The following is a 115343-nucleotide window of genomic DNA, read 5'->3' as shown; positions in this document are numbered from 1 at the left end:
CATATAAAGAGTTGTTTTCACTATTTCCAAATAGACTATCGCCTAAATTAGTTCCTTTAACATTTTCAATGTCTTTTATTTCATGATCTTGTGTTCTAGTTCCTACTGTAACTCCTGTAGTAACACCACTTTCACCTAATATAATATCTACTTTTGAAGTTAATGAACTATAATCAAGAGTATCTCCACCATTATCTTCATTTGCTTCACCACCATCAATTACATCAAATCTTGATTCATCGGCAGCTGAACTAAATTTAAAGGTATCATCTCCTGCATTTCCATATAAAACATCTCCCTTACCGCCACCTTGAATAGTGTCATCTCCATCATTACCTACAATAGTATTTACTTTTTCATCACCTATTAAGTAATCATCATAATCTGTAGCATCAATATTTTCAATATTTAAAATAGAGTCATTTTCATCATCTATATCAAAGTCATTATCATTTTGTGTATCAACTGTTGCTTGTCCATTTTCTAAGTCAACTTTTACAGCATTTAATCTATCACTATAGTCAAGCTTATCAACTCCTTCTCCACCATCAAGTAAATCTTCTCCTAAACCACCTTTTAAGATGTCATTTCCATTACCTGCTTTTAGAGTATCATCTCCTGCATTTCCTGTTAATTCATCATTCCCATCACCTGCTATGAAAATATCTTTTTCATCTGTTCCTGTAAGCTCATCGTTAAAATTTGTAGCAATAACTGTATCTATGCCATCTAAAGTATCACTTCCACCTGCTACTTTATTTACTGTATAATCTGCACTACCCAAATCTTGTGTAAGAATAATTTTTTTAGATTGTGTTGAATAATCAACTATATCATTTAATGAATTATCTGATGTTTCATTTCCTCCATAAATATAGTCATCTCCTGCACTTGCATTTATAGAATCTGCTCCATCTAAACCTTTTATGATATTCTTTGAGCTATTTCCAGTAATAATATCATTACCATTACTTCCCTCTACGTTTTCAATGTTTTTGATAATTAAGTCAGCACCATTTATGCCATCAGTATCTTGCTGTGTTGTAATTGATAAATCTACATTAATTCCAGTTGAGCTATAAGAGAAGCTTACAAAGTCACCACCATTTGCAGTATTGTCACCACCATCTAAATAGTCAATTCCTGAACCTGTACTTACACCATTTCCTAGTAAAGTATCATTACCATCATTTCCTATAAGTGTATTTGCACCTGTATTTCCTGTAAGCTTATCATTTCCACTTCCACCAATAATTCCCTCAATATCTTTAAAAGTATCAGTTCCTTGTGAAGTTGAAATAAACTTAGTTCCATTTGTAATATTTACATCTAAATCTTCACTTGCATTCTTGTAATCTACAGTGTCATTTCCATCTCCTCCATCAAGAAGATCATTTCCTGCTCCACCTGATAAAACATCATTATTATTTCCACCATAAAGTTTATCATCTCCTGCATTACCAGTTAAAACATCATCTTCATCATTACCTTTTAGAGTATTATTTTCTGAGTTTCCTATGATAATATCTTTTTGATTTGTTCCATCTACGTTTTCTATATCTTTTATTTTATGATCATTTGCATTTGAAATAAATACATTAGTTTCAACTCCAGCTTCTCCTAATGTTACATTAACTCCATTAGTTACTAAACTATAATCAATTCTATCTCCAGCAACTTCACTACCTTCTCCACCATCAATAAAATCACCTGTAGTTTCATTAGAAGTTTTGAAAGTAAAAGTATCATCACCTGCATTTCCTGTAAGATAATCAGCACCCATTCCACCTTCAAGTAAGTCATTTCCTGCATTACCTATTAAAGTATTATTAGAGTTATTACCTATTAAAGTATCATTTCCAGCAGTAGCTTCTACATTTTCTATATTTAAAAGTGAATCTTGTTCATCTGTTGCATCAAATGAATCATCATTTGACGTATCAATAATTGCTTCACTATTTGTAAGGTCAACTTTAATCTCATCAGTTCTTAAACTATAATCAACTGTATCTCCAATAGAAGTATTATCTCCTCCATCTAAAATATCATTTCCAGTTCCACCAATAAGCTTATCATCACCGTCTTCACCATATAATGAGTCATCCCCTGCATTACCTATTAGTTCATCATTTCCAGAACCACTTTTAAATACATCTTTTTGATTATCTCCTGTCATAGTGTCATCATACGATGAACCTATAACTTCTTCTATATTTGTTAAAGAATCATTAGATGAGCTAGCTGTTTTATTTACTGTATAATTTGAAGTTCCTGCTTGTGTAGTTAATACTACTTTTTGAGTTTGATTTGAGTAATCAACTCTATCTGTATCATTAGATGTAACATCAACTCCACCATTGATATTATCACTTCCTGCACTACTTATAATAGCGTCACTTCCCTCATGACCATCTATGTCATTATTTTCATCATTTCCTGTGATAGTATCTTTTAATTGAGACCCTATAATATTTTCAATACCCTCAACAGTATCAAAATCTCCTGATACAATTTCTTGAGCGGCTGTAAGACTTAAATCGATTTCAATACCATTTGTAGTGTAGTTTGAGTAATCAATAGTATCAACACCATTTGCTCCACCCTTTATAACATTTGCTACATTTCCACTTTGCATGATAAAAGTATCATTGTTTTTTGTTCCTGTAACATTTTCTATGCTATTAAAAGTATCTGTATCAATTCCATTTGAAACAGTTGCAGTATTTGTAGTGAAATCAGCAATTACACTATTTGAACTTGTATCTAAATAAGAATAATCAGCTGTATCATTTCCATCTCCTCCTATTAAGCTATCATCTCCTTCATTACCTATTAAAGTATCATCTCCAGTTTGACCATAAAGTTTATCATTTCCAGTTCCACCTGATAATTCATCAGCACCATCAGTAAATGTTAAGTCATTAGTAGCAGATGCACCATAAATAGTATCATCTCCTGCTCCACCAGAGATAACATCAGCTCCACCCATACCTTCAAAAGTATTTACTACATTATCATCTGTATCACCTTTAATATTATCATTGTTTTTTGAGCCTCTAATATTTTCAATTCCAAAAAGTTTATCTACAAAACTCCCATTGTATTGAACTTCTCCTGCTTGACTTGATGTATCATCGCCATCATTCATATTGGCATTTATTCCAATACTATTTGTAATACCTGAGTAATCAACAGTATCTATACCTAAACCTGATAGGGCATCATTATTTGTTTCATCAATCTCTTTGCTATCTGATGTTTTAGACTCTCCACCTATTAAAGTATTGCTATTCGTACCTCCAATAAGCCAGTCATCACCAACTCCACCAATTAATTTATTTTCTTTCTGATTTCCTATTAGTGTATCATTTCCTGCTCCACCTTCAAGGTTCTCTACATTTTTAATAAATAAATTTCCTGCTGCCCCTGCATTTTGATAAGTATCTACATCTCCATCAGAGTCATTATAAGCATGCCCATCTCCGTCATACTCTAAACCAAGATTTATAGTAACATCTTGAGTTTCATCTTTGATATAACTATAGCTTACAAAATCTGTACCATTTCCACCATCTATATAGTCATAACCCGATGAAGCTCCACCACCAAGTAAAGTATCATCTCCATCATTACCTTTTAAAGTATTTGCACCCGATGTTCCTTTGATAGTATCCTTAAAATCCCCACCAATAGCACCTTCAATAGAAATAAATGTATCTTTTCCTAATCCTGCACCTATATCAACTTCACCAGAAGCATTTAAATCAATATTTAAATCTCCATTTGCATCAGAAAAATCAGCAGTATCAATATCATCACCAATACCACCATTTAAAATATCATCACCAGCTCCACCTTTTAAAGTATCTTCTCCTAGACCTCCATCAAGTGAATCATTTCCATCTTTTCCTTCTAGTGTATCATCCCCATCATTACCTTTTAAAGTATTTTCTAAGTTATTTCCAATAAGTGAGTCATCATTTTTTGAACCAGTTACATTTTCAAAGTTTTTTAAGATGTCAGTACCAACAGCATCACCTGCATTTAAATCTGTTGCTGTTTCATTTGATAAATCTACTTTTACACCACTTGTATATGCTGTAATATCGTCTAAGTAAGAGTAATCAACACTATCACCAACAGAAGTATTTGAACCTCCATCTAAATAGTCATTTCCTCTTCCACCTTGTACATTATCATCACCTGCATTTGTAATAATAGTATTATTTAAATCATCACCTGTAATAGTATCATCACCATCACCTGTTGTGATATTTTCTATATTTTTGATGCTATCATTATCAACACCATCAATTTTTAAAGTAGCTTCTGTTGAGCCATTTAAAGTTACTTCTATATCACCTGAAATATCTTTATAATCTAGTGTATCTAAATCTTCTCCACCATCTATAAAGTCAATTCCATCATTATTACTACCAATGAAAGTATCATTTCCGGCATTTCCTTCAAGAACATCATTTCCTCCTTGACCATCTATAACATCATTTCCTTCATTTGCTATAAATGTATCTGAGTTATCACTTCCTGTTAAATCATCATTGCCTTTTGAAGCTTTAATAATTTCTATATTTTCTAAAGTATCAAAAGAGCCTTGACCATCATTCGTTACTTGGTTTCCATTTGAATCTGGTGTTTTTAGATTGACTGTAATTGCACTTGTTTGATTTGAATAATCAGCTACATCTTCTAATCCTGCGCCACCATTTAAAGTATCATTTCCGGCATTTCCTACTAAAGTATCATTTCCACTAGAACCAAATAATGAGTTATCCTCTGCATTTCCTTTTATAATGTCATTGGCATTAGAGCCTGTAACATTTTCTATTGATAATAGTGTATCATTTGAAGTTCCATCAGAAAATACATTTTGTGAAGTTGTAATATTTAAATCTACATTTATAGCTTTACTTCCACTATAATCAGCTGTATCAACTCCTAAATTACCATTAAGTACATTATCTCCTGAACCACTACTTAAAGTATCATCACCTAATCCACCATCAAGTTCATCTGTTCCACTTCCTGCAACTAATGTATCATTTCCTGTATCACCAAATAGCTTATCATCACCAGCTCCACCATCTAGTTTATCAAAACCTTCTCCACCATGAAGCTTATCATTTCCTGTTGCACCATTTAGTGAATCATCACCTTTTTTACCTTCAAAAGTATTGTTTTGTTCATCACCAACAATAACATCTTCTACAGTAGAATTATCTCCATCATTATAATCTGTACCTATGATATTCTCAACATTTCGTACGCTATCATAGTCACCACCTTCAACCTCAATTTTATTTTGAGATAAATTTGCATTTATTTTATGATTAGTAAAATCAGTTCCACTATAATCAATAGTATCAATACCCGAACCACCATCTACATCATCATTTTTATCATTTGTATCAAAACTAGAAGCTTGAAAATTTGCAATTATTTTATCATCATCTGCACCTGCATCAATAGTATCGTCATCTGCACCACCTTCTAAAACATCTTTTCCAGCTCCACCTTTTAAAATATCTTTTCCAGCTCCACCTAAAAGGAAATCGTCACCATCATTACCTTCTAAGATGTTATTTTTACTATCACCTACTATTCTATCATCTTGTTTTGTACCAACAATTCTTTCAATATCAATAATTCTATCACTTGAACCATCACTAACATCTACAGTTTCATTTTCCATATCTACATCAATAGAAGAACCTGAAAGTTCAGAGTAATCAGCAGTATCAATAAACTGTTTTTGTGTATTTGTAACATTTGTAAAAGAGTCTACATTTTGTGAACTCTGAAGTAAAAGTTCATTTCCATTTCGAACTAGATTACCTAAAGATAAATCTGTATTTTTAGAATTAAAATCATCTACTAAGGCATCTAGCATCATATCTTCATTTGCACTTGCACTTGTAGAAATCGTTAAAGCTCCAATTACAAAAGATACAGCTACTGATGGATTTGTGATTCTTAAAGTATAAGAGTCTTGGTTTTTACCTCCATCAAGTACATCATTTCCACCTCTACCTATTAAAGTGTCATTTCCATATCCACCTTCTAAAGTATTCTCATCACTATTACCTCTAAAAGTGTCATCACCAAAGCTTCCTTCAATATTTTCAACACCTGAAACGATAAGATTCCCTGCTCCTGTGTTTTCTTGCAATGTTGTATCAGATAAATCAAGTTTTACATCTTCATGAGTAAACCCAAAACTAACCCAGTCATTTCCAGCTCCACCTGATAAAGTATCATCTCCACCAAAACCAATTAAAGTGTCATTTCCACCATTACCAACTAAGTTATTTTCTGTGTTTGTACCTATTAAAGTATCATCATCTGTACCACCTAAAACACCCTCAATTGAATCAAATGAGTCTATTCCTAAACCAGTAGAAACCTCTCTTGGTGTTGTAGATTTTAAATCAATAAATAGTTTTTCATCTACATCTGAATAATCAGCTGTATCAAGTCCTTCTCCACCAATAAAACTATCATCACCAGCTCCACCTTTTAGTGTATCATCACCTTCTTTACCATCTAAGATATTATCTTGGCTATTTCCTGTAATAATATCATCATGTTTTGTACCAGTAACATTTTCAATATTTTCTAAAGTGTCAATGTTATTATTATTTAAATCAGTACCCCTGTTATTTGATAAATCAACATTAACACCTTTATTATCAGCTTTAATATTATCAATATAAGAGTAGTCAACTGTATCTACACCATCTCCACCATCAAGATAGTCATTACCTTTACCACCAGCTAGAGTATCATCTCCTTCTTTACCTTCTATGATGTTGTTTTTCTCATCACCTGTTATTTTATCATTTGCTTGTGAACCTATTACATTTTCAACTTGAAGAATAGTATCTTTATCAACTCCATTTTCTTTTAAGGTTGCAGGGTTGTTTGAATCTAAAGTAAGTTCAATACCTCCATTATTTCTAGCACTATAATCTATAGTATCATTATTTCCCTCATTACCATTAAGAATATCATTTCCATCACTTGCAAGTAAAATATCATCTCCACTGTTACCATCAAGTTCATTATTTTCACTATTTCCACCTAAAATATCTTTAAATTGTGAACCTTTAATATTTTCAACATTTTTAACAGTATCTTCTTCTAAACCAATAGTAGCTGTTGCTTCTTGATCAGCTTCTGCTAAAGTTAATTTAACAGCATTTGAAGCAGAATAATCAACTAAGTCAACCCCTGTTCCACCATCAATTAAGTCATCTCCTAAACCACCAATTAAAGTGTCATTATCTGCTCCACCATCAAGTTTATCAACACCTGCACCACCTTTTAGTGTATCATCTCCAGCTTCACCATAAAGCTCATCATTTCCACTATTTCCTAAAAGAGTATCTGAATCATTTCCACCATAAATAGTGTCATTTCCACCCTTTCCATCTATATAGTCAGCCCCATCTAAACCATATAAATCATTTGAAATATTTGAACCAATTATTGAATCGTTTTGAGAGCTACCTTCTACATTTTCAATATTTCTTACAATTATGTCTTGTGTACCAGTATTTTGTTTATCTGTTAAAGAAAGGTCAATAGAAATTGAACTATTTAAATTACTAAAACTTACAAGGTCATCATTTCCTGCTCCACCATCTAAGTAATCATACCCAGAAGCTGAACTTCCATTTGCATATAAAGTATCATTTCCTGCTCCACCTAAAAGAGTATTATCTTGGGCATTTCCACTTAATGTATCATCAGAACTTGTACCAGTTAAATTTTCAATATCTTTTAAAGTATCTGTTCCTGCATTTTTTGTATCTTGTTCAGTTGTAATCTCTAAAGATACATTAACTCCACCTGCTGTAATATCTGCATAGCTAGCTGTATCACTAGAACCATCTCCACCATCAAGAGTATCATCACCTAATCCACCTGTAAGTACATCATTTTGAGTTCCACCTTTTAAAGTATCATTTCCTATTCCACCATCAAGAATATCAGAACCTCTATCACCTTCTAAGATATTATCTTCATTATCACCTGTAATTTTATCATCAAATTTTGAACCAATAACATTTTCAATACCAAAAATATCATCAATTCCTTCTCCCCCAGAAGCTTGATTAGTTGATAAGTTTACTTCTTCAGAAGATGAAGCATTTGAAAAATCAACTGTATCATTTCCTTCTCCACCTTTTAAAGTATCATTACCAGTTCCACCAATTAAAGAATCATCTCCAGCTCCAGCTTCAAGAGTATCATCTCCTTCTCCACCATCTAATTTATCATTTCCAGAACCCGAAGTTAAAGTATCTTTCCCTTCTCCTCCAGCTAAATTATTATTACCTTCTCCACCATCAAGGATATCATTTCCTTCTAAACCCTTAAGTTCATCATTTCCTGCTTTTCCTGAAATGCTATTGTTTTCTGAATTTCCTTCAATAGTATCATCGAACATTGAACCAATAACATTTTCAAAATCTTCTAGGATATCTACACCCTCACCAGTTGCAGATCCTATTTGGTCATTTGTAGTTGATGTCTCTAAATCTACAATAACTTTTTGTGTACTATTTTCAAAAGATACGGTATCACTATTAGCTCCACCATTTAAATAATCATCTCCTTCCCCACCATCTATAGTGTCTTTACCTTCTCCACCTTCAATAAGATCATTTCCTGCATTACCAAAGATAGTATCATCACCTTTATTACCTTTTATAGTATTATCTACACTAGAACCAATTAGAATATCATTATCTTGCGTACCTAAAATATTTTCAACATTTCTTACAGTATCTAATCCATCACCTGTGATGATTCCAGTTTCTAAGTTAGCATTAATACCTATATTATTTTGATTATCAATGGCTGAAAAGTCAATAGTATCTATGCCTTCACCTGCGTCTAAAGAGTCATCTCCAAGGCCTAAAACAATAGTATCATTACCACTTCCTGAATCAATATCATCATTTCCACTTCCAGCATTTATAGTGTCATCATCTTCACCTGATTCAATAACATCATCATTTGCACCAGAATCAATAATATCCTTACCAGTATTACCATAAATACTATCTTTACCACTTCCAGTTATAACAGTATCATTTGCTATTCCACCATAGATTGTATTATCTAAAGTTACTGATCCTTTGATTAAATTGTCATTTATATTTGCAGTTACAACAAAACCTGTAGGAAGTTCATTTCCAGCACTATCAACAGCCCCTTCCTTATAGTAATAATCTGATTTAGTAGGATTTTCAAGAAGCTCTTTGATATTTAACCCATACTCATTTTGTGCAACAATTTCAGTTAAAACAGGTGTTTCTACATCTGCTTTTTTATCTTCTGATACATTGTTTATATCAAATTTTGAAGTAGCTTCTATTTTTAATGTAGCAGTTTCAAGATTATTTACAGTTACATTTGTAGTATCAATTGAAAAAGTAATTTGAGCATTTCCACTACCATCTACAGTGAAGCCTTCAGTCTCATCAGTATCAGGATTATCTTTTGTTAGAGTATAAGTATTCCCTGACTTTGTTGCATATTTAACATCAAAACCACTTGGCAGATCATCTCCACTAATTACAATTTTATCAAGAGCAAAACCAGTACCTTGATTTGGCTTGATTGTAATAGTTCTTGAAGTCTTATTTGTATCAAATAGTGAGCTATCATCAGCATGAATTACTACGTTACTATATTGACTTGCTTCAATAGCAGAATAATCTAAAGTCTCTTTTTGAGATTGATTTAAAACATCACTACTTATATTTGTATCACTTTCAGATGGATAGTAGTTTCCATAAGCAACACCCCCACCACCTTGAACAGTAAGTGTTGTACCATCAGATGAATCAATAGCATTTACGTGTTGAATATCTATATCAAACTCTAAAGTAGGAGTAACACCCTCTGTTTTAGATGTTTCAGAACTACTAGAAGTATCAGGTGCATCATCAGTAAAATCAACCTCAATAATTTCAGGTGCTGGCTCAGGTGGTAATTCAAACTCATTTTCATCAGTTTTTTCTTCAAGATCTTCTTCTGGGGCAACTTCTACTTCTTGAATTATAACTTGTGGAGTTGTTGGTGCATTTTGTTGTGTTTCATCACCTTCTTCATTCTCTTTTGCTGTATTATCAGGAATATTAACATCAATATTAGAAACTAAGGCATCAATTGGTAGAGAGTTTATTTCTTCTACCTCAGATAAAATATCACCTAAACTTAACTTTTTACCAGAATTACTAGCAAAGCTAGGTGGAGTGTCATTGTATCCCATTAAAGCCATAGATACAAAAGTGAAAGTTCCTTGATTTGGAATATCTATTACAATATCCCCACCAACTAATTCATACTCTAAATCTTCTAAATTAATTCCTGGTATTTTAAAATCTACTAAATCTCCAGGTCTTACATAAACTGAAACATTTTCACCAGACTTTGGTTTGTCAATGATTTTTACACTTTTATTTTGATACTTTACATATTTGTTATCTGTTGCCATAATTTATTCCTAATAATACATTATTAGTAAATTATATCTAAATTATTAACATTATATGTTATATTTATTGTATTTATTATGTTATATTACATATCTATATGTCATATCACTATTTTAAAGGATATATATAGAATAAATTTATTATGTTATACTACATATTAAATGATATTAAAAAAGGTTTCTTTAGTTATTATTAAAAAATTTTTTTCTAGTGATGAATTATATTTTTCAGAGCTGGCCTTTAATTTTCCATAAGATATCTTAGCCATATCTTTATCTTCCCATAGTATTTGTACATAAGTGATGTTTAAATTATCATAAGCAATTAAATCAATACTATTACTATTATCCCACCAAGAACCTATGGTTTGTGGTTTATATCCAAATGTACTATCTTTATTTTTAAGAATAAATTCTTTTATACATTTTTTATATGATTTAAAAACTATTTTACTAATAAATTCATCTTCAATAAGTTTAGTAACATCTTCAACATTTGAGGCTTTTAACTTAGCAAAATTTGGATAAATAAATGAAAACCAAAACTTTAAGGTATTATCTTCAATTTCGTATCTACCATATTTTGTTTTTCTAATATCTTCACCTAAAGGCACATTTTTACTTACAATCATCATATCAAGCAATTTTTGCATATATCTCGAAAGATAAGTAGATTTAACATCTAAGAATTGAGCAATATCTCCTATTTTAGTGTTTCCTAAAGATATTGCATGCAAAATAGAGGCATAAGCACCTATATCAGAAAGTTCATTTTTTAAAAGTCTAATACCATAGTCAAAAAGATAAGCATTTGAAGATAAAAATAAATTATAAATATTTTCACTAAAATTTTTTTTAGTATTATAATACTTTAGATTTGTAGTACTTGTTCCTAAAATAGAGTAAATATACAATAAATCTAGTTTATTTATTTCTGGAAAAAACTCTTTTAAAGCACTAAAATCTAAATATTTAAGTTTTATAATATTACTAACAAACTTATCAATATTTTTTTGTAGATTTTCATTAAAAAGTAAAGAAGAGGACACAATAAGTTGTATATTTCTATTTTTTAAATTTTTTTTCCAAAAGCTTAATAACTCAGACAATGCATTTTTATCAATTTTTTGTATATTTTGAAAATCATCAAAAATAATAACTAACTTTTTTTCAATTTCATGTTTTGATAAAAATTCCAAAACCTCTTTAAAGTTAGAAAAAGTAAACTTACAATCTTTTTGATCAAAATAGTTACTAATTATATTTGCTAAAGAAGTAAAAAAATGCGTATTTATCATTTCAAAATTAGATATAAAAAGTGTTTTTTTATCTTTTGTAAACTCATTTAAAAGTGCTGTTTTACCACTATTTTTTGCTCCATATATAAACTCAAAAGTTGCATAAGGTAGTTGATAATCATTGTTTAAAAGTCTTAATTCATCTTCTCTTTGTAGAAACATTTTTTTACTTTATTTTAAATTATCTTATTTTAACTTTTTTTATCTTACTTAACTTATAAATTGAAGAAGATATTTTTTCACTAAAACCATCTTTTTCATTTACTATAATATCACTATTTTCTAAAGCAAACTTTTCATCAAATTTATTTCCTGTAAGGTTTGCAGAAGTTGAATATAATATTTTAAACTTTGAAATAAAAGGATGAAATTTTGAATTTTTATCTATAAGTCTAAAAGATTTTTGATTTGGATAAATATATGTAGTTTTTGAAGCTCTTCTTACTTGTTTTCTAAAGTTTTTAGGCACTCTTGCATTTTGATTTAAAGTTTTAAAAGAATCGACCGTATTTAGTATTTTTTTACTTCTAGGTCTTTGTTTTACATCTGATAGTCTCTCATGTGAAGCACATGAGAAACCTACAGTTGTATCAGTTTGTACTAAATAAACTAATGATGAATTCATTAGTCCTCTAAAAATTCCTGAATAGATTGAACATTTACACCCTCAGTACTTTTCAGTGCTTTCATAGCCTCAATACAAGCTAATGCTGTTGCAGCAGTTGTACCATAAGGAACATTCTCTTTTAATACAGCTCTTCTAATATTTTTACCATCATCTTTTGATGATTCTTTTCCATCTGATGTATTAAATGCAAGTGCAATTTCACCATTTGTAATAGCATCAGTAATATTTGGTCTACCTTCACTAATTTTAAGAACTTTTTCACACTCAATACCAGCTTCTGTTATCACTTTATGAGTTCCACCAGTAGCAACTACAGAGAAACCTTCATCAACTAAACCTTTTGCAATTTCAGGAGCAAACTCTTTATCTAAATCACATAATGAAATAAATACTTTACCGCTTACAGGTAATCCATTTTTTGCAGCACTTTGTGCTTTAGCATAAGCTTCTCCAAAGTTATCTGAAATACCCATAACTTCACCTGTTGATTTCATCTCAGGAGTTAAAATTGGATCTGAACCTGATAATTTGTTAAATGGGAATACAGCTTCTTTAACAGCAATGTGACCTTTTAATTTAGGTTTTAATACACCATTATCTTCTTGTACAATATTTTTATCATATACTGCAAGTGCATCTCTTAAACTCTCACCCCACATAACTCTAGTAGCAATTTTAGCTAAAGGCATACCTGTTGCTTTTGATACAAAAGGTACAGTTCTTGAAGCTCTTGGATTAACTTCGATTAAGAAGATTTTACCTTTATGAATAGCATACTGAGTATTCATAAGACCAACAACACCAAGACCTAGTGCCATAGCTTTTGTTTTCTCTTCTAACTCTTTGATTAACTCTTCTGAAATTGATACAGGAGGTAAAGAACAAGCAGAATCACCTGAGTGAACACCAGCTTCCTCAATGTGTTGCATGATTCCACCAATATAAACTTCTTTTCCATCACAAATACAATCAACATCAAGTTCAATAGCTCTATCTAAGAATTTATCAATTAATACAGGTGCATCATTTGATACAGATACTGCTTCGTCCATATATTGCTTTAACTCATCAGTAGAATAAACGATTCTCATTCCTCTACCACCAAGTACGAATGAAGGTCTAACTAATACTGGATATCCAATTCTTTGGGCAATTTCAACTGCTTGTGTTACTTCAACAGCTGTTCCATTATCTGGTTGTAATAATCCTACTTTTTCAACAAAAGTTGAGAATTTTTCTCTATCTTCTGCTAAATCAATTACTTCTGCTGTAGTACCGATGATTTTACCACCAGCAGCATGAATAGCATTTGCTAATTTAAGAGGAGTTTGTCCACCAAAGTGTACGATAATTCCATCTGGTTGTTCTTGCTCAATTACAGATCTTACGTGTTCAAAATCAATTGGTTCAAAGTATAAAATATCAGAAGTATCATAGTCAGTTGATACAGTTTCTGGGTTACAATTGTACATAATTGTTTTAACACCCATTTCATTTAAAGCAAATGATGCGTGTACACAACAATAATCGAACTCAATACCTTGACCAATTCTGTTTGGTCCACCACCAATAATTAATACTTTTTTATCAGAAGACTTAGGTGCTTCACTTTTTGGTAATTTTGTAATATTTGTAGAAGAGTAAAGATATGGAGTTAAGGCTTTAAATTCAGCTGCACAAGTATCAACTTCGTTGTATTCAAAATCAATATTTAAAGCTTTTCTTGCACTATAAACTTCTTCTTCTGTTTTACCAATAAGTAGAGCTATCATAGCATCTGAGAAACCATTTGTTTTTGCTTCTCTCATAGCTTCTTCACTATTTAAAATAGTTTCACTAATTGATGTTTCAATGTTATAAATTTCTCTAAATTTAGATAAGAACCAAGGATCAATGTTACATAATTCAAATAGTTCTTCATTTGTAAGACCTTGTCTATATCCGTCCATTAGATATCTTAATCTATCAGCATTTGGTCTTCTAATTTCTGCTTTTATTTTTTCTAAATCATCACAAATAGGATCAAAGCCATGAATTCCTGTTTCCATAGAACATAAAGCTTTTTGAATTGATTCATTAAATGTTCTACCAATAGCCATAACTTCACCTACTGACTTCATACCAGTTGTAAGTGTAGAGTTTGCTTTAGGGAATTTTTCAAAAGTAAATCTTGGAATTTTTGTAACAACATAATCAATTACAGGTTCAAATGATGCAGTTGTACCAGTGATATCATTTTCAATTTCATCTAATGTAAATCCAACAGCTAATAAAGTTGCTACTTTGGCAATAGGATAACCTGTTGCTTTTGAAGCAAGAGCAGAAGATCTTGAAACTCTTGGATTCATTTCAATTACAATCATTCTTCCTGTTTTTGGACAAATTGAGAATTGTACGTTTGAACCACCTGTATCAACACCAATTTCTCTAAGAATAGCAAAAGAAGCATTTCTCATATCTTGATATTCTTTATCTGTAAGAGTTAAAGCAGGAGCAATTGTAGTAGAATCTCCTGTATGTACTCCCATAGGGTCTAAGTTTTCAATAGAACATACAATAATACAGTTATCTTTTCTATCTCTGATAACTTCCATCTCGTACTCTTTCCAACCAAGCATAGACTCCATAATCTCAATTTCGTTAATTGGAGATGCTTCAATACCCTCTTCTGCAAGTTTTTTGAACTCTTCCATATTATAAGCAACACCAGAACCACCACCAGCAAGGGTAAATGAAGCTCTTGAAATAACAGGGAAACCAATCTCTTTAGCTTTTGCTATTGCTTCTTCAACAGAATAAGCATTAGCACTTTTTGGTAAATCCATACCAATTTTAATCATCGCTTCATTGAAAAGATGTCTATCTTCACCTTTTTTAATTGCATCAGGATGTGCTCCAAGGAATTGTACTCCATCAAGCATACCTTTTTCATACATAGTAGTTGCTACATTTAATGCAGTTTGTCCACCCATAGTAGGTAAAATAGCATCAATATTTTCTTTTTCTATGATTTTAGCAACAACTTCTTCTGTAATAGGTTCAATATAAGTTTTGTCAGCAAATTCTGGATCAGTCATGATCGTAGCTGGATTTGAATTAATTAAAACAACTCTGTATCCTAGTTCTTTTAGCGTTTTAGTAGCTTGTGTACCTGAGTAGTCAAACTCACACGCTTGTCCAATTACGATTGGCCCAGAACCAATAAGTAAAATAGATTTTATATCTTCTCTTTTTGGCATAAAAAATTCCCCACATATTTTTTTATAAATTTGGGAAGTATAGCTAAAAAGGACTTAAACTAGGGTTACACGAAATGTATAAGAGAAATTTTCTTAAAAAAATAGCATTACTTTCTCATAATGCTATTTTTTTATAGTTTATGCTGTAGGTAAGTTAAATTTCTTTGTAGAAATAACACCCTCTTCATCAAATGAAAGGTAATATAAAACATCTTTTTTTACAGGAAGTCCTGCTAAATATCTAATAGCTAAATTTGCTTGAAGTGAACCAATATGCATTACAATAGGACAAGCAATACCATTTGGTTTTCTATCATTGATTTGGAAAACAGCTTCATAAGATGCTTTATCAAAGAAACATACCTGTCCATGAAATTCTTCAACACTACCATAAATCCAAGCTTGATTATTTTTCATGCAGTATTCATTTATAGCTGCTCTTGTTGGTAGATTGTCTGTTGCATCTATGATTAAATCAAACTCTAAACCTCTTGAAGCAAACTCTTCAAAGCTTTCATTGTAAGCTGTAACTTTTGTATAAGGACATCTATCCTCAACTAATTGCTTTAATACTTCACATTTAGCTTTTCCATCATCACCAACTTTAAAACCAATTTGTCTATGAATATTATGAACACCAACTTCATCAAAATCAACAAAAGCAAATTCTCCAATACCAGAAGCACCTAAAGCAATACCTAAAGTACAACCTAAACCTCCACTACCAATAATAGCTACTTTTTTGTCTTGTAAAGAGTCTTGTGTTTCTTCACCCCAAAGTTTTATCTGTCTGTTAAAAAATTCATGTATTTCACTCATGTTTAAATCCTTAGTAAATAAGTAAAGTTTATAAAAGTTATATTATCTTGTAATGATAACACATTTAGGTTAAATTTCTTTGACTTGTATCAAAATATAATCAAGTAAATAAGTTTAGATAATATTAAATTCTTGGTATTTGAAGGATAAACTGTGAACCTTTATACTTTTTTTGACTTATCTCATCGTAAAATTCTATATTTTTAGCTTCTATTTTGCCATTTAATTCTTGTGTTACTATTTTATATGTTAAATATAAACCTAAACCTACATTTTTAGATTTAAATTTTGTTGTTACGTATGGTTCAAAAATCCTATTTATAATTTCTTTTTTTATTCCACCTGCATTATCTTTTATTTGTATAATCAAAAAGTTTTTATTTTCAAAAAGTTCTATCAAAATCATCTTATTTTTTATATCTCTTTCTATAAACTTTTCTTTAGCATTTGTTAAAATATAATCTAAAATCTTTATAAATTCTTTTTTATATGTATATAAATATAAATTTTCTTTTAAATCAAAACTTATATTAATTCCTGAAAAATCATAAGTTAATAAAAAATCTTCTAATATTAAATCTATTTTTAACATTTCTTTTTTCTCATTAACTATATGTTTTTTAGAAAATTCTTCTATTATTTTTGATAAATATTGAGCATTATCATTTATGATTTGTCCATTTTTTATTATTTCACTTAATTCTATGTTTTCTTTTTTATACATTTGCATTGAAGTTGATAGTAAGGATATTATAGTTAGAGGTTGTCTCCAATGATGTGCTATATTTGACAGGAGTTCTTTTATAGATTTTTGCTTAGCTTGTTCTAAACCAAAATGAAGTTTTGATATCTTTTCTTCATAGTCATCTATTCTCTTAAGAAGTATTGTCTTTTTGTTTTTCATTTTAAAAAAAATAAAAGTTAAAAGTATAATATTAAAAAAAATCAACAAAATAAAAAATAATCTTAATTTATTTCCAATTATTCCAGCCACCTCATATTCATATATCTTTAAATAAAAAAAATAATTTAAACAACAAAATATTAAAAACACAATAAAATTCACTATTTTTTCTATCATACATAGACCTTTATAATCTTAGGAAAAGAAGCAATTTATATTAAAGTAAATTACTTTTATATTCTACAAATAAGAGAATTAAAGTTCTATTAATTAAATAATATTTTTAAATACAATTATGAAAAAAGGAACTAGATGAATATACACGAGAGAATAAATAGTTTAATACAAGAAAAGAATCTTACAAAAAGAGAATTTTCTAAGAGATTAAGAGATTTAGAACCTAAGCTAAATAGCACAGGAGAAACTCCTACAGAAAAAACTATTTATAAATATCTCGATGGAAGCAATGCAATTAAAATTGAACTTATTCCTTATATTGCGGAAGTTCTTCAAGTAACAGAGCAAGAGCTTTTTACAAACGATAAAAAAAGTAGAAAGAAATTTTTTCAAAATATTTTAAAATCTGCAACAAATGAAGAGTTACAGATGATAAAAAGTAAACTAGAAATAAAAGAGTATGAAAACTTTGTAGTAAATGAACCTAAAAGTGAATATAATAATTCAAAAAGTTTAGAAAATGAAGTTATTTCTCTTTTACCTTATGCTCCTAAACCACTACTTGAAAATTTAAAACTTAAATTAACTGAATTAAAAGAGTTTAATAACTCTATCTAAAATAATAAAATTTTACAAAATCCCCTCTTCTTGAAAACTATAAAAGCCCTCTTTTGTAAATATCAGATGATCAAGAAGTTCTATTCCTAGTATTTTTGCAGACTCTTTTAGTCTTTTTGTTACGTTTATATCTTCATTACTTGGTTTTAAAATACCACTTGGGTGGTTGTGAGCTACTATGATACTAGCACATCTTTTTTCTATGGCATAAGAAAAAACTTCCCTTGGATGTACCAAGCTTTGATTTAAAGTACCAATACTTATAACTTTTGTGTCTACTAGGTGATTTGCTCCATCAAGATAAAGAGCTAAGAAGTATTCTTGTTGTTTGTGATGATATTTTTTTAGTTCTTCATAGACTTGTTTAGAAGATGATATTTTTATCCTATTGTTTTTTATAAGATATCTTCTTGATAACTCTATAGCACTTACTATTTGACAAGCTTTTGCTTTTCCTAAACCATGTACTAAAAGAAGTTTTTGTAAATCTAAACTTTCAAAATCATTTTCAAATAGTTTAATTATCTCTTTTGAAAGTGTTATCACATCTTTATCTTTTACACCACTTCCAAGTAAAACTGCTAAAAGCTCATAATTTTTTAGATTAGCACTTCCTAGTTTTAGAAGTCTTTCCCTTGGTTTATCTATATTTTCTAATTTTTTTATACTACTCATGACTATACCTTATTTGACAAAAATATTTTACTATGTTATAATTTTTCATAATTCGCCTACGGGCACACCCGCTTTTTTAAGTGGGGCTAACTATTTTTTGACACTTCTCCACAATAAAATTGAAATCACTTTTATTTACAATTCCGACTTTATTCATAAGTCTTTTTATACTATACACTCTTAATTGTAATATCATCGCTGAATTATATACACATCCATTTTGTTTATTATCATATTTAAAAGAATGGAAATAGTCATTATTCTTTATAGTACTTGTCAATGGCACACCAATAAATAAATCACTTGTTAATCTTCTTATGATTATTACTGGTCTAGCGAAGTGTTTATCTTTCCCATACTTTTCACTTCCAATATTCAATCCAATCTTAGCCCAAAATATTTCTCTTAGTTTAATACCTAATTTTCTTTTATTTTTATTTGTAGTTTTCTTGATGCCATTCCAATCATCAAAGTCTTGTGTGAGTGTTTTCATAAACTTCTCCTATATAGAAGAAGTTTATCTAAGTTTACATAATAATATTATAAGTTATATATTAGTTTTTATTTTCAGTTGTAAAAATAAGTTTTGCTTCATCTAAAAGCTTTTGAGCTTCTTCTAACTCTTTCATTCCTGTTTTATATACTTCTAGTGAATCACTTAGTGTAATTTCTGGATTTGAAAGTTTATCTAAAAGATTTTTTGCTTTTATTATTTTATCTTCAAATACTAATTTTTCTTCTTTTATTTCTTCACTCATTTATTCTATTCCTTTTAAAATATCTCTTACATGGTCTTCAAACTTCTCAACCTCAACTAAAAATGAGTCATGTCCTGATTGGCTATCTACCATTTTATATGTTACTTGATTTTGCTTTCCAAGTTTTATCATAATATCTCTTATTTCTTCCATTTCTTCAGGGAAGAAAAGCATATCATCTCTAAAAGATATAAGGTGTAAATTACACTTAACTTTATCAAAAGAGTCTTCTAGTTTATCTTTATTTCTTGCTGCATCAAAGATATTCATTGTTTTACAAATATATAAATACGATAAAGGATCAAAAAACTTAGGAAAACTATATGAGTTATATTCTAAGTATCTTTCAACTTCAAATCTACCAAATAGTTCATATAAACCGTCTGTTCTTGAATACTCTCTTCCAAATTTATCATTGAATAATGTAGGACTTAAATATGCTATTAAGCCTGCCATTCTACCAATAGCAAGTCCTGGAAGTCCTTTGGCTTGTAAATCATCAGGTTCATAAAAACCATCTTTAAAAGCTGGGTCGTGTCTGATAGATTCTATTGCTATTTTATTTATAGCAATTGCCCATGGTCTTGTATATGCTGTTGTTGCCATAGCTATTACTGTATCGGAAAAATCAGGTTGTTCAATAGAATAACAAAGTGCTTGCATTCCACCCATAGAACCCCCAATAACAGCTTTTGCTTTTTTAATCCCTAATCTATCATAAAGCCTCATTTGAGCTTTTACAACATCTGAAATTGTAAGTATTGGAAATTTAAATCTATACTCTTTTCCAGTTGAGGGATCAATACTTAAAGGATTAGTTGACCCAAAGGTACTTCCTAAGTTATTAGAACAAATAACAAAATATTTAGTTGTATCTACTACTTTTCCATCACCTATAAACTTATCCCACCATCCAGGTTTTGCTTCGTTTGCATATCTTCCTGCTGCATGGTGTGAACCTGCTAGTGCATGACAGATTACAATTACATTTGATTTATCCTCATTTAGTTCTCCATAAGTTTCATATATCAACTCAAAAGACTCTAAAATCCTACCACTTTCTAAATGTAAAGGTTCTTCAAATTTTTCAGTTTTAGTCTCTATTCTCAAATTTTACCTATCTTCTTTAATATACTTAATATTTTTAATCCTATTTATATTAGCAAAATTTTTATAAGAATTTGGTTTAGTTATTATTTCTTAAAGAGCCTTTTTTAAGTCTTCTAGGCTGGTTTTCATCAAAGTCTGCCATGTTTTATTTGGACTCCATTGCTCAAATATAGATAAATCTATATTGTCAAAGGGAGTTTGAAGTATATACTTATGATATACATACATAAAAGCACTAACTCTATAGTTTTTAGCACAATGAACTAAAACTTTATTTGATCCTAAAGCTTGTAAAATATTAATAAAAAGCTTTAAATCACTTAATTTTGGTTCCTCAAAATCCACAGGTAAGTGAATATAACTCATTCCTAATTGACTTACTATTTTATCTTGATCTTCTATTGCATTTGAAGAGTTACATAAAGCTAAATTTATTACTACTTCAAACTCTTCTTCTTTTAATTTTTTAAACTGTTGTTTTGTTGGTTGTCCACTTGTATGTATTAGTTCATTTATCTTTATATAGTTTAAAAGTTCTTCCATTTTAAAACTCCTTTGCTACTTGCTCTACTTGTTTTAAATACTTTTGTTTTAATTCATCATTTATAAAAGCACTTTTAAAAGAGTTTTTTACAAGTGTTACAATATCTTCTTTATTTAAATCTATATTTTCATAAAGATTGAAAAAGTTTTGATTCATGTATCCTTTGAAGTAAGCTGGATCATCTGAATTTACTGTAACATTAAGCCCATAGTCTAAAAGCTCTTTTATATTATGTTCTTTATAGTTTTCAAATACTTTTAACTCTATATTTGAATTTGGACAAACCGTAAGAGGTATTTGCTCATCTTTTAGTCTTTTCATTAAAGTTTTGCTATTTATAGCTTGTACTCCATGGTCTATTCTTTGTATTTGAAGTAAATCAAGGGCATCTTCTATATAAGATACATCTCCTTCTTCTCCTGCGTGAGCAACTAGTTTAAAACCTTCTTCCTTTGCTTTTTTAAATACCTTTTCAAACTTCTTAGGAGGATTTCCAAGCTCTGATGAATCAAGTCCAATACCTATAATAATATCTTTATATGCTAAGGCTTCATTTAAAGTTTTAAAAGCTTCTTCTTGAGATAAATGTCTTAAAAAACACATGATTATTTCAGATGTAATTCCAAACTTTTCTTGTGCATCATCTAAGGCTTGTTTTATTCCACTTATTACTACATCAAAGCTTATATCTCTTTGGGTATGTGTTTGTGGATCAAAAAATATTTCTGTATGAACTACATTGTTTTCTTTACATTTTAAAATATATTCCCAAGTCATATCATAAAAATCTTGTTTTGTTATAAGTACATTTGCACCTGCATAATAAATATCTAAAAAACTTTGTAAATTTGTAAAGTTATAAGCAGTTTTTACTTCTTCTACACTTTTATATGGAATTTGTATTTTATTTCTTTTTGCTAGTTTAAACATAAGTTCAGGCTCTAAAGAACCCTCAATATGTAAATGTAGTTCTGCTTTTGGTAAAGCTTTAATTAATTCTTTCATATTTATTCCTACTTAATCTATTTATTTTCTTTCCAATCAAAATCCATTTGTTTTGCTGTTTTATACGCAAGCTTTTTATTTTTGATTTTACTTACTAGATACAAACTCATATCAATTCCAGCACTAATACCAGCTGAAGTAATTATATTTTTTTGTTCAACCCATCTTACATTTTCAATAACTTCAAGCTTTGGGAACTGTTTTCTTAAATCTTTTATATCTTCCCAATGAGTTGTAACTTTTTGTTTTTTAATAACCTTAGCTTTTGCTAATAAAAAAGCCCCTGTACAAACAGACGCTGTATATTGTGCATTTTCTGATTTGTGTTTTATCCAAGAGATTACATTTTGTTTTTTTAACTCTTTTTGATGAACTCCACCTACTACTATTAACACATCTAAAGTAGGACAGTCCGCAAAACTATACTTAGGATAAACGCTAAATCCACCCCTTGCTTGTATTGCTTTATTTTCTTCTGATACTAAAAAAACATTGAATTTATCTTTATTTTTTAAAAATCTTGATGCAGTTGAGAAAACCTCAAAAGGCCCACTAAAATCTAAAACTTCTGCATTTTCATAAATATATATTCCGATATTCAATAAATTTCCTTTTAAAAATTTTCGGAAGTATAACTAAACATATATAAACTTTCTTAATAGTTTTTTATACTGCTATGTTACAATTAGGAAAAAATTTGAAGGTTTTATTTTATGAAAATGATTATGGCAAGCTCACAAGAAGCTAAAAATGCTTATACACTTACAAGAGCTTTACAAAAAAGATTTGCACAAAAGCTAAATGAATTAAGTAAAAAATATGGACAAAACAAAGAGTTTGAAGAAGTTTTATGGTTAAGAGATGAAGGAACTCATGGAGGAGGAAGTAGATTTGAAGCTAGAGATGAGTCTTTATTTAATACTGCAAGTATAAATGTATCTCAAGTTCATTATGATGATATGAAAGAAAAAAAACTACAAAGTGCCACAGCTATTTCAACTATTATTCATCCAAATAATCCAAAACTTCCATCAATACATATACATATCTCACTTACTTGTTTAAGAGATTCTCATTCTTATTGGAGGGTTATGGCTGATTTAAATCCAAGTATAGAAAATGAAGATGACAAACAAAAGTTTGAAACAGCAATTAAAGAACTTTCAAAAGAAAAGTATGAAGAAGGTGTAAAACAAGGGGAAAAATACTTCTTTATTCCTACACTTAATAGGCACAGAGGAGTTAGTCACTTTTATTTAGAAAACTATAAAACTGATGATAAAAAAGCTGATTATGATTTTGCCATGAATTTTGGTGAGGGAATTATTGATACTTATGTTGAAATTTTAGAAAATGCTATACAACAAAGAGCTTTATTTAGTGTAGATGATATAAAACAACAATTAGATTATCATACTTTATACTTATTTCAAGTTCTAACACTTGATAGAGGAACAACCTCAGGACTTTTAGTACATAATCAAAATGATGCAGGTATTATGGGTTCTCTTCCTAAATATATAAATAAACAGTTATTAAATTCATGGATTACAAAAGTTCCAAATATTCAAAAATCTTTAGTTCAAGACTTAGTATCGTGCATAAGTGATAAAGGTTTAATTGATATTGATACTAAACTACGCTTAGCAAATAAAGTTAGAGAATTTTATAAGAATAATAAAGAAGCTTTAACACACCAAGCAAGTGGGAATACAATACCAAGTACTGTTCAAAATCATAAAAAATAATAATTTATTTTAGGTGCCTGTTATTTTTTTTAGATACCATGTTTAAAATAATAAATAAAGGAGTCAATATGGCTATACAAGAAAATCAAGTAGTAACAATGAATTACGAATTAAAAGTAAATGGAGAGGTAGTTGATAGCAATATTGGTAAAGATCCTTTAGAATTCACTTTTGGAATTGGGCAGTTAATTCCTGGTTTAGAATCAAGAATTAATGAAATGAATGAAGGTGATACAAAAGAAGTTACTGTACCAGCAGCAGAAGCTTATGGAGAATATAACCCTGAAGCAAAACAAGCTTTACCTAAAGAACAATTTGGAGATATGGAACTAGAAGTTGGTATGTCACTACAAGGTCAAGGTGAAAATGGTCAACCAATTCAAGTTGTTGTTGATGAGATTAGAGACAATGAAATTGTAGTTGATTTTAACCATCCTTTAGCAGGACAAGAATTAAACTTCTCTATTACTATTAATACAATTATCTAAATTATAAAACCCCAAGACTACTTGGGGTTTACTCTCTTAAATACTTTATAAAATAACTAACTAAATTTATTTCTTTTATGATTTTTATTACAGCAACTTATTTATAAACATTTGGTTATAATTTCAAAAAAAGGAGAGGTATGAGTAATATTAAAAAATTAGAAGAACTATTAAAAACAGATGTACTTGTAGAAGTAAATGAAACTATTAATGAACTTGAAATAAATATAAAATCTGCCAGTAAAAAAGATGCTAAAGACTTAAAAGCTGAATTAGAATATATAAAGCAAGTAAAACAATACTTTGATGAGGTTATTTTAGATATACAAAATGATAAATTAACAGAAGAACAAGCACTTGATATTTTGGAAGGTCTTGAAGATATGAGAACAGAAAACCAAGAGGTTTAAAATGGATTTAGAAGTATTTGAAATAATAAACATACTAGGTCTTATAATAGGTCTTGCTTTTGGAGCAATAGCTCAAAAAAAACAGTTTTGTTTTAGTGGCTCAATCAAAGACTATATGTTAACAAAATCTACTAAAAGAGGTTCTTCTGTACTTATGGCTATGATTATAGCTATTATATCTACTACAATAGTTGCACACTACTTTGAGATAGATTTAACTGAGTCAAACTATTATAGAGAAAATATAAATTATTTTTCTATTATTATTGGTGGAGCTTTATTTGGTGCAGGAATGATGATAGCTGATGGTTGTGGAAATAGACAACTTGTAAAGTTTGCACAAGGTGATCCAAATGCACTAATAGCTTTAGTATTTATAGGTATTTTTGCCTTTGCTACTGCAAATGGACTTTTAAATGGTTTCTTTTCACCCATTACTAAAAATGAAACTTTACTTAGCTGGTCTGCAATACTTGGAAATGTAACTATGAATGTTTATTTTGTAGTTGGTATTTTAGTTTTAATTCTTGCATTTGTTATTAAAAGAACAAAAAGATTAATTAGCTTAATTGATGGCTTTTTAATTGGTCTTTTAATTGCAGCTTCATGGTATGTAACAGGAGTTATGGGTGAAGAGAGTATTGAAAGAATGATTGAATTAAATGGTATTACTTTTATATATCCTACTGCCAAAACTTTTGAGTTATTTAGTTTCTATCAAGTAAATGTTCTAACATTTAATATTGCTGTTGTAATTGGTGTTGTTTTAGGAGCTTTTGCTATGTCTAAAATAAATAGACAATATAGCTTTGGATGTACAGCAAACCAAAATATAAATAGATCAAAATACAATATGTTTGGTGGTGCACTTATGGGAACAGGTGGTGTTTTATCAATAGGATGTACAGTTGGTCAAGGGCTTACGGGTCTTTCTACTTTAGCTTTAGCTTCTGCTGTTGCGATTATTTCTATTTTTATAAGTGCAGTTATCACTGCTAAATACTTAAATAAAAGAGATAAACTACCTATGTGTTTTATCTTTGACTGGGATGATAATACACCTGATTATCAAATCTAAAACTTAATATTTGGGTTCTTCCCAAGTATTAATAAAATCACTTTTCTTATTTGCTTTATTATTGGATAAGCAATCTTTTTAAAAAGCCAAGTATCTACTAAAAACAATTTTTTTTCACTTAATTTGTCTAAAAATATAACTGCATCACTTCCTTGTAAAATCTTCTTTTCATCTATAAAGATTATAAAACCTTCATTTATATCAAAGCCTTTTTCTTTGAATAATAGAATATCTTTTTGATTTTCTCTTGCATTTAATATATTTACTTCATGATTTTGTTTTAACTTTAAAATCTGAGCATATTTTCTACAAAAAGGACACTCTTTATCATAATATAGTTTTATTTGCATTTTATGCCTTTTATTTATTATGTATTATATATCATAAATATTGTATACTTCATTTAATTTAAACAAAGGAAACTATTTGAATATAGATATGACTAAAGTAGCAAATGTAATTTTATATATGTTACATAAGCAAGTAAAACATCTAAATGACAAAAAACTATCAATAATGCTTTTTTTAATGGATTTTAACCATTCAAAACATTGTGGAAGTAAAATCTTTAATGAAGAGTACATAAAAGCAGCTAGAAATCCAGAACCTGCCGTTTTAAGTGAATTATTTGACATAATCGCAAATGAAGAAGACTTAGACGAAGAAGATCCAAGACTATTTTTAATTCAAGAATTATTAGACTACTTAGATATTGAAGTAAAAGCAAATGATAAATTTATTGAGTTAAAATTTATCAAAATGGAAGAAGAGTTTGATGAAGAATTGTTTGAAAAAGAAGAATTAACTACAATCCATAAAGTTGTAGAAAAATACCTAGAAACTTCTCCTAGAAATACAGCAAATGATTGTTTTAAAATTGAAGAAGTAAGAGCTACTCCAAAAGGAGAGATTATAATCTAATGAATATTAGAAGTGCTCTTTAAAGTTCAAAATATCATCATAAGTTAGATTTAAATTCTGCTTTTGGTTTTTTTGCAAGATAGGGTTCATTAAAGCGCCCTGCTCTTGTATATGAGGAATACCTACTAAATGAGCTATCTCATGGGCTAAAATTGCTTTTAGTTCTTTTAGATTATCAAAGCCATAAATTTCTATTTTATTCATACTATTTGTTACTGTTTTTTCTTTTATAGTAACTCCATCTTTTACATAGGTTTTTAAAACTATTTGTTTCTCACCTATTGCTTGACCTTTTACTTTTTTAAATCCTCTATTTAAAGACTCAATTTCATTAGCTAAATTATGATAATTTTGAATATGAGTATTATATAAATGAACTTTATTATTAAAACTATTTACTAGTCTTTTTAAAGCCCTTCTCTCTACTCTTAACTCTTTTAGTTTTTGATTTATAACTACTTTTTTAGCTTTTACATAAGTTTGTATTTTTTCATACTCTTCTTTTGATATATTTCTTCTTTGATTTACTTTATGAATATAGCTATTTAACTCTTCTGTTTTTTTATTTACTTCTTTTTCTAGGGATTTATAGTTTTTTGTTTGTCTATCTATTGTAAGTTTTTTAGAAGTGAACTCTTTTTGATAGGCATGTATTTTTTCTTTTTTTCTTTCAAATCTATTCATAGCTCTGTTTATTCTTCTTTCCATACTTGATGGTTTTACATAAAGAATATCTATAGGTTTTCCCATAGAAGAGTAATCAAACACATCGAAGCCAAGTTTTGACTCAAAATGCTCTTCTATTTCATCTAAAATAGTTTTTAATTGCCTTTCATTGATTTTATCTTTATAATAACTATCAATTTTTCCAATTCTTACTTCTTGAAAACCTGCATATAAAGATGATGCTATAAATAGTGTTGAAAATACTGTTTTTTTAATCATAAAGGCATTTTATTCAAAAAATATTTAGATACTATTTAGTAGTAATGCTAAAGCACTTAAAATTAATAGACTTCCCATAAATATATTGAAAACTTTTATTTTTAAAGGTGTATTAAAAAATATACTTGCCTTATGTCCTAAAATACCCCATAAACTTAAACATATATAACAAACAATAAAATACATAATAATAAAAATAACAAGTAAAGAAAATTTTTTTATTGTACAAAATTGAGTTGATACTCTTTTGGAGTTGTAGCTACAAAGTTTAAAAAGTTTCTATGTAAATGACTTTGATCATAAAAACCAGACTCTAAAGCAGTTTCAACTATACTCATCCCCTCTTTTAAACATACTCTTGCATGATTTACTCTTAAATTTAATAAGTATGAATGAGGTGTAATATTTAAATGCTTTTTGAAAAGTCTTATTATATAGTATTCATTTAAATCAAAACTATCTGATATATCCTTTAAAGTGATATTTTCTTTATAGTTCTTATCTATAAAAGCCTTAATCTCTTCAAACCTTTTATCTGTTTTAAATTCCCCATCTTTTTTTAGATATAAAGCAAAAAAGTCTAAGAAAAATTCTATGAGTTCATTTTCTTTATCCTCTATGCTATTATCTCCATAAATAAACTCACATAAATTTAGAAATCTATTATAAAACTCTTTTGATTCTAATATTTTTTTATCTACAGCTACAAATTTTGATATACGATTATTTATGATTTTTTGTATTTTTGAGCACCAAGAAGTATCTAAATACATCATATAATATTTATTCAAAGTACTTCCACAAGAATTACAAGAATGAAGCTCATAAGGATTCATGATACTTAGTCTATTTTTATCAAGAATAAACTTCTTATTTTGATTGGTATAAATACTTAAACCCTCTTTATTTATACCTAAAGAAAAAGAAGAATGAAAATGCTTTTTATAGTGCTTATTTGAATTTGAATATCTAAGTTGAAGAAAAGGAAGTTTCTTATTTGAGTATATTTTAGTAAATATCTTATTCATAAAACTGCCTTTTTATATAAGTATATCTCAATAGAATTTTTATCTCTTGTATAAAATTGACATAACTATTGATTTTTCATTTTTAAAAGACCCAATCCCATAAATATAAATAATCCACCTGTTATTTTATTTACAATATTTATTCTTCTTTGATTTTTGAAAAATGCTTTTGATTTTTTCGATATGTAAGAATAAGTACATAAAGAAGAAAATGAAATAAATAGAAAAATGCCTGTCATTATGAAAAACTGCGGAGCAATAGAACTATTTAAATCTAAAAACTGTGGAAAAATCGCTGTAAAAAATAGTATTGGCTTTGGATTTGTTACGGCAAGAATAAAAGATTCTAAGAAATATGACTTTTTACTTTTTACTATCTTTTCATCTTCTAAATCAGAGATATTAAAACCTCCTTTATTTCTTAAAAATTTATAACCTAAATATATTAAGTATAAAGCTCCAAGTATTTTCACAATCATAAATAGTGTTGATGATGTCTTTAAAATAACACCTAAACCTAAAATAGATGCCGTAGATAAGATAAATAACCCAATAATATTTGCAAGTGAACTTATCATAACTGTTTTCATATCAGCTCTTAGACCATTTACAATTGCTAAAATTATTGCAGGGCCTGGACTTGTAACATAAAAAAATGTTACAGTTGTATAAACTAATAATGTTTCAATATTCATATTTTTCCTTTATAATCTTTATTTTACCACTTTGGATTAAACCCTACTCTTTTACCATCATCTGTAGTATGTTCTTCAAGTGAGTTTTCTTTTGATTGTATTACCATATAGGTCATAATTTCATTAGAATCATTTCTAATACCTCTTTCACCTTTAGGAGCTACTCTTATAACTGAACCTTCTTTTATTTCAAAACAATCTTCATCAACTTGAAAATAGCCAAAGCCTTTTAAGATAATATATGTTTCTTCATTTTTTGTATGAATATGAAAGTATGGCTGTTCAGTATTAGGAGCTAAAGAATTAAATGATATTTCTGTACCAGTAGCTTTTGTAGCATCTTTTAAAAATACTTTTCCTTCAATTTTTTGCTTATTTACTTTATGAATCAATGAGTATTTCATTAAATTATCTAAATTTCCAAGATCTACTGCTGTATAGTTTTCTTTATCAGCTATATTTTCAATTGTTGTCATTTTTATCCTAAATATTTAATTGTATATTTTTACTTATAACTAAATTAGATTTATATTATGATAAAATTCAAAAAACAATATAAAATGGCAAATATGAATACAAATATACTTGATATAATAGATAAACAAATTATTGATTTAATAAATGATAAACAAACATATACCTTTGAACAATTAAAACAAAAAGTTGAAGAGATACTAAAAAATGTTGATATATTTTTGATTGAAGATGAGCTTAACACAAAAGCCGTAGATTTATACCTAAAAAACGTCATAACGAAAAGAAATAATATTCAAAAAGAAAATGAAAAATCAAAAATAAATAATTCAAAAGAGACTAAATATAAATTAATTGAAAATATTTGTAAAAATTATGAATTTTCAACGCAAGAAGAGCTTATAAAAAAAATAGAAGAGTTAGAAAAAAAATCAAACTTAGAACTAGACAAAATCAATAATAGTATTAAAACTAAGAGCTAAAGCAAAAGCTTTAACTCTTAAAACTTACTACTACTTTTCAATAGCAGCAAACATATCAGTAGTTACTTCTGATACGTCTTTTGTACCATCAAGTTCTACAATAACACCCATGTTAGTATAGAAATCAATTAATGGAGCAGTTTGCTCATGATAAGCTGCTAATCTTTTTGTTACAGTCTCTTCTGTATCATCAGCTCTTTGGATTAGATCTTCTTCTTTTTCATCTGTTGGTGGGTTAAATTTCATGTGGTAGATTTTACCAGTAACTTTAGAAGTTCTTCTTCCTGTAATTCTTTCTACGATTAATTCATCTGGAACATTTAAAGAAATAACCTTATCTAAAGAAATTCCCATATCGTTCATTAAAGCATTTAAAGCTTCTGCTTGTGGTAACGTTCTTGGGAAACCATCAAGGATAAAACCTTTTTTACAATCTTCTTGAGCCAATCTATCTTTAATAATACCAATAATAGTTGAATCAGGAACTAATTGCCCTTCATCCATAAATTTTTTAGCTTCCATACCCATTTCAGTTTTATCAGCTATAGCAGCTCTTAAGATATCACCTGTTGAAATTTGAGGGATATCATACTTTTCAATTAAAAATTTTGCTTGTGTACCTTTTCCTGCACCTGGTGCACCAAATAACATTAAATTCATATTAGATTTCCTTGATTTTCTTTTACGTGATTGTATAAAAAAAGTAGTTAATAACACCTAAGACAGATTAATTAGATATACAAATTAAATATCTATCTTATAAACTTTTTTAAATTTTCTAATTTTAGTTCTTACATTTTTCATAGGTGCTGATGTATTTAACTGTATCATTCTTCCTAAAGTATAGTTTTTATACCAGTTGCTTCCATATAATTCATCATTGTCTAAAGATGAAACTAATTTTAATATACTATTTATCGTATTTTCAAATTCTAATAGCAATTCTGAATATGAATATTGTTTATAACTCAAATAAAAATGTTGTGCCAAAGAGCCTAACTCATTCCATTTAAAACCACTTTCAGGAAAATCAACTTCCAAATTTTTTGATTTTTTATCATACCATTTAAGAACAAGCCTACCCCAACCTATTAAGTAAGATAAAGTATCAGATACATTTATTTTGGTATTTTTTAAATTACCCTCAATTTCATTTATTTGAATATAATCTAAAGATATTTTTTTATAATCAGAAATAAGTTTATGAAAAGCATCTTCAATTGATTTAGATAAATTATCTTTATTTGTTGAGATAGTAGATACTTTTTTCATATAATTTCTTTACTACTTTTTACTTTTCTTTTTAGAAGCTTTTGCAGCTTTTCTTTTTGCTTTTTTCTTAGCTAATTGACCATTAGTACTTTTTCTAGCATTTACTATTTGCTCTTTTTGATTTTTATCTTGTGAAAAAGCAACTCTTGTGGCATTTTTATTTTGATTTCCTTTAGCTGCTAATTTATCACCTTTTGTAGTTTTTACACTAGATATATTTAATTCTTTTCCAGACATTTTCAACCTTATTTTTAAAGTTTGGTATTGTAGTTAAATTTTCATAAAAAGTAGAAATATTAATCTTCTTTTTTAGGTGCTGGTAAAATATTATTAAAATCATAAGGTACAATATCATGTTCAATTTTTTCAGTGAAATCATATAGCTTTATACATATACCAAATAAAATAAGCCATACAAAAACTTGATTTATAATAGGAATTGAAAAAACAATACCAATAATAACACCTAAAATTCCAAGCTTAATTAAATAGCCATCAATATCTTTTTGCTTAGCTAATTTATAATATTTTTTTACCTTATCTAACATAATAGCTTCCTTTTTATAAATAATAGTACCATTTATAGATAAAAAAAGTGAAAAAATAGGATAAAAATATTGATAAATTTTCAAATATTCTAGAGAAAAGTTTAAAAAGTTTTATTCTATAATCATTTTTTAACTATAATCCAAATAAAAATAGGAATTTTAATGAGCGAGAAATCAAACGAATTTTTACAAAGAGCAGATGAACACATAGCAGTTGCTAATGAACAATTAGAAAGAGGATTAACTTTAGGAGAAGTAAGTGCTTCACTTATGTATGGTTCAGCTAGATTTACTACTTATATGACATGTACATCATTTGACAATGCAGAAGATATGTTAGCTGAAAAAGAAAAAATTATTGAGTATTTTACAAAAGAGTATAAATTAGCATTAGAAGAACATATAAATAATTTTGCTGTTACACATGACTTTTCACAAAACCCTTAATAAGTGATTTTCTAAGCTTAAAACTATAGTAAATCCTAAAGTTAAAAGATAAGCTTCATTTTTATCAGTTAAAGTCTCTTTTAAAACTTTAGAAGAGACTTCCAACTACCAGTATTATGTACATTTTCAAAGCCCTTTGTAATCAAAAGTCGTCTTGCTAAAGCACTTCTACTACCACTAGCACAACAAACAATTATAGGTTTACTATTGTCTAACTCATCTATTCTTGATTTTAAAGAACCTAAAGGAATATTGATACTTCCTTCTTTATTACCTTCTATAAACTCACCTTTGGTTCTAACATCAATAATCTGCCCACCCTCTTCTAAAAGTGATGGTACAAGTTTTAATACCTTATATTGAGTATATTTTTTATAAAATATGAAAGCTACTATTACAAGAATTGGATAGATTATCATTTCATTCATAAATTTTCCTAATTAATTTTTTGTGATGATGATTATATCTATTTTGGTTTAATTCTAACACTTTAAATTTATCTATTGACATTATCTAGCATAAAAGATATACTTAGGATATACATTAAGGAGTTAAAATGACTGCTAAAATTTCAAAATGGGGTAACTCTCAAGGACTTAGAGTACCAAAAGACATAATGGAAAGTTTACAACTTCATATTGGAGATAATGTAAATATTACAATAGTAGATGGTAAAGCAATTATTGAACCTATCAGACAAGATATTCCAGATTATGATTTAAATGAACTAATATCTAAAATACCACAAGACTATAAAGCAAATGAAGAGTTTGATACAACAATAGGAAAAGAGGAATGGTAAAAAACTATATTCCTAAAAAAGGAGATTTAGTAATACTTACGTTTGACCCACAAGCTGGACATGAACAAAAAGGTCGAAGACCAGCACTAATTATCAGTAATGAAGCCTTTAATAAAACTTTAGGATTAGCAATAGCTTGCCCTATCACAAATACAAATAGAGACTTCCCTTTTCATGTAAAACTTAAAAGTGAAAACCTAACAGGCTTTATAATGACTGAACAAATTAAATCTATTGATTATAATGCTAGAAAAGTGAAGTTTGTAGAGAAAATAAATGAAAATACTTTAAATCAAGTTCTTGGAATCACTAAGAGTGTGATTTTTTAAATTATACAAAAATTTCAATTTCTTACTCTTAGTGTAAATCCGACATACTTTATAGTCATTGATAGCTTTTCACAAAATCTTTAGAAAAACTCTTTTACTCCAAATTAAGAATTTAGGAATAAGTTAAATATTATATCCCAAGAATTTTTAAATTTTTTCATATTCGTCACAACGACCACTACTTCTAATCCCTAAATGTTTTAAATTTATCAAGTTATTAAATTTTAGTAATTCTTAAATTTGCATCTCGTGTAGTCTCTTCAAATGCAATATTTTGTATTTCAATCTTTTGTTCATCTGAGATACTAGAATTATTTAATGCTTCATGTAATCTTGACTTAGTAATTGTCAAGAAAGTTGTCTCTGGAACTTTTGTAAATAAGTATTCCTCACTTCTGAAACTTTCTAATCCATTATTAGTTAATGATGAATACATTTCTAATCGTTTTGATTCATATCTTTCACTTAATTCATTTAATTCATTTTTTATTTCAGTAATTTCTCTTGCAATACTTTCAATTGACATATTATCCCTTTTTTTATTTTTATATAATTAATAATTATATAATATTTTCTACTAGAAATAACTTTAAAAGTGATGTTAGAAGTATTAGATTTTAGATTTAGTCAAGGCGAAGAGTGATTTTTTCTCGGAGTGTACACAAAGTACATGAGAATAAAAAATCAATCTTCAACGCAGAATAAGTTTAAAAGATGATGTTTATAACATCACTTTTAAACATGGTAATTAGGAGCTTCGTTAGTAATAGTTACATCATGTACATGAGACTCTTTAAGTCCAGCAGATGTAATCTCTACAAATTCAGCTTTTTCTTGGAATGTTGGAATATCTTTAGAACCTAAGTAACCCATAGAAGCTCTAAGTCCACCTACCATTTGGTGAATGATATCTTTTACACTTCCTCTGTAAGCTACTCTACCTTCAATTCCTTCAGGTACTAACTTATCAGCTGCTGTTCCTTCTTGGAAATATCTATCATTACTTCCTTTTGTCATTGCACCGATAGAACCCATTCCTCTATAAGTTTTGAATTTTCTTCCTTGGAATAATACAACTTCACCTGGAGACTCATCAGTACCTGCTAAAGCAGAACCCATCATACAAGCAGATGCACCAACTGCTAAAGCTTTAGCAACATCACCAGAGTATTTGATACCACCATCAGCGATAACAGGAACACCTAATTTTTTACCAGCAGCTGCACACTCATCAATTGCAGAAATTTGAGGAACACCTACACCTGCAACAATTCTAGTTGTACAAATAGAACCAGGTCCAATACCAACCTTAACAGCGTCAGCACCAGCTGCAATTAAGTCTTCAGTTGCTTCAGCAGTAGCAACATTACCTGCAATAACATCAACATCAAATTCAGCTTTTATAGCCTTTACACTATCTAAAATACCTTTTGAATGTCCATGAGCAGAATCAAGAACTAATACATCTACACCTACATCAACAAGTGCTTTTACTCTGTCCATTTGTCCTACACCAATTGCAGCACCAACTCTTAGTCTTCCAAATTCATCTTTGTTTGCATTTGGATATTCTCTTTTTTTATTAATATCTTTAATTGTAATTAAACCAATTAATTTATTATTTTCACCAACAATTGGTAATTTCTCAATTTTATTTGCATGCATTACATCAGCAGCTTCATCTAAAGTTGTACCTTCTTTAGCAACAACAAGTGGCATAGCTGTCATTTTTTCTTTTGCTAATAAACTAAAATCTTTAGTAAATCTCATATCTCTATTTGTTAAGATACCTAATAAAGTATTATTTTCATCAACAACTGGAACACCTGATATTTTATAAGAAGCCATGATATCTTCTGCATCTTGTAAAGTTTGTTCAGGACCAATTGTAATAGGATCTATAATCATTCCTGATTCAGATTTTTTAACTTTCTTACATTGTAATGCTTGTGATTCAATATCCATATTTTTATGAATAATACCAATTCCTCCAAGTCTTGCCATAGCAATAGCAGCTTGGTATTCTGTTACTGTATCCATAGCAGCTGATACAAATGGAATATTTAATTCAATATTTTTTGTAAGCTTAGTTTTAATACAAACTTCTTTTGGTAATACTTCTGATTTTGCTGGTACTAATAAAACGTCTTCAAATGTTAATGCTCTTTTTCTAATTCTCATAATATATTATCCTAATCTTTTCTTTATTTATAATCTACGGCTTTTTCTAATGATAAAGCACCATCAAACACAGTTTGTTCATCATACGCTTTTCCAATTAACTGTAAACCTACAGGCATACCATCTTCATCTCTATTAATAGGTAATGAAATTGCAGGTAAACCAGCTAAATTAACTGAAATTGTATAAATATCACTTAAATACATCTCTAATGATGTTTTAAAACTTCCAAATTCAGGAGCTGTTGTAGGAGCAACAGGAGAAAGAATTAAATCAGCATCATTAAAAATAGCTTCATACTCATCTTTAATTAAATGTCTAATTTTTTGAGCTTTAATATAATAAGCATCATAATAACCAGAACTTAAAACAAAAGAACCTAACATAATTCTTTTTTGCACTTCTTCACCAAAACCTTGAGTTTTAGTTTGAGTATACATATCTTTTAAACCAGCTTCACCTTTTCTATTTCCATATCTAACCCCATCAAATCTTGATAGGTTAGCAGAAGCTTCAGCTGTAGCAACAATATAATAAGATGATAAAATTTTACTAGTATCTAACATATTTTTATGAACAATAGTATGACCAGCTTCTTCTAAAGCTTTAATAGCTTTTTCATATCCAGCTTTAATAGCAGGGCTAGCTTGCTCAACAAAACTATCAATCACTGCAATTGTTAATTTTCTATTAGAATCAAGTTTAGGTGCAACTGCCTCATATTCTACATTTGCAGATGTTGAATCCATTGGATCATTACCAGAAATAATATCATATAAAATAGCAGCATCTTCTACATTTTGAGTGATTGGTCCACACTGATCTAGTGAAGAAGAATAAGCAGTAATACCATATCTTGAAACTCTTCCATAAGTAGGTTTCATCCCAACAACACCACAATAAGCAGCTGGTTGTCTAATAGATCCACCTGTATCTGTTCCTAGTGCCGCAACAGCAATACCAGCAGCAACTGCAGCAGCTGAACCACCTGAACTTCCACCTGGAACTTTTGTATTATCTACAGGGTTAAGAGTTTTTCCATAGCAAGAAGATTCAGTTGAACTTCCCATAGCAAACTCATCCATGTTTGTTCTACCAAACGCACTTAAACCTGCTTCATTTAATTTATTAATTACAGTTGCATTATATGGTGAGTTATAACCTTTTAAAATATTACTAGAACAAGTAATTTCCCAATTTTTAACATTTATATTATCTTTAATAGCTATTGGAATACCAGAACCTGATTCAGAAATATTTTGTGAAGTTAATTGCTCAACATACGCGCCAGTTTTATCATCTTTAATTTTTTGTTTTAAATCATCTCTTAATTTTTTAATCTCATCATCACTTAAAGTAAGTGCTTCTTTTAGAGTTATCAAAAGGCTCTCCTGTGTTTTACAATTATAGTATACACCCGATTTTATCTAAAAAATGATTAAATTTTGGTAAATTAAAATTAAATGAAATTAAAAAGAAATTTTTAAGCTAAATAGTATTTGAAAGTATTATTTTTTTGTAAAAAAAAAGGTAGAAGTTAAAACTTCTACCTTTCTTATATTGTATAAATAAAAATTATACGAATGAAATGAATGCCATTTGAGTAGCATCACCTCTTCTAATTCTTGTTTTAACAATTGAAGTATATCCACCATTTCTTGTTTCGTACTTTGGTGCGATTTCATTGATAAGTTTTTTAGTAGCTTCTTTGTCTTGTAATGCTTTGAAAACAGCTCTGTGAGTGTTTAAATCTGCATTTCTAGCAGTAGTTACTAATCTTTCAATATATCTTCTTAATTCTTTTGCTTTTGGAACAGTTGTTTCAATTTTTTCTCTCTCGATTAAAGCGATTGCCATGTTTTTTAATAACGCTTTTCTATGAGAAGAAGTTCTGCTTAATCTTCTATATCCATGCTTATGTCTCATATTACTAACCCTTAATTATGCTTTTAGTTGCTCTAACTTTCTTCTTAATGCAGAAGCAACATTTTCTGGAAGTGTATCTTCAACTGGGAATCCTAAAGATTCTAATTTCTCAGCAATCTCATCGTAAGATTTTTTCCCTAAGTTTTTAATATTTTTTACTTCAACTTCACTCATAAGTACTAATTCACCTAAGAATTTTAATCCAGCTCTATCTAAAGAGTTGAATGATCTAGCACTTAAATTTAAATCATCAATTTTAATAATTAAATCTTTAAGTTCTACTGGCTCTTCACCTGCATCACTTACTGTTACTTCAGATAAATCAAATACTTTGTTAAATACTGACATTTGTGAATACATAACAGATACTGCTTCTTTAAAAGCAGTAATTGGAGAAATTTGTCCATTTGTTTGTACGTTAAATACAGCTTTTTCAAAGTTAGGATTATCTTCAACTAACATTTTTTCAATATCGTAAACTACCTTTTTTACTGGTGTAAAGAAAGCATCGATTGGAATGTAATCTGGTCCAACAATATCTCTAATATCTTCAGAAGGCATATATCCTATACCTTTTTGAATAATTACAGAGAATGTAAGATTACAATCTGAGTTAATAGTAGCTAGGTGTGCATCTGGAGAAACAACTTCTACATCAGCATTAATTAAATCTTCACCTTTAATCTCTTTTGGTCCGTTAAAAGAGTATTCAACTACTACTTGCTCTTCTTCGCTATTTATTTTAAACTTAATATTTTTAAGATTAATAACAAATATAGCTATATCTTCTAGCATCCCTCTTAATGAGTCAAACTCATGAGAAGCACCTTCAATTTTAACTGCAATTGGTGCGTAACCAACTGAAGAGCTTAATAAAAGTCTTCTTAAAGGGTGTGCCAAAGTAATTGCAAAACCACTCTCAAATGGATATGCAGAAATCTTAGCTTCGTTATCACTAATAGCTTCAATTTCAACTTCAGTTGGTAAAAACGGTGTATCTGCAAACTTCTTCATTGGCTACCTTTTTGCTCTCAATTATTTAGAATATAACTCTACGATTAATCTCTCTTCTACAGGAATAACAACTTCTTCTCTAGTTGGGATTCTTGTGAAAATTCCGAATACTTTATCTTTATCTACATCTACCCAGTCAACTAGTCCAGTTTGGTTAGTTAACTCTAAAGATCTAACGATTTGTGGGTTAGTTTTAGATTTTTCTCTGATTTCAATTTTTTGACCTGGTTTAACAACGTAAGAAGGAATATCAACTTTCTTACCATCAACTAAAATGTGTCCATGAGTTGTAAATTGTCTAGCATTTGCTCTAGTTGAAGCAAATCCCATTCTATATACAACATTGTCAAGTCTTTGCTCGATTAAAGTAATTAAGTTAGCACCTGTATTACCTTCTCTTCTTGCAGCTTCTTTAAAGTATTTTCTGAATTGTTTTTCAGAAACACCATACATGAATTTAGCTTTTTGCTTTTCTCTTAATTGTAAACCATATTCAGAAATTTTAGTTCTTCTTTGTCCGTGTTGTCCTGGAGCAAATGGTCTTTTTTCTAATGCAGATTTACCGTTAAGTCTTCTTTCACCTTTTAATCCAAGGTCTGCATCTAATCTTCTTTCGATTTTTTCTACTGGTCCTCTATATCTTGCCATAATTGCCCCTTACACTCTTCTTCTTTTAGGTGGTCTACAACCATTATGTGGTAATGGTGTAACATCTTTAAACCAAGTAACTCTGATACCTTCAATAGCACCTACAGATTTAACTGCAGTATCTCTACCAGATCCTGGTCCTTGAATTTTAATACCAACGTTTTTAATTCCATGTTCCATTGCTTTTTGCATTGCATCTTCAACAGCAGCTTGTGCAGCAAATGGAGTTGACTTCTTAGAACCTTTAAATCCTAAGCTTCCAGCACTTGACCATGCGATTGCATTACCTGCATTGTCAGATACAGTAACCATAGTATTGTTAAATGTTGCAGCAATATGTACAACACCGTCAGCAATATTTTTTCTTACAATTTTTTTTCTAGTAACTTTTCTTTTTGCCATCTACAATCCCTTATTTAGCTGCTGCACCAACAGTTTTCTTTTTACCTTTTCTTGTTCTAGCATTAGTCTTAGTCTTTTGCCCTCTACAAGGTAAACCTTTTCTGTGTCTTAAACCTCTGTATGAACCTAAGTCCATTAAAGCTTTAATATCCATAGCAACTTTTTTTCTTAAATCACCCTCAACTTGGTAGTTCTTTTGGATTTCAAGTCTAATTGCTGCTGCTTCATCTTCTGTTAATTCGTGTGCTCTTTTGTTTCTATCAATACCTACAGCATCTAAGATTAATCTAGAGTTATGTAAACCAATACCGTAAACGTAAGTTAACGCGTATTCCATTCTCTTTTTATTTGGTAAATCAACACCTGCGATTCTTGCCATGTCTTTTTATCCTTGTCTTTGTTTGTGTTTTTTGTTTTCGCAGATTACTCTTACGATACCATTTCTTTTGATAACTTTACATTTATCACACATTTTCTTTACTGAAGCTCTAACTTTCATCAGTCATTCCTCTTTTTGTGTTTATTACCACTTTTCAACAGGCAAGAGACGTAAACAAACGATATAATCTTTACCGTATCATTTGTCTTAACCTATATTTTCTCTAAATATTCAGGAGTAAAAATAGTAGGCTATAGTAAAGCGTTTGCTTTAACGCTACTCCTACCAACTCTTTATAAAACACAAATATTTTATAAAAACTTCCTTGATGGTTGAAAAAATGGATTCGGATTATAATTAATTTTTACTTAAATATAGTTTAAAGCTTAAACTTATTTCAGCTTTGTTGTTGTAAAATACGAATAACACTTATAAAAGGATTTAAATGTCTAAAATTTTTACAAATGAATTAATAAACATACAAATTGAACAAAGCGAAATTCCATGGCTTAAAATTTTCACAAATAAAAATTTAAAAGAATTATCTCATTGTGATACTGAAACTAAAATGGAAATATTTAGATGTTTAGATATTATTGAAAAAACAATGCTTGATTATTTTAATTGTGACAAAGTAAACATTGCTTCATTTGGAAATTATGTACCTCATGTACATTTTCATGTAATGGCAAGATTTAAAGAAGACTCATATTTCCCTGAACCAATGTGGGGGAAAAAACAAAGAGAATCTGATCTTAGACTACCTTCTTTTGAAGGGTTTTATGAATTAATAAAGAAAAGTTTATAAACTTTTCTTTATTTTATGGAGTTTATCCATCTGCATTGATTTGTGTAATTAATTCTTCTAAAACCTTTGGTGCATCCTCATGACTTGGTTGACATCCACCAGCTGCCTCATGTCCTCCTCCATCATATTTAAGCATTAACTCACCTACATTTGTTTTTGAAGTTTTATTTATAATAGATTTACCTGTACTATAAACTACATTTTGTTTATCTCTTCCCCAAACAACATGTATTGAAATATTTGTTTGAGGATACATAGCATAAACTAAAAATCTATTACCTGGATAAATTATTTCTTCATCTCTATAGTCTATAATTACTAAATTTTTATGAACTGTAGTACATCTTTCAAGTTGTTCTTTAAACTCTTTTTCATATTTAAAGTATAAATCAACTCTTTCTTTAACATCTCTCAAAGATAAAATATCTTCAATTGTATGATCTTTACAGTAATCAATTAAATCCATCATTAATTGATAATTTGACACTGTAAATTCTCTAAATCTTCCAAGTCCAGTTCTACTGTCCATTAAAAAACTTAATAACTCCCAACCTTTAGGATTTAATATATCTTCTTTCGTAAATGCTGCACTATCTGCTTTGTTAGCTGCAATCATCATATCATCAAAAGCTTCTGGAAATTTTTCTTTTCCTCCATAGTATTGATATACAACTTCTGCGGCACTTGGTGCTTTTGCATCAATAATATGATTATCTTTTTTTTCATTTCTTAATGTTTCACTAAAATGATGATCAAAAGCTAAATAAACACCATTAACGTAAGGTAAATTTGTAGTAATATCATTAGAAGTAATTTCTACTTTTCCATCTTGCATATCTTTTGGGTGTACAAATGTGATTTCATCTATTATTCCAAGATACTTCATAAGTGTTCCACACACTAAACCATCCATATCACTTCTAGTAACAAGTCTATATTTCTTATCCATAAGAACTTCCTAAATTAAAGTTTTGATTATTCTATCATAAATGATTATTAAATTCTATTAAATAATTATATTTAATTAAAAAGTATTAAAAGGTTTAGTAAAAAAAGGGGTTTCCCTTTTTTACTATTTAATGTAGTTAGCGATTATATCACCCATTTCTGCAGTTGTTACAACTTCTTTAGCATCATAAGCGGCTAAATCTTTTGTTCTGTATCCATCTTTTAGTACATTTCTAATAGCTGTTTCAATTTTATTTGCAGCTTCTTCTTCACCTAATGAATATCTTAACATCATTGCTGCACTTTCAATAGTAGCAATAGGATTAGCAATACCTTGTCCTGCAATATCAGGAGCTGAACCATGAATTGGCTCATAAATTGCTGTTTTATCACCAGTTGAAGCTGATGGCAATAATCCAATTGATCCAACAACCATTGAAGCTGTATCTGATAAGATATCTCCAAAAATATTTCCTGTTACAATTACATCAAATTGTTTTGGATTTCTTACAAGTTGCATAGCTGCATTATCAACATACATGTGTGTTAACTCAACTGATGGATACTCTTTTGCAATTTCCTCCATTGTATCTCTCCATAATTGAGATACTTCAAGTACATTCGCTTTATCTACAGAACAAACTCTTTTGTCTCTTTTCATAGCAAATTCGAAAGCTTGTCTACCAATTCTTTCAATTTCTGGTTTTGTATAAACCATAGTATTATAAGCTTTTTGTCCATCATTTGCTCTTGGTTGACCAAAGTAAATACCACCGATTAACTCTCTTACAACCATAATATCACAACCTTCAATAACTTCAGGTTTTAATGTAGATGCATTAACTAATTCGTCATATACAATTGCAGGTCTTAAGTTAGCATAAACACCCATTTCTTCTCTGAATTTTAAAAGTCCTGTTTCTGGTCTTAATTCTCTTGGTAAAGTATCCCATTTTTCACCTCCAATTGCTCCAAATAAACAAGCATCAGAATTTAAAACACCATCAATTGTTTCTTGAGGTAAAGGAACACCTGTTTCATCAATCGCAATTCCACCCATTAAGTATTCTTTATAATCAAGTGTAAAATTACAAGCCCCTGCAACTGTATCTAAAACCTTAATAGCTTCATCAACTATTTCAGGACCAATTCCATCACCTTTAATTAAAGAAATATTATATCTTTTCATTTAGTTATTTTCCTTTTCTTTTGCTGCTTCAATATTAGCAAAGTTAATTAATCCACCAGCTGCAATTAGCTCTTGCATAAAATCTGGAATAGGAATAAATTTATATGTTTTATTAGTTGTATTATTAGTAATTTCACCTGCATCTAAATTAATAGAAATTTCTTCACCTTCTTTAATTTCTAAAGACTCAGGTAATTCAAAAATAGGTAAACCCATATTAAATGCATTTCTATAAAAGATTCTCGCAAATGAAGGTGCAACTACTGCTGCAACACCTGCTGCTTTTAAAGCAATTGGTGCATGTTCTCTAGAGCTTCCACATCCAAAGTTTTCACCTGCAACGATAATATCACCTTTTTGTAACTTCTTTGGGAAGTCTGGATCTGCATCTTCCATTACATATTTTGCTAAATGTTCAGGGTCTGAACTATTTAAATATCTTGCTGCAATAATTACATCTGTATCAATATTTGCACCAAAATTCCATACTTTTCCAGTAATTTTATTCATATTTTGTATCCTTGTATTCAATAAATCTTTAATCTATTAAACATGATTATTTTCAGAAAACATACATTTTATCTAAAATTTTAGTAATATTTGATTAAATAACATTTTTTTAATAAGTTTCTTATGTAATTTCGGTATAATAAATGCCTATCTTAAGAAGGGGATTTTTCGTCAATGAGTGCCAAAGATTTAAATAAAGCTATAGAGCAAACTGTAAAAGAATACAAAGACTCTATTTTAACTTATGAAAAAATTATTAAAATCTTTCCTAAAGCTCCATCAGCAGCAAATGTAAAAAAACTTTTAGCTTTTATACAACTATACAACGTAACTGTTATTAGTTCTCAAGAACAAGCAAAAAGAATGAATGCTGAAGAAGCCAAAAAGAAAAGAGAACAAAGAGAAAAATTAATCGAAAATGAAGATGATGTTTTTGATTTATTAAAGAATAAAGAATTATTAGAGTGGTCTAGATCTGATTCTCCTGTAAGAATGTATTTAAGAGAAATGGGTCAAATTCCATTACTTACAAAAGAAGAAGAAATTGAAATTTCTAAAAAAATTGAAATGGGTGAGGATGTTATTCTTGATGCCATTTGTTATGTACCATACTTAATTGATTTTATTTTAGAGTACAAAGAACCTCTTGTAAATAGAGAGAGAAAAGTAAAAGAACTTTTCAGAAACTTTGATGATGAAGATTCTGATGATTCTGCTGATGATGTTGAAACAGAAGTAGATTCTGATGATTCTGATGATGAAGCTGGAAAGAAAAATAAAAAACTTGATAAAAGAGCTCAAACTATTATTGATTCTTTTAAAATTTTAGAAAAAGCTAAAAAAGATTGGCTTAAATTCTTAGCAAAAGAATCAGCAAAATCTGATGATGAAATTCATCAAATGCAATTTAATTTAGCAGTTGCTTATAAAAAAAGAGTTTTAAAAGAAGCTTTATTAGATTTAGGTCCAACATCTAAACTTATTACTGAAATTGTAAAAGCTATGGAAACTGCACTTAAATCTGATACTGGTTTTGATAGTGAACTTAAAAGATTAGAGTATAGATTACCTTTATTTAATGATACATTATTAGCTAATCACCAAAAGATTTTAGATAATATTGTTAATTTATCAAAAGTACAAATTACTTCTATGGTTCCAGAAGCAACAATGGTTTCTACTTATATGGAAATTAAAAAGTTATTTCAGACTAAAGAAGCCTCAAAAGGTGGATTTGATCTTGAACCAGAAGAGCTTAAAGATGTTTTAGAACAAATCAAAAGAGGTAAACAAATTACTGATAAGGCTAAGACTAGAATGGCTAAATCAAACCTTAGACTTGTTGTATCTATTGCAAAAAGATACACAAATAGAGGTTTACCATTCTTAGACTTAATTCAAGAAGGTAATATTGGTCTTATGAAAGCTGTTGATAAATTTGAGTATAAAAAAGGTTATAAATTCTCTACTTATGCGACATGGTGGATTAGACAAGCAATTTCAAGAGCAATTGCAGATCAAGCTAGAACTATTAGAATTCCAATTCACATGATTGAGACTATTAATAGAATTAATAAAATCATTAGAAAAGGTATCCAAGAAAATGGTAAAGAGCCAGATGTTGATGATATCGCAAAAGAAGTAGGACTTGCAGTTGACAAGGTAAAACAAGTAATTAAGATTACGAAAGAACCTGTATCACTTGAAGCACCTATTGGATCTGATGATGATGGTAAGTTTGGTGACTTTGTACCTGATGAAAAAGCCCCAACTCCAGTTGATAATATTATGAAAGAAGACTTACAAGGACAAATTGATCAAATTTTAGCACAGCTTAATGAAAGAGAGCAAGCAGTTGTTAGAATGAGATTTGGACTTATGGATGATGCTTCTGATAGAACACTTGAAGAAATTGGTAAAGAGTTATCAGTTACTAGAGAAAGAGTAAGACAAATTGAATCAAGTGCAATTAAGAAACTAAAACATCCTAAAGTAGGTAAAAATCTTAAAAATTACGTAGAGAGTTAAAATGAACTTCTTTGAAGACTGGGTTGATTTAGATTTAAACCCTATAATATCTTTTAATCAAAGTGGTAAAATTACTTACTCCAATAGTGAAGCTCAATTTTTGCTTAGTAGAATTAAGCAAAATGAGCTTTTTGAGTTAGCATTAAAATATGCTTCTCAATCTTTTGGAGTAAAAACTTCATACATTAATTTAACTATGAAAAGTTATACTTTTTATGCAATAACAGTTAAATATGAAGATGAAGACGAAATTCACATTAAACTTTATAAAAGTGCAATGGTAAAAAAAGAATCAAAACTAAATATTTCTAATGTTGATAATACAAATATTTTTACAATACTTGATTTGGCTATCTCAACACAAAAAATCAAAAATAATATTAACTATATAAAAAATTATGACCCTTCTATTCCTGATTTTAAAATAGAAGCAAGTTCTTTTATAAAAGTAGTAAATGAAATATTACAAACATTTAACAATGCAGAAACTATCAAATGTTCTGTAATGCTTAAAATTGGTGAATATATTAGAATTGATGGGAAAAAATACTCTTTAATAAGTGTAAAATTTCAAGCAGATAAAAAAGCAGATGTTACAACACTTAAAGCAAAAGATCATTCATCTTTTATTTTAAGCTGTGAAGAAGACAATATTATTATTGATCTACCTCTGATTATTTAAATTATTCTCTAAGTTCTAAACACAAACTTAGAGAATAAAACACCAATAGGAACTACACCTAGACCAATTAAAAAAGCAATAGGTAAAAATAAATTATTATTGTTTAATGCAAAAAATGAAAAAACTAACAAACCATATCCTAAAACTCTATAAATAGATAAAAAGCCACCTGCTGAAAATATTGTATTTTTTAAAGAATTTCTTTTTACTTTTGATTTCTCATCATTTATTATTTCTTTTATTTTTTCAGTAGTAAGTTCATCTTCTGGAATTTCCTCATTTTGACTATATAAATCATAAGGATCATCAATTTCATCTATCTTATCTCTTTGCTCACTTGAATAATCTTGCTTAGAATAATCAACAGTAGAAAGCCTATTTTGTATATTTCTTTTATAAGAGAAGAAAGATGTAATAGTAATAAATAAAGAAGCTATAAATGCAACTTGTGCATTTAATAGCCAATATTTATCATGAAAAAATAAAGAATATAAAATTAAACAAAAATCAATTACAATAAAAACCTTTGCAAAATCTAAAATAGTTTTATTAATCTTCATCATCGTCGTATGACTTGTCTCCATGTTTAGCTCTATGTGCATATCTAGGATCATTTTCTAATCCTTCAAACTCTTTTTGCGCTCTTTTATATGCTTTTACAATATTTAAAACAGCTGCTGCTAACCCCCAAAATACACCAAGCCATAAAGTCCATTCATAGCCTGTTAAACTTTTAAGTCCATAACCAATACCAAAGCCAATGGCAACAGCAGCGACCATTGAAATACCCAAAGATAAGTTATCTAATGCTCTTAGTTTTCCTTGATGTTTTGGTTCTTTAAATTCTTTATTTTCCATTTAAAGCCTTTATTTTATATATGAACAACAATAATCAGTAATTGTTTTTACTTTAATATCAAAGCTTGAATTTGCTGGTACATCAAACGAAGTGTTTGCTGTATATGTATTCCAAGTATCACTCCCTGCAAGTTTTACTTCAACTTCTCCATCAAGTATTTCCATTAACTCAGCAGCATTAGTCCCAAAATTATACGATCCTGGCATCATAATACCTAAAGATTTATCTTCTCCATTTGCATCAACAAAAGATCTACTTGTTACATTTCCATCAAAATATATATTTGCTTTTTTAACTAGGTCTACGCTTTTTAAAATTTCCATTTTATTCTCCTATAAATTTTTCATAACTTCATTAGCTGCTTCAATACAAGCTTCAATATCTTTATCTGAAATTGCCGTTGATATAAATCCTGCTTCATATTGAGAACAAGCGAAATAGAAACCTTTTTTTATCATTTCATGATGGAATTTAGCAAATCTATCAAAATCACATTTTCCTACTTCTTTAAAGTTTGTCGGAACTTCCTCACAAAAGAAGAAACCGAACATAGAACCTCTTGTGTCAACTTGTAATGCAATATTATTCTTAGTTGCTACTTCTTTTAATCCAGTTACTAATTTAACTGCTTTTGCATTTAACTGTTCATAAATTTCTGGATTTGATTTTAATTTTTTTAGATTCACTAATCCTGCACTCATAGCAACTGGATTTCCACTTAATGTTCCAGCTTGATATACAGCACCATCAGGAGATAAATGCCCCATAATTTCTTTTGAAGCTGCAAATGCACCTACTGGCATACCAGCACCAATTACTTTACCAAAAGTAATAATATCTGCTTGTTGTTCTAAAATTCCACTAGCACCTTTTAAAGAAGCTCTAAAGCCTGTCATAACTTCATCAAAAATAAGTAATGCACCATTTTCATCACATAATTCTCTACAAGCTTTAATAAACTCAGGACTTGCAGGAACTAATCCCATATTTCCTGCTATTGGTTCAATAATAATACAAGAAATATCAGAAGAATCTTCAAAACATTTTTTTAAGTTTTCAATATTGTTATATTCACAAAGAAGTGTATGTTTAGTTAAATCAGCTGGAACACCAGGACTACTAGGACTTCCAAAAGTAGCTAACCCTGAACCTGCTTGAACTAATAGTGAATCAGAATGACCATGATAACATCCTTCAAATTTAATAATATCATTTTTACCTGTTACACCTCTTGCTAATCTAATAGCTGACATTGTAGCCTCAGTTCCTGAACTTACAAATCTTACTTTATCAATATTATCAAACATTTCAACAATTTCTTGGGCTAATTCAGTTTCTAAAGTAGTTGGTGCACCAAAAGATAAACCTTTTTTAGCTGTTTCAATAACTGCTTTTTCTACATCTTTATCGGCATGACCAAAAATAAGTGGACCCCATGATTGTACAAAATCTACATATTTATTTCCATCTATATCAAAAAGATAAGCACCCTCACCTTTTTCAATAAAGGGTGGTGTTCCTCCTACACTTTTAAAAGCTCTTACAGGTGAATCTACACCACCTGGAATAACTTCTTTTGCTTCTTCGTATGCTTTTATTGAATTATCAAACATTTAATATCCTATTCAGTAGTAATTTTAGGCATAGGATACCTAAAAAACATTTATGTTATAGTAAATCTATATACTTGTGTTAATCTTGTATTAGTATTTTTTTTATATAATCTTTTTTATGAAAATAATACTTGTTGCTTTTTTACTATCAATTTCACTTCATTTCTTATTTCTTTTTTCCATAACTAAAAAAGAAGTCAAGAAGAAACCTTTACAAGAACAAACAAAACAAATAAATAAAACACAAGTAAAATATGTAAAACTAAAGAAAAAAGAAGTTGTTGAAAAAGAAAATATTATAAAAAAAATCGAAAAAAAAGATAACCCAAAAAAAATTATAAAAAAAACAACAAAAAAGAAACTAGTTAAAAAAAATAAAGTAAAGGCAAAAAATAAAACCACTAAAAAAGTTATAAAAAAACAAATAAAAAAGAGTAATGAATTACAAAATAAAATATTAAAGAATCAAATCGTAAAAAAAGAAAACTCTATTCAACATAAAACTCTTGAAGATTTTTTATCTCAAAAAAATCCAGAAGAAGAAAAAATGTTAAGTCAAGTTGAACGTCTTTATGGAAGAGAATTTGAAACTTTTACTAAGGTTCAAAAAGCATTTATAAAAAAGAATCTTAATAGATTTCAAGCTATTACTCAAAGAGTTTTAAATAGATTAGGATATCCTTATATTGCAAGAAAAATGAGATTATCAGGAAATAATCAAGTTTCATTTATTTTTCATCCAAATGGTGATATAACAAATTTAAAAATCACAAACTCATCAGGATATTCTATTTTTGATGAATATTCATTGGAATTAATTAGAATAGCATATAAAGACTATCCTAAACCTAAAACACCTACAAAACTTATTTTTAATGTACACTATAGACTTTATTAAAAGGAATACTTAAAATGACAAAAATAAAAGAATTAATAAAAAATTTACTTAAAGGAAAAATACCATTAAAAATTGTATTTTGGATATATTTTATTTTAGTAACATTTTTATTAAATATTTTTATTCAAATAGATTTAAATAATAGCTATTATGAATTAACATTTAATAAAACTCAAACATATATTAATTTAGCTTTATTTTTTTTATTATTTATTTATACTATATTTATTTTTATTGCTGTAATTAAAAGTGCAAACCAATATAAAGGCTCTAAATTTTTAGCTTTTTTAGCTAAACTTACTGTTACAATAAATTTAATTAGTACTCTATTTTCAACACTTGATATTTTAAAAGTTTACTATTTTGAAGATTATTTTATTGGTTCTCAAATAAAAGCCTATAAAGCACAACTTCCTATAAAAGTAAACTCATACACTAACTTGAAAAATATTGATAAAATTGAAAATAAAATATTATATACTTATCAAATTGTAAATAAAAAATTTTCTCATATTGCCAATTTAAATTTAAAGAGCTTCAAAAAAGATGTTCAAAATTCTTTATGTGAAGATGAAACAACACTTGACTTATTAAAAAAAGATTATGTTTTAAAATATAGCTATTTAGATGAAAAAGGCAACAAGCTTATCAATATAGACACTACAAAAAAAACTTGTGGCCCAAGTATTTATGATTTAGATATTTTAAAAGAAATACTAAGCAAACAAGGACAAATGTAATTTTTTAAATAATTTTAAACATAAGATAGTAAAATACGATAATTTTAATGATTTATATTAAGGTATTAGATGTTAACAGACAAAATAAGAAATAAAGAAGAAGGTATTATTTTATATGGTATTACGCCACCTAAAGTAAAACATACAGAAGAAGAAATACAACAAATAGCAAAAAAACATGTAGAAAGAATTTCAAAACTAAATGTTGATGGTTTAGTATTATATGATATTCAAGATGAATCAGATAGAACTGATGAAAAAAGACCTTTTCCATTTATCAAAACTATCAATCCTTGTGAGTATTCAAAAAACTACTTACAAGAATTAAAAACTCCAAGAATAGTATATAGAGCAGTAGGAAACTATAATGAAGAGAGGTTTTCTGCTTGGCTTGAAGAAACAAAACAAAGTCAAGTTCACTCAGTTTTTGTAGGAGCAGCTTCCCATGAGCAGCAAACAAATATTACATTGAAACAAGCTTATGAATTAAAAAGAAAAGTAAATGACAATCTTTGTTTAGGTGGAATAGCAATACCAGAACGTCACTCAAAAAAACATGATGAGCATTTAAGAGTTGCTTCAAAAATAAATAGTTCTTGTGAATTTTTTATCACTCAATGTGTTTATGATTTAGAAGCTTCTAAAATATTTTTAACTGATTATGCAAAATATGTAAAAGAAAATAACCTACAAATGGTTCCAATTATTTTTACATTGACACCTTGTGGTAGTGCAAAAACACTTGATTTTATGAAATGGTTGGGAATTAATATTCCAAACTATTTAGAAGAAGATTTAAAAGAATCTGGTAATATTTTAAAAGAATCAGTAAAACTATCAAGGGATATTTTTGAAGAACTTTATATTTTTGGTAAAAAAAGAGGTATTCCTGTAGGTTGTAATATAGAAAGTGTTGCTATTAGAAAAGAAGAGATTGAAGCTTCTGTTGAGCTTCTTGAAGAAGTAAAAAAAATAGTAAAAGAAAATTAAAGATTAAAAATAAAAGTATAATAAAAAAGGGCAACTACAAATGTAGTTGCCCTTTTTTTTAGTTTTCTAAATTTTGGGCTACAAATTCCCAGTTTACTAATTTCCAAAAGTTTTCTAAATATGTAGGTCTTGCATTTCTACAGTCAATGTAATATGCATGTTCCCATACGTCACATACTAAAAGAGGCTTTAAACCTTCTACTATTGGAGTGTTTGCATTTGATGTTGATATAATACTCAAATTATTGTCATCATCTTTTATCAACCATGCCCATCCTGAACCAAAATGAGTTGTAGCTTTATTAATAAATTCTTTTTTAAACTCTTCGATTGAACCAAAAGTTTCTACTAATTTATTTTCTAAATTTGTTGGTATTTGTTTTTCATTTGGACTTAAACTATTCCAGAAAAAATCATGATTGAAAACCTGTGCTGCATTATTAAAAACACCACCATCAGAAGTTTTAATAATTTCTTCTAGTGATAAATTTTCATATTTTGTATCTTTAATTAAATCATTTAATTTATTTACATAAGTTTGGTGATGTTTTCCGTAGTGGTACTCTAAAGTTTCCTTTGACATCAAAGGCTCTAGTGCATCCATTTCATAAGGTAGTTTCATTAATTCGTGTGTCATATTCTTATCCTTTCGCATAAATTTTTCTACACAAAATAATGATACTTTTTTAACCTTAAAAAGAAGTAAATCTGTTATTTAATAGTTGCTAATACTAATTCTCTTAATGTTTTACAGGCAACTGCCGTTGAAACGCCACTTGCATCATGTTTTGGACTTAACTCAACAACATCAAGACCTACAACATTTTCTAATTTTGATAAAATTCCTATAATTTCTAACATTTGATGAAAATTTATTCCACCTGGTTCAGGAGTTCCTGTTCCTGGGAAAACAGAGGGATCAAAAACATCTAAATCAATAGAAATATATACAGGTTTGTTTTTTAAAGCCTCTACTCTACTTTCAAGTGTGTTATAAGTAAATTTTTCTAAGTGCGCATGAGTTTTTGCCCACTCAAACTCTTCTTTTAATCCACTTCTAATACAAAATTGATTTAATCTTCCATCTCCCAATAAATCATAAACTCTTCTAAAAACTGTAGCATGAGAAAATTCTTCACCTAAATAATCTTTTCTTAAATCTGTATGAGCATCAAAATGAATAATATTTAAATCTTTGTATTTTTTGCTCAATGCTTTTATTGGGGCATAAGATACTAAATGTTCTCCACCTATCATAATAGGCTTTTTATCAGAAGCTACTATTTCATCTACTATTTCTTCAATCATTGCTAAAGCACTCATTTTGTCACCAAAAGGAAGCTCTAAATTACCATAATCAAACAACTTTAAATCTTCTAAATCTTTATCTAAATAAGGAGAATAACTCTCAATTGCCCAAGACTCTTCTCTCATTGCACTTGGTGCAAACCTAGCTCCAGGTTTAAAAGATGTTGTTCCATCAAATGGTACACCAAATAAAACTGCTTGTGAAGAACTAAAATCGTCTTCAAAACCTATAAAAGTATTACTTTGAGCTTTCATATTTATAATCTCCTCTCATAATTATACATATCCATGTATCTAAAAGCTAATAAATTTTCTAATATTGCGAATATTATCGCAAAATTAATAAAAGAACTTCCACCATAAGAAAATAGTGGTAAAGGAAGTCCAACTACTGGTGCAAAACCAATAACCATTAAAATATTCACACTCATATTAAAAAATATTAATAGTGCCAATCCAGAAGCAAAACACCGTATGACGTAATCATCTTTATAATAATAGTTCATACTAAGCAAATGCATTATTAGTAAAGCATAAATAAAGATTAAACCTAAAGAACCTAAAAAACCATATCTCTCAACAAAGTAAGCAAAAATAAAATCACTTGTAGCAATTGGTAAAAACTTCAATTGAGTTTGGGTTGCATCTTCACTTACTTTTCCTACAAGACCACCTGAACCAATAGCAATAATTGATTGTTGGACATGATAACTTGGTTTTTCAGAAATAAAATCTTTAATTCTTTTCTTTTGATAATCTTTAATTAAATATGTATAAATCAAAGGTGAAGCTAAACCTATACTTAAAATAATTGTTGCCCAAATTTTCCAGTTTACACCTATAATAAATAAAATACCATAACCTACTAAAAGCATTACAAGAGCTGTTCCAAGATCAGGTTCTTTGGCTATTAAAATAAACGGTAATAAAATATAAAATGAAAAATATAAAAAATCTTTCACTCCATAACCATATTTTGGTGGAGGTCTATTATGTATTAAATAACCTAACATCAGAATATAGATAGGTTTTATTAGTTCTGAGGGTTGCATTGTTGTATTTAAAATAGGTACGGGCAACCATCTTTTTGCACCAAGTTTTGTTACTCCCCAAAACTCTACAGCTAAAAGCAATGCTATTCCTACCCAATATAAAAATGGAATTAGTCTTAATTTTTTCCTAATTGGTAAAATAAACACAAATGCAAAAGCAAATAGTGAGATTGAAAAATAAATTAATTGTTTCTTTGCTAATATTTCATTTGTTTCACTTATAAGATGGTGCGATAAAAACACCAAAGGTAAAACAAATATCAGTAATAAATAATCAAAATGGGATATAATTCTCTTATCAAATAAACGCATAGTGAAAGAGTATCTAAATATGGATAAAATTTTTATTGTTCAAGAAGCAAATAGACTAGATAAATTTCTCGCATCACAAATTGATGCATCTAGAAACCAAATAGAACAACTTATAAAAAAACAGTTTGTTAAAGTAGATGGTAAGACCGTTAGTAAGACAGGTCTTAAGTTAAAAATAAATCAAGAAATTGAAGTTCATTTTCCACAAACAGAATTAAATCCTGTAAAAGATGAAACTTTTGTAAAAGAATCTCTTGAAGGAAAAGATGTAAAAGTTATTTATGAAGATGAACATATTTTAGTTATAAATAAACCTTATAATCTTACAGTTCATGATGCCCCAAGTGTAAAAGATGCGACTTTAGTAGACTGGTTAAAACTTAAAAATATATCTTTATCTACTATTTCAGGTGAAGAAAGACATGGAATAGTACATAGACTTGATAAGGGTACAAGTGGTGTTATGGTGGTTGCTAAAACAAATGAAGCTCATATTGGTTTATCAAAACAACTTGAAGATAAATCTATGGGAAGATACTATCTTGCAATCATTGATTTACCTTTAAAAGATAATATGATAATTGAAAAACCAATTGGAAGAAATCCAAATAATAGACTTAAAATGTCAATAGAAGTAAGTGGAAAAAATGCAAAGTCTGCTTTTTCAAAAATAATGCAAAGCAATAATGAAAAATATGAACTAATTGCAGCAAAACTATTTACAGGACGTACACATCAAATTAGAGTACACTTAGCTTCGATAAATAGGCATATACTTGGAGATAATTTATATGGTTTTAAGGGCGATTTAAATAAAATAAATAGATTTTATTTACACGCATATAATTTATATTTAACTCATCCTATAACAAAAAAACAGATGAGTTTTAAAGCAGAATTGCCAAATGATATGAATGACTTTTTAAATAACAACTTTCAAACGGAGATTTTAAATGACAACATTGGTGAAAACAACATCATTAACAGCTTTAGTTCTTTTACTTAGTGGTTGTAGTATAAACAACCTAAACACTCCTATTAAGCCTAAAATTGATGATACTCTTGAAGTAATTGATAATAACTCTATCAAAGCTATTTCAGATATTACATCTATTGCTTTTGAATGGAAAAAAGTAGAAGACCCAAGAGTAGTTGGATATAACTTCTATAGAGCTAATATGCATAAAGATGGAAGAAGATTAAAACTTATTGAAAGTTTAGACAACAGATATACAACTCACTTTGTGGACAAAAACCTAGAACCAAATACAAAATATGTATACCAAATCTCTTCAAAATCTAGGGATGGAATGGAATCAAAAACTACAAAAGCCTATGTTGCTTCTACAGCAGCTAGAGCTTTACCTGTAAGTTTTGTTCAAGGGATAAATGATCTTCCTAATAGAATTAAAATTGTATGGAGACCACATCCTGATTTAAGAATTGAATATTATAAGATTCAAAAACTTGATGTTAAAAATTCAAAATGGCTTACTTTAAAAACTATCAAAGGTAGACTTAACGCTGAATACATTGATACAAATCTTGGAAACAATGAGACTTTTAAATATAGAGTAATTGCTTATACTTTTGAGGATATTGCTACACAACCAAGTAAAGTTGTAACTGCAAAAACAAAACCTTTACCAATTGGTGTACAAAACCTTCAAGTATCTATAAATCAACCTAAAAAGATTGTAATAAAGTGGGATCCAAGTCCTACAGAAGATGTTTTAAAATATGTAATTTACAGAAGTCCTTTTCAAAGTATTGGATATACAAAACATAAAGAGTTTACAAAGAATACTTTAGACTATACTGATCACATTGATGAAGATGGGAAAAGTTATTACTACAAAGTTTATGCCATAGATAAAGACTTTTTAAGAAGCTCGGATAAAATAGATGGGAAAAAAGGTATGACTCTTAGTAAACCATCTAAGCCAGTGATGACATTAGCCCAAATTCAAGGTTCAAAAGCTATATTAAACTGGTCTGCCGGAGATAATAGAGCTGTTTCTTATAATGTTTACAAAACAACAAAAACAGGCTTTTGGGAAAGTAAAACTGAAAAGTTTACAGATATTAAAGGTCTAAGATTTGAAGACAATAATATCATCAATGGAGTACAATATAAATACTCTATTCAAGCAAATGACACTTATGGATTAATTTCAGATAAAACTGATGAAGCTGAATTAATCTTACCAAAAATTCAAAAATAGTAAAGAAGAAAATGCCGCATATCGTATACAAACAAACAGACCTAGTTAAAACACCATCATCTTGTGATGGTGTTGATTTTAAGTTTATTGCAAAATCATATAATTTTACACAGAAAAAAAGAAATACAGAGTATAAAATAGCTGTACAAAAAGATAATAGAGATTTTTTATTAACAATTAGACCCAAAGATGAAAATCAGATGGTTAAATTTGATAAAGTTACAAGGGTTTCTCCCGTTAGTGTAGTAAAAGATGCTATAAATAGTTATGCAAAAGCAATTGAGGCTGATATTGTTTTTTCAAATACTAACAATTTTTCAAATAAAATAGTTCCTCAAAATAAATATATAAAAGATATAAACTATTTTGTTGATGAGTTTGATACAGACAAAGAAATACAAATTGAAATTGGATTTGGAAGTGGTAGACATCTGATTTATCAAGCAAAAAACAATCCTAATGTACAGTTTATAGGTTTAGAAATTCATACACCATCAATTGAACAACTATCAAAACAACTTGAATTACAAGAAATTGAAAATGTTTTAATTGTAAATTATGATGCAAGACTATTTATGGAATTTATTAAATCAAATAAAGTTGGTAAAATCTTTGTTCACTTCCCAGTACCTTGGGATAAAAAACCCCATAGAAGAATCTACTCAAATGAGTTTATAAATGAAGCTTTAAGAGTTTTAAAAATTGGTGGAACACTAGAACTTAGAACTGATAGTAGAAAATACTTCGACTATTGTACTGAACTTCTTACAAATCTTCCTAAAGGAAGAATTACAATTGATATTAATAAAGATTTAGAAGTATCTAGTAAATATGAAGATAGATGGAAAAAAATGGGTAAAAATATCTATGATGTAGTTTTAGTATCTTCACAAGAAGATGAAGCTATTGATATAAAGCCAGATTTTGACTTTGATTTTGAAATTGAGGACTATTTACAACTTATAGAAAATATTCCTACAAAATCTATAGTTGAAAATGGTTATTTTGTTCATATTGAAGATATTTTTACTTTAGAGAATAAAGAGAATTCAGGAATGATACAACTTACAATGGGTAATTTTGATAGACCTGTAAGTAAATATATTTTAGTTGAGGAAGGAAAGGTTTCTTATTATCAAGGAAGTCCTATTCCTACAAGCTCTAACCTAAATGCACATAAAAAATTAAAAGAGATTTTAAGTAAATGATTGAAGCTAAAAATATATACTTATCTTATGATGATAATAAATATATTATAAAAAAAGGTAATTTTACTATTAAACAAAAAGAGTTCATCTTCATAGGTGGAAACTCAGGTAGTGGTAAATCTACTTTATTAAAATCATTTTATGGAGATATTCCCTTAAAACATGGTAGTTTAAAGATTGAAGGACAAGAAGTATTTGGTATTGGAGGTAAAAAGCTAAGGGTTTTAAGAAAAGATATTGGAATTATATTTCAAGACTACAAACTTATTAGTGAGTTTACTATTGAAGAAAATATAATGATTCCTCTTAAAATCAATGGTTACTCAAATGAAGTTTCAAGAGATCAAGCAAATAAGCTTCTAGCTCATGTAAGACTTTCTCATAGAGCTGGATATTATCCAAATGAAATAAGTGGAGGTGAGCAACAAAGAGTAGCAGTAGCACGTGCTTTAGCCCATAACCCTAAAATAATTATTGCAGATGAACCAACTGGAAATTTAGATGATTATTCTGCTGAAGTTGTTTGGAATTTACTTAAAGGTGCAAATGAACAACTTGGTATTACAATCGTAGTTGTAACACATAGAGTACCTAAGAATTTAGGAATAAAGTTTAGACAGTTATCTTTAGAGGACGGTATGATATATGAAGTTTCTTAAGAATATTTTCGCTTTTTTAATTCCTCTTACAGCAATGCTAATTACTTTTTCAATCTATTTATTAATAGATAATGTGGTAGTAAATTATAAACAAAGAATAGCAAATGATTATTCAATAGTAATAATTACGAATACACCACTTATTAAAGAAAATATAAATACGCTAGCAGGAATTGATGTAGAAAAAATTCAAACTCTAAAAAAGAACCGTATTATAAATAATATTAAGTCAAATTTATCTGATACTTCAATCAAATTATTGAAAAGAAAACTACCAAACTTTTATCAAATATTTTTAGAAGAGTTTCCTACAACAACCCAACTAGAAAAAATTAAAAATACTTTACTTCAAAATAAAAATATTAGGAAAGTAGAAGTATTTTCAAAAGACCATAATCAAACATACCTTTTACTAGTTTTATTAAATAGTATTACATTTATTTTATTTTTTATAATTACAATTTTTGCTATTATTATCATAGCAAAACAAGTAAAACTTTGGTTTCATGAACATAGTACAAAAATAGCAATTTTGAGACTTCATGGTGCTTCTATTTTATATAGTGCCTCAAGTGTGTTAAATTATGCTATTCTTAGTTCACTATTTTCGTTTATAATTGTTGGTGCATTTTTATATTATGTCTCTGGTAACATGATGGTTATTTTCCCTTATGAACTTATGGATATAATAGATGTTAAGATAGACTTTTACAATGAATTGTTTAAACTATTTATACTATCATTTGGTATATCTTTGTTTACAATAATTGGTGTTTTACTAAAGTATAAAATTAACAATGATTAAAATATTTATAACAGTAATTTTACTAAGTACTTTTTCATATACATCTACAAATTCTATAGATAAAAAGATTCAAAACAATAAAAAGATTTTGAATAATAATGTATCAAAAAAAAGAGCAACTACTCAAAAAATAAATGAATTATCAAAAAAGATAAATAAACAAAATGACAATATTTCAAATCTTGAAAAAGATATAAAAAGAATAAATGCTGATATAGAAAAGCATACAGAATTACTTGAAGAATCAAAGAAGAAAATCTCATTATTAAAAACAAAATCTTCTAAACTTATCAAAAAAAAGAAAACAAATGAAGAACAAATAGTAGATACTATTATTGAAGATTTTTCAACCTCAATTGCTTTAAAACTTGCTTCAAAAGATAGTTTAAAAGAACTAGTTGATAGTGAGATATATACTATACTTTCTGAAAATTCAAAAGATGAAATATTAAAACTTAATAATAACTATGAACTTCTTACAAGTAATACAAAAGAAAATCAAAAAAAAATCAAAAAAATTTCATCTTATATAAAAGAGAGACAAGAGACTAAAAGAACTCTAAATACTTTAAAATCTAAACACTCTAAATCTCTTACAAATCTAGAGAAACAACATCAAGAATATCAAGAACAATTAAAAGAAGTTGTAAGAAAACAAGAATCTTTAAAAAGTTTACTATCAAGACTTAATATTTTAAAAAAAGAAGAAATACAAAAAGAACGTGAAAGAAGAGAAAGAATAAGAAGATTATTAGCAGCTAAAAAGAAAAAAGAAAAAAAATCTAGCTCAACTAAAATAGAAACAGCTCAAGATAGAAACCAAAGGTACGCTCAAAAACTAAATCTTGATGTAAGAAAGATAGGTTCTTCAACCTCTGGTATTAAAATCACAAAATATAGGGGAAGTAAAACTATTGCACCTCTTAAATCTTTTAAAGTTGTTAAAAAATTTGGTACATATTATGATCCTGTATATAAAATCAAACTATTCAATGAATCTGTTGTTTTAAAAACAAAAAGACCAAAGGCAAAAGTAGTTTCAGTATTAAATGGAAAAGTAGTATATGCAAAAAAAAATGCAGGAATGCTTGAAAATGTTGTGATTGTACAACATCAAAATGGATTACATACAATCTATTCTCATTTAGATGAAATTGCTCCTACTTTAAAAGTTGGGAAATGGATAAAAAAAGGCTATGTGGTAGGAAGAGTTAATAATAACTTAACTTTTCAAGCTACTAAAAACTCTTATCATATAAATCCAAAAGATTTATTTAAAATATAAAAAAACAAAGGAATAACATTTTTTTAATCGACTTATCAACAAAAAAGCAGTTTGCGCTTTTTTGTAAAAAAAACAATCCAAAAGATATGCAAACAGCAATAAAGTACTTTAGTGTATTTGGTGGATATGACTTAAAGATTGATACTACTAAACCCCTAGAAGAATTAATAAAATCTCATATTCTAAATAACTATGAAGAATTAAAAAAAGAAATACACTTACTTACGGGTGGCTATCATATAGATCATGCTGTATTAACAGGTATTGCATTAAGTGATAGAAGAACTAATGCTTCTTTTAAAAGAGCTCATGTAAGTTTTGAAGAAGGAATGACTTGTGTTGATAACCTTTGTGACAAAGGTATTATAGAAATTGAATCATCATTTAACTTTTTAGCTAAAAAAGTAGATAATAGTACTATTGCTAAAAAACTTTTATTTACCACACCATTTTTAAGATTTTGGTTTGCTTTTATTTCTCCTATTTATAAAGGAATTAGAGATAGTAAATATACTGAATTTGATGAGAGATTTAAAAACAACTTTACACAATTTCAAGAGTTTATTTTTGAAGAATTATGTATGGAATACTCAAGAGATTTCTATGAAAAAGATGGAATAAAAGACTTAGGTAAATACTGGGATAAAACAAGACAAATAGATGTAATAGTTCAAACAAAAGACAATAAAATAATCGTAGGTGTATGTAAAAACACTACCTCAAAAATCAAAAAAGCAGTACTTACAAAACTAATGCAAGATTGTAAAGACGTAGGAATACAAGCTGATATATTTATGATATTTGCTAATAATGGTTTTACAAGTGAACTAAAAACTATGAAAAGTGAAACACTAAAACTTTTCAATGCAAAAAGTCTAAAATTACTTACTCAATAATGAAACTAGTAGATTTAGATTATGAAAACAAAAAAGATAAAGAGCTTACACAGCTTTTTATCAACTCAAAAGATACTAAAAAATATATTTTAGGTATAAATAAATTTGAAAAAGCAGTTATTAAACATATCCATGTTGATGGCATAATAGATGACTTTACAAGAGTTCAAAGTTCAAAAAAGAAAGATATTTTAAAAATAGAAGATATACCTAAAGAAAACTCTATAATATTAAGTGCTTCAACAGGAAGCCCTCTTGAAGTAAAAAATAAATTAGATGAACTAGGATATAAAAACTTTAACTATCTTAGCTTTTATTATTATAGTGGTTTTCAATTACCCTCTCCTATTTTTATGGGTGATTTTAAAGATGACTTTTCTAAAAACAAAGATAAATATAAAAAAACCTATGAGCTTTTAAAAGATGAAAAATCAAAAAGGATTTTTGAGAAAGTAATAAATTTCAAAATAAGCTATGATTTAGAGTTTATGAAAGGTTTTACAAATGACCATGAAAATCAATACTTTGACAAAGAAATAATACCTCATATAAAAAATATAAGTTTTTTAGATGGTGGTGCTTATGTTGGTGATACATTAGAATATATACTTAAAAACTATCCTGATTATAAAAAAATTTACTGTATTGAGCCAAGTTTACTTCATATAAACATAGCAAAAAGAGAAAATCCCAATTTAAAAAATGTAGAATTTATAAATTGTGGATTAGGAAATAAAACTCAACTTATAGAAGATAACTTACAAGAACCTCAAAATAACTGTAGGCACGACTATCAAACACAAAATATAAACACCGTAGATAAGCTTATAAAAGAAAAAATAGATTTTATTAAGCTTGATATTGAAGGGGATGAAATAAAAGCCCTAGAAGGTGCTAAAAACACCATAAAAGAATATCAACCTATTTTAGCTATATGTATTTATCATAAAGCAAGTGATTGGTATGAGGTTCCAAACTTAGTGTTAAGTATTAGAAATGACTATGATATATACCTTAGACACTATATGGAAGGTATATACGAAACTGTTATGTACTTTATTCCTAAAATATAATAACTTTAGATAATAAACAAAATCTCTTATAAAATTTAAGTTTATTATCTAAATATTTTTTTAAACTAGTTGCTTTTTAATAATTTATCATCTACACTTATTTTACCTGAACCAAAAGCAAATAATACTATAAGTATTGATATATAAGCTAAAGGAACTTCCACACCAAAATTTGATGCAGCAAAGCCATTATTTATATTTACTAAAAAAAATGCTACTACCATAGTGAAAATTAATGGTATACTTATAAATCTAGTTAAAACTCCTAAAATAAGTAAAATACCACCAATACCTTCAACAGCCATAACTAAATATAAATTTATCATTGGAAATGGTAAATCAAGTTTATCAGAAAATAGTACTACATAATTGTCAAAACCTTGTACTTTTTTAATAGCATATACTAAAAACGTCCCACCCATAAATAATCTTAATAATAATAAAGCCAAGTCCTCAAATACTCTTTTTTTGTTAAATAATAATTCAAACATAATCATCCTTTTTTTAATTGCAGACGAATAGTAATATTTTTTTGTAAAGAGTTTATTTACAAGTTATTTAGTAGAGTTTTTATATTATAATAAATTTAATTTTCTAAAAAAGGTTTAATAAATGAAACATCTGTTTTTAACTTCTTATTTTTCAAATACTACTAATCTATTTCTTGATTATATAAAAGATAATAACTTTAAAGTAAAAAAAGTAACTTTTATACCTACAGCAAGTAAATTTGAAGAAGTAGACTTTTTTATCAAAGAAGCAATAGATTTTTTTAAAAGTATTGATATTGAAATAGATATATTAGAATTATCTACTTCATCATTTGAAGATATTAAAAATAAACTTGAAAATAATGATTTCATTTATATAGGTGGAGGGAATACATTTTTTTTATTAAAAGAACTAAAAAGAACTGGAGCTGATAAAATTTTAATAGAACAAATAAATTCAGGTAAACTATATGTTGGAGAATCTGCAGGTAGTATAGTTTTATCTTCGAGTATAGATTATATTCATTATATGGATAGTAATGAAGAGGTAAAATTGAAGAATTTTGACTCTTTAAATATAGTAGATTTTTATCCTGTCCCTCATTATCAAAACTTTCCTTTTGAAGAATCTACAAAAATGATTATAGAGAAATATCACAAGTCTATAAATCTACTTCCTTTTAATAATAATGAAGTTATCATTGTAAATGATAGTAATTATAAGGTTATAAAAAAGACCTAGATTTCATCTAGTCTTTTTTGATACTAGTTATTAATCCCATATCTATTGAACTAATACATGCTCTTGACATTTTTTTATTTTTTATATATGATAACCAAATCTTAATAAAAAGGAATAATTATGAAAATTGTTATCTCAAAATTTCTTAAATCAATTATTATTCCTACGACCACCCTTACATTTTAATTAATCTCGTAAAAAATCAAACTGTTTAAAATATTTATCATTGTTATTTTAAAAACAATATGTTTTTTAAGTATTATAATAAAATATAATATTATTATAATACCCCTAAATACTCTTTAATTATATAAGCTAAATATATTTGTTCAATAACATATTAAATATTGAAATCACACTATAAAGTATTAAATTAAAAGGAAATTATAATGCAAAAAATGAATGATATGGATCATAGGATATTAGGAAAAAAATTAGAGTTGTTTATGTTTAGTGAATTAAGCCCTGGGATGGCTTTTTGGTTACCACAAGGGGCAAAATTAAAAAATAATCTTAAAAATATAATATATAAATCTCATATATTAAGAGAATATAAGTATGTAGAATCTCCAGCAATGATGGAAGATACTATGTGGAAAATATCTGGTCATTATGAAAACTATAAAGAGAATATGTTTCCATCAGCTGTAGAAAAAAGAGACTATCTACTAAAACCAATGAATTGCCCAATGCATATTTTAATGTATCAAAATAGTATAAAATCTTACAAAGAGTTACCCGTAAGATATTTTGAATTTGGTCAAGTTCATAGAAATGAACTAAGGGGAACTTTACATGGATTATTTAGAGTTAGAGAGTTTGTACAGGATGATTCTCATATTATATGTATGGCAAATCAAATAGAGAGTGAAATCTTATCTATACTAGAGTTTATAGAATCATTGATGAGTTTCTTTGGTTTTGAATATCGAATAGACTTTTCCTCAAGACCAAATAAATCAATAGGGAGTGATGAAAACTGGGAGAAAGCAGAAAACTCTATAATAAATGCTCTAGCAAAGTTTGGACAAGAGTATCAATTAAATGAAGGGGATGGAGCATTTTATGGACCAAAAATTGATATTAAAATAAATGATATACATAAAAGAGAATGGCAACTAGGAAGTATTCAAATAGATTTTAATTTGCCCCAAAGATTTGATATGAAATATATTGATAATGAGGGGAAAGAGAAACAACCTGTGATAATTCATAGAGCTATTTTAGGAAGTATTGAGCGGTTTATTGGAATTTTATTGGAGCATCATAAGGGTGTTTTACCTGTATGTATATCCCCAAATCAAGCAGCATTTATACCAATATCTTCAAATAGTCAATCTCAAATGCAATATATAGAAAAAATAAAAAAAGAGTTATTGTTAGATGGTATAAATATAAAAGTTTATAACTCTGATGATACTTTAAATAAAAGAATTAAAAGTGCTGAAAAAGATAAAAACCCTTTAATATGTATCATAGGAGATAAAGAGCTTGAGCAAAATAGCTTAAATATTAGAGATAAATTAAAAAAAGAGAGTTATCAATCCTCTTTAAATGATTTTATTGAGTATTTAAAATATGAGATGGATGTAGTGATATAAATAAAAAATCATATCAAATAATATGGAGGGAAAGGGTGGGAGAGAACAACTTATCCATTAATATATGGAAATACTAAATGAGGAGGTAGTATAATGATTATTGTTGTTTTTCGTTTTCACTTAATGCCAAATGCAGATTTAGAAAAGTTTGCAACTTTAAGTGAAAAGATGGGAAAAATTGTAAGTAAAATGCCTGGTTTTTTAGGTGTTAAGGATTTTTCGGCTCAAGATGGTGAGATTGTTGTAATCGCAGAATTTGACTCTCTTGAATCTGTAGATGAATGGAAATCGCATCCCCAACATCAAGCTGTACAAAAGCTAGGTAAAGAAAAATTCTTCGCAGATTATCAAATACAAGTGTGTGACTTAATTCGTAGTCAAGAATTTAAAGTCTAACAAAAAAGCTCTAACAGCCAAGAAACATTCTTGGTTGGCTGTTTATTAAAAAAGGAATCATAGATGAAAAAAGATATTAGAATTGCTTTTGTTGGTGATTCATTTGTAAATGGTACAGGGGACCCTGAATATTTAGGATGGACTCAAAGAGTTTGTCAATATATTCAAAAAAATAATCAAAATATTGAACTAACAGCGTATAATTTAGGTGTTAGGAGAGAAACCTCATCAGATATATTAAAACGATGGGAAGATGAAGTTCAAGCACGACTTATAGATGGTGATAAATTTATAGTAGTTTTTAGTTTTGGAGTGAACGATTGTGTGACGATTGATGGAAAACAAAGGGTAGATTTAGATATAAGTGTAAAAAATTTTCAAAATATTTTATCAAAAGCAAAATCAAAATATGATGAAGTATTATTTATAATGCCTCCTACTATTAATGATAATAAAGTAAATAATCATATTGAAGAACTTATTAAAGACTATACTAAAGTTTGTATTGATTTAGAAATTAATTACATTAATAAATTTAATGAACTAAAAAGAAACAATATATGGAAAAAAGAAACAAATCAAAATGATGGTGCTCATCCTAAAAGTAAAGGATATAGTATATTTGCTAATTTGATTTTAGAAGATGAAAAAATGATGATTCTAAAATAATTTTCTCACTAGTAAATAATAATATGAAAAAAAAGACCTAGATTTCATCTAGTCTTTTTTGATATTCTTCTTCAATCTCATCTAATTCATGTTGATTTATTTCAAGCTGTTCAAACTTATCCTCAACTAATTTTTCATTTTTTACTACTATTTGAGAAAGTTCGATAACTTTACTATTATCACCTTCATTTGAAGCTTTTATAAGCTCTTCTTGTTGAGTACTTACTTCATCTTCAAGTTCCATGATTTCATTTTCTAATTTTTCTAACTTTTTCTTAAGGGGTGATGTTTTTTTGCTTCTTTCTTGAATTATTTGTGCTCTTAATTTTTTATTCTCTTTTTTATTTACTTTTGGAGGTGTTTTCTCTTTTTTTTCTTCTTCCTCTTCTTCCCAACCGATTTTCTCTAAGAACTCATCATATCCTCTATCAAAATAAGAAGCTGTTCCTTTTGAAAAAATAATAAGACTATCACAAACTTCTCTTAAAAGCTCTTCTGAGTGAGTAACTATCAAACATGAACCCTTAAAGTTTTTTATAGCTTTTATTAAAGCATCAATTGACTGCATATCAAGGTGATTTGTAGGCTCATCTAAGAAAAGTAAATTTACATCGGTTGCAAGTATTTTACCAAGCATTACTCTACTTTTTTCTCCACCTGATAAAAGAGATATTTTTTTCTTGATATCATCACCACTAAACATCATAGACCCAGCAATACCCCTAACAGTTGATTCTGCTAGTTTTGCATTTCCTAAATATATTTCATCCATAACTGTATTTTCAGGATTTAAATGATCTATATTTGTTTGTCCAAAATGTCCAAGTGTAGTTGAAGTATGAAAATTAATTGTACCACTTAAATTTTTTAGTTCACCTGCAATGGTATTTAAAAGTGTAGATTTACCCTTACCATTTTTACCAATAATTCCAATAGTTTCACCTTTTTTAAGTGTAAAAGATATATCTTGAAATAATAAGTTAGTTTCATCATAACCAAATGAGATATCTTTTACATCTAGTAAAACTTTTGCTTGAGTATCTTTATAATTAAAATCAAAATCTAAAGTAGCTTCATTCTGTAAACTAGAAAAGTCTTCCATTTTATCAAGCTCTTTTTGTTTTGATTGAGCTTGTGCTGCTGTTGAAGCTCTTGCTTTGTTTTTTGCAATAAACTCTTCAAGCTCTTTTCTTTTTCTCTCATTACTAGCTTTTTGTTTTTCATAGTGTTCATCATTTGCTTCAAGCTGAGCATAAAACTTATGAGTACTTCCAGGAATTATCTCTAAGTTTTTTCGCACTAATCCCATAGTATGAGTAGTGACACTATCCATAAAGTCTCTATCATGTGTGATAATTATTACTTCCCCATCAAAAGATTTCAAAAAGCTTTTTAGCCATCTTAAAGATACAATATCTAAGTAGTTTGTAGGCTCATCAAGTAATAAAAGGTTTGGTTGTGTTACAAGAAGTTTTGCTAAATTTATTCTGATTTGATAACCACCTGAAAAACTTTGTGGTGATTTATCTAAATCCTCATCCGAAAACCCTAACCCAAAAAGAATTTTTTCAACTTTATAGACATTGTATTTATCTTCTTCATTTAAAGCTTTAGCACCCTCTTGCCTTACTGTCTTTTCAGTAAATACTAAATGCTGTTTTAAAGCTCCTATCTTATAATTTTTAGGTATGTTTATTTCACCATCATCAGGATGTTCTTCTCCTAAAATGATTTTAAATAAAGTAGATTTTCCACTACCATTTCTTCCTACTAAACCTACTTTATTACCTTTATTTAGTCTAAAGTTTAAATTTGTAAATAACTCTTTATTTGCAAAGCTTTTTGAAATATTTGAAAGTTCTATCATAACCAGTCTTTTTGTTAGTTTTAAATTAAAGTGAGATTATACGTAAATAGTATTTACAAAGTGGTTATATATTACTTAATTAATTTAATATAATCTTCTTTAGTATCAATATCTATAGCTAATGAATCCTCAAGCTCTATACTTATGTAATTTTCTTCTTTTATTAGTTTTTTTGCCCCTTCATGACCTTTAAGATTTTTCAATGTATGAATATACTCTTTAGGAAAAACACAAGGAACTCCAATACTTTTATTATATTTTGAGCAAATAATCATATCTTTTACTTCATTTGATTTTTTAATGAGATTTTTTAAATGAGATATTGGAAGAAGTGGCATATCACATAACATAACTAAAACTTTTTGAGTTTTGCTAATTTGAGAAATGCCAAAACTCAAAGAAGATCCCATTCCCTCTTCATAATTATTATTTATTTTATACTCAACATTTAAACCCTTTATTTCATTTATACATTTATCTGCATTATGACCTAAAACCACTAATATATTTGAAGTTAAAATCATTGCTTTTTTAGTAGCTATTTTTAAAAGAGATTCATTCTTAAAAGTTAATAATTGCTTTGATTCTTTCAATCTAGTAGATTGTCCCGCAGCTAAAATTAATACGGTAAGATTATTAAATTTTTCCATTTTTTCTCGCTTCTATTTGTGAACATATAGAAAGTGCTATAGATTGATGAGTGGTTCCTCCAATATCTAAACCAACAGGTGCATAAAATCTCTTATCATTTTCTAAGTTAAATTTATTTTTTTTCTTTTGCATATTTTTTTTATTACCTAAAACACCTATATATTCAACCTTTGATTTAAGTAAAGCTTCTAAATAAATATCATCTTTTATAGGGGAATGACTTAAAATAACAGAAGAGTTATAAGTAGTTAAATCCATGTTATTTATATCTTCTATTTTATCTAATTGTATTAAATAATCTGCATTTAAAACTGTTTGCTTTTTTATATTTGTATCTATAACTGTTGTTCGCCAACCCATTAAATTTGCCATTTCAATCAAAGAAGTAACATGATCTCCTGAACCAAATATCAATAAGGAATATGGAAATTCTATACTTTGATAGAACAAATTATTTTCAAACTTTATTTCACTTTTTTTATCTAAAAAACTATACTCACTTGTATATATATTTCTAACTAAAGTTTTTCCAATATTTACTAATGCCTCACCTAAAGCTGAATAATCATCTTCATAAAAAAATGCTTCTACTAAATAATTACTTATTCCATGTCCTGACGATTTTGATTTAGGTTCATTTTTAAAAAATATTATTTCTTTACTATTTAAAGTTTGTTTAGATAAATCTAGTATTTTCTTATGTAATGCCGGACTTCCTAAAACACCAACAGATTCAAAGTTTGAATTTATTAACATCATATTTCCAGACTTGGCATAAGTAGAGCCAAGTGTATTAACTACGCTTGCCACTACAATATCAAGTTTATCTTTTTTGCTCTTTTCTATAAAACTTAGATACTCTTTATTATTAAACATAACTTATCCTATTTTAATAGGCATTGATGTATAAAGTTTTTTTGTTGCATCAAATATTGCATTTGGTACAGCAGCTAAAATAGGAGGAGTACCTGGCTCACCTATACCTCCAATTTTTTCTCCTGAATTTATTATACTAACTTCAATATCAGGAGCATCAGAAATTCTTGTTACCTTATAATCATAAAAATTACTTTGTACAGTTGCTCCTTTTTTAATAGTAATTTCACTATTTAATAAAGTTGCTAAACCATAATTTATTCCACTTATCATTTGATTTTCCACATTTTGGGGATTAAATGCAAAACCACAATCAATAGAACACCAAACTTTTTCAACTTTAAAGCTATTCTTTGTAACCCTAACTTTAGCAACCTGAGCACAAATTGAACCAAAAGATTCAACTATTGCTACACCATAACCTACATTCTTTTCTTTTTTTCTCTCTTTCCATTTAGAGTTTTTTGCTACATCATCAAGTAAATCTATAAATCTTTGGTTAGTAAGCATTGATTTTCTATACTCTATTGGATCTTTTTTTGCTAAATATGCAGCTTGATCAATACTACACTCTACAGTTTGTGCAGATTGAGTATGCCCTACTGATCGCCACCATAAAACAGGAATTGGTGACTCTACAATATGTGCTTGCATGTCATGGTTATCAATACTATATGGATGATTAACTAAGCCTTCTTTTTGTGCTCCATCAACGCCATTTGAGTATCCAAATGCTTCAAAAACTGAACCTTTGAAAATAGATTGACTAACTACTTTTGCATCAAAGGCTGTAATATCACCATCTTCATCAAGAGCTAATTTTACTTTATTTTTATACTTAGGTCTATAGCTTCCAAGTTTTATATCATCTTCTCTTGTCCATAAAGTTAATATAGGATATCCTTCATCTTTAGCAACAAATAAACCATCTTTCACAAAATCAAGATTAATAGCCCCTCTTCTACCAAAAGCACCTCCCAAATATGGTGTGTTGTATGTAATATTTTCTGATTTTACTTCTAATATTTTGGAAGCAGCATTAAAAGCTAATGTTTGAGATTGAGCACCTGACCATAAAGTTGCTTTATTATTTTTGTGTTCAACAGCAAAACTTAAAGGCTCCATAGCAGCATGAGCTAAAAATGGAAAATCATAATCAAGTTCTATTATATTTTTTGCTTCATTAAATGCTTTTTTTGAATCTCCATCTTTTCTCATAATAGAACCCTCTTTTTTAAGTAAAGAAGCATATTGCTTATCTATATCAGAACTACTTACGTTTACAAAACTACCTAAATCCCAATCCACTTTAATTTCATTTAATGCTTCTTTAGCTATGAACCAACTATTAGCAATAACAGCAATACCTGAGGGAATCTGCTTAACTTTTATAATATCTTTATTGTTATTAAGTGCACTAGCATCATAACTTTTAACTTTTGCACCAAAAACATCTGGATGTAAAACAGCAGCATATTTTAAATTATTTGTTTCTATATCTAAGCCAAAGTTTGCTTTGCCTGTTACTTTTTCCCAAGCTTCTTTAGAATGTCTTGCATGAGGCTTACCAATTATCTTACAATCTTTTAGGTCTTTAACTTTAGGATTATTAGGAACGTTTAAAGAAGATAAATCTTTTACTAATTCTCCATAAGAAAGCTCTTGTTTTGTCCTTTTATTAATTACTTTTGCTTTCTTTGTTTCTATATCATAAACTCTTACTTTCCATCTTTTTGCTGCAGCTTCTTTTAACATTATATTTAAAGAAGCTCCAATTTTTCTCATTTCTAACTGTTTTGCAATAATAGAAGAGGAACCTCCCGTAATCATCAATGGTCCCCAAAGATGATTATAAACAGGAGCAACTGTTGCTGGTTTTATATTTATATCTTCCAAATTTACTTCTAATTCTTCTGCTATACACATAGCAAGTGTTGTATATGTCCCTTGACCCATTTCTACTTGACCTATAATGAAACTAATTGTATTATCTTCTTTAATTTCAACAAAAGCATTTGGTTGTAAACTCTTATCTTCTTTTTTTATAGTTTGAGCTTTTGATTTTTCTGGAATATAAAATCCTATAACAAAAGCTGACGTTACAATAGATGAAGTTTTAATAAAATCTCTTCTTTTCATATTACACCTCCTTTGCAGCAATTTTTATTGCTGTTTTAATTTTATTATATGTACCACATCTACAGATATTTCCATTCATTGCTTGTAAAATTTCTTCATCATTTGGATTTGTATTTTTATTTAAAAGTGCTGTTGCATTCATTATTTGTCCAGGTTGACAGTATCCACATTGAGATACATCTTCTTGAATCCAAAATTTTTGTAACTTCTTTATAGTTTTATTTTTGGTATTTTGTATAGTTGTAATCTTTGAATCCCCTATATTTTTTAAAGAAACGGAGCAACTTCTTATAGCTTCTCCATCTTTAAGTACAGTACAGGCTCCACACTGACCTACTCCACAACCAAACTTTGTACCTTTTAAACCTAAGTGATCTCTTAAAACCCATAATAGTGGAGTATTATCATCTACATCAACACTATAACTCTTTTCATCAATAATTAGCTTTTGGCTCATTTAATTTCCTTCTAGATTTTATTTTCAATTTAAAATAATCTTCATTCATTTTTAGTTTATAAAAAGCTATCTTAACAATAAATTAAACTAAACCGTATAGTTTAGTTTAATTTGTATATTTTTTGGTATAATTAAAATATGAGAAAAACAAGAACACTAAATCAAGAAAAAAAAGAAGCTATTTTAAAAGCTGCCATAGAAGAGTTTTTTATTAAAGGATATGATGCTTCATCAATGGATAGTATTTCAAAAAATGCGAATGTTTCTAAAGCAACTGTGTATAATCACTTTAAAAATAAAGAGGAATTATTATTATCAATAGCAAAAATATTTAAAAGCAGAATTGAAAATAGTTTTAAATACACTTACAGTAATGAAAAAAATATTACAGAACAACTACATGAAATCGCACAAAAAGAAATGAGTTTTTTAAGCTCTAATGAAAACATAAAACTTATTCAAATTATGACTATAATAATGATTCAAAAAAATAGTATTGGTCTAAAAATAATTGAAATATTAAATGATGATTGTTTAACAATGACATCAAGTTGGTTTGAGGAAGCAAAACAAAATGGAAAACTAAACTTTAAAAGTTCAACTTTTGTATCTAAACAATTTATTGGGATGATAAAATCTTTTGCTTTTATACCACAACTTTATGGTGCACCTATATTAAATGAAGAAGAAAAAGAAGAAGTAATAAATAAAGCAGTTGAGATGATAACTACTCTTTACTCAGTAAACAAGCAATAAAAAAAGACAAGATAAAATCTTGCCTTTTTTAGTGTGCTAGTTTAACTTTTATTTTTATACTAGTGTAAATCAGCGTTTAACTTAACTTCTCTAGTTGATCTCATAGCAATTGTTTGACCTGTAGTTGAATTTACTCTAAAGTGAACTCCATTTACTCCTAAGAAATCACTACCTTTCATAGTAGTAGAAATTTCTTTATCTGGATTAATCTCTTTTAATGCAGCAACAGCTTTTTCAGATAATGTGATTTTAGTTCCTGGTAAAATTGTTACACCTGCATCTAAAATACAACCATCACCAATAGCAGTTCCTGTACAAGAGTTAGCACCTAATAATGTGTTTTCTCCAATAGTAACAGGTACACCATCAGTTCCTGATAATACACCAAGAATAGAAGCACCACCACCAACGTCAGATCCAGCTCCAACTTTAGCAGATGATGAAATTCTACCTTCAACCATTACAGCACCTTCTGTACCAGCATTGAAGTTAATATAAGCTGCACCTGGCATAACAGTTGTTCCACCAGCTAATTGTGCTCCAAATCTAACTTTTGAAGTCTCTAAAATTCTTGTATTATCAGCAGGAATTACATGAGATAAGAATCTTGGGAATTTATCAACCATATCAATAGTTGGCCATTTATCAGCTAATTTTAATGCAATTTCATTTTCTCTTAACCAGTCTAATTCAATTGGTTGATTACCAACCCATGCACAATTATGTAATGCTCCGAAAATTCCATTTAAGTTTAAGCTTCTAAGTGCTGCTTTTCCTGTTGATAAAGCATATAACTTTAAGTAAGCTGTTTCTACAGACTCAACCGCTGTATCTTCAAAAATAAATACAACTCTGTAATCCTCAGCAGTTAATCCTGAATCAATTGGTAATGAAGCTAATGTAGAAATAACTTGAACATTTTTATGATCTTCACCCTTTGCTTCTGGAATATAAGGTCTAAATGCTTCTACACACTCAGCTAAGAAAGTATCAGAAATTTTACAAACTAACTCTGATTTTGAAGTATCAACATCTTCTCCAGCTTTTTTAAGTGCATTTAATAATACCGCCGCACTTCCATAATTTTCTTCCCAGTTAATTAATGGGTAAGTTGCTTGAAGAATTTTTTCAGGGTTTAACTGCCCTCTATCAATTCTTGCTATACCAAAACCAATAGGGTTTTTATACCACTCTTGACCTTGAACGTCTTCTACTAATTTTTTGAAATCTTCTTTTGTATAAGCCATAATATCTCCTAAAAATTTTGCCGATTATACAATAATTTTTCTAATATAAGATTAAAATAATCCTATTTACAAACAATAACTTCTTATTTAATAAATAGTATCCATATCTATAATAGCCATAGGTGAAGTAACACTATGTAAAGCTTCAAGCATAGCTTTTACATTTTTAGATCTTAAAACTATCTCATATCTATATTTATTTGCCATTTTAAAAATAGCACATTGTCCAAAACCAACTACTTGAATATTAGGGTTTGATTTTAAAATCCTTACATATTTATCAAGTTCTTCTTTTACTTTTAAACCATTGGTATGGGCAAAAATAACCTTTGAAAGTTTTAAATAAGGAGGGTATAACTCTTCTCTAAATTCTAACTCACTTTCTAAAAACTCTTTATAATTGGACTCATTTAAATAATAATCAAAAAACTCTTCATTTTTTGTTTGAATTATTACTTCCCCATCACCTTTTCTTCCACTTCTTCCAGCTATTTGAATAAGTAAAGATAGTGCTTTTTCTCTAGATTTATATGAATTCATACTTAAAACAGAATCAATTCCCAAGACAACTGCAAGCTTTACATTGTGATAATCATGACCTTTTGAAAGCATTTGAGTTCCAACTAGAATATCTATTTGCCCTTTATTAAAATCATTTAATACTGTTTTTAACTGTTTGTTTGTTTTTATCTCATCCCTATCAAATCTTTTTATACTTTTATTTGGGAAAATCTCTTTTAACTCTTCTTCTATTTGGGCTGTTCCAACTCTTAAGTTATGAATAATTCCCGTACCACAAGAGGGACAACTATCAGGAATTTGTTGAGCATAACCACAATAATGACACTTTAAAGCTAAATCATTTTTATGCAAACTCATTGACACAGAACAATAAGGACACTCAACCGATTTACCACAAGAAGTACAAATTTGATATTTAAAATTTGCCCTTGTAGGTAAAAATATAATCACTTGATTTTGTGACTCTATTGTTTGTGAGATTTTATTTAAAATCATAGGAGTTAAACATGAATCTCCATCATCAAAAACATATTTTTTAGAAGTATCATAAAATGTTTTGTCTAATCTATAATAAGGCACTTTAGCAAAAGAACTAGCTGAAACAGTTGCACTTCCTAAAATAAGTTGCATATCAAATTTTTTTGCCATATAAATAGATAAATCTTTGGTATTTAACCTTGGTTTTGAATCACTTTTGTAAGACTCATCATGCTCTTCATCTACAACTATTAAACCTAAATCTTTATAAGGTAAGAAAAGAGCAGATCTTGCTCCTGCTATTAGTTTTATCTCCCCTACTTGAAGTTTTTGTAAAATCTCATCTTTTTTCTTTCTTGTGATTTTTGAGTGCCAAATAGCAACGCTCTTATCAAAAACTTTTTCTAATCTTTTCTGCATTTGAGGTGTTAATGAAATCTCAGGCATCAACAATACAGCTTGTTTATTTTGATTTAAATGTTCTTCTATTATTTTAATATAAATTTCTGTTTTTCCAGCACCTGTATTAGCAAAAAGTAAAGCTTGTTTTTTTTCATTTAAAAAATCATAAGCATTTTGTTGTTCTTGTGATAATCTTATTTTAGAATCAAAAATCTCAAACTCACTACTTTTTTCAAACTTTTTTGAAAAAGGACTATACACACTTAAGGCTTCACCAAGTGAACAAACATAATATTGAGATACAAACTTTGCTACTTGAAGCATTTTTTCATCATAATACTCTTCGGTAAGCTCTTCAATATTTACACACTTAAAAGTTGGTTTTTCAACTTCTTTTATAACAACTGCTTCATTTAGTTTTTTTCTATTTTGTAACTTTACTAGAACTTTTATACCAATATCTAAAGAGTCTTGACTTTGGTAAGTTAAAGGATTTAAAGGAGATTTTAAAAGTGCCAATTCATAATAATACATTTTAATAAAGCTCCTCACAAACTTCTTTGGGTTTTATACAAGAAAAATTAGAATCTAATAATTCAAATAATACTTCATTTTTATCATCTAAAATAAATACATATTCTTTTGAACTTTTTTTATACCAAAAACCCTTTTGCTTTAATGTGTTACTTGTTGAGTTTAATGGATACTGTAAAATATTTGAAAAAAGTTTTTCATTTGCATTGAGATTTAAAGCACTATCTAAAGTATCTATTTCCTCATAATTGTTTTGTAAAACTTTTTGTTTTTTTAAGTTTGTAATACCATTTTGAATAAGGGCTATATCTGCTTTTAATTTTAAAAAATTTGTATTTTGACTTATCAAATTAAATTTAGGTATTGTAAAACTTAGAATTATTGAGATTATTAAAATAACAATAATTACTTCTAAGATTGAAAAGGCTTTTTTCATTAAAACCTTGCTAATTTTTCTGAAATTTGTTCAACCTCTTTTTTGAAAGTTGAGTATTCTTGAGTTATTCGAATATATGCAGCTAACAAATCTTTTGTATTATTCTCTTTATCTAGCTCTAAATATTTCGTAAGTTGTTGTTCCATCTCTTCATCAACATTGATAGTATATGCCATGTGATTGATATAAAATGTAATCTCTTTATTCACTTTTTCGTGCCTTCGTTAATGTTAAAGTACTATCAATTCTTAGAAACATATCTTGATTATTTCGAATGAGTTCATCATTGTCATTCTTAAGAGTTTCTATCTCTTGTTTTAAAGACTGGTTTTCTAGTTTCAGTCTTTCATAATCATGTAAAATTTTATCAAGCTTAGTATTTAATGTCTCTATTATTTCCATAATGAGATTTTATCAAAAGTTTCCTACTAAGAAAGTTTAAAGAATTGTAGTTATGCCTCTTTTTTATCATTTATAAATATTTTTGCTACTTGATACAACATAGCTACTGATTTACCCCATTGAGAAAAATCATCTGCATCTTCTAAAGAAATATCAAATTTACTACATATATTTTTTATTAATTCTTTTTCATTTATATCAAAGTTATTATCAATATGAATTAGTATCATAAGTTCTAAAAGTACTATTTTTTGGCTTTTCTTTGATTTGAAATCATTTAAAATAGTTTCTAAACAAAAACTATTTTCATCAAACATGTCGATATTATCAATACCCATTTCAGAACAATACTCTAAAATTATCTCTTCTTCTTTTTCACCAAAACTTTTATCAATTCTTGCCAAATAATGAGCAAGTTGTAAAAATGAAAATTTCTCTTTTGTTTCTAATTGCATTAACAGCATTTATGTAAATTCCTAAATAGTTTTTTAATTGTTATAAATATTATATAACTTGATAGTTAATGATAGATAAATAATAATTTATAAAATAGTAGCCGTATTTTAGCTACTATTTCTTTTTTAAAGTTTAAGCACCAAGATATTTTGCTCTAATTTCATCAGAGTCTATAAGTTCACTTCCTTTTCCTTCTAAAGCTATCTCACCGTTTTCTAATACATAAGCATAATCAGAGATTTCTAAAGCTGCAAAGGCATTTTGTTCTACTAGTAAAATTGTAATACCTTCGTTTCTTAATTTTTCAATAGTTTGAAATAACTCTCCTACAATTTTTGGAGCAAGTCCAAGAGAAGGTTCATCTAGCATTAGAAGTTTTGGGCTTGACATCAAAGCTCTAGCAATTGCTAACATTTGTTGTTCCCCTCCACTCATAGTTCCAGCTAACTGACCTTTTTTTGATACAAGTCTAGGAAATAACTTAAACATGTGTTCCAATAATTCCTCATATTTATCGTCATTATTAAATGCACCCATTCTTAAGTTTTCTTCAATTGTTAAGTTTTGAAAACATCTTCTTCCCTCTGGAACAAGTGCAATATTGCTTTGTATAATCTTATGGGTTTTCATCTTTGAAATATCATTATCAACATATACAATACTTCCAGTTTTTTTAACATCATTTACAATTGATTGTAAAGTTGAAGTTTTACCAGCACCATTTGATCCAATAAGTGAAACAATTTGTCCTTCATTTACTTCAAAGTCTATACCTTTTACTGCGTTTATTAATCCATAATATACTTTTAAATCTTTTACTTTAAGCATGTTTAAAATCTCCAAGGTAAGCTTTTATAACTTCTTCATCTTTGATGGCGTCTTTAATATCACCTTCAAAAATAGTTTTCCCATAATCAAGAACCATTACCCTATCACAAAGTTTATTTACAAACTTCATATCATGTTCAATTAATAAAATTGTAACATCAAATTCATCTCTAATCTTAAAGAAAAGTTCTGCTAACTCATGAGTTTCTTGAGGGTTCATACCAGCTGCTGGTTCATCTAAAAGCAATAGTTGTGGAGCTGCTGCTAAGGCTCTTGCTATTTCCACTTTTCTTTGCTGTCCATAAGATAAAGATGTAGCCATTTCATCTGCAAACTCAGCAATTCCAAGTACTTCCATAATTTCAAAAGCTCTTTTTCTAATTCGTCGCTCTTCTAAGAAAAATCTAGGAAATCTAAGCATTGCTTCAAGATATGAATAAGAAGCTTGATAGTCAAAGCCAATTAAAACATTATCTAAAACAGTCATTGAATTAAATAGTCTAATATTTTGAAAAGTTCTTGCTATTCCTCTATGTACAATTTTATGTGGTTTTATACCATTTAATGTTTGACCATGAAACTTTATTAGTCCTTGTGTTGGTTCATAATTTCCTGTAATAATATTAAACATAGTAGTCTTACCAGCTCCATTTGGACCAATAAGACCATAAATCTCTTTAGAGTTTACATGAAAAGAGGTATCTTTTATAGCTGTAACTCCTCCAAATTTCTTAGTTACGTTACATACTTCTAAAATCATTTATTCCCCTTTTTTCTCTTAAAAATTTTAAGATCAAATAACTCTTTTTTACCCATTAATCCTTCTCTTGCGAATAGCATTACAATTATAAGAATTAATGAGAAAACAACCATTCTCATACCTGGTGTTCCTTCTGTTTGGAAACCAAAAATATTCATAGGTTCATCCAAGAATCTCATCCATTCTAAGCCAGCCATTACAAAAATAGTTCCTAAAATTGCCCCTGTAGTTGAACCTAAACCACCTAAAATGATTATGATTAACAATTGGAACGTAAGTAAAAATGTAAATAAATCTGGACTGATAGAAGTTAAAAGGGCTGCTAGTAAACCACCACCAACACCTTCAAAAAATGCTGATGTACTAAAGGCTAAAGTTTTTGTCTTAAAAGTATTTACTCCCATTGCAGTTGCTGCATCTTCATCGTCTCTTACAGCTTTCATAGCTCTTCCATATTTTGAATAAATCACATTTAAAATAGCAACTACTGCAAAAATAGCAATTCCACCTGTCCAGTAAAGGTTTGAAAACTCTGGAATATCATTTAAACCTAATGAACCATTTGTAATTTGAGGATTATTAATAGCTAAGATTTTAATAATAAAACCAAACCCTAAAGTAACAATAGCTAAATAATCCCCTCTTACTCTAAATACAGGAAAAGATAAAGTTAAAGCTAAAAGTGCTGAAATAATACCTGAAAACAGTAATGCCCAAGCAAAATCAGCTTGTAATGCTAAGACCCATTCAGATGGATCTTCTAAATAGAATTGATAAAGCATAGTATCTGCATCTAAAGTTAAAATAGCAGTTATGTAAGCTCCAACAGCAACAAACCCGTTTGGTTCAAGTGATAACTGACCTGTCACACCATTTATAAGATTATATGAAACAGCTAAAATTATAAAAATACAAACATTATTTATAATTCTTACTGTATAGTCGTCAAAAGTTACTTGAGCAAACCATGTAAACCAAATAGCTGTGATTATTAAACTTAAGTTTATTAGTCTTTGTTTTGTAAATATTGTATCGTTCATCATGACTAAAACCTACTCTTTTCTAAATCTTCACCCATAATTCCAGTTGGTTTAAATAAAAGTACAAGAATTAAGAAAATAAATGCAAAAGCATCTTTATAACCACCAAGTTCAGGCCAAAATGCAATTACAACAACTTCAGTGAAGCCAATAATAAAACCTCCCAATACAGCCCCTGTTACAGAACCAATTCCACCAACAACAGCAGCAGCAAAGGCTTTAAGACCAACTAATACACCCATCATAGGCTCAACTGATGGATAGTTTACTACCCAGAAAATACCTCCAACTGCTGCAAGAGCAGAACCTAAAGCAAATACAAGCGAAATAATCATATTTGCATCAATTCCCATAAGGTTTACAGTTTTAAAATCAAAAGATAAAGCACGAATAGCCATACCATATTTTGTTTTATATAATACAAATAAAATACCAACTAAAAGAACTAAAGTAACAATAGGAACCATTATAGAAGATACACTAAAAGTGATACCTGCTACATTAAAAATATTTTCCATATACTCAGGAACAGGGAAAGCTCTTGGAACTCCACCTGCAAAAACAGTAAAAGAGTTTTCTAAGAAAAAAGAAATACCAATAGCTGTAATAAGTAGTGAGATTCTTGGTGCTTCTCTTAAAGGTTTATAAGCAATTTTGTCTGTTAAAATACCAACTAAAGAAGATAGTATAACTGCTAATAATACTGCTAAAGAAAAAGGTAACTCAAAAATTGCTATAAAAGCATAACCTAAAAAGGCACCAACCATCATGATATCTCCATGGGCAAAATTAATAAGCCTTAATACCCCATATACCATCGTATAACCAATCGCAATTAAAGCATACATAGATCCCAATGAGAATCCGTTTACCATCTGTTGCATAAATGTTAATAAATCCATTAAAACTCCTGAATTTGTAAAAAATCCATTTTTACAATAGAAAAAGCAACCCTATTTCTTTTCCTAAAGCAAAAAAAAAGCCTAGCAATATTTGCTAGACTTTTAAAAAAATGATTTTCTATTATGGGTTAACCGTCGCTTTAAAGCTAGCTTTTCCACCTTTAATCTCTTTAATAACTGCAGATCTTGTTGCATTTCCTTCTTTGTTAATAGTGATTTTTCCTGAAACTCCATCAAAGTCAGTAGTTTTCTTAATTTCATTATTTATACAAATAGAATCAGTTGGATCTTCACATCTATTCATTGCATCAATTAAAATATTATAAGTGTCTGCACCTAAAGCTGTAAATGAATTCATTTCAGCTTTTCCAGTCTCTTTTTCATGGAATTTAACAAATTTTGCTGATGTTTGTGATGGAGGATTTGTATAGTCAAAGAAGTCTGTAAACATATAACCTTCTACTGACTCACCGCCTAAGTCAATAAATGTTTGGTTAGCAACTCCATCTCCACTAAACATTGGTTTACTTAATCCTAATTGTTTTGATTGTCTAGCTATCATAGAAGCTTCTGGATGATATAAAGGCATAAACATAAAATCAGGATTGATTTTTTTGATTTGAGATACTACAGCTTTAAAGTCTTTATCTCCTGAAGTAACTTTAATAACTTTTACGATATCTCCACCATTTTTCTTAAATGCTTTTTGAAAAGCTTTAGCAAGTCCAAGTGAATAAACCTGTGCTTGATCAACTACAACTACAGCAGTTTTATAACCTTGCTTTTTTGCATAATTAGCAACTACTTCGCCTTGAAAGGAATCTGTAAAACAAACTCTATTAGCAAAAGTTCTTCTTGCCGTTAATCTATCATTTGTAGCAACAGAAGCAATTACAGGTACTTTTTTCTTATCTGCAATAGCAATTGTTTGAGCTGTATTTGTAGATGTTAATGCACCTAAAATAGCAACTACTTTATCAGAAGAAATTAGTCTAGTAGTTGCATTTGCTGTCTCTACTTTATCACCTTTATTATCTATTAAAACAAGTTTAATAGTATCCCCATTTTTTAATGTAGGTTGTAACTTATGTGCTAACTCTACCCCTAAGTTAGTTACTTGTCCATAAGCTGCTAATGGACCTGACATTGGCATTACTGCACCTACTTTTATTTCTTTTGCCAAAGCTATACCGCTAGTTAATGCAGTGGCTAATGCTAAACTTAATACTTTTTTCATCTATACTCCTTTTGATAAAAACGATATCATAATTTTATGTAAAAGTTATGTAAGAATAGCTTATTAAAATGTATTTTTTATAGAAAAGTTATATATTTTATTTACTTTTATGCTTATTTTATACAATTATGTTTTTGCCTTTATCTTTTGCCGCATATAAAGCTTTATCAGCTCTGATAATAATATCATCAATACTATTATCACTTTCAATATAACAAGCTCTTCCTATACTAAGTGTATAATTATATTTTTCATTAAACTTACTATTTTTTATTTTCTGAGCTATTTTTTGTGCTACATTAAAAGATGAATCCAAATTAGTATTGGGAAGAAGAACCAAAAATTCATCTCCTCCATATCTTATCAATAAATCATTTTTTCTAACTGCTTGTTTAGTAGTCTCTACAAAATGCTTAATTACTTCATCACCTATATCATGACCATAAGTATCATTGATTTTCTTAAAATCATCAATATCAATTAAAAGAATAGATAAATCATTTTTTTCTCTTTTTACAATTTTTAGATAACCTTCAATAAATTCATCCAAAAATCTTCTATTATACGCTCCACTTAAAGCATCAATATTTGCTAATTTTTCATTTAGTACTCTTTTAGTCTCAGATTCAACTAACTTTTTTGTTCTTAAATTTAACTCTTTTGACATTTTATTGAAATTTTCACTTAATTTATCTATTTCAACTATTCCACATTTTTCCAATTTTGACACTTCACTTAATCTACCAATATTTCTTGTTAGGTCAATGATTTTTGATATTGGTTTATTGATAGTATTTACTAAATATTTTGCTTTAAAATATAAAAATATAAAGAATACAAAATAAAAGACTAAAATACATGCAATTATCAAATATCCTAATTTCTTATAGTCAACTTTTAAATTATTTATTTTTTCTAAAACTTTATCTTCTGATATTAAAGAGATTATATACCATGAAGTATTTTCAAGTTTTTGTGCAAATAATAGATATTTTTTATCTTCAATTAATATTTTATTATTATAGGGTTTGGATTTTAAAATATTTTTAAAAGTATTAGCTATTTTATTATTATAATAATTAAGAAGGTTGAATTTTTCTGATTTATAAATTGTTTTTTCAATTCTTAAACTATCTTTATAATTATAAGCAGTAACTTCACTAATATTTAATATACTTTCAATCTCTTTTTCCATTGCCACTATCTTACCACTTGAACTAAGGATAAAAGATTTACCTTGATATGGTAGTTTTATATTTAAAAAATCATTAATAAAGGTATTAATAGTTACATCTATTCCTGAAACTCCTTCTAAAATATTATTATTATAAATTGGAGCAATACTACTCATCATCCAACCTTTACCTGCTGGATCCAAATATACCTCTGTCCATATAGGCTTTCTTGAAGGATTATATTTATCAAGTGCTTTATTATAAAAATCATAATTTGTCATTTCTAAGTTTTTTGGCAAAACATCATAAATATTTTCAATAAAAGGATAATATCTAGTAAAGTTTTCTACGGAATTAAAGTGTGTAGCAATTATACTGCTATCATTTTGAACTATTGACTTAAAAGTCTTATCAAAATATTCTGTTAAATATATTTTTTCTTCTACTTCTTTTGTAAGTTGTGTTTTCTTTGAAAGAATCAAAGAACTACCGCCATTATCTACCTCTTTATAAAAAACGCCATCATCTGTATATTTAAATAAGTTCTTATGATTTTTATATATAAACATATCTTTATTTTCAAAAAAGTATTTATGTTCATTTTGTAGTATTTTCGTAAGATTTTCAATTTGTGAAAACTTATTGGATAGATTTTGTATTTTTGTTTCTACTAATTCATTTGTATTAGTCTTAATATCTTTTAATAAAAAATCAATACTAATCTTAGCCATATTACTATTTACTGAAAAGTAAATAATGATTAATAGTATTTCTATCAGTAAAATTGAAGTTAAAGAAGTTTTTAAATAATTTTTATAAATTAATTTTTCTAAATATATTTTTTTCATAAGAACTCTTATATAAATGATTTTTTATATTAAGAGTATCTGTTATTAATTTAACTTTTTATTAACTCATTTCAAGGGACATTAAGTACATATCCTCTCCATCTATAACTTCAATATCGTTTTCTTGGCATTTAGGACATAAAAATTCATTTTTTTCTAAAGTAGACTCTGTTTTACAGTTATTACATTTTATAGTTATTTTTTGTATACTTAAAACAAATTCAGCATTATGACAAATTGTTTGTTCTTTAAACGTATCAAATGCAGTTTGTAATAAATCAGGCTCAACTCCTGATAAAACACCAATTTTTACTACTACTTTTGTAACTTCTTTTGCTTCATTTTCCCTTGCGTGTTGCTCACAAGATTCTAATAATGATTGAACAATACTATATTCGTGCATTTATATATCCTTTAATCTTTTTGGTGTGTTTTTTGGTTTTACTTTATTTACAAAGTTATATCGAAGTGAGTGAAACTCTGAATCTTTTTGCCAAAACTCATCATACATTATGGCTAACTCTTTTTCTTTTTTTTCTTCCATTAAATCTTCATCATCATAAAATCTATCTTTTTTCTTATCTATTAACTCTTCAAAATTATCTTCATCTTCTATAAGTTCATTGGCAAAATCTTGAAGTGATTCAAAGTAGTTTTCAGTTTCAAATACCTCATCAATCATACCTATATTTTTAGCTTCACTAACACTTAGAGGTAAACACTCATCAAGTAAGCTTTGAGCTTTTTCTTGTCCTACTCTTTTTGGTAAGATATAAGTATGATACTCACTTCCAGAAAGTCCCATAGTTTTATAGTGAGGATTTAAAACAACTCCATCACATCCTACTACATAATCACAAGCAAGCCCTAAGAATACTCCACCAGCACCTGCATTTTTGCCAAAAGATGCAATAGTTATAATATCGCTTGCTTCTAAGACTGACTTAACCACATCATTAATAGCATTGATATTACTCCAGCCATCTTCCCCTTGTTTTTTACTATCTTCTAAAATATTTAGATGAATACCATTACAAAAGAAATCATCACCACCCATTAGTACTAATACTTTGTACTCTTCTTTTAGATAATCAATAGCATACTTTAATCTAATAGCTTGGGAAGAACTCATAGCTCCATTGTAAAAGTTAAAGTATAGATATACAACTTCTCCGTCTTCTATCATTGAGATTTCATGATAGGTTTTAGATTTATAATCAACAATAAGTGGTAACCTATTCTCTTTTATACCTTTAATTTTCTCTTTTAGTACATAAGTAGCGGGAAGTTTAAAAGAACCAACTTCTTTTATATGAGAAATCCAAATTGCTCCATCAACTGTTCCTAAACAAATAGCTCCATCCCTTTTGGCTAAAATCTCTTTAGGTTCACCTTTGAAGTTTTCTTCAAAACTTGCACCATATAAATAACACTCAATTCCTTGGATATTATCTCTAACACCAGGATAGGAATCTGACATATTTATCTTTTTGATTATTTGCTCTGTATTATCTTTATCCCAATCTATGATTCTTTTATCCATAGTTATTGGTTCATGAATGTCATTTAGTATTTGAGGTGTTGGGATAAAATCTTTATTTTGATAGTTTTCTAAGAACTGCTCTAAAGCTTTTAAAGTAGCTTTATTTACTTCATTTCTATAGATACTTGCTTTACTTGCAACTCTCATATCAAATGAAGCTTGGGCATATATATCACCTGCATCAAGATCTTGAGCGGCCTTTAGTATTACTACACCCCAGTTTTGAACTTCATTATTTATAGCATGGTCAAGGGAGTTGTGACCTCTATCTCCAATGATTCCTGGGTGTAATATAAAACTATCGTAGTTTTCAAATATTTGTGCAGGAAGATACTCTTTTAAAAAGGGAGATAATACTATATCAGGTTTAACTCTTTCAACCTCTTCTATCATAAGTTCTTTTGAAATAGCGAACTTTACACTTACTTCGTGATTTAGTTCTCTAAGCTTACAAAAAACACTTTGAGATAAAGAGTTAAAGCTTGATATTATTAAAAGTATCTTCATACAAAACTACTAACAGATTCTTGGTAATAACTCACCAGTTGGTAATTCTAAAAATCTTTTTGTTCCCCATGATGAGTGAAGAACAACTCTTTTTTCATAAGCTTGCGAAACTTCTGCGATAATTGAAGCATTTGATGAGTTCTCGAACTGTTTTAAAACTTCAAGTGCCTTATCAGCTTCATCTTTATTTACAGCTAATACAAAAGTTCCTTCATTTGCTAAACTCATAGCTTCAAATCCAAGTAATTCACAAATACCTTTCACTTCATCAGCTACTGGTACTTTTTCTTCTTGAACTTCAATACATACATTAGATTGATTAGCCCATTCATTAAGAACTGCACTAACTCCACCTCTTGTAGCATCTCTTAAAGCAGTGATTTTAATACCTGAATCAATTAAAGCTTTTACTTGTGGCCATAAAGAAGCACAGTCACTTTGTAAATCTGTATTTATATCCATACCTTCACGTGCTGCAAAAATAGTAGCACCGTGTGCGCCCACATCACGGCTTACAATAATCACATCATCTTCAGATACACTGTTCGAGCTAATACCTTTTTGAATAACTTCTCCAATACCAGTAGTATTAATAAAAATCTTATCAACACTTCCTTTTGGAACTACCTTTGTATCACCACTTACAACGATAGCATTATTTTTAGCTAGCTCTTCTTTCATAGACTTTACGATCTTCTCTAAGCTTTTTATCTCAAAACCCTCTTCAATAATAACTGAACAAGTTAAGTATTTTGGTTTTGCACCCATCATGCTCAAGTCATTACAAGTACCACAAACTGCTAGCTTTCCAATATCTGCACCATTGAAAAACAAAGGACTTACTGTAAATGAATCAGTTGTAAAAGCAAGACTACCATCTTGGATAATCGCAGCATCTTCGCTTTTATTTAAAATATCATTTTTAAATGCTCTATAAAAAACCTTTGAGATTAACTCTTGGTTTTCTGCTCCACCATTTCCGTGAGCCAGTGTTACTGTTTTCATATTTTCTCTCTTTAAAATATTTAAAATTGTTAATAAGGGTTAGATTTTTAGTAAAAATCAAGGCGGAAAGCAAAATTTAGCTAGGAGCTTACTTTTAATAAGTGAGTAACTAAATTTTACTTTTCAACGCAGAGTTTTACAAAAAGCTGGTACTTAATAACTATTTTAGTAAGTTTCCATACTTGTAGTACGCCGCACATGCACCCTCACTAGAAACCATACATGAACCAATAGGACGAGTGGGCTTACATGCAGTTCCAAATACTGTACAATCAGGAGGATTTGCAATCCCTCTTAAAATATCACCACAAATACATAGTTTATGATCTTCTATTTCTTGCATTGGTAATACATCTTTATAAATTACTTTTGCATTGTATTTTGAATACTCTTCTTTTAGTTCAAGTCCACTTGAAGGGATATTTCCTAATCCTCTCCATTTAAACATCACTTTATCAAAGTATTTTTCCATCATATCTTGTGCTCTTTGATTTCCATCGTAAGATACAAGTCTTTTATACTCGATTTCAAGTTCACATCTATCTTCAATAAACTGTTTTAAAATCATAGAAATTGACTGCATTACATCTACTGGCTCAAACCCTGCAACAACTACTGGTCTTTTATAATCTCTTGGAAATTGCTCATAGATTTTTGAACCACTAATAACAGATACATGAGAAGGCCCTAAGAAAGCATCAATTCTGTTGTTATATGAATCTACATGTTCATCTCTACTATCTATTAACTCTTTCATTACTTCTGGAACTGTTACATGATTGATATGGAAAAATACATTTTCAATACCTTGTTTTACAACAGCTTCTAAAAGTGAACATGTCATAGGTGTAGTTGTCTCAAAACCAATAGCAAAGAAAATCACCTTTTTACTTGGATTCTCTTTGGCTATTTTGATACAGTCCATAGGTGAGTAAACAAATCTTACATCAGCACCCTTACTTCTTGCATCTTGTAAACTTCCCTTACTTCCTGGAACTTTAATCATATCACCTAAAGTAACTAAGATTACGTCTTCTTGAAGTGAAAGGATATATGCACTATCGATTCTCTCTTTTGGCATAATACATACAGGACATCCAGGACCATGAATGAAGTTAATATTATCTGGTAATAATTGAGGAATACCATACTTCATGATAGTGTGAGTGTGACCACCACATACTTCCATGATATTTATAGTTTTTCCTAATTTTTTAGCATCTTCATTTATGATTTTAGCATAAGCTTTAATAACATCTGGGTTTCTGTAACCGTCATAAAGATCTTTTAATTCTAATTCCATAATCGCTCCAACATAGGCGTATTGTATGCTCGTACCTCACATAAACAATCGCCGTGCGAATCTAAAAATGATAAACTGTTATCATTTTTTTTACGATTCTCCTCTTTTAATTCTAATTCTTTTTCCATACTATTACCCTATCGGTTTGGACAATTTTCAGACTCAGCAATAATCTTACCTATCTTGCCGTCTTGCGGTGTTTGCTTCGCATCCACATCGCAATCGGCGTGCGGAGCTAAAGAAGACAAACTATTGTCTTCTCTTTGACGCTCCTCCTCTTCCATTTTGTCTATAATTTCTCGATAAATTTTCAATGACTCTAAAGCATCCTCTTCATCAATCTTATTCATAGCAAAGCCAATGTGTAACAGCACATAATCACCAACTTTTACTTCTTGGTCAATTAAGTCTAAAGAAGCAGACCTCTCAACACCCATAGTATCAACTACACAAGTGTTCATCTCTTCATCGATGCTTTTAATTTTTGAAGGAATTGACAGACACATATTAATTTTTCTCCTTTATTGTACGCCCCTCCATCGTGCTTAAGCACATGATTACGGGCTCTAATCTAAAAAGGTAAAGCAGTTTACCTTTTCTTAACGCTTATCGCATCTTTCTTTTAAATTCAATCCAGTCAATTACTCTTTGAAGTGACTCTTTATCATTGATATTTACTTCTAAAATATCTACATTTGGTTTTAATTTTCTAGCTTCCGCTTTTTCTTTTTCCACATCATATTGGAAGTGAGGAAGTAAATCTGTTTTTGTAATAAGAATTAAATCAGCTGCTCTAAACATAACTGGATATTTAGCAATTTTATCTTCACCCTCAGGTACTGATACTAATACAATATTTAAGTGAGTTCCCACATCATAAGATGCCGGACATACTAAGTTCCCTACATTTTCAACAAAACATACATCTAAGTCATCTAAAGGCATATCATGTAAACCTTTATGAACCATAAATGCATCTAGGTGACATGCTGAACCAGTTTGAATTTGAGTAGCTTTGATTCCCTTAGCTTTTAATCTATCGGCATCTCTATTAGTCTCTAAGTCACCCTCAACAACACCATATTTAAAATCAACCATATCAGCTAAGTTCTCAAGTAAAGTTGTTTTTCCACTTCCAGGACTTGACATAAGGTTAATACCTAATACACCTTGTTTATCAAAGTGTGCTCTATTGTGAGCTGCTTCGTGGTCATTTTTATCTAATATTTTTTTAATAACTGAAATAGTTTTAGTATCATTTAACTGTGGGTTATGATGTAAAGTATCATGTGCAGCTTGATGAGAAGCTGAATCTCCATGAGAGTGGTCATGGTCATGATGATGGTGGTGATCTGTAATACTACATCCGCAATCTGTACACATATTTTATTCCTTTTTTGTGAATAGTTATTCATTTTTATTAGTTTATCTCATATTTCATAAATTTAATCTAATTTTATTTGTCTCTTGTGTACTTTTTGGAAAAAATTATTATTAAAAAACTATTGTTTCTAATATAATAAGTAATAGTTATACCTAATATATTGAGTTTTATAGTATTATATACAGATATAACGATATTTATAACAAAAAAGTACTAACCTTAATTTATTCTTTAATAATTTTAAGCAATAATTAATATTCGTTTTATTAAATAAGGGAGATACCAATGCTAAAAAACATTAGTACAAAAGTAAAACTATTAATACTACCTATCACATTTATAGGAATTGTAATAGTTTCAAGTTTAGTTTTCAGCTACTTTAATAGTATGGCTGAAAAGAGAATTCACGTAGCAGTAGAGACAGATGTTTTTATTCAACAAGTTCTAAAAGGTAGAATTTCAGTTTATCAATTTTTAAGAGCTCCAAGTGAAAAGACTGCAAATAAAGTTAGAAATGATTTTAAAAACTTAAATAATCAAGTCACAAAATTAAAACCTTTACTTGATGATGAAAAAAATTTAAAATTAGCTAACAGTATTCTTTCTTTATCAGATGAATATATCAAAAATTTTGATAAATTTGCCTCTGATAAAATAACTGATTTTAAAAATGGTAAAAAAGAAGATAGTCCTAAAGTCTTAAATGTTATAAAACAAATGGTTCAAAAAGGATTAGAACTTGAAAAAGAGTTAGCATCAATAAATGAAAATGCTATAAAACACAAAGATGAAGCACAAGCTATTATGAGTAATGTACTTATTGCTATTGCAGTTTTATCTATTTTATTATTCTTAACATTTAGTCTTTTATTATCTAATCAGTTATTAGGTTCAATTAAAAACTTCCAAAATGGTCTTTTAAGCTTTTTCCAATATGTAAATAAAGAAAGTGATCATGTAAAAATGTTAGACGATTCTGCAAAAGATGAGTTTGGAGCGATGGCAAAAGTTGTAAATAAAAATATTCAACAAGCAAAAGATACTATAGATGCAGATAATAAATTCTTAGATGAAATAAATGATATTGTTCATGTTATAAAAGATGGATTCTTGAATAAAAGATTAGATCATGCAACAAAAACTGCAAGTTTAGAAAACTTAAGAGAGCAAATAAATGAAATGCTTTATAGCTTACAACTTAGAGTTTGTACAAATATAAATGATATTTCTTTTGCACTAGAAAGATATGCTGCTCTTGATTTTACGCATAGAATTCATGGCTGTAATAGTGGTGTTACTGTGGGACTAAATAATCTAGCTGATATTATAAATGATATGTTAGTAGAAAACAAGTCAAATGGTTTAACACTAGGAGATAGTAGTAATATTTTACTTAATAATGTTGATACTTTAAATAAAAATTCAAATGAAGCAGCTGCATCACTAGAACAAACAGCAGCAGCAATTGAAGAGATTTCTAGCAATATATCAAATAATACTCAAAATGTAGTTGAAATGTCTAAATTAGCTTCAAGTGTAACAAATTCTGTTTCACAAGGACAAGCATTAGCAAATAAAACTACAGATGCTATGACAGAAATAGATAATGAAGTAAATGCAATTAATGACGCTATTACAGTAATTGATCAAATTGCCTTCCAAACAAACATCCTTTCACTAAATGCAGCGGTAGAAGCTGCTACTGCGGGTGAAGCAGGAAAAGGTTTTGCAGTTGTTGCACAAGAAGTTAGAAACCTTGCAGCAAGAAGTGCTGAAGCTGCAAAAGAGATTAAAGAATTAGTTGAAACAGCTACAATTAAAGCCGATGAAGGTAAAAAGATTTCTGATGAAATGATTAGTGGATATGAGCAGTTAAATACTAATATTAACAAAACTATTGACTTAATCAAAAATGTTGAAGCTTCTAGTAAAGAACAACTCTCAGGTATTGAGCAAATTAATGACGCTGTGAACTCTTTAGATAGACAAACACAAGAAAATGCAATGATTGCAAATCAAACTTATAAAGTTGCAGTGCAAACTGATAATATTGCTAAGTTAGTTGTTGAAAATGCAAATGCAAAAGAGTTTATCGGAAAAGATGAAGTAAAAGCAAAAACTCTTGATTCAAAAACAGAACAACAAAATGCAACATATAATATAAAACTTCCAAAAAAAGAAAATAAAACTTCTAAAATTGAAAATCAAAAATTTGAAGATAATTCTTCAAAAGATGATGACGAATGGACAAGTTTTTAAGCTTGTCTTATAATCTATAACTTTGATAAAAAGTGCTAAAATGTTTTTATGAGATGTAAAAACTGTAACAATAGTACTTTTTATCATATTGAAAACAATTACATAAAATGCAAAAATTGCAAGAAAAAATACTCTCTTAAAAAGCTCAAAAAAGACACAAAAATTATTGAATATTTTTGTAATAACATAAATGCAAATGAAGCAGCAAAACTTTTACATATTAATTATAGAACTGCTAAAAATAGATATGATCAACTAAGATATAAACTATCAAAATATTTAGAAGAGGAATACAACAAAACAGCAAAAGATTATAGTAATTATGAAGAGTATTATTATTTTAATACAAAACAAAGACAAAAAAAAATCAAATCTTTATTTGAAGCTGTTAATATTATTGGTTTTTATTCAGAAGATAAGGTATATACACTTCTAATGCCTCAAATACCAAGTAGAACAAAAGAAGAGAGTGAATATTTTCAAGAGTATTTATCTTGGCATAAAATTTATTCTAAAGAATCCTATAAAAAAACAAACCTTAAAAAGTTTTGGCTTTTTTTAGAAGAAAACCTTAAAAAATATAAAGGCTTTAATCAAGAACACTTTTTTTACTATTTAAAAGAGTGTGAGTTTAAATTTAATTATTCGAAAAAAGAACAAATTACTATACTTAATAAAATTTATTAAATCTTTATTCTTTATCAAAACTATCTACAATAATAGCTCCCATAGAAGCAGGCATAGTAATTACTATTAATCTTTTTATTGCTATTATAGGCTCTGTTAAAAGAGGTAACTTATCAATAGAAATTAAAACCAAAGCTACAACTAATGCAGAAATAATATATGCAATAATAATTCTTAAAATAAAAACAAATATACGATGAACTACTCTTCCTTGAAAGACACTTTCATAAGCAAATAAAGCTAGAAAACTAACAGATAATAAAAATACTAAAGTCAAATTTGTAAAAGGAAGACTCTCACTAATTCTCCAAGCTTCTTCTGAAAAAGATATTGGTACAGCAAAAGCAAATGACCCTACTGCTATTTGTCCTATGTCTTTCATATCTATATTTAAATTCATTTTATTAAACCCTTACTTGATTTTTTCCACTATTTTTTGCTTTATAAAGTAATTCATCTGCTTTTTTTATAATATCTTCTTCATCTTGTTTATCATAAATATTTTCATTAGAACTTATTCCAATACTAATTGTTATCTTCATATTATCTTTATATTCTTCAAAAATAGCTAATCTTATTTTTTCTGCAATTTGAAAGGTATCATCTTTATTTGTATCAGGAAAAATCACACATAACTCTTCTCCTCCATATCTAAAAGCAATATCCATTTTTCTAATATTTTTCTTTATAAGAGATGAAATTTTTGATAATATCTCATCTCCTTTTTGATGACCATAGGTATCATTTATATTTTTAAAATCATCTATATCAATCATTATAAAAGAAAATATAGACTTCTTTCTTTTTGTTTTTTCAAAAATCTTTTTAATAAAAACATTTAAAACATCTCTTTTATAAAGTCCTGTAAGTTCATCAATTGTTGCTATTTTAGAAATAGAATCAAACTCATCTTCAAGGATGATTCTCATATCCTCAGAAACACTTTTTATGTTTTCTATATAATCAACACTTGCTACGTTTATTCCTACTTTTCTATTTAGTCTTTTTTCTAAACTTTTCATGTGAGAAACAAGTTTTTTCCAAGTATCCTTTGCTTCTTTTTCATCAAGTTTTTTATGAATTAAAACAGATATGATTTTTGAATAAGGATTTTTTATTTCACTAATAAAATTTTTTAGATTTTTTTCATTATAAGCTAATTTATTAATTTTACTTGAATCTAAATTTTCTAACCTCTCATTTTTTATAATCGTTTCAATCTGCTCTTCACTCATATATTTTTTATCCTAGTTTATTTTTAAATATCTTTTTACATTATACTTATATAAGATTAATTAAAAAAGTACGTATGCACCACATCAGCTAAAATATATAAAACTAATAGGGAAAAGATAATCTTATTTGTATTCATAAATCCTCTTTTTATAATTCTATTGTAAGTATATTAACTTACTGTAAATAAAACTTTCATATAATCTATTTTTTATTACAAAGGATAAAAATGTTAAAAAATTCATATTCTAGATTTAGAATTATTTCTTTTTTAGAAGGTCTTTCTTATTTAATATTAGTTTTTATTGCAATGCCAATAAAGTATATAGGAGAAAATCCTTACCCTGTTAAGATAGCAGGTATGGGTCATGGTGTGTTATTTATACTTTTCTGTGTTTTTTTATTTGAAGCATTAAAAAAATGCAATTGGGATAAAGGTATAGCTTTTCAATATTTTGTATATTCATTAGTTCCCTTTGGATTTATTTTAATAGACAAATCATTAAAAAATCAAGCACAAGATAACTAGAGTGTTTTTCGCAGCCGGCTTTTTAGGAACGAAAGCTTTTTTATTTATGGATGTAGTGACAATCTTTTTTGCACTACTTCCTTTTTTACTAGCATATAGTATTAAACTAGCAGTTGATAAAAAATATAAACTTCACTTTATATCTCAAACTATAATTTTAGTTGTAACTTTGATTATGGTTTTAATATTTGAAATTGGAGTTAGAATATCAGGTGGTTTTATAGAGTATGCAGAAAAGAGTGGTGTCTCTTATGATTTCTTACTTATATTTTTAATTGTACATATTGTTATTGCTATTTTTGCTATTGCTGGTTGGTTGTATTTATATATAAGTTCTTTTAAACTATTTAAAAAAAGTGGGTTTAAAGAGTTTTCAAATACAGCTCATAAGAAAATAGGAAAAGCTATTTTTGCTTCACTAACTCTTACTTCTATTATGGGAGTGAGTATTTATATATTTTTATTTATATAAAAAAAGGGCTAGATAAAATATCTAGCCCTTTTTTGTTTATAGTTATAAAATACTAGAATTTAAAAATTCCTGTTTCATTTAAAATTACAACAATTAATGCAATTGGAATAATATATCTAACCATAAAGAACCAAACTTTTGTTAAGAAGCTTCCCATTAAAGGAACTAGTTCATTTTCAACTGCTTCTTTATCCATAAAGTGTCCGATGAATACTACTACTAAAATTCCACCAATTGGAACTAAAATAGTTGAACAAACGAAGTCTAACCAGTCAAATAAACCTTTTTCTCCTATCATTAACATAGGTGAATAATCTGAAATATTTGATAATAATGCTGCAATACCTAAGATATAAAAGAATACACTACAAATTATAGCAGCTTTAATTCTTGACATACCAAATCTATTTATGAAGTATGATACTGTTGGTTCTAACATTGAAATAGCTGATGTGATACCAGCAAAAGCAATAGCAATAAAGAATAATAATGCTAAAGTTGAACCAATTGAACCGAATTCATAGAATACTGATGGTAATGAAATAAATACTAAACCTGCACCTTTTGTAGACTCTGCTCCTTTATCAAATAATAAAGTAAAGATGATAAGACCTGCAACAATTGCTACCATTGTATCAATAATTGAGATTAAAATAGATGACTTAACAATATTTGCTTCTTTTGGAAGAGATGCCGCATAAGTAATAATAATACCCATACCTAATGATAATGTATAAAATGCTTGCCCAATAGCTACAATAATAGCTTCTGAAGTAAGTTTCGAGAAATCAGGATCAAACATAAAATGAACAGCTTTAGAGAAACTGTCAACATTTATAGAATAAACAAATAATATTGCTAAAATTAGTGCTAATAAAGGCATTAGAATTTTATTTATTTTTTCAATACCATCTTTGATACCTTTTAAAATAATTGCAGTAACTAAAACAAATACAACAGTATGATACATAAGTTGTGTTTTTACATCACTTGTTAATAATCCCATAAAAATATCTTTTGATTGTTCAACTGTTGAAGGTAATCCTTGTAAAGATATAGCTATATAATGGAAAATCCATCCAATTACTACAGAGTAATAAGATAAAATTATTAATGGCACAATTACCATAAAGCCAGCCCATTTCCAAAGCTTTTTGTTTCTAACTGCTAAATTTTCAAACATTGAAACAGCATCACTTCTTCCTAGCTTACCAATAAGTAACTCTGAAATTAATACAAATACTCCAATAAATAAAGCTGTAATTAAATAAACTAATACAAAGGCTCCACCTCCATATTCACCTGTAACATACGGAAATTTCCATACATTTCCTAAACCAACTGCTGAACCTACAGCAGCTAAAATAAATCCAAACCTTGTAAATCTTGATGAATTCATAGTTCTCCTTAATTTAAAAACAAAAGATTTTATCTAAAATTAAGTTAAACTATTATGTAACAATTACATAATTATTTCAAAATTAATTCTTATTTTCTATAATATATAAATTTAATAGTAACTTTATGATTCGATAATAATTGGTGAATATATATTCATAAATATAACCTCACTTATAACGTAAAAAGCAAAAACTGTAATGTTTTTTTTATTAGAATGAAGTAATTTTAAAAAAGGAGCATACAAAAATGAATAATTTTACAATCAAATCTAAACTGATTATTTCATTTTCAATTATCAGTATACTTATAGTTTTGCTGGGACTATATAGTGTATTTGGTATATACAAATCTACAGAAGGCTTTTCTAATTATAGACAGATGGCTAGAAATACTGTTTTAGCAAGTAGAGTTCAGTCAAATATGTTGATGGTAAGAATGAATGTTAAAGATTTTTTAAATACTTCATCAAATAAAGATATTGAAGAGTTTGAACATTTTTATAACAAAACCAAAAAATTAGCAGATGAGGCTTTAAATAAAATTTATGAGCCAAAAAGAAAAACTTTGATAAAAGAGTTATCAAAAGATTTATCTAATTATAAAAAAAAGTTTTTAGTTGTAACAGAATATGTACAAATTAAAAATAATGTTGTTGCCACTAATTTAGATATAAATGGTAAAAAAGTTGAAACTCTTTTAACAAATCTTATGAATAGTACTGAAAAAGATGACGAGTTAAAAACTTCCCTTGCTACTGCAAAAAGTATAAGAAACTTACTTTTAGCTAGACTTTATACTTCTAACTTTTTAATTTCAAATAAAAAAGAAGATTATCTAACAGCAAGAAAAGCCTTTAAAAACTTAAATAAAGACTTAAATAAGATTCAAAAACAACTTCAAACACCTCAAAGAAAAAAACTTTTAAAAGAAGCTATTTTATTAATAGATACATATTCAAATGGTTTAACACAAATTACTGCTTTAATTAATGAAAGAAATAAAGTAGTTAAAGAACTTGATATTATTGGTCCAAATATTGCTAAAATAGCAAATGATATAAAACACTCAATTAAAAAAGATCAAGATGTTGTTGGGTCAAGTGTTTCAAAAACAAATAACAATTTAGAAATAGCTGTTGAACTTATTTCACTTATAGTAGTATTAATAATTCTTGCACTTGGTATTTATATACCAAGAGATATAAACTATCAAATTAGTCAGTTCCAAGAAGGCTTACTAAACTTCTTTAAATACTTAAATAGAGAAACTAATACAGTTGAGCAATTATCAAATACAACAAATACAGAAATAGGAATAATGTCAAAAGTTGTAAATGAAAATATTCAAAAAGCTAAAAAAGGCATCGAAGAAGATAGAGCTATTATAGATGAGACTATTACAGTTTTAGGTGAATTTGAAAAAGGTGACTTATGTCAAAGAATCACAACAGAAGTAAACAATCCTGCATTAAATGAACTTAAAAATGTTCTTAATAATATGGGTTCACACTTAGAGCATAATATTGAAAATATTTTAGATGTACTTGAAGAGTTTTCAAACTACAACTATTTAAATAAAGTAAATACAAAGGGAATAAAAGAGCATTTAGAAAGATTAGCTAATGGAGTTAATAGTTTAGGTGATTCTATTACTACTATGTTAATTGAAAATAAATCAAATGGTTTAACACTAAATAGTAGTTCAGATGTACTACTTAAAAATGTAGATACTTTAAATATAAGTTCAAATGAAGCAGCAGCATCACTTGAACAAACAGCAGCAGCACTTGAAGAAATCACAAGTAATATATCTTTAACAACACAAAAAATTACTAGAATGAATGATTTAACATCAAGTGTTACACAATCAGCAAATAAAGGTGAAAACTTAGCACTTAAAACAACTACTGCTATGGATGATATAAACACACAAGTTGATTCAATCAATGAAGCAATAACAGTAATCGATCAAATAGCATTTCAAACAAATATTTTATCACTAAACGCAGCGGTAGAAGCAGCAACAGCTGGTGAAGCTGGAAAAGGTTTTGCTGTTGTTGCACAAGAAGTTAGAAACCTTGCAGCAAGAAGTGCTGAGGCTGCAAAAGAGATTAAAGATTTAGTAGAAAAAGCCACATTAAAAGCAAATGAAGGTAAAACTATTGCTCATGATATGCAAGAAGGTTATGTTCAATTAAAATCTAATATAAATGAAACAATTGAACTTATAAGTGATGTATCTAATGCTTCAAATGAACAACAAACAGGAATAGTTCAAATAAACGATGCCATAAACTCTTTAGATGCACAAACTCAAAAAAATGCAAACATAGCAACTGAAACTCAAAAAATAGCTACAAATACTTCTACTATAGCAAATACTATTGTACAAAATGCAAATGAGAAAGAGTTCCAAGGAAAAGATGAAGTAAAAGAAAAAAAAGAAATTTGGGAAGATTTTTAAATCCTAAACTTTTTATATAATGAAAGAGGTTTTAAACCTCTTTTAAAATCTATATGAAAAAGCTATTGACATAACTTTTGTATCTACATCCTCTTTATTTTCAGGTAACTCTTTTCCATTTTGAAAAGAATACTTTAAAAAAATATCAAACTCTTTAAATTTTTTACCAACACTTAAGATATAAGTTTTATCTTGCTCCATGGCATGATGCTGAACTTTAGTTCCATCATCAAGTACAGTAAAAGCTCTCTTTCCAAAAAAAGTAGCTACACTTCCTATATAGCCCTGATGATTAGCTACAAGTTTAATACCTTTTGTTAGATAATCTTTTTTCTTAAAAGTATAAGAAGCGTATTTATCTCCATGAATATCTATTTTTTTTACAAAGCCAATTATCTTTAATTTTGTATTATCAATTTTAAAAGCTTTTTGTATAGCTAAATCATATTGTCTTACATCAAATTTTTCATAATCACTATTGTATATATCAGCTTTTAAACTTAAAGCTTTTGTAAAATTATAACTTCCACCCAATCCATAAATTTTTCCTTGATCAGTAGGAGCTAGATTATCAATAATTTTTAAATAACTTGTTTTCAACTTTATATTTTCATTTAGTTTATATAGATATTTCAAATTGTATTTTTCTATATCTAACGAAGGCAAAGTAATTTTTTTTATTGAATGTTCTCTCTTAACTCTATCACTTTGATATCCTAAATTAAAAGAATGATTTTTAAAGTTATGAAGAATGCTAAAATTATGAATTTTTGCACCACTTTTTTTTGTCATAGAGTTATTAAAATCTTTAATAGCATAAGCATAATTTAAAGTTGTGCTAGCATAAATTGTACTGCTTAAAATAAGAGAACCTAATATTAGTTTTTTCAATATAATTCCTTTTTTACAACTAAGTTGCATAATTTAAAGTTATAATTATACATAGTATATTTTAAATGCAACTTAGTCGCAAAAAAAGAAAATTAAAATACGAAAACTAAATCATTGATAGTAAGATTGTAAATTTGAACTTTTACTCCACTGCTATCTAAAATAGAATATGTAATAGTAAGATCATTAGGATTTTGTATTTCAGGATTTAATTCTACAAATTTTTTAAACTTATCAAAATCTACAATGCTATAAATGAACATTGCTTTTTCTTTAAACTTTTCATTATTTATATACTTTTCATATACTTCTTTGTAAGTAACTTCATCATACTTATCATAAAAATTCTTTTTATACATTGCTTCACAATATTCTTGTTTTGAAAATTTATCCGTGTTATAAGTATTATACTCTTCTGCAATAATTGCTTCTAAATCTGGATGTATTTCAAAAAAATTATATTTTATATATCCATTTTCATTTGAGATTTCATGAGTTGTTTTAATCATTTTTCACCTTAAATATTTTTTGTGATTTTAACATATAAAATTTTATATATTAGATTTGAATTTATTTTGTATTTATTTAATAGTATTTAAATATATACATTTTATATAAATTTAAATCAAATTTTTGAAAACTATTTTCATCTAATTTTTCTAAAAAATTATTTTTTCAAATAAAGCCTATATATAGAGTTTTTAGAATATTTTCATACATAATATTATATATTTATTCCATTAATATCTTATATATTTTGTTATACTTTTACTTATTATATAATGTAGATTTTTTATAGTTTTTATTTTTATATATCAAAAAGACTAAAGTAGAAGAAAAAGAATCTAAATAGTCCCTACTCTATTTAGAAGTTTTCTTTTTAAAATTAAATTATATGGTAAATTTGACCAACAGAAATTCCACCATCATTTAAAGGAATTTCTTTAGAATAGTAATATTTTGTATTTTGATTTTTTAGCTTTTTACATACTAATTCTAAAAGAGTTTTATTTTGAAAAACTCCTCCACTTAGTACAACATCTAAATCTTTATGAGTAGAAGAAATATCAAGTATTAGTCTGACTAAAGTATTAATAAACTTAGAACAAATAAGTTTAGAATCTTCGTCTTTTAGCATTTGTTTTATCATTTGGCTTATATCTATTTGTTTATTCTCAATTTTATAATCATAGCTCTCAGTTATAGTTTTATCATAGTTTTGTTCTATTATAAGTCCTGTTTGACCTTCATAGCTTTGAATATGAAGCAAATTAGCAATACTAGCAACTGCATCAAATAGTCTTCCAACAGAGCTTGTTAATGGTGCATTTAAACCTTTTTGCCACATTGTGTGCATTAACTTAATTTCACTTTTTGAAAAAGCATTTATTACACTATTATCAAGTAATAAAACTTCTTCTAATGAATAAATATCGAATAACAAAGATAAAGCAACTCTTTTAGGTTCTTTTACAGCTTTTTCTCCTCCTAAAAGTTTGAAATATTTTAAATGATAAGCCCTTTTATACTCATTTTTATTACATATAAAAACCTCACCACCCCAAATATTTCCATCATCGCCATATCCAGTACCATCAAAAGAGATTCCTAAAACATCGTTTTTTAACTTATATTCCGCCATAGTTGAAAGAATATGAGCATAGTGATGTTGAACTTGTACAAGTTCAATATCTTGAGATTTTGCCCATTTTACACTCTCATAATTTGGGTGCTTATCACAAACAATCATATCAGGTTTAAAATCATAAAAGTTTTTAAAAGTATCAATAGTTCTAACAAAATACTCAATAGAATCTATAGAGTTTAAATCTCCAATATGTGGAGATACAATAATATTATTTTCTATAGCTAATGCAATAGTTGATTTTTGGTTTGCCCCTAAAGCTAATATTTTCTTTTTGGTCTTTTTTTCTAAATTTATAGTTGTTGGAGCATATCCTCTAGCATTTCTTAACTTTGAAACATCATTGTTGACAACTTGTATAACAGAATCATCACAAGCATTTACAATATCTCTATTAAAATCAAGTACAAAATCTACAACGTGTCCTAATTTTTCTAATATTTCATCTTTAAATCTAATAATTGGTTCATCTTTTAAGTTAGCACTTGTTGCAACTAAAGGCTTTTTGAAAAACCTAAATAATAAATGATGAAGTGGCGTATAAGCAATAAAGCACCCTAGTCTATCAATATTTGGAGCTACTAAAAAAGAAAGATTTGTATTTTTTTGTTTTTTCACTAATACTATTGGTTTTTCTTTTGAGTCTAAAAGCTCTTCTTCTTTATTTGATATAACTGTATAAGTTTTAATAGTATTTAAATTTTCAAACATCAATGCAAATGGCTTATGAGGTCTATTTTTTCTATTTCTTAACTCTTTAACACTCTCATCATTTGTAGCATCACAAAGTAAATGAAACCCACCTAAACCTTTTATTGCTACTATTTTTCCATCATTAATATAATCTGCACATTTTTTTATTGCTTCTATATTTGAAAATAATGCTTCTTTTTTATTATACAAAACTACTTTTGGACCACATTCCTCACAAGCTACAGGCTGAGCATGATATCTTCTATTTGTAGAATTTGTATACTCTTCTTCACATTTAGAGCACAATTTAAATTTAGACATAGATGTGTTTACTCTATCATAAGGCACTGTTTTTATAATAGAATATCGTGGACCACAATTGGTACAATTTGTTAAAGCATAATTGTATCTAAAGTTACTCTTATCATTTATGTCATCTATACAATCTTGACAAATTGCCATATCAGGTGAGATAATAGTACTCTTATTATTCTCATTGGTACTTTGAATTATTTCAAAACTTTTATACTCTTTATTTTCTGTTATTTTTACTATCTCAAAAGAATCTATCTTTGATAAAACAGGAGGTTTACTTCTTAACTCTTCTATAAACTTAGTGCAGTTTTTTTCAGAGGCATAAAGAACAATATTAACTCCTTCTTCATCATTGTTTACCCAACCTTTTATATCATATTTTAAAGCTAAATTATATACATAAGGTCTAAACCCTACTCCTTGAACTATACCTTTTACTTTTATTTTTTTACTTATCATTTGCACACTTTATTTAACTATTAATTTTGAAGATACTTCTAAAAGTATTTTTCGATTTAATCTTCTTTCTATTTCTTTTCTTATTGCTTTATACTCTAAAGTACTTGTGAAACTATTACTTATAAGCTCCATTCTTACATAAACATACTCTTGTTTATCTTCTAAATCTAAAAGTTTTAATACTATATCTTTATCATTTACATTTACTTTTTTTAACTCTTTTATTTTATTTGAAAGTTCATTTTTTTCGACCATTTTTTCAAATGTATTTACTAAAGGTACGCTAATAAATACTAATAATAAAAACGTATAAAGTAAACCTTTTTTTGCTTTTTTAATTGGTGAGTATCCTAAAACAATAAATGTTAAAGAAGCACTAAGAGTAATCCCCACTAAGTTGGTAATAAAAAGTAAAAATGATCCATAAATAATATCTAAATCCATTAGACCAATACCTATACCCGTTACACTTAAAGGAGGAACTAAAGCAACAGCTATTGCTACTCCTGCTAGGGATTTGATTACCTCTTCTTTTGAGTTTGCATAAGCTCCTGCTATTCCAGAAAAAATTGCTACAAGTAAATCTAATAAATTAGGATTTAATCTACTTTTCATCTCATAAGTTATTTCATCTAAAGGCATAAAACAAGTAAAAATTGAAGATACAAATAAGGCTATAATAACCCCATAAGTTAAGGTTTTAATACTTTGTATAATCAAAAAACTATTTGCTCTTACCACTCCCATTGATAGTGATATCATAGGAGCCATTAAAGGGGCTAAAATCATCGCACAAATAATAACAGGAGAAGAGTTAGCAAAAAGTCCTGTAGTTGATAGTAAGGTACTTAAAGTCATTAAAGTAGAAAAAATAAATGTGATTTTTGCACTTTTTTTAAGACTTAAAAATAAATCTTTAAAATCCTCTTCAGAAGCTCTTTTAAAAAATGGTAACTTCTTTTTTAATAAAACCTCACTTAATTCCTCTTTTGGCAAACTATCTACTTCTATAGATTCTTTTTCTTCCTCATCATTTTTTTCATCTTTTATATACTCTTTTAATTTACTTCCTAAATGTAGGTTAAAAGTATCTTTTAAAACAAAAATCTCTATGCTTTTAACATTTTTAACTACTATATCATCAGCGATATAATCCATAGCTTCTTTAGATTCTATTTTTAAAGACTCACTTTTTATAAACCCTAAACTTTTAGGAAGAGATAAAACAGAGATTTTTTCATAAAAAAATATTGAGATTAAATATATAAAATAAGCTAAAAGTGATCCAGGTGATAATATCAAAGCATTTAATTTTCCATCTTGAATAGAGAGTTTATCTTTTAAAGCACTATTATTACTATTTAAAGAGTGTTCTAAAATAATAATACCCGAAGCCACTGTCTCAAAACTATAATCTTGAGAAGTTGTAAACTTATATGGTTTAAATTTTATATTAAATAAGTTTTTAAAAAAAGTTTTTATTTTATCAAACTTTGTATTTAACTTATAGCTGTTTATACCATGCATATCACCTATTTCTATTTTATTTAAAATAATCTCATCATTACACTTAAGTAAATCTATTTTTGTTAATAGTTTTTGATTTAAGGCATCGTCAAGTGCTTCTTTAAGATTCTTTGATATACCATAGTTTGACATACAATTATTAGCATCATCATTTGGTAAAATAGCTAGATTTATATCATGGTGGATATGCTCTTTAAAAAAACTTTTGATTTCATTGTCATTTAAATCAAGAAGGTAAAGAGCATTTTTTTCTTTTATTTTTTTTTGATAATTTCTTGCAGTTACTTGAAGTTTGTATTTTTCTTTAAGATATTTATTTATTTCATCTTCATTATTTTTACTATTCTCACTAAAAAGTAAATATATTTTTTCATACATTCATAACCCCAAATATTTATTTCTGTATTACAAACTCCTTATTATAGTAAATGTTGAAGTTTTTAGTAATACTTTTTTCTACTAGTGCAGTAAATATATCATATCTAAACATATCACCACATAAACTAACTCCATCTAAATCATAAGAGCTATTTATATTATCTAATTCATACCCTATAAAATGGGCTAAACTCTCTATAAAACCTAAGGATATAGTCTCTTCATCTACCCCAGCTAATTTAAAACTCATTGCTGATTTAATAAGTTTTACATAATCAAATTCTCTATTATAAAGCTTTTCATCTTCTACAAGTTTATAATCTATTCGCGGGCCTTTTTCTAGCATACATTTGTTGGCATTTTCTAAAATATCTTCTTTAAAACATAATATTTGTTTTGCGATTTTCCAATAATTATAAAAAGATTTTGTTTTATAAGAAGAAATATCACTTTTTAAAGCTTCATTGTAATCATCTTCAAACTTTTCTTTATAATTTTGCAGTAATCTACTACTTGTTTCATCGTTTTTCATTGTCTCAAAAAACTGTTCTATACTATTTGGAATATAAAAAGGTTTTACAATATCTATAAGACCATCAAACTTTTGACTATAAAAAGATAAACCATCATCATCTTTTGTACTAATATAAAAGTTCACGATTGATTTATCAAAAAGTTCATTTTCAGCTAATACTGTCATAAATTGTGATTTATTTTTTTCTTCAAATTTACTATAAATTACATCTAAACTTTTATCATAAGAGTTTGATTTTAAAATAAATTTTTTATTTTCAAAACATTTTATAAGAGGAATATCTAAAACTTTATTTGTTTGTGTTTTTTCTTCTATATCTAAAAATATATCAAATTCATTTTCTTTATTTTCTATATTTAAAAAATTTATATTTAATTTTGATAATTCTGTGCATAAAAAATATAAAGTCAAATCATTAGCAAATCTTATATTTATAAAATCTTTTTTAATTTGGTTTTTAAGTTTGTATATTTCATTTATTTTAAAATCAATTGAAGGTTTTTCTATACATGCAAGAGAAACAATATCTGTTTTATTTTCAACTACTAAAGAAGATATATTTACTAAATTTGTAGCCAATAGATTTTCACTTGAATCTAAATCCTTTAACTTTGAAAAAACAAATGTTCCACTAAGAGTTTTGATTTTGATTTTTTTGTTTTCATTGATTTTTTCTGCTAGGTTTTCAAAAAGTTCTTTTGATGAGTTTACTTTGTGATTATCTAAAATAAAATTAGCTTCTTTATAAGAGTCACAAATTTCACAAGATTTAAAAGCATTATAGTAATCTTTACTTTTTTCATCTTCTACAGTTTTTAAACAAGTAGGACAAAATGAGATTAAATTATCTTGCTCTAAAGACATACTTTGTACATTTGGAAGTTCATCAAGAGGATTGACACTTACATCATAATAAAAAATAGACATAGGAAGATATAAAGATAATGAGTTTGAAAAATCACTCAAGCTTTCTTGTGAGCATTTTATATATAAATATATAAAATCTAGTTTTTGAACTATTTTATACTCACAAGAACTTTTTTTTGCAGCAAGATCTAAAAACTTCCCAAAGGTTTTATTTTTAGATAAATATTTAAATTTAAACTCTAGGACCATTTTTAATCTCCCGTTTAAAAGAAACCTCACTTATTGATTCTATAGTTATATCTGAATTAATAATCTTTGATTTCACATCTAATTTTTCAAGATATTTTATCACTACATTTTCCATTGTATTTACAGCATTTACAATTTCATTACTTAAATCAAAAGTAGTATCATCAGCAACTCTTTTTGGTATAACACCCAAAACATTTGTTGTTGGTAAATCACGATTCATATCAATCATATTTAATGTTTGTAACATTTCAATTTCATGGGCACTTCCTTGCCAGTTAATGTGAGAAGGTGTTTTTTTGTAATCAAAAAAGTAAACATCTCCAGCTTTTGAATCTAAAGCATCTACACAATCAACAACAATAACCTCATCATATTTAACTATTTCAGGTATTAATCTTTGAGCAAGAGTTCCACCATCTACAATACTAACTGTAGAATTATCTGATATAAATTCATATTTTTCATCTAAATAATGTATAAAATGTGCGCCAATTCCCTCATCTTGGAATAGGATATTTCCTATTCCTAGTATTAAAATATTCATTTTTTATCTTCCCATTTATATCCTGAAACAATAGAATCCATTGCTCCACTTTTTCCATAGATTGAGTTAAATACTGCTAAATAAATATGAACAGGTAAAAATACAATAAATACCCACATAAAAATATGATGTAGTTCTCTAACTACTGCTAATCCACCCATCATAACTTCAAGAGGCCTCAAAATATCATATAAAAAGCCACCTAAACCCTCATGATATACATGAATATGTAAAATTAATCCTGTAATACAAATAGCAATAATAGCTACATAAACTCCCAAATACGCGAAGAATTGTAAAGGATTATAAACACCTTTTAAGTGAGCATGTTTACCAATTAACATATAATATTTAATCTGTTTTATCCAAATTTTTGGATTTATGAAATCCCAAAAAGAAACTCTTTCAAGCTTACTTTGCTTATCAAAAATAAACAAATAAAACTTACCAATAGTTACAGCAATTAATACAAAACCAAAAATAATATGCCAAGATCTCATTAAAGCATATAAATAATTGTTTGGTTCCCCTTGATTTAGTGCAGCACTAATAAAAGGAACTGCTATATAAAACCCCGTAAAAGTAAGGATAACAATAGCAATAACTCTAATCCAGTGTGTTATTCTAAGCCAAGATGAAAACTCATAATGTTTTTTTATCATGACCTACTCCTTAACAAGACATTCCATAAATAGGATCAACTTTATATGTTCCTAAATCTGTTCCTTTTTTGTCCATAACATGAACAGCACAAGCAATACAAGGATCAAAACTATGAATAATTCTAATAATCTCTAAAGGTTGAGAAACATCTTCAACTTTTAAACCAATTAGATTGGCTTCATAAGGACCTACTTGACCAAGAGAATCAATAGGACCTGCATTCCAAGTTGATGGAACTACAGCTTGATAGTTTTCAACCACTCCATTTTTTATTCTAATCCAGTGAGATAACATACCTCTTGGAACATCACCAATAAATCTACCTTTATATTCAAGGTTTTTATCAATTTTGTATGAAGTATATGTATCTTGATCTACTTTTAGATTCTCAATTAAAGTATCAAAAGCTTCTAATCCATATTTAGCAATTGCTCTTGCTTGAATCATTCTAGCAGCTGTTCTTCCCAATGCTGTAAATAATGCAGCTTTTGGTAATCCAGTTTTAGCTAAGAAATCATCTACTAAAGGAACAATTCTTTCATTTCCTTTTGCATAAGAGATTAAAATACAAGCAAGTGGCCCTACTTCCATTGGTTTATTATCATATCTTGGGGATTTAATCCAAGAGTACTTTCCTTTTTCATCAATAACTTTTGAGTGAACTTCTGTCCCATCTGCACCAATAGTATCCATATCTCTAAAGCCTGTGTATTCAGGATTTGTTTTTCCATCATAAGGATGTAAAGGTTCATTGTCAGAATACCATGAGTGAGTAGCTTCTTCTGTGATTAAATCCTCATTAATATCAAATACTTTTGATAAATCACCTTTATAGATAATTCCTGAATCAAATAAGAATTCACTTCTATTTAATTGCATCTCTTTATGTGACATAAAGTTCATAACACCAGCTTGTTGAGTAACAGATGGCTCATCTTTAAATACTTTCCCTGCCATAATAACATCAGCTTGGTAGGCATTTTCTACAAAATCAATACCTATTTTAAAGTTAGTTAAATACTCACCCATTCTAGAAGGATCAAGTAAATCCATAATACAAGTAACTCCACCAACAGTAAGACTTTGTGGGTGTGGTTGTTTTCCACCGAACATAGCCATTAATTTTGCTAATTCTCTTTGAACTTCTAAAGCTTTAAGATAATGAGATAATAAAATCAAGTTTTGTTCAGGAGTAAATCTATATGTTTTATGTCCCCAGTATGCGTTAGCAAAAGGTCCTAATTGTCCTTTATCTACAAACTCTTTAACTCTTTTTTTAACTTTAATTAAGTCATTTTCACCAGTTGCTATTGGAGCATCTGAATACTTAAATGCCTCTTTTGCAGCTTTTGCAGGATCTGCATCTAATGCTGCAACAACATCAACCCAGTCAAGCCCATGCAAGTGATAAAAGTGAACAACATGATCATGCATAAATAAAGCTTGATTCATTAAAGACCTAGTAAGCTTTGCATTTAGTGGAGGAACAATTCCTAGTGCATCTTCAACTGCTTCAATTCCTGCTCTATAGTGTGAAAATGTACAAACACCACAAATTCTTTGCATTAAGAAACCTGCATCTCTTGGGTCTCTATTTTTAACAATAGTCTCTAAACCTCTCCATAAAGTTGATGATGAGTAGGCTTTTTGAATTACATTATTATCATCTACTTCAACCTCAATTCTTAAGTGTCCTTCAATTCTTGTGATTGGGTCTACTACTACTCTTTTATTTGCCATTTTTTACTCCTCACCATCTTTTGGATTTTTAAACTTTGAAATTGCTGCATGTGCTGCTATACCAATACCAGTCACTGTTAATAATCCAACTCCAACTTTATCAGCAGTTGCATCTGCACCTAGTCCTTTAAATACTGTGTCATATAATCTGTTTGCAACAGGCTCTTCAAATGGTCCCATAGTATCCCAAAAATCAGGCTCACTACATCCAATACATCCGTGACCAGCTTGAATAGGCCATGATATATGAGAGTTAAACTTATTTTTTGAACAGTTATTAAAAGTATAAGGTCCTTTACAACCTACTTTATAAAGACAATAACCTTTTTTTGCACCCTCATCACCGAACTCTTCTACAAATTCACCTGCATCAAAATGACCTCTTCTTTCACATAAATCATGGATTCTTTGCCCATAAGCCCATTTTGGTCTATTGTAAGCGTCAAGAGCAGGAAGTGTTCCATATAAAATATAATGAAGTAAAGTCCCTACAATATTCTTCTCACTAGGAGGACAACCAGGTACATTAATCACAGTTTTATCTGTAACTTTTGATAAACCAACAGCTCCTGTTGGATTTGGAATAGCAGCTTGAACACCACCATAAGAAGAACATGTCCCAATAGCAAAAATTGCTGCAGCGTTATTAGATGCATCAATAGCACTTTGTTCACCTGTTTTACCATGTCCACCAATAGTTAAAAATGAAGCACTATCCCCTGATGGAATACCACCCTCAACCATTAAAATATATTGACCCTTATATTTTTCAATTGCATGCTCTAAATTGTGTTCTGCTTGCCAACCAGCACTTGCCATTAATGTTTCATGATATTCAAGTGAAATATAATCAAAAATTAATGAATCAATAGTAGGAGCATCTGTTCTAAGTAAAGATTCTGAACAGCCAGTACATTCAGCCATGTGAAGCCAAATAATAGGTAATCTATCAGATAATTTAGCAGCTTTTGCAACAAGTGGAGTAAACGAAGCAGGAAGAGCTAACATAGCAGTAATTGCAGTTGCCCATTTCATAAAATCTCTTCTTGACACACCTTTTTCATCTAAGTGTGTAGAGATTGATTTATCCTCTTTTAGTTTTGGTAGTTTTTCTAAATCTAACAATCTATTAGATAGTTTTTCAAATAGTTTTTTAGTATCCAAAATATGTCCTTTAAATCTTATGAATGACTATTCATTTATTATTTAAAGAATTCTATACTAATGAAGGTTAAAGTTCCTTGACCAAAATCAATAAAATGAATGATTATTCATAAAATTTAGAAATTTGCCTTTTTGGGGGCATTTTAGTGACATTTTTAAAAGTTTTTTATATTAATCCAATAAAGAATCAAAATAATTAAATTGATTTCTATATTGGTATTTTTATTTCTAACATAGCCTAAAAAATATTTAGGCTATTGTTTTTTAGTAGTCTAAAGGATACTCTTTAGGAAGAATGAAGTTATAGTTTTTACTTAGATTTTTGTGAGTTTTTGAAAGTAATATAGAGTTTGAAAACATATTCCCAGTCATTACTACATCTTTTGCTTTTATCTCTTTTGCTACTTCATCTACATAATTACAGATAAATTCACTAAGACTTTCATAAAATGAATATACTAAAGTTGCATTATCTACATCTGCCATTTTATAAGACATTATAGATTGAACTATTCTTCTATAATCAAGATAGTTTATACCTTCTATATTTACCAGTTTCATATCTATTTGAATTCCACTTTTTATGCTAATATTTAAAGCTGTATCTTCAAACTCTTTTGCTCCACCTTTCATACCCAAAGCTTTTGCACACATATTTATAATAGATTCAAATCCATGAGCATTTTTATCTACACTCATATCTTCAAAATATGTAGAGAATTTCTTTTTATAATTTAAAACCAGTCTTTCACAAAACTCATCTATTTCAATTATTTCTTCTAAACAGTGTTCAAAAGAGTTTATTATATTTGGTATTGCTATTACTTCTTTTAAACCTTTTGTTGGAAGATTCATCAAAATAGCACTTTTATTTGAATTAACTGAAAAATAAACCCCAACACTAGGAACTAATCTTTTATTATATTGAGCTAATGAGGCTTTATAAACACCACCATTTTCATCAAAATACTCTTTTGATGAGTTAAACTTTTTATTTGCTATATAATCAAACTTAGGAAAAAGTCCTTTATCTCCATGAATAATAATATTCTCTTCATTAAAATAAGTAACCTTTAACCCATCTTGATAAACATCATCATTTACATATAAAACATGAGAAATATCTTTTTGTTTTAGAGCTTGTGCAAATAAAACTGTTTCTTTATCATCTGGAATTTTCGCATATATAAAGTTTGTAGAAGAGTATTCATTTTCTTTATTTTGTAAAAGTTTAAATTTTAGTTTTACTAAAGGTCTTTCAATAGAGCATAAAAGTTGTAAATCTTTTGCACTTACATCAAATAAATCTGTAATTTTATTTATATCTGTAATTAAAAGTTTTACTTCATGACCTTTTTGTTCAAAATCTTCTCTTATTGTTTTATTTGGTAAAAATAAATCTTTTAGTCCATTGTGTGTTTCAAATCTTGAAATTTCACCTTTTGAGATTTTTACTATATCATTTAAAAAATCGATATTATTGTTTTCTATTATATTTTTAATAGCATCATTTGTTAAAAGGGTAAGGTTTTGTTTTACTTCCTTGCATTCAAGTTCTTCAAGACTTTCATCAAAATCTTCTATTACATAAGATTTACCTAAAAAAATTGAAACAGGAAGTTTCTTTTCTAATAAAGCAAAAAAACTCTCAATATTCTCTGCACTTTCCTCAAGTTTTAAAATTATAAAACCTTTATATTGTTTGCATACTGCATTTACATTTGCTTCTTTTATTAATTTATTTATTATATATTTAAAGTATGAGTTAGTTGTATTAAATTCTATTTTATATATTAGTTGCATATCTTATATCTTCTTCATTTGGGATTCTACTTAAATGTTCACCATTATAACTACCTATCATACTTTTTACAATATCAGGAATGGCTATATTATTTACTTTTTTTGCTTTTATACCAAGAGATTCTATTTCTTTTACTGCATTTAAAATAAACTCTTCAAATCTATTTTCAATAGTTTTAGTTAAACCAATTCCAACACTTATAATATCTTCTGGAATTATTCCTAAAATAGTTACTTTTGCATGAGAGTCTAAAACAGATACGATTTCAAGCATTTCTACTATTTCTACTTCATGGGCTGTTTTTCTATAGTTTCCCATCCCTAAAAGTACATCAGATGGTATTCTATATATTTCACCTGCATTTTCTTCAATAGATACAGTATCTAAAATGATAACATTTTCATATTCTTGGAAATATGACATTAGCTTAAATCCTAATGTACCCCCATCTATAATTTCAATATCTCCATCAAACTCATAGTTTTGTTTTAAAAATTCAGAAGCATAAATACCAACGCCTTCATCTTTAAAAAGCATATTCCCTACGCCTACTACTATATTTTTTTTCATTTTATAACTCCATGCTATCAAATTTATATCTCTTTTATAAGCACTAATTCTTACTGCTTATAAAAAAGATAAAAACAGGAGATTAATCCTGTTTTTTCTCTTCTTTTTTATCTTCTTCTTTGTCTTCAACAAACTTATGTCCACTAAATACAATACCAATATCACCCTCTCTCCAGAAAATAGTTCTCCAAATTTGGTAATAAATATGACACATAACCCACATTAAGATTAAATACATTGTAGTATGATGAGCGATTCTAACTCCCATATTTCCACCAAATACATATAGTGTCCAATCAGTAGCAAAATGCAACATCCAAGGCCACCAAGCACCAATAGAACTATGTCCAGAGGCTAGTCCATGTACATATAACTGTAAACCTGTTAAAAGCATAAATACTAGTAAAATATGAAAAAGTGTAAAAAACATAATGTTATAAGAATCACTATGTGTTGAATCAAACTTTTTTCTTCTATTAAATGTAATTAAATTAAAAAATACTTCACAAAACTCAATAAAGTTTTTCTTAGTTGGTAAAATCTTTTTATATGGCTTTTCAAACCTAGAGAAAAGATATAAATAACCTATTAAAATTGCTGTTACATCAAAAATAATAGCAGCAATAAAATGCCCCCATCTATTCCAAGCCATTACATACTTATCCACAGCAGGATCAGCAATAAATGTTTGATAATATGGGTAACCTATATATAACCCGGTTGCAACTGCAACAATCATACATACAGCATTCATCCAGTGAATCGTACGCATGATTGGAGTCATTCTCTCAACCCGTTTCATTTTAGGCACAGCTAGTTCCTCCTATTGGGTCCACTTTATAAACACCTAACTCTTTACCTTTTGAATCTATAATATGTACAGCACAAGCAATACAAGGATCAAAACTATGAACTGTTCTTAAAATCTCTAAAGGTTGATCAGGGTTTGCAACTTTTGTTCCAACTAGTGAAGCTTCATAAGCTCCAAGTCTTCCTTTATAATCTCTTGGTGCAGCATTCCATGTTGAAGGTACTACAGCTTGATAATTAACTACTTTACCATCTTTGATTTTAACCCAATGACCTAAACCACCCCTTGGAGCTTCTGACATACCAAAACCTTGTGCATCAGCTGAAACATCATCAAAATCAAATTCAGTCCATGTCGATAAATCACCCATAGCAACATTTTTAGCTAATTCATCAACCCATTCCATCATTACATCAGCCATAAGTTCTGTTTCAATTGCTCTTGCTGCTGTTCTTCCTACTGTTGAGAATAATACTTTTGTTGGTAAGTTTCCATTTTTTAAGAAAGTAGTTACATATTTAGAGATTCTTTCATCACCTTTAGCAACCCCAACTATCATTCTAGCAAGTGGCCCTACTTCCATTCTTTCATCATCATATAATGGTGATTTAATCCAAGAATATTTGTTTTCTGTATCTAAATAAGCAATATTATCTTCTTTTCTACCAAAACCAGTGTAATTTGGCTTAGTTTCTCCATCATAAGGATGTAAGTTTGTAGTACCTTCATACCAAGCATGAGTAACATCTTCTGTAATTTTCTCTTGATTTACTTCATATACTTTCGATAAATCTTTATTTTTAACAATACCTGATGGGAAAAGTTTTGAAGACTCATAAAATGGTAAATCATCTAAGTTAAAGTCTCCATAAGTCATGAAGTTACCTAAACCTCCACCAATTCCTTCAAGTGCTTCATCAGCATACATTGTTCCAGCCATATAAACATCTGGTAAATAAGCTTGTTTTGTAAATTTTCTACCAAGTTTTAAAATCTGTTTAAACTCAGCAATTCTTGCAGGGTTCTTAATATCTTGAACACAAGTTACTCCACCTACAACTAATGACTGTGGATGTGGATTTTTTCCACCAAAAATAGCCATCATTTTTCCTAAATCTCTTTGAATTTCAAGTGCATCAAGATAGTGAGATAAACCAATTAAATTTTGTTCAGGAGTAAG

General features: G+C 28.1%; 114 protein-coding genes and 1 pseudogene (2 of these 115 cut by a window edge). 34 read left to right on the top strand and 81 right to left on the bottom strand.

Annotation, left to right across the window (positions count from 1 at the left end):
- The 6 genes from ACH5BK_RS00860 to ACH5BK_RS00835 all read right to left on the bottom strand — a co-directional run.
- Positions 1-10528: the 5' end (the start) of a hypothetical protein gene (locus ACH5BK_RS00860; protein ID WP_404303859.1), read on the bottom strand. 28427 nt of this gene lie to the left of the window's left edge; 10528 of the gene's 38955 nt are visible here — the first part of the coding sequence; it begins with the start codon at positions 10526-10528; its stop codon lies off the left edge, out of view.
- Between the two features lie 158 nt (positions 10529-10686).
- Positions 10687-11988, bottom strand: a complete 1302-nt coding sequence (locus ACH5BK_RS00855) for an ATP-binding protein (RefSeq protein WP_404303858.1) — start codon at positions 11986-11988, stop codon at positions 10687-10689.
- A 19-nt stretch (positions 11989-12007) separates the two neighbouring features.
- A complete protein-coding gene (locus ACH5BK_RS00850; RefSeq protein WP_404303857.1) occupies positions 12008-12451 on the bottom strand; it encodes a Sua5 YciO YrdC YwlC family protein in 444 nt (147 codons plus the stop codon).
- On the bottom strand, positions 12451-15693 hold the full coding sequence (gene carB / locus ACH5BK_RS00845; protein WP_404303855.1) for a carbamoyl-phosphate synthase large subunit: 3243 nt from the start codon (positions 15691-15693) through the stop codon (positions 12451-12453). The genes ACH5BK_RS00850 and carB overlap by 1 nt, the downstream gene beginning before the upstream one ends.
- A 138-nt stretch (positions 15694-15831) precedes the next feature.
- The gene (locus tag ACH5BK_RS00840) at positions 15832-16512 is read right to left on the bottom strand and encodes a HesA/MoeB/ThiF family protein (RefSeq protein WP_404303853.1); all 681 of its coding nucleotides are present in this window, start codon (positions 16510-16512) and stop codon (positions 15832-15834) included.
- Between the two features lie 124 nt (positions 16513-16636).
- A complete protein-coding gene (locus tag ACH5BK_RS00835) occupies positions 16637-17416 on the bottom strand; it encodes a sensor histidine kinase (RefSeq protein WP_404303851.1) in 780 nt (259 codons plus the stop codon).
- Between the two features lie 312 nt (positions 17417-17728).
- On the opposite strand from ACH5BK_RS00835, the gene ACH5BK_RS00830 reads away from it, so the two are divergent.
- Positions 17729-18211 (top strand): hypothetical protein, encoded by a 483-nt coding sequence (locus tag ACH5BK_RS00830; protein ID WP_404303850.1) that lies wholly within the window; start codon positions 17729-17731, stop codon positions 18209-18211.
- A 12-nt stretch (positions 18212-18223) separates the two neighbouring features.
- On the opposite strand, the gene radC is transcribed toward ACH5BK_RS00830, so the two are convergent.
- The 7 genes from radC to ACH5BK_RS00795 all read right to left on the bottom strand — a co-directional run bounded on the left by radC (position 18224) and on the right by ACH5BK_RS00795 (position 22905).
- Positions 18224-18886 carry a DNA repair protein RadC gene (gene radC, locus ACH5BK_RS00825; RefSeq protein WP_404303849.1) on the bottom strand — a complete coding sequence of 221 codons (663 nt, stop codon included), beginning with the start codon at positions 18884-18886 and terminating at the stop codon, positions 18224-18226.
- A gap of 76 nt (positions 18887-18962) precedes the next feature.
- The gene (locus tag ACH5BK_RS00820) at positions 18963-19379 is read right to left on the bottom strand and encodes a type II toxin-antitoxin system PemK/MazF family toxin (RefSeq protein ID WP_404303848.1); all 417 of its coding nucleotides are present in this window, start codon (positions 19377-19379) and stop codon (positions 18963-18965) included.
- Between the two features lie 61 nt (positions 19380-19440).
- On the bottom strand, positions 19441-19644 hold the full coding sequence (gene xseB / locus ACH5BK_RS00815) for an exodeoxyribonuclease VII small subunit (protein ID WP_404303847.1): 204 nt from the start codon (positions 19642-19644) through the stop codon (positions 19441-19443).
- Positions 19645-20754 carry a homoserine O-acetyltransferase gene (locus ACH5BK_RS00810; RefSeq protein WP_404303846.1) on the bottom strand — a complete coding sequence of 370 codons (1110 nt, stop codon included), beginning with the start codon at positions 20752-20754 and terminating at the stop codon, positions 19645-19647. It lies immediately after the preceding gene.
- 90 nt (positions 20755-20844) lie between these two features.
- Positions 20845-21297, bottom strand: coding sequence for a protein tyrosine phosphatase family protein (locus tag ACH5BK_RS00805; RefSeq protein WP_404303845.1), 453 nt, complete (start codon positions 21295-21297; stop codon positions 20845-20847).
- A gap of 1 nt (position 21298) precedes the next feature.
- Positions 21299-22303 (bottom strand): adenosine deaminase, encoded by a 1005-nt coding sequence (locus tag ACH5BK_RS00800; RefSeq protein ID WP_404303843.1) that lies wholly within the window; start codon positions 22301-22303, stop codon positions 21299-21301.
- Positions 22304-22320: 17 nt separating this feature from the next.
- Positions 22321-22905: a DJ-1/PfpI family protein gene (locus tag ACH5BK_RS00795; RefSeq protein ID WP_404303842.1), complete on the bottom strand. Its 585-nt coding sequence runs from the start codon at positions 22903-22905 to the stop codon at positions 22321-22323.
- 111 nt (positions 22906-23016) lie between these two features.
- Here ACH5BK_RS00795 and ACH5BK_RS00790 point away from each other — a divergent pair, with 111 nt between their 5' ends.
- From ACH5BK_RS00790 to ACH5BK_RS00775, 4 genes are all read left to right on the top strand, one after another.
- A complete protein-coding gene (locus tag ACH5BK_RS00790; RefSeq protein ID WP_404303840.1) occupies positions 23017-24051 on the top strand; it encodes a coproporphyrinogen III oxidase in 1035 nt (344 codons plus the stop codon).
- Positions 24052-24119: 68 nt separating this feature from the next.
- Positions 24120-24539, top strand: coding sequence for a peptidylprolyl isomerase (locus tag ACH5BK_RS00785; RefSeq protein ID WP_404303838.1), 420 nt, complete (start codon positions 24120-24122; stop codon positions 24537-24539).
- A 140-nt stretch (positions 24540-24679) separates the two neighbouring features.
- Entirely contained in the window at positions 24680-24949 is a 270-nt protein-coding gene (locus ACH5BK_RS00780; protein ID WP_404303836.1) for a hypothetical protein, read from the top strand.
- 1 nt (position 24950) lies between these two features.
- Positions 24951-26027, top strand: coding sequence for a YeeE/YedE family protein (locus ACH5BK_RS00775; RefSeq protein ID WP_404303834.1), 1077 nt, complete (start codon positions 24951-24953; stop codon positions 26025-26027).
- Here ACH5BK_RS00775 and ACH5BK_RS00770 read toward each other — a convergent pair.
- Positions 26024-26377: a DCC1-like thiol-disulfide oxidoreductase family protein gene (locus ACH5BK_RS00770; protein ID WP_404303832.1), complete on the bottom strand. Its 354-nt coding sequence runs from the start codon at positions 26375-26377 to the stop codon at positions 26024-26026. The genes ACH5BK_RS00775 and ACH5BK_RS00770 overlap by 4 nt on opposite strands.
- A gap of 76 nt (positions 26378-26453) precedes the next feature.
- Here ACH5BK_RS00770 and ACH5BK_RS00765 point away from each other — a divergent pair, with 76 nt between their 5' ends.
- The gene (locus ACH5BK_RS00765) at positions 26454-26948 is read left to right on the top strand and encodes a type II toxin-antitoxin system antitoxin SocA domain-containing protein (protein ID WP_404303830.1); all 495 of its coding nucleotides are present in this window, start codon (positions 26454-26456) and stop codon (positions 26946-26948) included.
- 6 nt (positions 26949-26954) lie between these two features.
- Here ACH5BK_RS00765 and ACH5BK_RS00760 read toward each other — a convergent pair whose 3' ends face one another.
- From ACH5BK_RS00760 to ACH5BK_RS00745, 4 genes are all read right to left on the bottom strand, one after another.
- Complete coding sequence (locus ACH5BK_RS00760; protein ID WP_404303828.1) at positions 26955-27893, bottom strand: matrixin family metalloprotease; 939 nt, start codon at positions 27891-27893, stop codon at positions 26955-26957.
- Between the two features lie 218 nt (positions 27894-28111).
- A complete protein-coding gene (locus tag ACH5BK_RS00755) occupies positions 28112-28921 on the bottom strand; it encodes an AraC family transcriptional regulator (protein WP_404303826.1) in 810 nt (269 codons plus the stop codon).
- A 65-nt stretch (positions 28922-28986) separates the two neighbouring features.
- The gene (locus ACH5BK_RS00750; RefSeq protein ID WP_404303825.1) at positions 28987-29616 is read right to left on the bottom strand and encodes a LysE family translocator; all 630 of its coding nucleotides are present in this window, start codon (positions 29614-29616) and stop codon (positions 28987-28989) included.
- 23 nt (positions 29617-29639) lie between these two features.
- Positions 29640-30092 (bottom strand): cupin domain-containing protein, encoded by a 453-nt coding sequence (locus ACH5BK_RS00745; protein WP_404303824.1) that lies wholly within the window; start codon positions 30090-30092, stop codon positions 29640-29642.
- A gap of 57 nt (positions 30093-30149) precedes the next feature.
- Here ACH5BK_RS00745 and ACH5BK_RS00740 point away from each other — a divergent pair, with 57 nt between their 5' ends.
- Complete coding sequence (locus ACH5BK_RS00740; RefSeq protein WP_404303823.1) at positions 30150-30572, top strand: hypothetical protein; 423 nt, start codon at positions 30150-30152, stop codon at positions 30570-30572.
- Positions 30573-30602: 30 nt separating this feature from the next.
- Here the strand turns inward: ACH5BK_RS00740 and ACH5BK_RS00735 are convergent, their stop codons facing one another.
- The 4 genes from ACH5BK_RS00735 to ACH5BK_RS00720 all read right to left on the bottom strand — a co-directional run bounded on the left by ACH5BK_RS00735 (position 30603) and on the right by ACH5BK_RS00720 (position 32392).
- Entirely contained in the window at positions 30603-31232 is a 630-nt protein-coding gene (locus tag ACH5BK_RS00735) for an adenylate kinase (RefSeq protein ID WP_404303821.1), read from the bottom strand.
- An 84-nt stretch (positions 31233-31316) separates the two neighbouring features.
- Positions 31317-31844 carry a ClbS/DfsB family four-helix bundle protein gene (locus tag ACH5BK_RS00730; protein ID WP_404303820.1) on the bottom strand — a complete coding sequence of 176 codons (528 nt, stop codon included), beginning with the start codon at positions 31842-31844 and terminating at the stop codon, positions 31317-31319.
- 12 nt (positions 31845-31856) lie between these two features.
- Positions 31857-32081, bottom strand: coding sequence for a hypothetical protein (locus ACH5BK_RS00725; RefSeq protein WP_404303819.1), 225 nt, complete (start codon positions 32079-32081; stop codon positions 31857-31859).
- A 59-nt stretch (positions 32082-32140) separates the two neighbouring features.
- The gene (locus ACH5BK_RS00720; RefSeq protein ID WP_404303818.1) at positions 32141-32392 is read right to left on the bottom strand and encodes a hypothetical protein; all 252 of its coding nucleotides are present in this window, start codon (positions 32390-32392) and stop codon (positions 32141-32143) included.
- A 162-nt stretch (positions 32393-32554) separates the two neighbouring features.
- Between ACH5BK_RS00720 and ACH5BK_RS00715 the strand changes: the two genes are divergently transcribed.
- Entirely contained in the window at positions 32555-32839 is a 285-nt protein-coding gene (locus ACH5BK_RS00715) for a DUF3144 domain-containing protein (RefSeq protein ID WP_404303816.1), read from the top strand.
- Positions 32840-32919: 80 nt separating this feature from the next.
- On the opposite strand, the gene ACH5BK_RS00710 is transcribed toward ACH5BK_RS00715, so the two are convergent.
- Positions 32920-33267 carry a rhodanese-like domain-containing protein gene (locus tag ACH5BK_RS00710; protein ID WP_404303815.1) on the bottom strand — a complete coding sequence of 116 codons (348 nt, stop codon included), beginning with the start codon at positions 33265-33267 and terminating at the stop codon, positions 32920-32922.
- Between the two features lie 128 nt (positions 33268-33395).
- On the opposite strand from ACH5BK_RS00710, the gene ACH5BK_RS00705 reads away from it, so the two are divergent.
- Together ACH5BK_RS00705 and ACH5BK_RS00700 are read left to right on the top strand one after the other, a co-directional pair.
- Positions 33396-33641: an AbrB/MazE/SpoVT family DNA-binding domain-containing protein gene (locus ACH5BK_RS00705; protein WP_404303813.1), complete on the top strand. Its 246-nt coding sequence runs from the start codon at positions 33396-33398 to the stop codon at positions 33639-33641.
- The gene (locus ACH5BK_RS00700) at positions 33635-33970 is read left to right on the top strand and encodes a type II toxin-antitoxin system PemK/MazF family toxin (protein WP_404303812.1); all 336 of its coding nucleotides are present in this window, start codon (positions 33635-33637) and stop codon (positions 33968-33970) included. The genes ACH5BK_RS00705 and ACH5BK_RS00700 overlap by 7 nt, the downstream gene beginning before the upstream one ends.
- Positions 33971-34187: 217 nt before the next feature.
- Here ACH5BK_RS00700 and ACH5BK_RS00695 read toward each other — a convergent pair whose 3' ends face one another.
- The 9 genes from ACH5BK_RS00695 to rpmJ form a co-directional block, all read right to left on the bottom strand.
- Positions 34188-34496: a hypothetical protein gene (locus ACH5BK_RS00695; protein ID WP_404303811.1), complete on the bottom strand. Its 309-nt coding sequence runs from the start codon at positions 34494-34496 to the stop codon at positions 34188-34190.
- Between the two features lie 209 nt (positions 34497-34705).
- Positions 34706-36151 carry an IMP dehydrogenase gene (gene guaB / locus ACH5BK_RS00690; protein ID WP_404303810.1) on the bottom strand — a complete coding sequence of 482 codons (1446 nt, stop codon included), beginning with the start codon at positions 36149-36151 and terminating at the stop codon, positions 34706-34708.
- 23 nt (positions 36152-36174) lie between these two features.
- A complete protein-coding gene (gene gatA, locus ACH5BK_RS00685) occupies positions 36175-37533 on the bottom strand; it encodes an Asp-tRNA(Asn)/Glu-tRNA(Gln) amidotransferase subunit GatA (RefSeq protein ID WP_404303809.1) in 1359 nt (452 codons plus the stop codon).
- 193 nt (positions 37534-37726) lie between these two features.
- Positions 37727-38077: a 50S ribosomal protein L17 gene (gene rplQ, locus ACH5BK_RS00680; RefSeq protein WP_404303808.1), complete on the bottom strand. Its 351-nt coding sequence runs from the start codon at positions 38075-38077 to the stop codon at positions 37727-37729.
- A 15-nt stretch (positions 38078-38092) separates the two neighbouring features.
- Positions 38093-39091 carry a DNA-directed RNA polymerase subunit alpha gene (locus ACH5BK_RS00675; RefSeq protein ID WP_404303807.1) on the bottom strand — a complete coding sequence of 333 codons (999 nt, stop codon included), beginning with the start codon at positions 39089-39091 and terminating at the stop codon, positions 38093-38095.
- A 21-nt stretch (positions 39092-39112) separates the two neighbouring features.
- Entirely contained in the window at positions 39113-39739 is a 627-nt protein-coding gene (rpsD, locus tag ACH5BK_RS00670) for a 30S ribosomal protein S4 (protein ID WP_404303806.1), read from the bottom strand.
- Between the two features lie 9 nt (positions 39740-39748).
- Positions 39749-40141 carry a 30S ribosomal protein S11 gene (gene rpsK, locus ACH5BK_RS00665; protein WP_404303805.1) on the bottom strand — a complete coding sequence of 131 codons (393 nt, stop codon included), beginning with the start codon at positions 40139-40141 and terminating at the stop codon, positions 39749-39751.
- 10 nt (positions 40142-40151) lie between these two features.
- Positions 40152-40520: a 30S ribosomal protein S13 gene (gene rpsM, locus ACH5BK_RS00660; RefSeq protein WP_404303804.1), complete on the bottom strand. Its 369-nt coding sequence runs from the start codon at positions 40518-40520 to the stop codon at positions 40152-40154.
- Positions 40521-40526: 6 nt separating this feature from the next.
- Entirely contained in the window at positions 40527-40640 is a 114-nt protein-coding gene (gene rpmJ, locus ACH5BK_RS00655) for a 50S ribosomal protein L36 (RefSeq protein ID WP_254577927.1), read from the bottom strand.
- Between the two features lie 325 nt (positions 40641-40965).
- On the opposite strand from rpmJ, the gene ACH5BK_RS00650 reads away from it, so the two are divergent.
- The gene (locus ACH5BK_RS00650) at positions 40966-41328 is read left to right on the top strand and encodes an HIT family protein (protein ID WP_404303803.1); all 363 of its coding nucleotides are present in this window, start codon (positions 40966-40968) and stop codon (positions 41326-41328) included.
- A gap of 22 nt (positions 41329-41350) precedes the next feature.
- Here ACH5BK_RS00650 and ACH5BK_RS00645 read toward each other — a convergent pair whose 3' ends face one another.
- The 3 genes from ACH5BK_RS00645 to ACH5BK_RS00635 all read right to left on the bottom strand — a co-directional run bounded on the left by ACH5BK_RS00645 (position 41351) and on the right by ACH5BK_RS00635 (position 43975).
- Positions 41351-42277, bottom strand: coding sequence for an exopolyphosphatase (locus ACH5BK_RS00645; RefSeq protein WP_404303802.1), 927 nt, complete (start codon positions 42275-42277; stop codon positions 41351-41353).
- 123 nt (positions 42278-42400) lie between these two features.
- Positions 42401-43465 (bottom strand): 3-isopropylmalate dehydrogenase, encoded by a 1065-nt coding sequence (leuB, locus tag ACH5BK_RS00640; protein ID WP_404303801.1) that lies wholly within the window; start codon positions 43463-43465, stop codon positions 42401-42403.
- Entirely contained in the window at positions 43466-43975 is a 510-nt protein-coding gene (locus tag ACH5BK_RS00635) for a 3-isopropylmalate dehydratase small subunit (RefSeq protein ID WP_404303799.1), read from the bottom strand. It abuts the gene before it with no gap.
- 174 nt (positions 43976-44149) lie between these two features.
- On the opposite strand from ACH5BK_RS00635, the gene rpoD reads away from it, so the two are divergent.
- Both rpoD and ACH5BK_RS00625 read left to right on the top strand, forming a co-directional pair.
- Positions 44150-46003: an RNA polymerase sigma factor RpoD gene (gene rpoD / locus ACH5BK_RS00630; protein WP_404303798.1), complete on the top strand. Its 1854-nt coding sequence runs from the start codon at positions 44150-44152 to the stop codon at positions 46001-46003.
- A 1-nt stretch (position 46004) separates the two neighbouring features.
- A complete protein-coding gene (locus ACH5BK_RS00625) occupies positions 46005-46685 on the top strand; it encodes a hypothetical protein (RefSeq protein ID WP_404303796.1) in 681 nt (226 codons plus the stop codon).
- A gap of 8 nt (positions 46686-46693) precedes the next feature.
- Here the strand turns inward: ACH5BK_RS00625 and ACH5BK_RS00620 are convergent, their stop codons facing one another.
- From ACH5BK_RS00620 to hemL, 4 genes are read right to left on the bottom strand one after another with little or no spacing between them, the layout of a single operon-like run.
- Positions 46694-47299, bottom strand: a complete 606-nt coding sequence (locus ACH5BK_RS00620; protein WP_404303794.1) for a hypothetical protein — start codon at positions 47297-47299, stop codon at positions 46694-46696.
- Positions 47235-47543 (bottom strand): AtpZ/AtpI family protein, encoded by a 309-nt coding sequence (locus ACH5BK_RS00615; protein ID WP_404303793.1) that lies wholly within the window; start codon positions 47541-47543, stop codon positions 47235-47237. Before ACH5BK_RS00615 ends, ACH5BK_RS00620 begins: the two co-directional genes overlap by 65 nt.
- Positions 47544-47552: 9 nt before the next feature.
- Entirely contained in the window at positions 47553-47867 is a 315-nt protein-coding gene (locus ACH5BK_RS00610) for a pyrimidine/purine nucleoside phosphorylase (protein WP_404303792.1), read from the bottom strand.
- Between the two features lie 9 nt (positions 47868-47876).
- Complete coding sequence (hemL, locus tag ACH5BK_RS00605; RefSeq protein WP_404303791.1) at positions 47877-49157, bottom strand: glutamate-1-semialdehyde 2,1-aminomutase; 1281 nt, start codon at positions 49155-49157, stop codon at positions 47877-47879.
- A 118-nt stretch (positions 49158-49275) separates the two neighbouring features.
- On the opposite strand from hemL, the gene ACH5BK_RS00600 reads away from it, so the two are divergent.
- From ACH5BK_RS00600 to ACH5BK_RS00590, 3 genes are all read left to right on the top strand, one after another.
- A complete protein-coding gene (locus ACH5BK_RS00600) occupies positions 49276-50055 on the top strand; it encodes an energy transducer TonB (RefSeq protein WP_404303790.1) in 780 nt (259 codons plus the stop codon).
- A gap of 14 nt (positions 50056-50069) precedes the next feature.
- A complete protein-coding gene (locus ACH5BK_RS00595; protein ID WP_404303788.1) occupies positions 50070-50795 on the top strand; it encodes a hypothetical protein in 726 nt (241 codons plus the stop codon).
- 69 nt (positions 50796-50864) lie between these two features.
- A complete protein-coding gene (locus ACH5BK_RS00590) occupies positions 50865-51785 on the top strand; it encodes a methylenetetrahydrofolate reductase (RefSeq protein ID WP_404303787.1) in 921 nt (306 codons plus the stop codon).
- Positions 51786-51843: 58 nt separating this feature from the next.
- Here ACH5BK_RS00590 and ACH5BK_RS00585 read toward each other — a convergent pair whose 3' ends face one another.
- The 3 genes from ACH5BK_RS00585 to ACH5BK_RS00575 all read right to left on the bottom strand — a co-directional run bounded on the left by ACH5BK_RS00585 (position 51844) and on the right by ACH5BK_RS00575 (position 54457).
- Positions 51844-52422: a superoxide dismutase gene (locus ACH5BK_RS00585; protein WP_404303786.1), complete on the bottom strand. Its 579-nt coding sequence runs from the start codon at positions 52420-52422 to the stop codon at positions 51844-51846.
- Positions 52423-52496: 74 nt separating this feature from the next.
- Complete coding sequence (gene speB / locus ACH5BK_RS00580) at positions 52497-53348, bottom strand: agmatinase (protein WP_404303784.1); 852 nt, start codon at positions 53346-53348, stop codon at positions 52497-52499.
- 2 nt (positions 53349-53350) lie between these two features.
- On the bottom strand, positions 53351-54457 hold the full coding sequence (locus ACH5BK_RS00575; RefSeq protein ID WP_404303783.1) for an FtsW/RodA/SpoVE family cell cycle protein: 1107 nt from the start codon (positions 54455-54457) through the stop codon (positions 53351-53353).
- A 19-nt stretch (positions 54458-54476) separates the two neighbouring features.
- Between ACH5BK_RS00575 and ACH5BK_RS00570 the strand changes: the two genes are divergently transcribed.
- The 8 genes from ACH5BK_RS00570 to ACH5BK_RS00535 all read left to right on the top strand — a co-directional run bounded on the left by ACH5BK_RS00570 (position 54477) and on the right by ACH5BK_RS00535 (position 62608).
- Positions 54477-55463: an RluA family pseudouridine synthase gene (locus tag ACH5BK_RS00570; RefSeq protein WP_404303781.1), complete on the top strand. Its 987-nt coding sequence runs from the start codon at positions 54477-54479 to the stop codon at positions 55461-55463.
- Positions 55411-56682 (top strand): hypothetical protein, encoded by a 1272-nt coding sequence (locus tag ACH5BK_RS00565; RefSeq protein WP_404303780.1) that lies wholly within the window; start codon positions 55411-55413, stop codon positions 56680-56682. The genes ACH5BK_RS00570 and ACH5BK_RS00565 overlap by 53 nt, the downstream gene beginning before the upstream one ends.
- A gap of 11 nt (positions 56683-56693) precedes the next feature.
- Entirely contained in the window at positions 56694-57890 is a 1197-nt protein-coding gene (trmB, locus tag ACH5BK_RS00560) for a tRNA (guanosine(46)-N7)-methyltransferase TrmB (protein WP_404303778.1), read from the top strand.
- Positions 57887-58549 (top strand): cell division ATP-binding protein FtsE, encoded by a 663-nt coding sequence (locus ACH5BK_RS00555; RefSeq protein WP_404303777.1) that lies wholly within the window; start codon positions 57887-57889, stop codon positions 58547-58549. The genes trmB and ACH5BK_RS00555 overlap by 4 nt, the downstream gene beginning before the upstream one ends.
- Positions 58536-59354 carry a cell division protein FtsX gene (locus ACH5BK_RS00550; RefSeq protein ID WP_404303776.1) on the top strand — a complete coding sequence of 273 codons (819 nt, stop codon included), beginning with the start codon at positions 58536-58538 and terminating at the stop codon, positions 59352-59354. The genes ACH5BK_RS00555 and ACH5BK_RS00550 overlap by 14 nt, the downstream gene beginning before the upstream one ends.
- Positions 59347-60639 (top strand): murein hydrolase activator EnvC family protein, encoded by a 1293-nt coding sequence (locus ACH5BK_RS00545; protein ID WP_404303775.1) that lies wholly within the window; start codon positions 59347-59349, stop codon positions 60637-60639. Before ACH5BK_RS00550 ends, ACH5BK_RS00545 begins: the two co-directional genes overlap by 8 nt.
- Positions 60640-60725: 86 nt before the next feature.
- Complete coding sequence (locus ACH5BK_RS00540) at positions 60726-61535, top strand: DUF234 domain-containing protein (protein WP_404303773.1); 810 nt, start codon at positions 60726-60728, stop codon at positions 61533-61535.
- Positions 61535-62608: an FkbM family methyltransferase gene (locus tag ACH5BK_RS00535; protein ID WP_404303772.1), complete on the top strand. Its 1074-nt coding sequence runs from the start codon at positions 61535-61537 to the stop codon at positions 62606-62608. The genes ACH5BK_RS00540 and ACH5BK_RS00535 overlap by 1 nt, the downstream gene beginning before the upstream one ends.
- A gap of 65 nt (positions 62609-62673) precedes the next feature.
- Here the strand turns inward: ACH5BK_RS00535 and ACH5BK_RS00530 are convergent, their stop codons facing one another.
- Positions 62674-63099 (bottom strand): DoxX family protein, encoded by a 426-nt coding sequence (locus ACH5BK_RS00530; RefSeq protein WP_404303770.1) that lies wholly within the window; start codon positions 63097-63099, stop codon positions 62674-62676.
- A 121-nt stretch (positions 63100-63220) separates the two neighbouring features.
- Here ACH5BK_RS00530 and ACH5BK_RS00525 point away from each other — a divergent pair, with 121 nt between their 5' ends.
- The 4 genes from ACH5BK_RS00525 to ACH5BK_RS00510 all read left to right on the top strand — a co-directional run bounded on the left by ACH5BK_RS00525 (position 63221) and on the right by ACH5BK_RS00510 (position 66507).
- Positions 63221-63841 carry a Type 1 glutamine amidotransferase-like domain-containing protein gene (locus tag ACH5BK_RS00525; protein ID WP_404303769.1) on the top strand — a complete coding sequence of 207 codons (621 nt, stop codon included), beginning with the start codon at positions 63221-63223 and terminating at the stop codon, positions 63839-63841.
- Between the two features lie 389 nt (positions 63842-64230).
- Positions 64231-65442, top strand: a complete 1212-nt coding sequence (gene thrS / locus ACH5BK_RS00520; protein WP_404303767.1) for a threonine--tRNA ligase — start codon at positions 64231-64233, stop codon at positions 65440-65442.
- 93 nt (positions 65443-65535) lie between these two features.
- On the top strand, positions 65536-65838 hold the full coding sequence (locus tag ACH5BK_RS00515) for an antibiotic biosynthesis monooxygenase family protein (RefSeq protein ID WP_404303765.1): 303 nt from the start codon (positions 65536-65538) through the stop codon (positions 65836-65838).
- Positions 65839-65901: 63 nt separating this feature from the next.
- Positions 65902-66507, top strand: a complete 606-nt coding sequence (locus tag ACH5BK_RS00510) for a GDSL-type esterase/lipase family protein (protein ID WP_404303764.1) — start codon at positions 65902-65904, stop codon at positions 66505-66507.
- A 37-nt stretch (positions 66508-66544) separates the two neighbouring features.
- Here ACH5BK_RS00510 and ACH5BK_RS00505 read toward each other — a convergent pair whose 3' ends face one another.
- The 5 genes from ACH5BK_RS00505 to ACH5BK_RS00485 form a co-directional block, all read right to left on the bottom strand.
- Positions 66545-68374 carry an ATP-binding cassette domain-containing protein gene (locus ACH5BK_RS00505; RefSeq protein WP_404303763.1) on the bottom strand — a complete coding sequence of 610 codons (1830 nt, stop codon included), beginning with the start codon at positions 68372-68374 and terminating at the stop codon, positions 66545-66547.
- Positions 68375-68445: 71 nt separating this feature from the next.
- Positions 68446-69024, bottom strand: a complete 579-nt coding sequence (locus tag ACH5BK_RS00500) for an NTP transferase domain-containing protein (protein ID WP_404303761.1) — start codon at positions 69022-69024, stop codon at positions 68446-68448.
- Positions 69011-69901, bottom strand: a complete 891-nt coding sequence (locus ACH5BK_RS00495) for an XdhC family protein (RefSeq protein WP_404303760.1) — start codon at positions 69899-69901, stop codon at positions 69011-69013. The genes ACH5BK_RS00500 and ACH5BK_RS00495 overlap by 14 nt, the downstream gene beginning before the upstream one ends.
- Before the next feature lie 3 nt (positions 69902-69904).
- On the bottom strand, positions 69905-72040 hold the full coding sequence (locus ACH5BK_RS00490; protein WP_404303758.1) for a molybdopterin cofactor-binding domain-containing protein: 2136 nt from the start codon (positions 72038-72040) through the stop codon (positions 69905-69907).
- A gap of 1 nt (position 72041) precedes the next feature.
- Positions 72042-72497, bottom strand: a complete 456-nt coding sequence (locus ACH5BK_RS00485; protein WP_404303756.1) for a (2Fe-2S)-binding protein — start codon at positions 72495-72497, stop codon at positions 72042-72044.
- Positions 72498-72635: 138 nt separating this feature from the next.
- Between ACH5BK_RS00485 and ACH5BK_RS00480 the strand changes: the two genes are divergently transcribed.
- Positions 72636-73253: a TetR/AcrR family transcriptional regulator gene (locus ACH5BK_RS00480; protein WP_404303754.1), complete on the top strand. Its 618-nt coding sequence runs from the start codon at positions 72636-72638 to the stop codon at positions 73251-73253.
- 59 nt (positions 73254-73312) lie between these two features.
- On the opposite strand, the gene ACH5BK_RS00475 is transcribed toward ACH5BK_RS00480, so the two are convergent.
- The 17 genes and pseudogenes from ACH5BK_RS00475 to hypB form a co-directional block, all read right to left on the bottom strand.
- Positions 73313-74500: a tetrahydrodipicolinate N-succinyltransferase N-terminal domain-containing protein gene (locus ACH5BK_RS00475; protein ID WP_404303753.1), complete on the bottom strand. Its 1188-nt coding sequence runs from the start codon at positions 74498-74500 to the stop codon at positions 73313-73315.
- 87 nt (positions 74501-74587) lie between these two features.
- Positions 74588-76435, bottom strand: a complete 1848-nt coding sequence (locus tag ACH5BK_RS00470; RefSeq protein ID WP_404303752.1) for a primosomal protein N' — start codon at positions 76433-76435, stop codon at positions 74588-74590.
- Between the two features lies 1 nt (position 76436).
- Positions 76437-76871 carry a prepilin-type N-terminal cleavage/methylation domain-containing protein gene (locus tag ACH5BK_RS00465; protein ID WP_404303751.1) on the bottom strand — a complete coding sequence of 145 codons (435 nt, stop codon included), beginning with the start codon at positions 76869-76871 and terminating at the stop codon, positions 76437-76439.
- On the bottom strand, positions 76871-77080 hold the full coding sequence (locus ACH5BK_RS00460; protein ID WP_404303749.1) for a hypothetical protein: 210 nt from the start codon (positions 77078-77080) through the stop codon (positions 76871-76873). The genes ACH5BK_RS00465 and ACH5BK_RS00460 overlap by 1 nt, the downstream gene beginning before the upstream one ends.
- A 243-nt stretch (positions 77081-77323) precedes the next feature.
- Positions 77324-77737, bottom strand: coding sequence for a TerB family tellurite resistance protein (locus tag ACH5BK_RS00455; RefSeq protein WP_404303748.1), 414 nt, complete (start codon positions 77735-77737; stop codon positions 77324-77326).
- A 124-nt stretch (positions 77738-77861) separates the two neighbouring features.
- Positions 77862-78557, bottom strand: a complete 696-nt coding sequence (locus ACH5BK_RS00450; RefSeq protein ID WP_404303746.1) for an ABC transporter ATP-binding protein — start codon at positions 78555-78557, stop codon at positions 77862-77864.
- The gene (locus ACH5BK_RS00445; RefSeq protein WP_404303744.1) at positions 78550-79317 is read right to left on the bottom strand and encodes an ABC transporter ATP-binding protein; all 768 of its coding nucleotides are present in this window, start codon (positions 79315-79317) and stop codon (positions 78550-78552) included. The genes ACH5BK_RS00450 and ACH5BK_RS00445 overlap by 8 nt, the downstream gene beginning before the upstream one ends.
- The gene (locus ACH5BK_RS00440) at positions 79314-80360 is read right to left on the bottom strand and encodes a branched-chain amino acid ABC transporter permease (RefSeq protein ID WP_404303742.1); all 1047 of its coding nucleotides are present in this window, start codon (positions 80358-80360) and stop codon (positions 79314-79316) included. The genes ACH5BK_RS00445 and ACH5BK_RS00440 overlap by 4 nt, the downstream gene beginning before the upstream one ends.
- A gap of 2 nt (positions 80361-80362) precedes the next feature.
- Positions 80363-81259 carry a branched-chain amino acid ABC transporter permease gene (locus ACH5BK_RS00435; protein WP_404303741.1) on the bottom strand — a complete coding sequence of 299 codons (897 nt, stop codon included), beginning with the start codon at positions 81257-81259 and terminating at the stop codon, positions 80363-80365.
- Positions 81260-81380: 121 nt separating this feature from the next.
- Positions 81381-82496: an ABC transporter substrate-binding protein gene (locus ACH5BK_RS00430; RefSeq protein WP_404303739.1), complete on the bottom strand. Its 1116-nt coding sequence runs from the start codon at positions 82494-82496 to the stop codon at positions 81381-81383.
- Positions 82497-82614: 118 nt separating this feature from the next.
- Positions 82615-84519 carry a diguanylate cyclase gene (locus ACH5BK_RS00425; RefSeq protein ID WP_404303737.1) on the bottom strand — a complete coding sequence of 635 codons (1905 nt, stop codon included), beginning with the start codon at positions 84517-84519 and terminating at the stop codon, positions 82615-82617.
- 61 nt (positions 84520-84580) lie between these two features.
- Positions 84581-84922, bottom strand: coding sequence for a hydrogenase/urease nickel incorporation protein HypA (gene hypA / locus ACH5BK_RS00420; RefSeq protein ID WP_404303736.1), 342 nt, complete (start codon positions 84920-84922; stop codon positions 84581-84583).
- Positions 84923-86569: an enoyl-CoA hydratase-related protein gene (locus ACH5BK_RS00415; protein WP_404303735.1), complete on the bottom strand. Its 1647-nt coding sequence runs from the start codon at positions 86567-86569 to the stop codon at positions 84923-84925.
- 9 nt (positions 86570-86578) lie between these two features.
- Positions 86579-87574, bottom strand: a complete 996-nt coding sequence (gene hypE, locus ACH5BK_RS00410) for a hydrogenase expression/formation protein HypE (RefSeq protein WP_404303734.1) — start codon at positions 87572-87574, stop codon at positions 86579-86581.
- A 160-nt stretch (positions 87575-87734) separates the two neighbouring features.
- Entirely contained in the window at positions 87735-88877 is a 1143-nt protein-coding gene (gene hypD, locus ACH5BK_RS00405) for a hydrogenase formation protein HypD (protein ID WP_404303732.1), read from the bottom strand.
- A gap of 265 nt (positions 88878-89142) precedes the next feature.
- Positions 89143-89383, bottom strand: a pseudogene (locus ACH5BK_RS00400) (HypC/HybG/HupF family hydrogenase formation chaperone); the annotation flags it as partial.
- A gap of 100 nt (positions 89384-89483) precedes the next feature.
- Positions 89484-90260: a hydrogenase nickel incorporation protein HypB gene (hypB, locus tag ACH5BK_RS00395; protein WP_404303731.1), complete on the bottom strand. Its 777-nt coding sequence runs from the start codon at positions 90258-90260 to the stop codon at positions 89484-89486.
- Between the two features lie 286 nt (positions 90261-90546).
- Between hypB and ACH5BK_RS00390 the strand changes: the two genes are divergently transcribed.
- A complete protein-coding gene (locus ACH5BK_RS00390) occupies positions 90547-92520 on the top strand; it encodes a methyl-accepting chemotaxis protein (RefSeq protein WP_404303730.1) in 1974 nt (657 codons plus the stop codon).
- A gap of 48 nt (positions 92521-92568) precedes the next feature.
- Positions 92569-93207, top strand: a complete 639-nt coding sequence (locus ACH5BK_RS00385) for a hypothetical protein (RefSeq protein ID WP_404303729.1) — start codon at positions 92569-92571, stop codon at positions 93205-93207.
- Positions 93208-93211: 4 nt separating this feature from the next.
- On the opposite strand, the gene ACH5BK_RS00380 is transcribed toward ACH5BK_RS00385, so the two are convergent.
- Together ACH5BK_RS00380 and ACH5BK_RS00375 are read right to left on the bottom strand one after the other, a co-directional pair.
- Positions 93212-93607, bottom strand: a complete 396-nt coding sequence (locus ACH5BK_RS00380; RefSeq protein WP_404303728.1) for a DUF2391 family protein — start codon at positions 93605-93607, stop codon at positions 93212-93214.
- 4 nt (positions 93608-93611) lie between these two features.
- Positions 93612-94442, bottom strand: a complete 831-nt coding sequence (locus ACH5BK_RS00375; RefSeq protein WP_404303727.1) for a GGDEF domain-containing protein — start codon at positions 94440-94442, stop codon at positions 93612-93614.
- Between the two features lie 227 nt (positions 94443-94669).
- Between ACH5BK_RS00375 and ACH5BK_RS00370 the strand changes: the two genes are divergently transcribed.
- Positions 94670-94969 carry a DUF3817 domain-containing protein gene (locus tag ACH5BK_RS00370; RefSeq protein WP_404303726.1) on the top strand — a complete coding sequence of 100 codons (300 nt, stop codon included), beginning with the start codon at positions 94670-94672 and terminating at the stop codon, positions 94967-94969.
- Between the two features lies 1 nt (position 94970).
- A complete protein-coding gene (locus tag ACH5BK_RS00365) occupies positions 94971-95441 on the top strand; it encodes a DUF420 domain-containing protein (RefSeq protein ID WP_404303724.1) in 471 nt (156 codons plus the stop codon).
- 52 nt (positions 95442-95493) lie between these two features.
- Here ACH5BK_RS00365 and ACH5BK_RS00360 read toward each other — a convergent pair whose 3' ends face one another.
- On the bottom strand, positions 95494-96840 hold the full coding sequence (locus tag ACH5BK_RS00360) for a sodium-dependent transporter (RefSeq protein WP_404303723.1): 1347 nt from the start codon (positions 96838-96840) through the stop codon (positions 95494-95496).
- Positions 96841-97088: 248 nt separating this feature from the next.
- Between ACH5BK_RS00360 and ACH5BK_RS00355 the strand changes: the two genes are divergently transcribed.
- On the top strand, positions 97089-99305 hold the full coding sequence (locus ACH5BK_RS00355; RefSeq protein ID WP_404303722.1) for a methyl-accepting chemotaxis protein: 2217 nt from the start codon (positions 97089-97091) through the stop codon (positions 99303-99305).
- Between the two features lie 42 nt (positions 99306-99347).
- Here ACH5BK_RS00355 and ACH5BK_RS00350 read toward each other — a convergent pair whose 3' ends face one another.
- The 13 genes from ACH5BK_RS00350 to ACH5BK_RS00290 form a co-directional block, all read right to left on the bottom strand.
- On the bottom strand, positions 99348-100196 hold the full coding sequence (locus ACH5BK_RS00350) for a hypothetical protein (RefSeq protein ID WP_404303721.1): 849 nt from the start codon (positions 100194-100196) through the stop codon (positions 99348-99350).
- A gap of 92 nt (positions 100197-100288) precedes the next feature.
- On the bottom strand, positions 100289-100705 hold the full coding sequence (locus ACH5BK_RS00345) for a hypothetical protein (protein WP_404303720.1): 417 nt from the start codon (positions 100703-100705) through the stop codon (positions 100289-100291).
- Between the two features lie 377 nt (positions 100706-101082).
- Positions 101083-103308, bottom strand: coding sequence for a carbamoyltransferase HypF (gene hypF / locus ACH5BK_RS00340; RefSeq protein WP_404303719.1), 2226 nt, complete (start codon positions 103306-103308; stop codon positions 101083-101085).
- A 9-nt stretch (positions 103309-103317) separates the two neighbouring features.
- Entirely contained in the window at positions 103318-105213 is a 1896-nt protein-coding gene (locus ACH5BK_RS00335; RefSeq protein ID WP_404303717.1) for a TIGR00341 family protein, read from the bottom strand.
- A 16-nt stretch (positions 105214-105229) separates the two neighbouring features.
- Complete coding sequence (locus ACH5BK_RS00330) at positions 105230-106864, bottom strand: hypothetical protein (RefSeq protein ID WP_404303715.1); 1635 nt, start codon at positions 106862-106864, stop codon at positions 105230-105232.
- Entirely contained in the window at positions 106848-107411 is a 564-nt protein-coding gene (locus ACH5BK_RS00325; protein WP_404303714.1) for a HyaD/HybD family hydrogenase maturation endopeptidase, read from the bottom strand. The genes ACH5BK_RS00330 and ACH5BK_RS00325 overlap by 17 nt, the downstream gene beginning before the upstream one ends.
- A complete protein-coding gene (cybH, locus tag ACH5BK_RS00320; RefSeq protein ID WP_404303713.1) occupies positions 107408-108073 on the bottom strand; it encodes a Ni/Fe-hydrogenase, b-type cytochrome subunit in 666 nt (221 codons plus the stop codon). The genes ACH5BK_RS00325 and cybH overlap by 4 nt, the downstream gene beginning before the upstream one ends.
- Positions 108074-108083: 10 nt before the next feature.
- Positions 108084-109814 (bottom strand): nickel-dependent hydrogenase large subunit, encoded by a 1731-nt coding sequence (locus ACH5BK_RS00315; protein ID WP_404303712.1) that lies wholly within the window; start codon positions 109812-109814, stop codon positions 108084-108086.
- A 3-nt stretch (positions 109815-109817) separates the two neighbouring features.
- A complete protein-coding gene (locus ACH5BK_RS00310; protein ID WP_404303711.1) occupies positions 109818-110978 on the bottom strand; it encodes a hydrogenase small subunit in 1161 nt (386 codons plus the stop codon).
- Positions 110979-111242: 264 nt separating this feature from the next.
- A complete protein-coding gene (locus ACH5BK_RS00305; RefSeq protein WP_404303709.1) occupies positions 111243-112781 on the bottom strand; it encodes a hypothetical protein in 1539 nt (512 codons plus the stop codon).
- A complete protein-coding gene (locus ACH5BK_RS00300) occupies positions 112765-113352 on the bottom strand; it encodes a HyaD/HybD family hydrogenase maturation endopeptidase (RefSeq protein ID WP_404303708.1) in 588 nt (195 codons plus the stop codon). Before ACH5BK_RS00300 ends, ACH5BK_RS00305 begins: the two co-directional genes overlap by 17 nt.
- A gap of 82 nt (positions 113353-113434) precedes the next feature.
- Positions 113435-114154, bottom strand: a complete 720-nt coding sequence (locus ACH5BK_RS00295) for a cytochrome b/b6 domain-containing protein (RefSeq protein ID WP_404303707.1) — start codon at positions 114152-114154, stop codon at positions 113435-113437.
- A 1-nt stretch (position 114155) separates the two neighbouring features.
- On the bottom strand, positions 114156-115343 hold the 3' portion of the coding sequence (locus tag ACH5BK_RS00290; protein WP_404303706.1) for a nickel-dependent hydrogenase large subunit. 555 nt of this gene lie beyond the right edge of the window; only the last 1188 of its 1743 coding nucleotides appear in the window; the start codon falls outside the window, past its right edge — the gene reads right to left on this strand; it ends in the stop codon at positions 114156-114158.

This window comes from Arcobacter sp. YIC-80, assembly GCF_044841725.1.
In the GTDB taxonomy this organism is placed as follows: Bacteria; Campylobacterota; Campylobacteria; order Campylobacterales; family Arcobacteraceae; genus Arcobacter_B.
The sequence above is the reverse complement of the archived record's forward strand: the minus strand, read 5'-3'. Positions and strand labels throughout refer to the sequence as shown.

Excerpts from the sequence above, each read along its gene's own strand:
- ACH5BK_RS00455 (WP_404303748.1), bottom strand. The coding sequence starts at position 77,737 with ATGCTGTTAATGCAATTAGAAACAAAAGAGAAATTTTCATTTTTACAA.
- ACH5BK_RS00755 (WP_404303826.1), bottom strand. The coding sequence starts at position 28,921 with ATGAATAAGATATTTACTAAAATATACTCAAATAAGAAACTTCCTTTT.
- ACH5BK_RS00725 (WP_404303819.1), bottom strand. The coding sequence starts at position 32,081 with ATGTCTGGAAAAGAATTAAATATATCTAGTGTAAAAACTACAAAAGGT.
- rpsK (WP_404303805.1), bottom strand. The coding sequence starts at position 40,141 with ATGGCAAAAAGAAAAGTTACTAGAAAAAAAATTGTAAGAAAAAATATT.
- xseB (WP_404303847.1), bottom strand. The coding sequence starts at position 19,644 with ATGAGTGAAGAAATAAAAGAAGAAAAATTAGTATTTGAAGATAAAATA.
- ACH5BK_RS00380 (WP_404303728.1), bottom strand. The coding sequence starts at position 93,607 with ATGAATTTAAATATAGATATGAAAGACATAGGACAAATAGCAGTAGGG.
- rpsD (WP_404303806.1), bottom strand. The coding sequence starts at position 39,739 with ATGGCAAGATATAGAGGACCAGTAGAAAAAATCGAAAGAAGATTAGAT.
- ACH5BK_RS00595 (WP_404303788.1), top strand. The coding sequence starts at position 50,070 with ATGACAAAAATAAAAGAATTAATAAAAAATTTACTTAAAGGAAAAATA.
- ACH5BK_RS00830 (WP_404303850.1), top strand. The coding sequence starts at position 17,729 with ATGAATATACACGAGAGAATAAATAGTTTAATACAAGAAAAGAATCTT.
- rpmJ (WP_254577927.1), bottom strand. The coding sequence starts at position 40,640 with ATGAAAGTTAGAGCTTCAGTAAAGAAAATGTGTGATAAATGTAAAGTT.
- ACH5BK_RS00790 (WP_404303840.1), top strand. The coding sequence starts at position 23,017 with ATGAAAATGATTATGGCAAGCTCACAAGAAGCTAAAAATGCTTATACA.
- ACH5BK_RS00835 (WP_404303851.1), bottom strand. The coding sequence starts at position 17,416 with ATGAAAAACAAAAAGACAATACTTCTTAAGAGAATAGATGACTATGAA.
- ACH5BK_RS00625 (WP_404303796.1), top strand. The coding sequence starts at position 46,005 with ATGAACTTCTTTGAAGACTGGGTTGATTTAGATTTAAACCCTATAATA.
- ACH5BK_RS00485 (WP_404303756.1), bottom strand. The coding sequence starts at position 72,497 with ATGAGCCAAAAGCTAATTATTGATGAAAAGAGTTATAGTGTTGATGTA.
- ACH5BK_RS00305 (WP_404303709.1), bottom strand. The coding sequence starts at position 112,781 with ATGCAACTAATATATAAAATAGAATTTAATACAACTAACTCATACTTT.
- ACH5BK_RS00675 (WP_404303807.1), bottom strand. The coding sequence starts at position 39,091 with ATGAAGAAGTTTGCAGATACACCGTTTTTACCAACTGAAGTTGAAATT.
- ACH5BK_RS00300 (WP_404303708.1), bottom strand. The coding sequence starts at position 113,352 with ATGAAAAAAAATATAGTAGTAGGCGTAGGGAATATGCTTTTTAAAGAT.
- ACH5BK_RS00585 (WP_404303786.1), bottom strand. The coding sequence starts at position 52,422 with ATGACACACGAATTAATGAAACTACCTTATGAAATGGATGCACTAGAG.
- ACH5BK_RS00760 (WP_404303828.1), bottom strand. The coding sequence starts at position 27,893 with ATGATTAAAAAAACAGTATTTTCAACACTATTTATAGCATCATCTTTA.
- ACH5BK_RS00445 (WP_404303744.1), bottom strand. The coding sequence starts at position 79,317 with ATGATTTTAGAAGTATGTAACGTAACTAAGAAATTTGGAGGAGTTACA.
- ACH5BK_RS00710 (WP_404303815.1), bottom strand. The coding sequence starts at position 33,267 with ATGAATGAAATGATAATCTATCCAATTCTTGTAATAGTAGCTTTCATA.
- carB (WP_404303855.1), bottom strand. The coding sequence starts at position 15,693 with ATGCCAAAAAGAGAAGATATAAAATCTATTTTACTTATTGGTTCTGGG.
- ACH5BK_RS00570 (WP_404303781.1), top strand. The coding sequence starts at position 54,477 with ATGGATAAAATTTTTATTGTTCAAGAAGCAAATAGACTAGATAAATTT.
- ACH5BK_RS00295 (WP_404303707.1), bottom strand. The coding sequence starts at position 114,154 with ATGAAACGGGTTGAGAGAATGACTCCAATCATGCGTACGATTCACTGG.
- ACH5BK_RS00465 (WP_404303751.1), bottom strand. The coding sequence starts at position 76,871 with ATGAAAAAAGCCTTTTCAATCTTAGAAGTAATTATTGTTATTTTAATA.
- ACH5BK_RS00740 (WP_404303823.1), top strand. The coding sequence starts at position 30,150 with ATGATAAAATTCAAAAAACAATATAAAATGGCAAATATGAATACAAAT.
- ACH5BK_RS00705 (WP_404303813.1), top strand. The coding sequence starts at position 33,396 with ATGACTGCTAAAATTTCAAAATGGGGTAACTCTCAAGGACTTAGAGTA.
- thrS (WP_404303767.1), top strand. The coding sequence starts at position 64,231 with ATGCAAAAAATGAATGATATGGATCATAGGATATTAGGAAAAAAATTA.
- ACH5BK_RS00505 (WP_404303763.1), bottom strand. The coding sequence starts at position 68,374 with ATGATAGAACTTTCAAATATTTCAAAAAGCTTTGCAAATAAAGAGTTA.
- ACH5BK_RS00715 (WP_404303816.1), top strand. The coding sequence starts at position 32,555 with ATGAGCGAGAAATCAAACGAATTTTTACAAAGAGCAGATGAACACATA.
- rpoD (WP_404303798.1), top strand. The coding sequence starts at position 44,150 with ATGAGTGCCAAAGATTTAAATAAAGCTATAGAGCAAACTGTAAAAGAA.
- ACH5BK_RS00770 (WP_404303832.1), bottom strand. The coding sequence starts at position 26,377 with ATGCAAATAAAACTATATTATGATAAAGAGTGTCCTTTTTGTAGAAAA.
- ACH5BK_RS00440 (WP_404303742.1), bottom strand. The coding sequence starts at position 80,360 with ATGATGAACGATACAATATTTACAAAACAAAGACTAATAAACTTAAGT.
- hypA (WP_404303736.1), bottom strand. The coding sequence starts at position 84,922 with ATGCACGAATATAGTATTGTTCAATCATTATTAGAATCTTGTGAGCAA.
- ACH5BK_RS00600 (WP_404303790.1), top strand. The coding sequence starts at position 49,276 with ATGAAAATAATACTTGTTGCTTTTTTACTATCAATTTCACTTCATTTC.
- ACH5BK_RS00490 (WP_404303758.1), bottom strand. The coding sequence starts at position 72,040 with ATGAAAAGAAGAGATTTTATTAAAACTTCATCTATTGTAACGTCAGCT.
- ACH5BK_RS00535 (WP_404303772.1), top strand. The coding sequence starts at position 61,535 with ATGAAACTAGTAGATTTAGATTATGAAAACAAAAAAGATAAAGAGCTT.
- ACH5BK_RS00325 (WP_404303714.1), bottom strand. The coding sequence starts at position 107,411 with ATGAATATTTTAATACTAGGAATAGGAAATATCCTATTCCAAGATGAG.
- hypB (WP_404303731.1), bottom strand. The coding sequence starts at position 90,260 with ATGTGTACAGATTGCGGATGTAGTATTACAGATCACCACCATCATCAT.
- ACH5BK_RS00730 (WP_404303820.1), bottom strand. The coding sequence starts at position 31,844 with ATGAAAAAAGTATCTACTATCTCAACAAATAAAGATAATTTATCTAAA.
- ACH5BK_RS00530 (WP_404303770.1), bottom strand. The coding sequence starts at position 63,099 with ATGTTTGAATTATTATTTAACAAAAAAAGAGTATTTGAGGACTTGGCT.
- ACH5BK_RS00475 (WP_404303753.1), bottom strand. The coding sequence starts at position 74,500 with ATGGCTTATACAAAAGAAGATTTCAAAAAATTAGTAGAAGACGTTCAA.
- ACH5BK_RS00720 (WP_404303818.1), bottom strand. The coding sequence starts at position 32,392 with ATGTTAGATAAGGTAAAAAAATATTATAAATTAGCTAAGCAAAAAGAT.
- ACH5BK_RS00750 (WP_404303825.1), bottom strand. The coding sequence starts at position 29,616 with ATGAATATTGAAACATTATTAGTTTATACAACTGTAACATTTTTTTAT.
- ACH5BK_RS00425 (WP_404303737.1), bottom strand. The coding sequence starts at position 84,519 with ATGAAAAAAATATATTTAGAAAAATTAATTTATAAAAATTATTTAAAA.
- ACH5BK_RS00555 (WP_404303777.1), top strand. The coding sequence starts at position 57,887 with ATGATTGAAGCTAAAAATATATACTTATCTTATGATGATAATAAATAT.
- ACH5BK_RS00510 (WP_404303764.1), top strand. The coding sequence starts at position 65,902 with ATGAAAAAAGATATTAGAATTGCTTTTGTTGGTGATTCATTTGTAAAT.
- hypF (WP_404303719.1), bottom strand. The coding sequence starts at position 103,308 with ATGATAAGTAAAAAAATAAAAGTAAAAGGTATAGTTCAAGGAGTAGGG.
- ACH5BK_RS00800 (WP_404303843.1), bottom strand. The coding sequence starts at position 22,303 with ATGAAAGAATTAATTAAAGCTTTACCAAAAGCAGAACTACATTTACAT.
- ACH5BK_RS00355 (WP_404303722.1), top strand. The coding sequence starts at position 97,089 with ATGAATAATTTTACAATCAAATCTAAACTGATTATTTCATTTTCAATT.
- ACH5BK_RS00335 (WP_404303717.1), bottom strand. The coding sequence starts at position 105,213 with ATGTATGAAAAAATATATTTACTTTTTAGTGAGAATAGTAAAAATAAT.
- hypD (WP_404303732.1), bottom strand. The coding sequence starts at position 88,877 with ATGGAATTAGAATTAAAAGATCTTTATGACGGTTACAGAAACCCAGAT.
- ACH5BK_RS00855 (WP_404303858.1), bottom strand. The coding sequence starts at position 11,988 with ATGTTTCTACAAAGAGAAGATGAATTAAGACTTTTAAACAATGATTAT.
- ACH5BK_RS00450 (WP_404303746.1), bottom strand. The coding sequence starts at position 78,557 with ATGCTTAAAGTAAAAGATTTAAAAGTATATTATGGATTAATAAACGCA.
- ACH5BK_RS00345 (WP_404303720.1), bottom strand. The coding sequence starts at position 100,705 with ATGATTAAAACAACTCATGAAATCTCAAATGAAAATGGATATATAAAA.
- ACH5BK_RS00645 (WP_404303802.1), bottom strand. The coding sequence starts at position 42,277 with ATGGATAAGAAATATAGACTTGTTACTAGAAGTGATATGGATGGTTTA.
- ACH5BK_RS00610 (WP_404303792.1), bottom strand. The coding sequence starts at position 47,867 with ATGGAAATTTTAAAAAGCGTAGACCTAGTTAAAAAAGCAAATATATAT.
- ACH5BK_RS00525 (WP_404303769.1), top strand. The coding sequence starts at position 63,221 with ATGAAACATCTGTTTTTAACTTCTTATTTTTCAAATACTACTAATCTA.
- ACH5BK_RS00735 (WP_404303821.1), bottom strand. The coding sequence starts at position 31,232 with ATGAATTTAATGTTATTTGGTGCACCAGGTGCAGGAAAAGGTACACAA.
- ACH5BK_RS00780 (WP_404303836.1), top strand. The coding sequence starts at position 24,680 with ATGAGTAATATTAAAAAATTAGAAGAACTATTAAAAACAGATGTACTT.
- ACH5BK_RS00515 (WP_404303765.1), top strand. The coding sequence starts at position 65,536 with ATGATTATTGTTGTTTTTCGTTTTCACTTAATGCCAAATGCAGATTTA.
- ACH5BK_RS00700 (WP_404303812.1), top strand. The coding sequence starts at position 33,635 with ATGGTAAAAAACTATATTCCTAAAAAAGGAGATTTAGTAATACTTACG.
- ACH5BK_RS00540 (WP_404303773.1), top strand. The coding sequence starts at position 60,726 with ATGCAAACAGCAATAAAGTACTTTAGTGTATTTGGTGGATATGACTTA.
- ACH5BK_RS00545 (WP_404303775.1), top strand. The coding sequence starts at position 59,347 with ATGATTAAAATATTTATAACAGTAATTTTACTAAGTACTTTTTCATAT.
- ACH5BK_RS00565 (WP_404303780.1), top strand. The coding sequence starts at position 55,411 with ATGACAACATTGGTGAAAACAACATCATTAACAGCTTTAGTTCTTTTA.
- guaB (WP_404303810.1), bottom strand. The coding sequence starts at position 36,151 with ATGAGAATTAGAAAAAGAGCATTAACATTTGAAGACGTTTTATTAGTA.
- ACH5BK_RS00435 (WP_404303741.1), bottom strand. The coding sequence starts at position 81,259 with ATGGATTTATTAACATTTATGCAACAGATGGTAAACGGATTCTCATTG.
- ACH5BK_RS00785 (WP_404303838.1), top strand. The coding sequence starts at position 24,120 with ATGGCTATACAAGAAAATCAAGTAGTAACAATGAATTACGAATTAAAA.
- ACH5BK_RS00415 (WP_404303735.1), bottom strand. The coding sequence starts at position 86,569 with ATGAAGATACTTTTAATAATATCAAGCTTTAACTCTTTATCTCAAAGT.
- ACH5BK_RS00695 (WP_404303811.1), bottom strand. The coding sequence starts at position 34,496 with ATGTCAATTGAAAGTATTGCAAGAGAAATTACTGAAATAAAAAATGAA.
- ACH5BK_RS00375 (WP_404303727.1), bottom strand. The coding sequence starts at position 94,442 with ATGAGTGAAGAGCAGATTGAAACGATTATAAAAAATGAGAGGTTAGAA.
- ACH5BK_RS00370 (WP_404303726.1), top strand. The coding sequence starts at position 94,670 with ATGTTAAAAAATTCATATTCTAGATTTAGAATTATTTCTTTTTTAGAA.
- radC (WP_404303849.1), bottom strand. The coding sequence starts at position 18,886 with ATGAGTAGTATAAAAAAATTAGAAAATATAGATAAACCAAGGGAAAGA.
- ACH5BK_RS00470 (WP_404303752.1), bottom strand. The coding sequence starts at position 76,435 with ATGTATTATTATGAATTGGCACTTTTAAAATCTCCTTTAAATCCTTTA.
- ACH5BK_RS00315 (WP_404303712.1), bottom strand. The coding sequence starts at position 109,814 with ATGGCAAATAAAAGAGTAGTAGTAGACCCAATCACAAGAATTGAAGGA.
- ACH5BK_RS00500 (WP_404303761.1), bottom strand. The coding sequence starts at position 69,024 with ATGGAAAAATTTAATAATCTTACCGTATTAATTTTAGCTGCGGGACAA.
- leuB (WP_404303801.1), bottom strand. The coding sequence starts at position 43,465 with ATGAAAAGATATAATATTTCTTTAATTAAAGGTGATGGAATTGGTCCT.
- ACH5BK_RS00575 (WP_404303783.1), bottom strand. The coding sequence starts at position 54,457 with ATGCGTTTATTTGATAAGAGAATTATATCCCATTTTGATTATTTATTA.
- ACH5BK_RS00390 (WP_404303730.1), top strand. The coding sequence starts at position 90,547 with ATGCTAAAAAACATTAGTACAAAAGTAAAACTATTAATACTACCTATC.
- ACH5BK_RS00850 (WP_404303857.1), bottom strand. The coding sequence starts at position 12,451 with ATGAATTCATCATTAGTTTATTTAGTACAAACTGATACAACTGTAGGT.
- ACH5BK_RS00820 (WP_404303848.1), bottom strand. The coding sequence starts at position 19,379 with ATGAAAACACTCACACAAGACTTTGATGATTGGAATGGCATCAAGAAA.
- ACH5BK_RS00745 (WP_404303824.1), bottom strand. The coding sequence starts at position 30,092 with ATGACAACAATTGAAAATATAGCTGATAAAGAAAACTATACAGCAGTA.
- hemL (WP_404303791.1), bottom strand. The coding sequence starts at position 49,157 with ATGTTTGATAATTCAATAAAAGCATACGAAGAAGCAAAAGAAGTTATT.
- ACH5BK_RS00590 (WP_404303787.1), top strand. The coding sequence starts at position 50,865 with ATGTTAACAGACAAAATAAGAAATAAAGAAGAAGGTATTATTTTATAT.
- ACH5BK_RS00430 (WP_404303739.1), bottom strand. The coding sequence starts at position 82,496 with ATGAAAAAAGTATTAAGTTTAGCATTAGCCACTGCATTAACTAGCGGT.
- ACH5BK_RS00775 (WP_404303834.1), top strand. The coding sequence starts at position 24,951 with ATGGATTTAGAAGTATTTGAAATAATAAACATACTAGGTCTTATAATA.
- speB (WP_404303784.1), bottom strand. The coding sequence starts at position 53,348 with ATGAAAGCTCAAAGTAATACTTTTATAGGTTTTGAAGACGATTTTAGT.
- ACH5BK_RS00650 (WP_404303803.1), top strand. The coding sequence starts at position 40,966 with ATGTCTAAAATTTTTACAAATGAATTAATAAACATACAAATTGAACAA.
- trmB (WP_404303778.1), top strand. The coding sequence starts at position 56,694 with ATGCCGCATATCGTATACAAACAAACAGACCTAGTTAAAACACCATCA.
- ACH5BK_RS00615 (WP_404303793.1), bottom strand. The coding sequence starts at position 47,543 with ATGGAAAATAAAGAATTTAAAGAACCAAAACATCAAGGAAAACTAAGA.
- ACH5BK_RS00385 (WP_404303729.1), top strand. The coding sequence starts at position 92,569 with ATGAGATGTAAAAACTGTAACAATAGTACTTTTTATCATATTGAAAAC.
- ACH5BK_RS00360 (WP_404303723.1), bottom strand. The coding sequence starts at position 96,840 with ATGAATTCATCAAGATTTACAAGGTTTGGATTTATTTTAGCTGCTGTA.
- ACH5BK_RS00805 (WP_404303845.1), bottom strand. The coding sequence starts at position 21,297 with ATGGAAGAACTTTTAAACTATATAAAGATAAATGAACTAATACATACA.
- rpsM (WP_404303804.1), bottom strand. The coding sequence starts at position 40,520 with ATGGCAAGAATCGCAGGTGTTGATTTACCAAATAAAAAGAGAATGGAA.
- ACH5BK_RS00635 (WP_404303799.1), bottom strand. The coding sequence starts at position 43,975 with ATGAATAAAATTACTGGAAAAGTATGGAATTTTGGTGCAAATATTGAT.
- ACH5BK_RS00550 (WP_404303776.1), top strand. The coding sequence starts at position 58,536 with ATGAAGTTTCTTAAGAATATTTTCGCTTTTTTAATTCCTCTTACAGCA.
- rplQ (WP_404303808.1), bottom strand. The coding sequence starts at position 38,077 with ATGAGACATAAGCATGGATATAGAAGATTAAGCAGAACTTCTTCTCAT.
- ACH5BK_RS00620 (WP_404303794.1), bottom strand. The coding sequence starts at position 47,299 with ATGATCCTAGATATGCACATAGAGCTAAACATGGAGACAAGTCATACG.
- ACH5BK_RS00495 (WP_404303760.1), bottom strand. The coding sequence starts at position 69,901 with ATGTTTAATAATAAAGAGTATCTAAGTTTTATAGAAAAGAGCAAAAAA.
- cybH (WP_404303713.1), bottom strand. The coding sequence starts at position 108,073 with ATGATAAAAAAACATTATGAGTTTTCATCTTGGCTTAGAATAACACAC.
- hypE (WP_404303734.1), bottom strand. The coding sequence starts at position 87,574 with ATGAAAACAGTAACACTGGCTCACGGAAATGGTGGAGCAGAAAACCAA.
- ACH5BK_RS00840 (WP_404303853.1), bottom strand. The coding sequence starts at position 16,512 with ATGAGTGAAATACATGAATTTTTTAACAGACAGATAAAACTTTGGGGT.
- ACH5BK_RS00330 (WP_404303715.1), bottom strand. The coding sequence starts at position 106,864 with ATGGTCCTAGAGTTTAAATTTAAATATTTATCTAAAAATAAAACCTTT.
- ACH5BK_RS00480 (WP_404303754.1), top strand. The coding sequence starts at position 72,636 with ATGAGAAAAACAAGAACACTAAATCAAGAAAAAAAAGAAGCTATTTTA.